Origin of the sequence: Micromonospora sp. WMMD708, from assembly GCF_049315245.1 — a bacterium.
GTDB classification, from domain to species: Bacteria; Actinomycetota; Actinomycetes; order Mycobacteriales; family Micromonosporaceae; genus Micromonospora; species Micromonospora wenchangensis.
The window spans coordinates 3,420,182-3,532,972 of sequence record NZ_CP186060.1; the positions used below are offsets into that span (position 1 = coordinate 3,420,182).

Here is a 112,791-nt window from a genome sequence, read left to right on the forward strand (position 1 = left end):
GCTGGAGGGGGCCCGAGCGCTCGGGTTCTCCTGGGGTGAGGCGATGCGCCTGGTCATCGTCCCGCAGGGGATACGCCGGGTGCTGCCGGCCTGGGTGAACCAGCTGATCGCGCTGATCAAGGACTCCAGCCTGGTCTACTTCCTGGGCCTGCTGGCCAGCCAGCGGGAACTGTTCCGGATCGGGCAGGACTACGCGGCCAACACCGGCAACCAGTCGGCGCTGCTGCTGGCCGGCCTGTGCTACCTGACGTTGACCGTGCCGCTGACACACGCGGTCAACGCCATCGACCGGCGGTTGCGCCAGGGCCGGGCGGTCGCCGTCGACCCCGACGACGACGGCGGGCTGGCCCTGGCCGGCGAGACCGCCCTACCGCAACCGCGTCCCACCCGGGAGGACCCCCGATGACCGCCGGCACCGTGACCACCACCCCGGTCAGCCTCGCCGTCCGTGACGTGCACCTGGCCTTCGGGGCGAACCGGGTGCTGCGCGGCGTCGACCTGGACGTCGCCCGGGGCGCGACGGCCTGCGTCATCGGCCCGTCCGGTTCCGGCAAGTCCACCCTGCTGCGCACCGTCAACCGGCTGATCGAACCGGACTCCGGGGACGTCCTGCTCGACGGGCGCAGCGTGCTACGCGACGACCCGGACGCCCTGCGGCAGCGCGTCGGGATGGTCTTCCAGCAGTTCAACCTGTTCCCGCACATGACCGTGCTGCGCAACATCACCCTGGCGTTGCGCCGCCTCAAGAAGCTGCCCGAGGAGGAGGCCGTCGCGCTGGCCCGTTCCCAGTTGGCGTTGGTCGGCCTCGCCGCCAAGGCCGACTCGCGACCCGCCCACCTCTCCGGCGGACAGCAGCAGCGGGTCGCCATCGCCCGCGCGCTGGCCCTGCAACCTGAGGTGATGCTCTTCGACGAGGCCACCTCGGCGCTCGACCCGGAACTGGTCAAGGGGGTGCTCGGCGTGATGGCCGACCTTGCCGCCGGGGGCATGACGATGGTGGTGGTCACCCACGAGATGGGCTTCGCCCGCTCGGTCGCCGACACCGTCGCGTTCATGGATCACGGCGTCGTGCTGGAGGCCGGCGCACCGGAGGTGGTCTTCGAGTCACCGCGGCACCCCCGGCTACGCCGCTTCCTGTCCCAGGTGCTCTGAGCACGCCCCGAACGGACGACGCCGCTCCCGGCAGGGCGGGAGCGGCGTCGGATGGTACGGATGGCCCGGCGGTCAGGTCATGTCGTCGTATCGGCGGTCGATCGGCTTGGGCGGGGCCACCGGCTCGGAGGCGTGCACCGGCTCGGACAACTCCAGCTCCGGCGTGGCCACCACCGGGTCGTCGTCCAACTCCAGCGGCGACACCTCGTCGTCACTCAACCCCGCGTACGATCCACCGCGCCGCTTCCTGCGCCGGTCGTTGATGAAGGCCACCCCGACCGCGACGAAGTACAGCAGCGACAGCGACAGCGCCAGCAGCGTCATGCCGAACGGGCCCGGGTCCGGGGTGGCGATCGCGGCGAACGCGAAGCAGATGAAGATGACCGCCCGCCACCAGCTCAGCAGGCGCTTCGCGCTCGCCACGCCGGTGAAGTTGAGCATCAACAGGATCAGCGGGAACTCGAACGCCACCCCGAACAGCAGGATCATGTTCGTGACGAACGAGATGTAGCGGGTCACCTCGAGCTGGGTGGACAGCCCGGTGACACCGGACTCCATCAGGAACGCAAGGCCCTTGTCCACCACCAGGTAGGCCAGGACCGCCCCGGCGGCGAACAGTGGCGCCGCGATCGACACGAAGACGTACGCCCACTTGCGCTCGTGCCGGTGCAGACCGGGCGCGATGAACGCCCACAGCTGGTAGAGCCAGACCGGCGCGCCGACGATCAGGCCGATCCACAGCGCCAGCTTCAGCTTGAGGATGAAGCCGTCCGCCGGGGACAACTGGAGGAACTGCTGACACTCCCCCGACGCGTCGAGGGCACCGGGCAGCCGGCAGTACGGCTCCTTGAGCAGGTCGAACGCGGGCTGCGCGAGCCAGAAACCCACGATCAGGCCCACCACGATCGCCAGCGAGGCGCGGAACAGCCGGTTCCGCAGCTCGCGGACATGCTCCATGAGCGTCATGGAGCCGTCGGCGGCCCGTTCGAAGGTGCTGGGGCCGCGCTTACGGAGCGCGAAGGCCACGGTGATCGGGCCCTTCGGTCAGTTGTCGCGGACGCGCTGCACCGGGTCGACCGGCGGGGCGAGCGGCTGCTGCTGGGGCTGCGGCGGGGCGTACTGCTGCTGGGGCTGGGCGTACTGCTGCTGGGGCTGCGGCGCGTACGGCTGCTGCTGCACGGGCTGCTGCTGGGGCGGCAGCGGCTGGTAGCCGGCCTGCGCGTCGGCCTTCTCGGCCAGGTCGCGGTCGTCGTCGGCCAGGCTCTTGGTCTCCGCCTTGATGATCCGCAACGAACGGCCGAGCGAGCGGGCCGCGTCGGGGAGCCGCTTCGCGCCGAACAGCAGGATCAGCACGACCACGAGTACGGCGATGTGCCACGGCTTGAGGGCACCCATGGGAAGCTCCAGTCGCTCTGTGTCGAAGGGTGTGTCGGAGCCCATCGTACGTGCGTGACGGGCCTCTGCCACCCGCCGGGCCACCGCTGATGCGGCCCGGCCGGTGAAGTCTTGACCACCTGCGAGTGTCCCGTCAACCACCTGGACGGGTGCAGAGCTGCGGGAAACGGACTCCGGGCGGGCCCCGGGCGGGCGGCCCACCGACCGCTGTCGATCAACTCCCGCGCTTGGCCTTGATCAGTTCGAGCCGCTGCTGGGTCGTCTCGGTCTGCCGCTGCAGCGCCTCGGCCCGTTCCTGCAACGCCTCGGCGCTGTGCCGCAACGTCTCGGCCTCGGCCTGGCGACGCTGCAACGCCATTGCCGCCCGGCGCAGCCGGGGCAGCCGCACCAGCACCGGACGGACCGCCAGGGCCAACACGACCAGCGCGAACAGCAGCACCGCCAGCACGATCCACTTCACCACGGCGGTCAGCCTACCGGCACGTCACCGCGCCCGCCGGGCCGGCCGAGGCCGCCGGGCGTCGCGTACGCCTCCAACGCGGCGGTGGCCTGGGCGCGTACCTGGGTGGCCAGCTCGACCGGGGCGAGGACGGTGACGTCCGGGCCGAGCCCGAGCACGAAGCGGCGGGCCCAGTCGAGATCGGTGACCCGCAGCGACACCAGCCAGTGGTCCCCGTCGACCTCGACCCGCTCACACGGGTAGTACTCGGTGATCCACCGCTCGCCCCGGCCGATCCGCAGGGTGATCAGCGGCAGGTCCGACGACGGCCGGAACACCCCCTGCCGCAGGTCGTGCGGGCGGGCCTGCGGCGGCACCACGGCCGGCTCGTCCAGCTCGACCACCGCGTCGATCCGGTCGGCCCGGAACAACCGGACCGCCTCGGCGCGGCGGCACCACGCCTCGACGTACGCCCGGCCGTCGACCATCAGCATCCGCAGCGGGTCGATGACGCGGTCGGTACTCTCGTCCCGGGCCGCGGTGTAGTAGGTGATCCGCAGCGCCCGCCGCCGCTCGACCGCGGTCCGCAGTTCCTGCACCCGCTGGCTCTCGCCGGGCAGCCGGACGGCCACCGGGGCGCCGACCAGGTCACCGGCCGCGTTCTCGATCTTGGCCAGGGCCCGCTCGACGGCCTCCCGGTTGGCCACCCCGGGCGTCTCGGCGAGCATCCGCAGCGCCACCACCAGGGCCAGCGCCTCGTCCGGGGTGAGCCGCAGCGGCCGGTCGATGCCGGCGTCGTAGGTGATGGTCACCCGGTCGCCGTCGAAGGCCATGTCGATCAGGTCACCCGGGCCGTAGCCGGGCAGGCCGCAGACCCAGAGCAGTTCCAGGTCCTCCCGCAGCTGCCGTTCGGTGACGCCCAGGTCGCCGGCCGCCTCGGCGATCTCGATGCCGGGCCGGGCCAGCAGGTAGGGCACCAGGTTCAGCAGCCGGGCCAGCCGGTCGGCGGAGGTGCGCGCGGCGGGGCGGGTCACCGGGCACCCCCGGCCACGGCCAGCTCGTCGTGCCGGGCGGCGATCTCCTTGAGCCGTTGGATCACCGCGTCGCGTACCTCGGGTGGGTCCAGGACCCGGACGTCCGGGCCGTAGCCGACGAGCTGACCGGCCAGCGACTCCGGATCGGCGTAGGGCAGCACCAGCCGGTCGCCGTCGGGGCCGGGCACGCTCTGCACCGCCCACCGGCGCAGCCCGGCGGCCCGCCCGGGGGTGGCCAGCACGGTGGCCCGGCCGGTCCGCTCGACCGGCCCGGACCAGGCGGCCACGTGCGAGATCAGGTCGACGCCGGCCGGGGGCTCGTAGCCGCCGGGGGCACCGGTGACGCGCACCGCGCCGGTCACCCGGGACAGCCGGAAGCAGCGGGTGGCCGCCCGGTCCCGGTCGTGGCCCACCACGTACCAGCGGCCCCGCCAGCAGACCACGCCCCACGGCTGCAACCGACGGCGGGTCGGCGCGTCCCGGTCGGGGACCCGGTAGTCGAAGGTGACCTCGCGGCGGTCGCGGGCGGCGGCGGTGAGCGGGGCGAACGCCGGGTCGACGGTGACCATCGGCTCCAACCCCAGGGTGGCCTGCGGGTCGACGTCCACCCCGGCGGCGCGCAGCTTGGCCAGCCCCGAGGAGGCGGCGGCGGCCAGCCCGGCGTGCTGCCACAACCGGGCGGCGATGCCCACCGCGGCGGCCTCGTCCGGTTCGAGCGGAATATCGGGCAGGGCGTACTCCCGGTGGGCGATCCGGTAGCCGGGCTCGGCGTCGAACACGCTGGCCGTCCCGGTCTCCAGCGGCACCCCCAGCTCGCGCAGTTCCGCCTTGTCCCGCTCGAACTTGCGCTGGAACGCCTCGTGTTCCCGGGCGTCGTCCGGATCGTGTTCGTAGCCGGGCACGGTCGCGGCGATCTGCGCGGCGGTCAGGAACCGCCTGGTGGACAGCAGACAGATCACCAGGTTGACCAGGCGTTCGGTACGACTCCGCGACACGGGGTGAACGCTAGCAGCCCGGGCGCGGTACCCGTGCACCCGCGCGGGGTGTGGCGTGACGGACAGCCCGCCGCCCAGCGCAGGCGGCCGGGCGGACTTACGGTGACCGCATGGCGGAGGCCGAAGGCAACAGCGAGAGCGTCGGCACGGTCGTGGTGGCCGGGGCGGCGAACCTCGCCATCGCGGTGGCGAAACTGGTCGCCGGGATCGTGTCCGGCTCGGCGGCGATGCTCTCCGAGGCGGCCCACTCGGTCGCCGACACCACCACCGAGGTGCTGCTCTACCTGGCGTTGCGCCGGGGGGCCCGGCCCGCCGACGTCCGGCACCCGTTCGGGTACGGCAAGGAGAGCTACGTCTGGGCGTTCCTGGCCGCGCTGTTCACCTTCGTGGCCGGTGCCGGCTTCGCGATCACCCACGGGGTGACCACCATCCTGGTCCACGAGCACAGCGGCGACTACCTGATCTCGTACGTGGTGCTGGCGGTCTCCTTCGCCATCGAGTCGGTGTCGCTGGCCCGCGCGGTACGCCAGGTACGCGGCGAGTCCCGCCGCTGGGGAACCACCCCGCGCCGGTTCCTGCGACTGACCGCCGACACCACCGTCAAGGCGGTGTTCCTGGAGGACAGCGCCGCCCTGATCGGCCTGCTCATCGCGGGGGTCGGGCTGGGCCTGTCGCAGTGGACCGGCGACGAACTGTTCGACGGCGTCGCCTCGATCCTGATCGGCCTGCTGCTGCTCGTCGTCGCCGCCATCCTGGCCAGGAGCAACATCTCCCTGCTGGTCGGCCGGGCGGTGCCCGAACGGCTGCACCACGAGATCGAACGCGAGCTGGCCGCCCTGCCGACGGTGGACCGGGTCGACACGCTGCTGACCATGCAGCTCGGCCCGGACGACATCCTGGTGGCCGCCAAGGTCGACTTCCGGGACGAGGCGACCGGGGCCGAGATCGAGGCCGCCGCCGACGAGGCCGAACGGCGGCTCACCGACCGCTACCCGGAGATCGGGTACGTCTTCCTCGACCCCACCCGGTCGCTGCGCGGCTCCGGCCGCCACGCCCGGCGTACCCAGGAGGAGCCCGGCCCGGTGGGCGACGCCCCGCTCGGCACGGCGTACCCCGGCCCGGCCGGCGACGCGCGCCCGACCGACGGGCCCTCCGGTCAGGAGGCGGACGGGCGGGACTGACCGGAGGCGGCCCCGCACGCGGCCGACCGGGCGGCCGGCGATAGCGTGCCGGGCATGGTGCGATGGCGGTCCGGGACGGTCACGGCGGTACGGCGACGGTGGGCCGGCGCGGTGGAGCTCGACGTCGCCCTGCCCGACGGGGCCAGCATGCGCGCGCTGGCCTACCCGGAGCTGGTCGGCGACCCCGTCCCCGGCGACCGGGTGCTGCTCAACGCCGGCGCGCTGCTGATGGGCCTCGGCACCGGCGGGTACGCCCTGGTGGTCGCCCTGCCCGACCGGCTGCCCGCCGACCCGCCGCAGGCCGGCGACACCCGCGACGCCGGGCACCTGGTCAAGGCCCGCTACACCCCGCTCCAGCCGATCATGCTCGGGGTCGACGAGGAGGCGTCACCGCACCACACGCTGCTCGCCGCCGTCGACAGCCTCGACGGGCTGCCGGTGGTCACCGCCGACCTGCACTCCGCCCTGCCGGCGATCCTCGCCGGCATCCACGCCGACGCCCCCCGGGCCCGGGTGGCCTACCTGCTCACCGACGGCGGCGCGTTGCCGGCCTGGTTCTCCCGAACCCTCGACGGGCTGCGCGACACGCTGGTCGGCACGGTCAGCGTCGGGCAGGCGTTCGGTGGTGACCTGGAGGCGGCCACCCTGCACACCGGCCTGCTGGCCGCCCGGCACGTGCTCCGCGCCGACGTGGCGGTCGTCGCGCAGGGGCCGGGCAACCTGGGCACCGGCACCCGGTGGGGGTTCTCCGGCGTCGCCGTCGGCGAGGCGGTCAACGCGGTGGCGGTGCTGGGTGGCCGGCCGGTCGGGTCGCTGCGGATCTCCGACGCCGACACCCGCCCCCGGCACCAGGGGGTGTCGCACCACAGCCTCACCGCGTACGGCCGGGTGGCGCTGGCCCCGGCGGAGCTGGTGGTGCCGGACGGCCTGCCACCGGAGCTGGCGGCCCGGGTGGACGCCGCACTGGCCCCGCTGACCGACCGGCACACCCTGGTCCGGGTCGACACCACCGGCCTGGACGCCGCGCTACACGCCCTGCCGGTGCGACTGTCCACGATGGGCCGGGGCCTGGACGCCGACCACGCCTACTTCCTCGCGGCGGCGGCCGCCGGCCGGCACGCCGCCGCGCTGCTCGGCTGACCGGTCCCGGCACCGCCCGCCGGGGCGGTCGACCCCGTGGTCAGGCCGTGTAGCCGTGCTCGACGATCCGCGCGGCCGTCGCCTCGTAGCCCTCACCCTCGGGGGCGTAGGTGCCCAGCCCGTCGACGTACCGGTTGAACATGCAGAACGCGGCGGCGATCAGCACCGTGTCGTGGATCTCCAGGTCGGTGGCGCCCTCGGCACGGGCCGCCTCGACCAGTTCGGTGGTGACCTGCCGACCGCCGGCCTGGACCGCCGCGCCGATGCGGAGCAGGGCCCGCAGCTTCGCGCTGATCGGCGCGGTGTCCGGGTCGGCCCGCACCTGGTCGACCAGGGTCATCCCGGTGGGCAGTTGGGCGGCGGCGAACGCCGAGTGGGAGGCGCAGCAGAACCGGCACTCGTTGAGCCCGGAGACGTAGGCGGCGATCAGTTCCCGCTCTCCCGGCGTCAGCGTCGGGTGCGGGGCACGCAACAGCACCTCGGCCAGCTCGTTCAGCGGCTTCGCGGTCTCCGGCCGGTAGCGCATCGGCCCGGTGATCCCCGGGAACGCCTTCTCGTCGAGACCCAGATCGATGTGCGCCACCGGCACCCCCTGACTCGTCGGCCGCCCCCGACGGGCCGCCGTCGCACCAGGGTGCCAGCACCGGTGGGTCGGTTCATCTTCCCGATTGCTCGATCCGCCGCGTCGACGGGCGTGCGGCGCGGGCCGCGACGGCCCCGGCTCAGCCGACCAGGAAGATCAACGCGAGCCAGCCGACCACGATGACGACCAGCGCCACGGTCAGCACCCAGGTCGGCACGGTGTACTCGCCCCGGCGGTTACGGGCGATCTCGTCGCGGATCTTCGCCCGGCGGCGGTCGATCCAGTTGAGCCGCTGGTTGTCGCCGCGCTCGCGGTCGGCGGATTCGGAATCGTTCATCGCCCCGCCAGCGTACCGGTGGGCCGGCGGCCGTCTCCGGCCGCCGGCCCCCTGGTCACATGCTCGCGATCAACCGCTCCACCCGCTCGTCGTACGCCCGGAACGGGTCCTTGCAGAGGACGGTGCGCTGCGCCTGGTCGTTGAGCTTCAGGTGCACCCAGTCGACGGTGAAGTCGCGCCGCTTCTCCTGGGCGTGCCTGATGAACTCGCCACGCAGCCGGGCCCGGGTGGTCTGCGGCGGGGTCTCCTTGGCCTCGAAGATCTCCGGGTCGGTGGCCACCCGGTCGACCTGGCCGCGCCGCTCCAGCAGCCCGTACAGGCCCCGGCCCCGGCGCAGGTCGTGGTAGGCGAGGTCCATCTGCGCCACCCGGGGATGCGACAGCGGCAGGTCGTGCTTGCGCTGGTAGCGCTCGATCAGCCGGAGCTTGCTCACCCAGTCGATCTCCCGGGCGACCGGGTCCAGGTTGCCGCTCTCCACCGCGCCCAGCACCCGGCCCCACAGCTCCACCACCCGCTTGGCGGTCTGGTCGCCGCCGCGACGCTCCACGAACTCGGTGGCCCGCGCCAGGTACTCCTGCTGGATCTCCAGCGCGCTGACCTCCTTGCCGGAGGCGAGGCGCACCTTGCGCCGGCCGGTGATGTCGTGCGACACCTCCCGGATGGCCCGGATCGGGTTCTCCAGCGACAGGTCGCGCATCACCACGCCCGCCTCGATCATCCGCAGCACGATGTCGGCCGAGCCGACCTTGAGCAGCGTGGTGACCTCGTTCATGTTGGAGTCCCCGACGATGACGTGCAGCCGGCGGTAACGCTCGGCGTCGGCGTGCGGCTCGTCGCGGGTGTTGATGATCGGCCGGCTGCGGGTGGTCGCCGAGGAGACGCCCTCCCAGATGTGCTCGGCCCGCTGGGACAGGCAGTAGACCGCCCCGCGCGGGGTCTGCAACACCTTGCCGGCGCCGCAGATCAGCTGCCGGGTGACCAGGAACGGGATGAGCACGTCGGCGAGCCGACCGAACTCACCGTGCCGGGACACCAGGTAGTTCTCGTGGCAGCCGTACGAGTTGCCGGCCGAGTCGGTGTTGTTCTTGAACAGGTAGATCTCACCCGCGATGCCCTCGTCGTGCAGCCGCTTCTCCGCATCGACGAGCAGGCCCTCCAGGATGCGCTCACCGGCCCGGTCGTGGGCGACCAGGTCGGTGACCGAGTCGCACTCCGGAGTGGCGTACTCCGGGTGCGACCCGACGTCCAGGTAGAGCCGGGCCCCGTTGCGCAGGAACACGTTGCTCGACCGGCCCCAGGACACCACCCGGCGGAACAGGTACCGGGCGACCTCGTCTGGGGACAGCCGCCGCTGCCCGCGATAGGTGCAGGTGACGCCGTACTCGGTCTCGAGGCCGAAGATTCGCCGCTCCATGATGTGACACTAGCCGCCCGGAGGGTCGGTTCGTCACTGTCACAGCACAGGTAGTGTGCTGCGGTCGCTCAGATCCCGTCGGTGCGCGGCGTCCCGTCCGGCCCGAGACCGGCCACGAACGCCTGGCAGGCGGCATAGTCGGGCAGGGTTCCCGCCGCCCGGGCCTGCGCGAACGTCGGTGCCGCCGCGTCCCGGGCGGACAGTTGCGGCACCTCGACCGGCCACTCGATGCCCAGCTCCGGGTCGAGTGGGTGCACCGCGTGTTCCCCGGTCGGGTTGTAGGTGGTCGAGCAGAGGTAGCTCAGGGTCGCGTCGTCGGTCAACGCGCAGAAGCCGTGCCCCAGCCCCTCGGCCAGGTAGACCGCCCGCCGGTCGGTGTCGTCCAGCCGGACGCCCTCCCAGCGGCCGAAGGTCGGCGAACCGGTCCGCAGGTCCACCACCACGTCGAGCACCGCGCCCCGGACGCAGGTGACGTACTTGGCCTGGCCGGGCGGGACGTCGGCGAAGTGGATGCCGCGCACCACGCCCCGGCCGGAGATCGACAGGTTGGCCTGGGCCAGCCGCAGCGGGTGGCCCACCGCCTCGGCGAGCTGGTCGAACCGGTACCACTCCATGAACAGCCCGCGCGGGTCGCCGTGCTGCTGCGGGGTGATCTCCCAGGCGCCCTCGATGCTCAGCGGACGAATCTTCACCGCACCCCCTCCGTTCCCACCTGCGCCGCGCGCAGCACCGCCTCGTCGTGCTTGTCGGCCAGCAGACCGAGCAGGTAGTCGCCGTACCCGCTCTTGGTCAGCGGCTCGGCCAGCGCGCGGAGCTGGTCGTCGTCGATCAGGCCGGCCCGCCAGCAGACCTCCTCGACGCACCCGATCTTCATACCCTGCCGTTCCTCGATCACCCGGACGAACTCGCCGGCCTGCATCATCGAGGTGAAGGTCCCGGTGTCCAGCCAGGCGGTGCCCCGGTCCAGCACGGTCACCGACAGCTCCCCGGCCTCCCGGTACGCCTCGTTGACCGCGGTGATCTCCAACTCGCCCCGGGCGCTCGGGGTGAGCTTGCCGGCGATCTCGACCACCCGGTTGTCGTAGAAGTACAGGCCCGGCACCGCGTAGCGGGACTTCGGCCGGGCCGGCTTCTCCTCGATCGACAGCACCCGGCCGTCGGCGTCGAAGTCGACCACCCCGTACGCCTGCGGGTTGGCCACCGGGTAGGCGAACACCCGCCCGCCGACCAGGTCGCCGTTGTCGGCCAACTGCCGGCCGAGGCCGACGCCGTGGAAGATGTTGTCACCCAGCACCAGGGCCACCGAGTCGTCGCCGATGAAGTCCGCGCCGAGCACGAACGCCTGGGCGATGCCCTCCGGGCGGGCCTGGGCGACGTACTCCAGGCGCAGCCCCCACTGGCTGCCGTCGCCGAGCAGCCGCTGGAACTGGTCCTGGTCCTCCGGGGTGGTGATCACCAGGATCTCCCGCACGCCGGACATCACCAGCGTCGACAGCGGGTAGTAGACCATCGGCTTGTCGAAGATCGGCATCAGCTGCTTGGACACCGCCCGGGTGATCGGCCACAGCCGGGACCCGGTGCCACCAGCGAGAAGGATTCCACGCACCGGGGGAGCCTACCGGGACCGGCGCGAACCGGACACCGGGGTCACGGTCCCCGGAGCGGCGGGCGGGTGCGCGTACACTTCCGTTCCCGTGAGGATTCTCGTCACCGGCGGAGCCGGATTCATCGGGTCGGAGTACGTACGGATGCTGCTGGGCGTGCCCGGCGGCGACGCGTCCGGCGTGCCCGCGATCGAGCCCACGACGGTGACCGTGCTGGACAAGCTGACCTACTCCGGCAACCTGGACAACCTCGCCCCGGTGCGCGACGACCCCCGGCTGCGGTTCGTCCGGGGCGACATCTGCGACCCGGCGACCGTCGACGAGGTCGTCGCCGGCCAGGACGTGGTCGTGCACTTCGCCGCCGAGTCGCACGTCGACCGCTCGATCGCCGGGGCCGCCCCGTTCGTCACCACCAACGTGCTGGGCACCCAGACCCTGCTGGACGCGGCGCTGCGGCACGGCACCGGCCGGTTCGTGCACGTGTCCACCGACGAGGTGTACGGCTCGATCGACGAGGGGTCCTGGACGGAGACCTGGCCGTTGGCCCCGAACTCGCCGTACTCGGCCTCGAAGGCCGGTTCCGACCTGCTGGCGCTGGCCTACCACCGGACCCACGGGATGGACGTGGTGGTGACCCGCTGCTCCAACAACTACGGGCCGTACCAGTTCCCGGAGAAGGTCGTACCGCTGTTCGTGACCAACCTGCTCGACGGTGGCACCGTGCCGCTCTACGGCGACGGCGGCAACGTGCGGGACTGGCTGCACGTGCACGACCACTGCCGGGGCATCGCGATGGTGGCGCACGCCGGGCGCTCCGGCGAGGTCTACCACATCGGCGGGGGCACCGAGCTGAGCAACAAGGAGCTGACCGGGCGGCTGCTGGAGGCGTGTGACGCCGGCTGGGACCGGGTCGTCCCGGTCGCCGACCGTAAGGGCCACGACCGCCGCTACTCACTGGACATCAGCAAGATCAACACCGAGCTGGGGTACGCCCCGAGCATCGGCCTCGACGAGGGCCTGGCCCGGACCGTCGCCTGGTACCGGGACAACCGGGCCTGGTGGGAGCCGCTGAAGACGGCACCGGCCGCATGACCCGGGTCCTCGTCACCGGCGCGGGTGGCATGCTCGGCCGGGACCTGCTCGCCGCGCTGGCCACCCGGGGCGACCTCAAGGTGACCGCCGCCACCCGCGCCGACCTCGACGTCACCGACGCCGGGGCGGTGCACGCCGCGGTCGCCGGGCACGACGTGGTGTTCAACGCCGCGGCGTGGACCGACGTCGACGGCGCCGAACGCGACGAGGCGGCGGCCACCGCGATCAACGGCGACGCGGTGGCCCACCTGGCCCGCGCCTGCGCCGGGCACGGCGCGCGGCTGGTGCACGTCTCCACCGACTACGTCTTCGCCGGTGACGCCGACACCCCCTACGCCGAGGACGCCCCCACCGACCCGGTCAACGCCTACGGCCGCAGCAAGCTCGCCGGGGAGCGGGCCGTGGTCCGATTCCTCCCCGAAACCGGCTACCTGGTGCGGACCGCCTGGCTCTACGGGGCGCACGGCCGCAACTTCGTCACCACCATGCTCGGGCTCGCCGCCACCCGGGAGCACCTCGACGTGGTCGACGACCAGCACGGCCAGCCCACCTGGTCGTACGCGCTGGCCCGGCACCTGGTGGCGCTCGCCGACGCGGCCCTGGCCGACCGGGCCCCCGCCGGGATCTACCACGGCACCTGCACCGGCCGGACCACCTGGTACGGGCTGGCCCGTGCCGCCTTCTCGCTGGCCGGGCTCGACCCGGACCGGATCCGACCCACCACCAGCGACCGGTTTCCGCGTCCGGCCGCACGACCCGCGTACAGTGTGCTAGGGCACGACCGGTGGGCCGAGGCCGGCCTGCCCCCGCTGCCGGACTGGCACGCCACGCTGTCCGACGCCTTCGCCTCCCCGACTGCACCCGCCCCGTGGAAGGTCGCATGAAGCTCACCCTCGTCACCGGTCTGACCGGCCTGATCCTGCTCGCCACGATCGTCGAGCTGCTGCGCCGCCGGCAGCTCCGCGAGAAGTACGGCATGCTCTGGCTCGGCGTGTTGGTCATCGTCATCCCGTTGTCGCTGTTCCCCCGCCTGCTGGACAACGTGGCCGGATTCTTCGGCGTGGTCTCCGGCGTCAGCCTCGTGCTCTTCCTCGGCATCGTCTTCCTGCTGCTGGTCTGCGTGCACCTGAGCTGGGAGGTCAGCGCGCTGGAGGAGGAGACCCGCACCCTGGCCGAGGACTTCGCGCTGCTCCGCGCGCAGATCGACGCGGAGCGCGCCGCCCGGCTCGCCGACGGCGCACAGGTCACCGCAGCCACCCGAGACGAACTGGTGTCCCACGATGGTTAACGGCAAGCGTGTCCTGATCATCATCCCGGCGCTCAACGAATCCGGGTCGATCGCCGACGTGGTCGGCGAGGTCCGGGGCGAACTGCCCGGCGTCGACGTGCTCGTGGTCGACGACGGCTCCACCGACCGGACCGCCGCGGTGGCCGCCGCCGCCGGCGCCCGGGTGGCGAAGCTGCCGTACAACCTCGGGGTGGGCGGCGCGATGCGGCTCGGCTACCGGTACGCCCGCGACAACGACTACGACGTGGCGATCCAGATCGACGCCGACGGCCAGCACGACCCCCGGTACGTGCCCAAGCTGGTCGACCTGCTCGACGACAACGACCTGGTCATCGGTGCCCGGTTCGCCGGTGAGGGCGACTACTCCGTACGCGGCCCCCGCCGCTGGGCGATGGTCATGCTGTCCGGGGTGCTCTCCCGGGTGGCGAAGACCCGGCTGACCGACACCACGTCCGGGTTCCGGGCCGCCAACCGGCGGGTCATCGAGATGTTCGCCGGCTGGTACCCGGCCGAGTACCTCGGCGACACGGTGGAGACCCTGGTGCACACCGCCCGGCGCGGCTACCGCATCCGTCAGGTGCCGGTGGCGATGCGCAAACGGATGGCCGGCACGCCCAGCCACTCCCCCGCCAAGGCGATGATCTACCTGGGCCGGGCCTTCGCGGTGCTCACGCTGGCGCTCATCCGCCGGTGATGCGGCGGCTGCTCCACCTCGTCCCGCCCGGCACCCTCGCCGTCGGAGGCGGGCTCGCCCTGCTCGGGCTCGCCTCCTACGTACACCTCGCGGTGGCCGGGCACGCCCTCGACCGCGCCGACTACTCCTCCCTGTCGGTGCTCTGGTCGATCGTGTTCACCCTCGGCATCGGCGTGTTCATCCCCGTCGAGCAGGAGGTGGCCCGGGTCGTCGCCGCCCGCCGCAGCCAGGGGCTCCCCCCGGGGCCGGTGCTGGCCCGGGGGGCGGTCGTCGCCGCCGTCGTGCTGGCGCTGCTGGTCGTGGTCACCCTGGCCGGCTACCGGACGCTCACCGACCGGCTGTTCGCCGGTGACGGCACCATGGTCGCCGTGCTGATCGGCGCGCTGGTCGCGATGGCCGTGGCCTACACCACCCGGGGCGTGCTGTCCGGCCTGCAACTCTTCCCCTGGTACGGCACCCAGCTCGGCGTCGACGGCGGGGTACGCATCGCGCTGGTCGCCGGGCTCGGCGTCAGCGGCGTCACCGACCCGGTCTGGTACGGCGCGGTGCTGGTCGTCGCCCCGCTGCTGTCGGTGCTGGTGACCCTCCCCCCGGTGCTGCGGGCCGTCGGCGGCGGCGTCCCCGTCGCCTGGGACATCCTGCTGCGCGGCCTCGGCCTGCTCACCGTCTCCAGCCTGCTCTCCCAGGTCGTGGTCAACATCGGCGTGATCAACGCCCGGCTGCTCGACCCGGCCGACGTGGCGACCGCCGGTGCGCTGCTCTCCGCCCTGGTGCTGGTACGCATCCCGCTGTTCGTCTTCGGCTCGATGCAGGCGTCGCTGCTGCCCGGCCTGGCCACCACCGCCACCACCGGCGACCAGGCCGGCTTCCACGGCCTGCTGCGGCGGGCGCTCGGCGTGGTCACCGCCCTCGGCGTCGCCGGGGCGATCGGCGCGGTGGCGCTCGGCCCGTGGCTGGTGCACCGGCTCTTCGACGCCCCCGGCGTGCTCGGCCACGGCGACTTCGCCTGGCTGGCCGTCGGCACCCTGGCCTATCTGTGGGCGATGGTGCTCGGTCAGGCCCTGCTCGCCCTCGACCGGCACCGCGCCCAGGCCGTCTCCTGGACGGTCGGGGTGGCCGCCCTGCTCGCCGTCACGGTCGTCCCGGCCCCGGTCGCGCTCCGCGTCGAGCTGGCCTACGCGGTCGGGTCCGTCGTGGTGGCCGCCACCATGGCCGTCCTGCTGCTGCGCCGGGGCACCCGCCCGGCCACCCCCACCCCCGGCCGGCCGCTCGACGACGTGGTGGCCACCGGCGTATCCGGAGGTCTGTAGATGTCCCGCCCCCAGGTGTCCGCGGTGATGCTCGCCTACGGCACCGAGCCCTACCTGGTCGACGCCGCCCGCGCCGTGCTGGCCAGCACCGACGTCGAGATCGAACTGATCGTGGTGGACAACGGCTGCACCGGTGACGGCATCGACGTGGTCAAGGGCTTCCCCGGGGTACGGGTGGTCCGGCCGGAGGAGAACACCGGCTACTCCGGCGGCTGCCGCGTCGGCGCCGCCGAGGCCACCGGCGAGTGGTTGGCCTTCGTCAACTCCGACGCCGTCGTCGCCCCCGACGCACTGGCCAAGACGGTGGCGGTGGCCGGCGAGCCCGGCGTGGGCGCGGTGATGGCCTCGATCCGGCTCGCCGAGAACCCCGACCTGATCAACACGTCCGGCAACCCGCTGCACTACATCGGGCTGTCCTGGGCCGGCGGCAACGGCCAGCCGGCCGGCGCGCACGCCCGGCGGACCACCGTCCCGTCGATCAGCGGCTGCTGCTTCGTGATCAACCGGGCGCTCTGGCGGGAGCTGGACGGCTTCGCCGCCGAGTACTTCGCCTACCACGAGGACACCGAGATCAGCCTGCGGCTGTGGCAACGCGGGCTGCGCCAGGAGTACGTGCCGGACGCGGTGGTGGTGCACCACTACGAGTTCTCCCGCAACAAGCTCAAGCACTACCTGCTGGAACGCAACCGCCTGATCTCGCTGCTCACCGCGTACGAGACACGGACGCTGGTGGTGCTGGCCCCGATGCTGCTGCTCACCGAGGCGGCGATGCTGGTGGCCGCGCTGCTCGGCGGCTGGGCACGGGAGAAGGCACGCGGCTGGGGTTGGCTGTGGACCAACCGGGCCTGGGTACGGGCCCGGCGCCGGCAGCTCCAGCAGGAGCGGACGGTCCCCGACGGGACCATCGCCGAGCTGATGACCGCCAAGGTCGACCCGTCGAACGTCGAGTCGCCGCCCGGCATGGGCGTATTCAACGTCATCGCCGCCGGCTACTGGGCGCTGGCGAAGCCGCTGCTGCGCACCCGCTGACCGTCGACGCCAGGGGGCCGGGGTTCGCACCCCGGCCCCCTGGCTACGCGTGCGCGTCAGGCCTCCGGCTTCTCCTGGGGCTGACCCTCCAGGTCGGCGGAGCCGGCCGAGGTGGTGGGCTTGTGCGCCTCCTCCGTCGGCACCGTCGGGGTCGCGGCCCGGCCGTCGGCCGGCGCGGCGTCACCGGCCGCGTCGCCCTCCAGCAGCGCGGTCAGCGCCGCGCCGGTGATCCGCCGGAAGGTACGCCCCACCCGGTTGCGGTCCAGGACCGCCACCTCCAGCTGGTTGGGGGCGATCGTACGGGCCGCACCACCCTCGCCACCGACGCTGCTCAGCGCCTTCATGGCCACCCTGACCGCCTCGCTGAGCGACATGTCGGGGCGGTGCTCGGACTTGAGCACACCGGTGATCGCCTCGGCCTGACCGCCCATCGCCATCCGGCCCGGCTCGTCGTTGACCGAGCCGTCGTAGGTGAGCCGGTACAGCTCGTCCTCGTCGGCCGTGGCGCCGACCTGCGCCACGCAGATCTCCACCTCGAACGGCTTGGACTGCTCGGTGAAGATCGCGCCGAGGGTCTGCGCGAACGCGTTGGCCAACGCCCGGCCGGTCACGTCGCGCCGGTCGTAGCTCAGGCCGTTGAGGTCGGCCATCCGCACCCCGGCGCGGCGCAGGTTCTCGAACTCGTTGTACCGGCCGACGGCGGCGAAGCCGATCCGGTCGTAGATCTCACTGACCTTGTGCAGGGCGCTGGAGAGGTTCTCCGCGACGAAGAGCACCCCGCCGGTGTAACTCAGGACCACCGCGCTGCGCCCCCGGGCGATGCCCTTGCGGGCCAGCTCGGAGCGGTCGCGCATGATCTGCTCGGGCGAGGCGTAGAACTGCATGGCCACGGCGGCGGTTCTCCTTCTGGCGCTGTGCTGAGACTGGGGCTGGTGGGGGTGGGGACGGCGTCAGCCGCCCGGGTTCTCCATCCGCCCGGCGACGACGGCCTCGGCGATGGTGGCCGTCTCGGCCTCGGTGAGCCGGTGGGTGCCCTCGGCGGTCGCCGTCATCACCACCGGGTAGATCCGCCGGGTCAGGTCCGGTCCACCGGTGGCCGTGTCGTCGTCGGCGGCGTCGTAGAGCGCCTCGACGGCGAGCCGGGTCGCGTCGTCGATGGACAGGCCGGCCCGGTAGCGCTTCTTCAACGCCGACTTGGCGAACAGCGAACCGGAGCCGATCGCGTCGTAGCCGGTCTCCTCGTAGGGGCCGCCGGTGACGTCGAAGCTGAAGATCCGCCCGGCCCGGGCCGGGTCCCGGGCGGCCAGGTCGAACCCGGCGAACAGCGGGACGACCGCGAGCCCCTGCATGGCGGCGCCGAGGTTGCCCCGGATCATCGCGGCGAGCCGGTTGGCCTTGCCGTCGAGGGAGAGCATCGCGCCCTCGATCTTCTCGTAGTGTTCCAGCTCCACCTGGAACAGGCGCATCAGCTCGATGCCGATGCCCGCCGTGCCGGCGATGCCGACCAGCGAGTACGCGTCGGCGGGGTGCACCTTCTCGATGTCGCGCTGCGCGATCAGGTTGCCCATGGTGGCCCGGCGGTCGCCGGCCAGCACCACGCCCCCGGTGGCCGAGATGGCCACGATGGTGGTGGCGTGGGGTGCCAGGTCGGCGGCCATGCCCGGCGGCAGCGGCCGTCGGCCGGGCAGCATCTCGGGGGCCACCCTGCTCAGGAACGAGGTGAAGGAGGACGTCCCCGCGTTGGTGAACACATCTGGTAGACGCCCGGATGGATCAAAGCCCGCTGCCACGTGGTTCCTCTCAGGTACGTGATCGCCCTGGCCAGCCTCGTGGGACTGTCACGGAACTGGCCAAGACCACCGTTGCAGTTGAAGCAGAGTATCCCGCGCACCCATCCGGTGCGGTGATCGTGGTCCACATGTTGAGGATCTTCCGCCCCGCAGACGGCGCAGACGCCGCCCTGCTCGGCGAGCAGCTCCTGGAACTCCTGCTCGCCGATCCCGTAGCGGCGGCGCAGGTGGTACTCGCGACTGCCGCCGTAGAGCCGCTGCACGGTCTCCTTGCCGCGTGAGTTGTGGCACGGCTTGCAGTAGCTGTGGCGTCCGCTCGCGTTGGTGGTGCGGGGAAAGTCGTCGACGGGCTTGATCTGCTCGCAGTCAGGGCACCACTTCAGACCGTCCGCGAGCGGCACGGCCGCCTTCTTCTGCGGAGCGATGCCGCGCCTACGGCGGCTCGCCTCGGAGCGGGCCGCCGCGCAGGTCTTACAGTAGAACGCCAGACCGTCCGCGCGACGCCGGTTACGGTGGAAGGCCGACGTCGGCAACGAGCGACCGCACTGGGGGCATACCTTGTCCAGCACCCCTGGCGAATCGGACATTTGCCTCATTCACCCCCTTTCTGCACATACCCCCTCACGAATTCCTCGGCGTTCTCCTCCAGGACCGAGTCGATCTCGTCGAGCAGGTCGTCGACGTCCTCGGTGATCTCGGCGTGCCGCTCGGCGACCTCGGGGTTGACCTCGGTGGTGACGTCGTCGATCTCCTCGGCCTGGTGCGACTTGCCCGACTGGGTCTGGCCGCCCTCTTGTGAAGCCATCTCGCTGCCTCCTCCACGATCGTCTGCGATGAACTTACCTCGCGGAGGCGACGAAAAGCCCGCCGCGCGCCGGCATCCGACGCACGACGGGCCACCGCCACCGGTCGGGTCAGCCGCCGGTCAACGTCTCCAGCAGGTCCTTGGCGGTGTCACACCTGTCGAACAGCGCGCCCACGTGCTTGCGGGTGCCCCGCTCCGGTTCCATCATCGGCACCCGGACCAGCGACTCCCGGCCCACGTCGAAGATCACCGAATCCCAGCTCGCCGCGACCACCTCGGAGGCGTACTGGGCCAGGCAGCGGCCCCGGAAGTAGGCGCGGGTGTCCTCCGGCGGCTCGGTCATCGCCCGGCGGGTCTGCTCGTCGTCCAGCATCGTCTTCATCGAGCCCCGGGTCACCAGCCGGTGGTAGAGGCCCTTCTCCGGCCGGACGTCGGAGTACTGGAGGTCGACGAGCTGGAGCTTGTGCGAGCCCCAGCCCAGCTTCTCCCGCTCCCGGTAGCCCTCCAGCAACCGCAGTTTCGCCACCCAGTCCAACTCGTCGGCGCAGAGGAACACGTCCCGGCCCAGCCGGTCCAGCACCCGCTCCCAGCGCTCCAGCACGTCCAGGGTCTGCGCGTCGGCGTCCGCGCCGTACCGCTCGTCCACGAAGGAACGGGCCCGCTCGTAGTAGGCCCACTGCAGGTCCAGGGCGGTCAGTCGCCGGCCGTCACGCAGCCGCATCCGGTGGGTCAGCGACGGGTCGTGGCTGACCGCCCGCAGCTCGGCCACCGGGTCGGCGATGCCCAGGTCGGCGCCGAGCGCCTTCTCCTCGATCATGGTGAGGATCAGCGCGGTGGTGCCCACCTTGAGATAGGTGGAGATCTCCGACAGGTTGGCGTCGCCGATGATGACGTGCAACCGGCGGTACTTGTCGGCGTCGGCGTGCGGCTCGTCGCGGGTGTTGATGATCGGCCGCTTGAGGGTGGTCTCCAGTCCCACCTCGACCTCGAAGAAGTCCGCCCGCTGGGAGATCTGGAAGCCGCTCTGCCCGCCGTCCTGCCCGATGCCGACCCGGCCCGCACCGCAGACGATCTGCCGGGTCACGAAGAACGGCGTCAGGTACGCCACGATGTCGGCGAACGGGGTCTGCCGCCGCATCAGGTAGTTCTCGTGGGCGCCGTAGCTGGCGCCCTTGTTGTCGGTGTTGTTCTTGTAGAGGTGGATCGGCTGGGTGCCGGGAATGGTGGCCGCCCGTCGGGCCGCCTCGGCCATCACCCGCTCCCCCGCCTTGTCCCACCGCACCACGTCGAGCGGGTTGGTCACCTCTGGTGTGGAATATTCCGGGTGGGCGTGGTCGACGTAGAGCCGGGCGCCGTTGGTGAGTATCACGTTGGCCAGGCCGAGATCCTCGTCGGCGAGCGCCTCCGCCGGGTCGTAGGCGGCCCCGGAGTAGGTGAAACCGCGGGCGTCGCGCAGCGGCGACTCCTCCTCGTAGTCCCAGCGGGCCCGGCCACCCCGGTTGAGTTCCGGGCGCGCGCCGTACGCGTTGACCACCTGCGACGAGGTGACCATCGGGTTTGCCCCGGCCTGGCCGGGCACGGAGATCCCGTACTCGACCTCGGTGCCCATGATCCTTCTGACGCTCATCGACCTACCCGCTCCGCTCGCCTCACCCGGTCCGCCGTCACGTCGAGCGTAGTCCGCCTCACCGGGGAAGGGGGCACGCCGCCGCGGCCGGGTCGGGTGGTGCCGTCTCCGGGGTCGGCGGGGGTGGCTCGTCGGAGGGTGCCACGTCGCACTCGGGGACGGTCAGCGGCACCCAGCTCAACCGGTGCCGCAGCGCGGGTTCGTCGCGCAGCATCCGGTGCACCCGGCGTTCCCCCTTGGGATCGGAGGTGATGAACCGGACCGGGCCGGCGACCCGGCGCACGATGATGTCGGTGCGGTCCGGTTCGAGGAACGGCAGGCTGTAGATGCCGGGGTCGGTGGCGGCGGTGGTGCCGTGCAGCGCCGACAGGCACAGCGAGATGAGATAGGAGCGCACCGGCCCCCGGTCGATGACCAGGGTGGTGGTCCCCGGGACCTCGGGGTAGCGCTGTTGGGCGTCGGCGCACACCCAGGCCACCCGGGACGGCAGGGTGAGGTCCTGGTGGACCCAGCGCTGCGCCCAGGTCTGCTCGTCGACCACCAGCAGGCTGCGGTGCCAACCGGTGACGCCGCACAGCGCCACCACGACCGTCATGGTGAGGGCGGCGGCGAGCACCCCGGCGGTGGTGCTGCCGGCACCGCGCCAGCTCAGGCCGGGCCGGGGCACCGGCAGCAACCGGACCACCGCGGCGGTGCCGACGATGAGCAGCGCGGTGGCCAGGTGGGTGCCCTTGACGAAGTAGTAGCCCGGTGCCACCCCGGCGTTGGTGTTGATCTGCGCGATGGTCAGCGGCAGGGCCACCCCGACGACGCCGACCAGCAGCCAGCGTCGCCAGGCCGGGTCGGTGCGGGCGATCTGCACGAGCAGGGCCACTCCGACGATCCCGCCGAGCCAGATCAGCGCCCGCCAACCCTCGACGGCCTGGGACGAGCCGATGACCAACGCCTCGGTCTGGCCGGCCCGGAGCACGCCGAGCAGCGGGGCGATCAGGGCGAGCGCGGCTCCGGCCAGGCCGACCGTCAGCACGGTGAACCAGCGGCGCAGCGCCTCCCGCCAGTGGGTGAGCACCCAGCACAGGACCAGGACGGCGGCCGCCGGCAGGAACAGGTAGTAGGTGAACCCGACGGCGGCGAGCAGGGCGCACAGCAGCACGACCTGTTCGCGGGTACCGGGGACGGGTCGGGCGACCAGAATGGCGATCAGGACGGTCAGGGTCAGCCCGAGCACCTCGGTGGGGTAGCCGGCGTTGAGCAGGCGGGGTAGCTGGGTGCCGAGCACGAGCGCGCCGACGACCACGGTGAGCACGGTGCGGTGCAGCAGGTGGATCGGGCCGGCCAGCCGTTGGGCCGCCCAGATCAGCACGAGGGTGAACAGTCCGAAGCCGGCGATGGTCCAGCCGAAGTAGTGGGCGACGAGGGCGTCGACGCGCGGCCCGGTGGGGGTCAGGAAGCCGTCGAGCAGGGCGGTGACCAGGTGCCAGCCCTGTGGGTAGTAGATGAGCTGGGCGGTGATCTGCTCCCGGGCGGCGGCCGGGTCGACGAAGGTGTAGCCGTCGAGGCGGCCCATGGCGTCGAACAGTGCCAGGTGCCGCCAGTTGTCCTCGCCCATGCCGAGGACGGTGAGCCGGTCGGCGAGGTCGGTGGCGCGTTGCCAGGGCTGCCGCAGGTAGACCACCATGGCGGCGGCGCCGGCCAGCGGGAACAGGTCGGCCCAGCCGGGTCGGGGCAGCCGGGGTCGGCGACGCAGCGCGGCGGCGGCGAGGGCCAGCGCGGTGAGGGCGGTCCCGGTCAGCGGCACCGGCTGCATCCCCCACGGCCAGACCGGGAAGACCAGGCCGGCGATCGCGGTCAGGCCGAGCAGCAGGCCGAGCGCGAGCATCAACCGGTCGAGCAGGGTGCGGCCACCGCGTAGCAGGCTGGCCGTGGCGACCAGGACTATCGGCGGGAGCAGCCACTCCCGGTGCAGGGCGTGTCCGGCGAGGGGCACGGCCCAGGCGGCGACGAGGGCGGCCAGCAGGAGGGGTATCCACCGCCAGCTACGGCCCCTCGGGGCCGTCGGGACGGTGGGGGGCGTGCGATCCAGTGCCGGGGACAGCGGCGGATCGGCGACGGAGAGCTCGGGCGGCACGCGGTTCCTCGGAGTCGACTACGCGGTGGGGGAAGTCTAACGACGAGTCCGGCATTCCACCCGCCCGACGCGGGGTGGCGCGGTTAACAGTGGGTGACGCAGACGGGCGGGCCCGCGACGCATCGCGGGCCCGCCCGGTCGGCCGGTCAGAGGTACTGGCCGGTGTTGCTCGCGGTTTCGATGGAACGGCCGGCCTCGGTGCCCTTACCGCCGGATACGAGCGTGCGGATGTAGACGATCCGCTCGCCCTTCTTGCCGGAGATCCGGGCCCAGTCGTCCGGGTTGGTGGTGTTGGGCAGGTCCTCGTTCTCCCGGAACTCGTCGACGCAGGCGTCGAGCAGGTGCTGCAGCCGCAGCCCCTTGCGCCCGGAGGTGAGGAACTCCTTGATCGCCATCTTCTTGCCCCGGTCGACGATGTTCTGGATCATCGCGCCGGAGTTGAAGTCCTTGAAGTACAGGACCTCCTTGTCGCCGTTGGCGTAGGTGACCTCGAGGAAACGGTTCTCCTCGGTTTCCGAGTACATCCGCAGGACGACCGCGTCGATCATGGCCGCGACGGTGGCCTGCGGGTCACCGCCGTGCTCGGCCAGGTCGTCGGCGTGCAGCGGCAGCCCGGCGAGGATGTACTTGGAGAAGATGTCCTTGGCCGCCTCGGCGTCCGGACGCTCGATCTTGATCTTCACGTCGAGCCGGCCGGGGCGCAGGATGGCCGGGTCGATCATGTCCTCCCGGTTGGAGGCACCGATCACGATCACGTTCTCCAGGCCCTCGACGCCGTCGATCTCGCTCAACAGCTGCGGCACGATGGTGTTCTCCACGTCTGAGGAGACACCGGAGCCACGGGTCCGGAAGATCGAGTCCATCTCGTCGAAGAACACGATGACCGGGGTGCCCTCCCCGGCCTTCTCCCGGGCCCGCTGGAAGATCAACCGGATGTGTCGCTCGGTCTCACCGACGTACTTGTTGAGCAGCTCCGGACCCTTGATGTTGAGGAAGAAGCTGGTGTGCCGGTCCTTACCCAGCCGCTCGGCGATCTTCTTGGCCAGCGAGTTGGCCACCGCCTTGGCGATGAGCGTCTTGCCACAGCCAGGCGGACCGTAGAGCAGGATGCCCTTCGGCGGCCGGAGCTGGTGCTCCCGGAACAGATCGGCGTGCAGGAAGGGCAGCTCCACCGCATCGCGGATCTGCTCGATCTGCGACTGGAGGCCGCCGATGTCGGTGTAGTCGACGTCGGGCACCTCCTCCAGCACCAACTCCTCGACCTCGCTCTTCGGGATCCGCTCGTAGGCGTACGCCGAGCGGGGCTCGATCATGAGCGAGTCGCCGGCCCTGATCGCGCTGCCGATCAGGGTGTCGGCCAGGTGGACGATGCGCTCCTCGTCGGAGTGCGAGACCACCAGCGCCCGGTCACCCGGAGCGCCCTCGGGACCCGCGAGGATCTCCTTGAGCATCACCACCTCACCGACCCGCTCGTAGCCGAACGCGTCGACGATGTTGAGCGCGTCGTTGAGCAGGACCTCCTGGCCGCGCCGCAACTCCTCGGCGTCCAGTGAGGGTGAGACGGCTACCCGGAGCTTGCGTCCGCCGGTGAAGATGTCCACCGTGCCGTCGTCGTGTCGCGCGAGGAAGACACCGTAGCCGGACGGCGGCTGTGCCAGCCGGTCGATCTCCTCCTTGAGCGTCACGATCTGCGCGCGAGCCTCCTTGAGGGTGCTCACGAGCCGGTCGTTGTTCTCGGTGAGCCGCGCCAACTGTGCCTGGGTGGCCGCCAGCCGCTCTTCGAGCTGCCGGACGTGTCGGGGGCTTTCGGTCAACTTGCGCCGCACCAGGGCGAGTTCCTCCTGAAGGAACGCGACCTGCGTGGAGAGATCGTGGGCCTCCTTCTCCCACCGTGCGGCGCGCGAGTCCGCGTCGTCACTGCGTGCCACGTCCCACCTCCCCGGGGGGCTTGAACGTTCTGCCCTAACACTAGCCGCTATGAGGCCGATTCGGTCCCACGCAACGCCCTCGTCACCGAACCTTGATCGCCAGGGACGCCTGAGGGGCAGGTCCGGCCGTTCGGGTACCGTCGGGGAGTGGGACGGGAGAACATGGGGGGTGCCGGGTGACCGACGTCGCTACCGACCAGTTGCAGGTCTGGGTTGACCAGGACCTCTGCACGGGTGACGGGCTCTGCGTGCAGTACGCGCCGGAGGTCTTCGAGTTCGACGTCGACGGCCTGGCGTACGTCAAGGGCGTCGACGGTGAGCTGCGGCTCGCCCCCGGCAGCCGGGTCGACGTGCCGGAGCACCTGCGGCTGGAAGTGATCGACTCCGCGAAGGAGTGCCCGGGTGAGTGCATCCACGTGGTGCGCGGCAGCGACGGCGTCGAGGTCGCCGGCCCCGAGGCCGACGACTGAGCCGAGGACGCCGGGGCGGCCCCGGCGTCACCCACGGCCCGGTCGCGGCGTCACAGCAGCGGGCGGCCGACCACCGAGGCGACCAGCCGGGCGAACTCCTCCAGCCGGGCGATCTGACCGGCCCCGCCGTCGTCGAGGGTCTTGCCGAAGCGCAGCGCGTCGTGCCGGGGCGCGCCGACCATCTCGTCGCCGGGCGGGGCCTCGTCCAGCGAGGTGAGCAGCAGGTAGACGTCGATGCTGTCCACCCGGACCTCGCCGTTCTCGGCCCGGGTGAGCCGCCGCCGGCAACCCACCTCGGTGACCGTGGAGACCGGCACCACCCGCAGCGACGACGTCATCGACCCCGGCGGGCCCTCCCCCGGTGGCACGTCCTCGCCGTGCCAGAGCACCAGCCGGCTGCCGTCGCACACGACGACCTCCTGCCACACCCCGTTGACCTCGTTGACGAAGCGTTCCAGGGTGAAGCCGAGCACCGACGCGCCCCGCAGCACCCCGCCGAGCGCCTCCAGGGCGATGTCCGGATCTCGCAGGTAGGCCCGCGCCGCCGACTCCAGGTCCTGGTACGGCGACCAGTCGGGGAACACGGCCGGCAGTTCACCGCCGCCGAAGCCCGGCCGACTCATGCCCACTCCCCGCGGTCACACCGTCGGCCCGCACCGGCCGTCGGGTTCTGCCCGTTCACGCCCAGCTGCTCCGATCCGCCGTCACGGCAGGTCCTGCCCGTCGGCTCCGGCGGCCGACGCGGCGGCGGTGGCCTGCGCCGCCGCCTCCCGGGCCGCCGCCGCCTCACGCAGCGCCTGCTTACGTTCGGCGTACGCCTCCGCGCCCTTGCTGGGCTTGCGGCGACGCGGCGGCGCGGTGACGCCCGGAGCGAGCTTACGCGCGGACACCAGGAACGCGGTGTGCGCGATCATCCGGTGGTCGGGCCGGACGGCGAGCCCCTCGGCGTGCCAGTCGCGCACCAGCGACTCCCAGGCCCGTGGCTCGGTCCAGCCGCCCCGCTCGCGCAACGCCTCGACCAGCTCGGACAGCTGCGGGGTGGTCGCCACGTAGCCGATGAACACGCCGCCGGGCAGCAGCGCCCGCTCGACCATGTCGAGGGTCTCCCACGGGGTGAGCATGTCCAGGATGATCCGGTCGAAACCGGTCTCCGGGCACCCGGCGACGTCGCCGACGTGCAGCCGCCAGGCCGGATGCGGTGCGCCGAAGAACGCCTCCACGTTGCGCCGGGCGATCTGGGCGAAGTCGTCGCGCACCTCGTAGGAGTGCAGCTCACCGCCGGTGCCGACGGCGCGCAGCAGGGAACAGCTCAGCGCACCGGAGCCGGCGCCGGCCTCCAGCACCTTGGCCCCGGGGAAGATGTCGCCCATGGCGACGATCTGCGCCGAGTCCTTCGGATAGATCACCTGGGCACCGCGCGGCATGGACAGCACGTAGTCCGACAGCAGCGGACGCAGCGCCAGGAACGCCGTCCCGCCGCCGGCGGTGCTGACCACGCTGCCGTCGGGCTGCCCGATCAGCGCGTCGTGCGCCAGGATGCCGCGGTGGGTGTGGAACTCCTTGCCGTGCTCCAGGGTGACGGTGTGCATCCTCCCCTTGGGATCGGTCAGCTGCACCCGGTCACCGGGACGGAAGGGACCCCGGTGCACCGGGGGTAGTTCCGCGACGGCCGTGGCCGTCGGTGTGCCGTCGGGGGCCGGGAGGGCGGGGGGATGTGCTGCGGTCACCTGTTCATCTTCCGTGTGGGTTCGAGGACCTGGGCGAGATCCGCGATGTGCAGAACGCCGACCACATCTTCGCCTGACGTCACCACGTACCGCGCGCCCGGGTGGGCCTGCACGGCCGCCATCAGCCGTTCGCCGTCCAGACCGAGCGGCACCGCCGGGAGCGCGGCCAGCGGCCGGGCCACCGCGTCCACCCCGAGCCAGGGCCGCCGGCCCACCGGTACGGCCTCCGCCGCCGCCGGGTCGACCAGGGCGACCGGCCGCCCCGCGCCGTCGACCACCAGCACGGCGGACCCGGGTGGTCCCTGCTCGGCGTGCCGGCGCTGCGCCTCGGCCAGTGGCGTGCCGGTGGGGACGGCGACGACCGGGCGGACCAAACGGCCCAGGTCGAGCAGCGGCACCCGGCGGCTGATCCGGGCGTACCGGATCGACTGGCCGGCGCCCCGCCAGAGGGTGACCGCGACCAGCAGCATCAGCGGCAACGCCAGCGGCACCAGCACCCGCTCGACGGTGAGCAGTACGACCAGCCCGGCGGTGCCCACCGCGACGGCCCGCCCGACCCAGCCGGCGACCTCGGTGGCCCGGTGCCGGTCGCGGGTGATCCGCCACAGCACGGCACGCAGCGCCCGGCCACCGTCCAGGGGCAGGCCGGGCAGCACGTTGAACACGGCGACGATGACGTTGCTCAACGCCAGTTGCAGGGCGAGCTGGTGGGCCAGGGTGTGGTCGGGGGTGGCCAGGGTGGCGGCCACGGCGAGCCCGCCGAGCAGCGCCGACACGGCCGGACCGGCCAGCGAGACCAGCAGTTCCACCCTGGGGGTGGGGGCGTCCCGGTCCATCTCGGTGTAGCCGCCGAGCAGTTCCAGGGTGATCCCGCGCACACCGATGCCGTACCGGCGGGCCGTCAGCGCGTGCCCCAGCTCGTGCAGCAGGACCGAGCCGAGCAGCGACACCACGAAGCCGAGGCCGATCAGGTAGCCGCCGAGCGGGGACAGGCCGAGCCGGTCCCGGGCGAACTCGGCGTAGGTGACGGTCACCAGCAGCGTGAGCAGCAGCATCGACACGTTGAGGTGCAGCGGCACCCCGAACACCCGGCCGACGGTCAGTCCGCTGCGGGGCCGACGCGGCGGGCGGGGACGGGATTCCACCGCCCCGATGCTACGCGCCGACCCGATCATGCCCGGTGCGGCGAGCACCGCCCTGTCAGACCGGTGTCCTAACCTTCGGGTCATGACGGCGGAACCGGTGATCGGCCAGCAGCATCCTCCGGCGGCGCTGCCCGCCACGGTCCGGGCCTCGCTGTCGCCGTCACGGGCGGCCGACTTCAAGACCTGCCCGCTGCTCTACCGGTTCCGCAGCATCGACCGGCTGCCCGAGCGGCCCAGCGTCGAGCAGGCCCGGGGCACCCTGGTGCACGCGGTGCTGGAACGGTTGTTCGACCTGCCGGCGGCCGGGCGCACCCCGCAGGCCGCCGGTGACCTCGTCGGCCCGCAGTGGGACCGGCTGGTCACCGAACAGCCCGAGCTGGCCGGGCTGTTCGACCCGGGCGACGAGCCGGGCACCGCCGATTTCCTCCGGTCGGCGGCGGCCCTGCTGGAGGGCTACTTCGCGGTGGAGGACCCGCGCCGGCTGGAGCCCGCCGAGCGGGAGAGCCTGATCTCCGCGGTGGTCGACGACGAGCTGCTCATCCGGGGTTACCTCGACCGGCTCGACGTGGCCCCCGACGGGGCGTTGCGGGTGGTCGACTACAAGACCGGCGGCGCGCCGAGGGAGGCGTTCGAGGCGCGGGCGCTGTTCCAGTTGAAGTTCTACGCGCTGGTGCTGTGGCGCACCCGGGGGGTGGTGCCCCGGGTGCTGCGTCTGCTCTACCTCAAGGACGCCGAGGTCTGCGACTACTCCCCCGACGCCGACGAACTGCTGCGGTTCGAGCGCACGGTGGTGGCGCTCTGGCAGGCCATCGAGCAGGCCACCGCGCGGCGGGATTTCCGCCCCCGGCCGAGCCGGCTCTGCGACTGGTGCAACCACCAGGCGCACTGCCCGGCCTTCGGCGGCACCCCGCCGCCGTTTCCCGAGCGGGCCGGGGCGGCCGACCCGTTGCGTGACGCCCGGTCCCGTCCGGCCACCCCGGGCACCGACGAGTAGCGCCAGCGTCCCCAGCGGGTGGAGGTCGGCTCATCCGTGAGGAGGAGACGAGGTTCACCGTCGGCGACGACGGGACGCCCCGGCAGGCGGCTAGCGTCGCGGTATGACCGAGGGACCCGAGCGGTGGTGGGTGCGCCGGCCGTTGGCCGGTGACGTCCTGTTCGCCGCCGCGCTGGTGCTGGTCGAGGTCGCCTTCGTCCTGCTCACCCCGCGCGAGTTCTGGCCCCGGCAGCTGCCGTCCATGCTGGCCTGGAGCGGGTTGTGCGCGGCGCCGGTGGCGCTGCGCCGGGCCGCGCCGTGGCCGGCGGTGGGGGCGGCGCTGGCCACCCTGGCCGTGCCGGCGGTGCTCGGGCACGCCCCGACCACGCAGAGCCTGACGTTCCTGGTGCTGACGTACACGATGGCGGTGCACCGGGCGGCGCTCGCGGCGGTGGCCGCCACGGTGCTGCTGTGGGTTCCGGTGGCCGCCCTCAACGTGCTCACCCCACTGGACACCGGGCTCGACGTCGGTCCGGCGTACCTGGTGCTCAACAACCTGCTCACCGCCCTGCTCGCCTACGCGGTCGGGCGGGCGGTGCGGGCCCGGCGCACCTCGCTGCGGGCCCTGCGGGAGCGGGCCCGGGCGGCCGAGGACAACCAGCGGGCGCTGGCCGAGCAGGCGGTGGCCGACGAGCGGCGACGGATCGCCCGGGAACTGCACGACGTGGTCGCCCACCACGTCAGCGTGATGGGAGTGCTGGCGACCGGGGCCCGGCGGGTGCTGCACCGGGACCTGGCCGCCGCCGACGAGGCGATCGCCACCATCGAGGACACCAGCCGGGTCACGCTGCGGGAGATGCGCCGGCTGCTGGACGTGCTGCGCACCGACGCGGAGCCCGCCGCCGACCTCACCCCGCAGCCCGGCCTGGCCGGCATCACCGCGCTGGTGGAGCAGGTCCGCGAGGCGGGGCTACCGGTCGTCCTGGAGGTCGCCGACCCGGTGCCGGCGCTCGACGAGGGTGTCTCGCTGACGGTGTACCGGATCACCCAGGAGGCGTTGACCAACGCGCTCAAACACGCCGGGTCGGCCACCGCGACCGTCCGGCTGGGCGTCGACGCCGGCGGCCTGACCGTGGAGATCACCGACACGGGGCGGGGGCCGGAGCCGGGACCCGACCGGATCGGGCACGGACTGGTCGGCATGCGCGAACGGGTGGCCCTCTACGGTGGAACCCTGCGGATCGGGCCACGGCCCGGTGGCGGCTTCCGGGTGTACGCGAGAATTCCGGTGGAACCGGCCGGGACGGTCCCGGCGTGACGGGGGAACGGGGACAGCAGATGGGCCAGACGTACGGCAGCCCCCCGTCGTCCGCGCCGGACGACCGGGCCGCCGGGCACCCGCCGGGACGGCCGGTGCGGATCCTGCTCGCCGACGACCAGCCGTTGCTGCGCACCGGGTTCCGGATGGTGCTGGGCACCGAGGACGACCTCGACATCGTCGCCGAGGCCGGGGACGGTCAGGAGGCGGTGGAGCTGTCCCGGCGGCTGCTGCCCGACGTGGTGCTGATGGACATCCGGATGCCCCGGATGGACGGGGTGGCCGCGACCCGGGCGATCGTCGAGGCCCGGTTGCCGGTGCGGGTGCTCATCCTCACCACCTTCGACCTCGACGAGTACGTGGTGGGGGCGTTGCGGGCCGGGGCGAGCGGTTTCCTGGCCAAGGACGTGCCGGCCGACGACCTGGTGACCGCCATCCGGACGGTGGCCGCCGGGGAGGCGGTGGTGGCGCCGCGCATCCTCAGGCGGCTGCTGGACCGGTTCGCCACCGTGCTGCCCGACCCGGCGGCGAGCCCACCGAAGGCGCTGGGCACGTTGACCGAGCGGGAACGGGAGGTGCTCGTCCAGGTGGCCCGGGGGTTGTCCAACGCGGAGATCGCCGCCGCGTTGTCGGTCAGCGAGACGACGATCAAGACGCACGTCGGGCACGTGCTGACCAAGCTGCGGCTGCGCGACCGGGTGCAGGCGGTGGTGCTGGCGTACGAGTCGGGGCTGGTCCGCCCCAAGGCGTAGCCGGGCGGCACCCGGTGCCCCTCGGGGCGTACCCGGGGTGAGGCCGGTGGGGGGACGGCAGCGTTGCCGCGCTCACCTACCGTGACGAAAGGCGGCGCGGTGCGGTTGACCGTGTCGTGGCGTCAGATCCTGACGTCGGTGCCGGGCCCCGCCGCAGGGTGGGGTGGTAGGACCGGTCGGCGGCTCAGGGACAACCCTGAGCCGTTCTCCGGGCCGACCCGCAGCGGGAAATCCGCGCCGGGTCAGTCCGTGGTCGGACGGATCCGCGCCGACCGGCACCGAGGATGGGATCGACCCCACCGACCAGCGGGGGCGGTGGGGGCAGACACAGCCAGACGGAAGAGGTAGATGACGTGACCGCGACGGTAGGCCGTCATGCGCAGGCCGCGGCCCGGGCGAACGACGTGTGGAAGGTGTACGGCACCGGCGAGGCGCAGGTCGCCGCGCTGCGGGGGGTCAGCGCCGAGTTCGAGCGGGGCAGGTTCACCGCGATCATGGGCCCGTCGGGCTCGGGCAAGTCGACGCTGATGCACTGCCTGGCCGGGTTGGACTCGGTCAGCAAGGGCACGGTGCAGATCGGCGACACCACGGTGACCGGGCTGGGTGACTCGGGTCTGACGAAGCTGCGCCGGGACAAGGTGGGCTTCATCTTCCAGCAGTTCAACCTGCTGCCCACCCTCACCGCCCAGGAGAACATCCTGCTGCCGATGTCGATCGCCGGCCGCAAGCCCGACCCGGCCTGGTACGACACGGTGATCGACACCGTCGGCCTGCGGGACCGGCTGGGACACCGGCCGTCGCAGCTCTCCGGTGGCCAGCAGCAGCGGGTCGCCTGCGCGCGGGCGCTGGTCGCCCGGCCCGAGGTGATCTTCGCCGACGAGCCGACCGGGAACCTGGACTCCCGCTCCGGCGCGGAGGTGCTCAACTTCCTGCGCAACTCGGTGCGCGAGCACGGGCAGACCATCGTGATGGTCACCCACGACCCGACCGCCGCCGCGTACGCCGACCGGGTGGTTTTCCTCGCCGACGGGCAGATCGTCTCGGAGCTGATCGAGCCGACCGCCGACACGGTGCTGGACACCATGAAGAAGCTGGACACCCCGGTCGAGGTGGCCGGCTGATGTTGCGGGCCACCCTCAAGAGTCTGCTGGCGCGCAAGGTGCGCCTGCTGCTGTCCGGCCTGGCCGTGGTGCTGGGTGTCATGTTCGTCTCGGGGGCGTTCGTGCTCACCGACACGCTGGGCCGCTCGTTCGACGCGGTCTTCGCCGACGCGTACGAGGGCATCGACGTCAACGTCGCCGGCAAGCCCAAGGTGGCGCTCAGCGAGATGCAGGGCGAGCAGGTGCCGACCACGGTGCCGGCGGCGACGGTGCAGCGGATCGCCTCGGTGCCCGGGGTGGCCGAGGCCACCGGCGTGGTCACCACCGACGGGGCCCAGCTGATCGGCGGCAACGGCAAGGTGGTCACCTCGTTCGGGCCGCCGCAGCTCGGGTCGAACTGGCAGGGCGAGAGCGACCTGGTGAAGCTGCGGGAGGGCCGCGAGCCCCGGGCCGACGACGAGATCGTCGTCAACGCGGCGCTCGCCCGGGCGGGCAAGGTGAAGGTCGGCGACCGGGTCGGGGTGCTGACCCCGCTGACGCCGAAGCAGACCTTCACCCTGGTCGGGATCTTCGGCTACAGCGGTGACCGGGACTCGATCGGCGGGGTCAACGAGATCGCCTTCACCACGCCGGTGGCGCAGCGGCTGCTGCTGGGCGAGCGGGACGCCTTCACCAACGTCACGGTCCGGGCGTCCGCCGGGGTCGGCGACGCCACGTTGCGCGACGACGTGGCCCGTACGCTCGGCGACGGCTTCGAGGTCAAGACCGGCGCGCAGTTGTCGGCGGACGCCTCGGCGAGCCTGAAGGAGGGGTTGTCCTTCTTCAACAAGATCCTGCTCGGCTTCGCGGCCGTCGCGCTGCTGGTAGGCACGTTCCTCATCCTCAACACCTTCTCGATCATCGTGGCGCAGCGGACCCGGGAGCTGGCGTTGATGCGGGCGATCGGGGCCAGCGGCCGGCAGATCATCGGTTCGGTGGTGCTGGAGGCGGTGGCGATCGGCCTGATCGCCTCGGTGCTGGGGCTGGGTGCCGGCATCGGCATCGGCGCGCTGCTGGCGTACGTCTTCGGCAACCTGGCCGGTGGGTTGACGCTGGCCGGCATCGGCGTCCCGGCGTCGGCGGTGATCGGCTCCTTCGCGGTCGGCCTGCTGATCACGGTGGTGGCGGCGCTGCTGCCGGCGCTGCGGGCCGCGCGCATCCCGCCGATCGCGGCGATGCAGGACGTGGCCAACCCGGACCGGCCACTGACCCGGGTCACCGTGACCGGTGGGGTGATCACCGGGATCGGCGCCGTGCTGCTGTTCCTCGGACTCAGCGGCAACGCCGGGGACAACACGTTGCCGGTCATCCTGGGTGGCGTGCTGTTCGCCTTCATCGGGGTGGCGCTGCTGACCCCGCTGATCAGCCGCCCCGTGGTGTCCCTGCTGGGGGCGATCTTCGCCTGGTCGGTGCCGGGCAAACTGGGTCGGCTGAACTCCGGCCGCAACCCGCGCCGCACGGCGATCACGGCGGCGGCGCTGATGGTCGGCATCGCCCTGGTGACCGGGGTGACGGTGATCCTGGACTCGGCGAAGGGCAGCATCGGCGCGCTGGCCCAGGACACCATCAAGGCCGAGCTGGTGATCTCGGGCTCGACGACCGGTCCACGGCCGGCGAGCTTCGACCCGGCGGTGCTGACGAAGGTGGCGGCGCTACCCGGCGTGCAGATGGCCGACGGCGAGTACGGCGACATGGGGATGGTCGACGGGAAGGTCACCTGGCTGGCCGCGTCCAGCGACGTGACCGCGTTGCAGCGGATCTTCGGGGCGAAGACGACCGCCGGTGACATCAGCCGGCTCGGCCCGGACCAGATGCTGTTCAGCTCCGACGCCGCCAGGTCCCGCAACATCTCGGTCGGCTCGACGGTGACCGTGCAGGCCTCCCGGGGCGAGCCGCGCACCTACACGGTCAGCGGCATCTACGAGAGTTCCGAGCTGACCAGCCCGGTGCAGTTGCCGCCGCAGGCGGTGAAGGACTTCGCCATCCCGAAGCCCAACCAGGGGTTCATCCAGCTGGCGCCGGGCACCCGGGTGGCCGACGTGCAGCCGCAGGTGGAGGCGCTGCTGGCCGACAGCCCGGAGGTGTCGGTGGCCGACCGGGACGCGTTCATCGAGCAGCAGACCGGCTCGCTGGACAGCCTGCTCACGATGATCCAGATCCTGTTGGCGCTGGCGATCGTGATCGCGGTGCTCGGCATCGTCAACACGCTGGCCCTGTCGGTGCTGGAGCGGACCCGCGAGCTGGGGCTGCTGCGGGCGATCGGGCTGCGCCGGGCGCAGACCATGCGGATGATCACCGTGGAGGCGGTGGTGATCTCGGTCTTCGGGGCGCTGCTCGGGATCGTGGTGGGCGTCGGCCTCGGTGCCGCGGTGGTGCGGGCGCTCAAGGACGACGGCATCACCGACCTGATCCTGCCGTGGGGTCAGATGGGGTTGTTCCTGCTGCTGGCGGCCGTCATCGGCGTGGTGGCGGCGGTGCTGCCGGCGGTGCGGGCGGCCCGGATCAACGTGCTGGGCGCGATCGCGCACGACTGATCCCGTCCACCGCGAAGGGGGTTCCGCCGGCCGGTGGAACCCCCTTCGTCGTGTCGGCGACTCAGCCGGGCGGCTCGCCGAGCAGCGCCGCCAGCAGCTCCAGGTCCGCCGAGGTCAGGCTCTCCACCTGGTGTACGCCGTCGGTCGGCGGCACCGGCACCTCCGCCGGCACGGCCAGCACCGCCGCACCGGCGGCGAGCGCGCTGGCCACCCCGGTCGGCGAGTCCTCGATCGCCACGCAGCGTCCGATCGGCACGTCGAGCAGCCGGGCGGCGGTCAGGTACGGCTCGGGGTGCGGCTTGGCCGAGTCGACCTCGTCGCCGCAGACCACGGCGTCGAAGCTGTCCCGGCCGAGGGTGTCCAGGGCCACCTCGACCAGCGGCCGACCGCTGGAGGTGACCAGCGCGGTGGGGATGCCGGCGGCGCGGACCGCCCTCAGCAGCGTCAACGCGCCCGGCCGCCAGCGCAGCCCGGTGCGGAACAGTTCCAGGATCCGCGCGTTGATCCAGTCCGCGCTGGCCTGCGGGTCCCGCTCGGGTTGGCCGAGGTCGTCGTGGAGGATGCGCATCGACGCGTCCATCGCGGTGCCGATCATCGCCCGCCGGGCCGGGCCGGTGAGCGTGCCCCCGTACTCGGCGGCCAGCTCGTGCAGGGCGACGTCCCACAGCTTCTCGCTGTCGACCAGGGTGCCGTCCATGTCGAAGAGCACGGCGGCGGGGTGTGGGCTGCTCAGCGGAATCCTCCTGGCGCTCGCGGATGGTCTCCGGGCGATCCTGCCAGCCCGGTCCGGGACGCGCGCCGCCGTACCGGCCGGACGTGACCTGCTCCTCAGCGCAGGTTGCAGGCGTCCAGGGACCGCTCGTAGCCGCGGAAGAACCAGTCGGTGCGCTGTTCGGCGGTGCCGTGCGAGCCCTCGGCGAACCACGGCTGGTCGGGGTCGTCGCCGACGGCGAGCAGCCCCTCACGGAACTCGTCGAGGTCACCGGCGTCGAGTCTCAGGGTGCCGTCGCGGACGGAGTCACCGAGGTACGCCCCGGCCATGCAGTCGGCCTGCAACTCCTGCTGGATGGTGAAGTCGGCGCGGATGCCGAGCCGGACCTGGATGCCGTGGGCGTACTCGTGGCCCAGCAGATAGAACACGAACGCGTCACCGACCTGCCGGAACGCCGACACCGACCAGTTGACGTCGTAGGCGATGAAGTCGCCCCGGGAGCAGTAGACGGCGTTGTTGCGGGGCAGTGCCTGCCCGGCGCAGGACACCTCACCCTCGCGCTGGTAGGGCACGATCCGGCTGATCGGGCGGAACTGTTGGCCGGAGTCCCGGAACTGGGCGGCCCAGTAGCGTTCGGCAATGGTGACGGCGTCGTCGATGTCGCTCTTGAACTCGGCCACGCTGGTGGTCCCGTCGGCGCGGGTGGTCTCCGCCTGCGGCGAGGCCGGGGCCGCCGGGCGCGTCGACTGCCGGGGGGCCGGCTCCCGGGGTTGCTGCGGCGCGTTCTCCCCCACCCCGCCGGCCGCGCAGCCGACCGCCACCACCAGCGCCGTCAGCGCGGCGAGCAGTGGTCCGTGCGAGCGGCGTCGCGAGCCTGCCGTCACCGTGTGCCTCCCAGGCGTGCCGGTCCTGCGATCGGTGGTACCCCGACCGTGGAACGATCATGCCCGGCCGGCGTCCCGTTGACCATGGGTGACCCGGACTGGCTCGGCCCGGGTGGTCACCACGGCTGGCCGCCGTAGATCGTCCCACCCTGGCTGCTGTGCCGCTGAACCTCGTACCGATGCTGTCTGGACTGGGCCTTCTGCCCGGCGGCACCGTTCTCCGCCCCGACGGTGCGGGCCCGGTCGCGCCAGGCGACCCAGCCGACCGTGCCGATCATCACCAGGGCCGCCGCCCCGAGCACGAGCCACATCGTCACGGGACCACGGTAGGTGACCGCCGCCACCCGTCCCGGGGGTTAGCCTCGCAGCCGGTGTCCGGATCGGTCCGGCGGCTCCGACGTCCCGGATGTCCGGCCGCACCCCGCGGCCGAGAGGAGAACCATGAAATACATGATCATGTTGTACGGCTCGCAGCGCGACTACGACGCCATGGCCGGCCGTCCCGGGGCACAGCCGCCGATGACACCGGAGCAGGTCGCCGCGATGCACGAGCACATGGCGACGGTGCACCAGGAGCTGGCCGAATCCGGCGAGCTGGTCGACGGGCAGGGGCTGACCGCGCCGGTGCACGCCCGCCGGGTGCGGCTGCGGCAGGGCACGCCGGTGGTCACCGACGGGCCGTACCCGGAGACGCAGGAGGTGCTGGCCGGGTTCACCGTCGTCGACTGCGTCAGCTTCGACCGGGCCACCGAGATCGCCGCCCGGTTCGTCGACCCGGACACCGAGGGCGGGTACGTCGACGTACGACCGGTCGCCGACGGCATCGACGACCTGGACGGCTGACCCGGTCGCCATGGGACCGTCCACCGTCGAGGACCTGTTGCGCGTGCTCGCGCCGCAGGTCCTCGGCGCGGTCGTGCGCCGGTACGGCCACTTCGACACCGCCGAGGACGCCGTCCAGGAGGCGCTGCTGGCCGCCGCGACCCGCTGGCCGGTCGACGGGCTGCCGGAGCATCCCCGGGGCTGGCTGGTCACGGTGGCCGCCCGGCGGCTGACCGACCTGCTCCGCGCCGAGCAGGCCCGGCGACGACGGGAGGACGACGCAGGCCGGGGACACCGGTGGGTCGGGCCGGCGGCCGACCACCGGGAGCCGGGCGACGACAGCCTGGTGCTGCTGTTCCTGTGCTGCCATCCGGCGCTGCCGCCGGCCGCCCAGGTCGCGTTGACCCTGCGGGCCGTCGGCGGGCTGGGCACCGCCGAGGTGGCGCGGGCGTTCCTGGTGCCCGAGGCGACCATGACCCGCCGGATCACCCGCGCCAAGCAGCGCATCCGCGACAGCGGGCTGCCGTTCGCGCTGCCCGGACCCGACGAGCGCGCAGCCCGGCTCGACGCCGTCCGCCAGGTGCTCTACCTGATCTTCAACGAGGGGTACGCCAGCACCACCGGCCCGCGCCTGCGCCGGGTGGACCTGTCCACCGAGGCGATCCGGCTGACCCGGCTGCTGCACCGGCTGTTCCCGGACGACTCGGAGGTGAGCGGGCTGCTGGCGTTGATGCTGCTCACCGACGCCCGGGGGCCGGCCCGGGTGGGCCCGGACGGCGAGCTGGTGCCGATGGCGCAGCAGGACCGCAGCCGCTGGCGGGCCGACCAGATCGCCGAGGGGGTGGCCCTGGTCAGCGCGGTGCTGCCGCGCGGCGACGTCGGGCCCTACCAGCTCCAGGCGGCGATCGCGGCGGTGCACGACGAGGCGGCGAGCGCCGGGGCGACCGACTGGGCGCAGATCGAGGCCCTCTACGGGGTGCTGCTGGGGATGTCGGACAACCCGGTGGTGGCGCTCAACCACGCGGTGGCGGTGGCGATGGCCCGAGGTCCCGCCGCCGGGCTGCGCCTGCTCGACGCGTTGGCCGACGACCCCCGCGTCGGCGACGACCCCCGTCGGCACGCCGCCCGCGCGCACCTGCTGGAACGCTGCGGCAGGCTCACCGAGGCGCGGGCCGCGTACGCCGACGCGGCCCGCCGTTCGACCAGCCTCCCCCGCCAGCGTTACCTGTACGGCCGGCTGGCCCGGCTGACCGACGCCGGGGACGGTGAGCACGGCAACGGATGACCGTCGCCGGGCGGCGCTGCGATGGTGGACGGGTCGCCTGGCCAGGCCCGTCACCGTCTTCGAAGCTGGAGGGCTCGATGGACCATCCGCGCGATCTGCTCGACGCCGCGACGAAACTGCGCGCCGAGATGGTGGACCGGCTGGGTGTCCTGGTCGCCGCCGAGTCGGCCCCGGGCGATCTGCCCCACCTGGAGTCCTGCGCCGACCTGCTCGCCGGCTGGGGCGAGGAGGTGCTCGGCCGGCCCGCCGAACGTGTCGTCGTGGACGGGCTGCCGCACCTGCTGTGGCCGGCGGCCCGGCAGCGGGTGCTGCTGCTCGGCCACTTCGACACGGTCTTCCCCACCGGCACCGTCCGGTCCCGGCCCTTCACCGTACGCGGGGACGTCGCCACCGGCCCCGGGGTGTGCGACATGAAGGCCGGCATCGTGCAGATGTTCACCGCACTGGGCCTGCTGGCCGACACCTCCCGGGTGGGGGTGCTGCTCACCTGCGACGAGGAGAGCGGCTCCGGCACCTCCCGGCCGCTGATCGAGCGCGAGGCGCGCCGCTCGGACGCGGTGCTGGTCTGCGAGGCGGCCACCCCGGACGGGCAGGTGAAGGTGGCCCGCAAGGGCGGCTCGGTGTACCGGGTCATCGTGCAGGGCCGGGCCGCCCACGCCGGGGTGGAACCCCAGCGGGGGGTGAACGCCACCGTCGAGGTCGCCCACCAGATCCTCACGCTGCGCGCCCTCGGCACCGGGCACAGCGCCGGCACCTCGGTCACCCCGACCCTGCTGGCGGCGGGCACCACCACCAACACGGTGCCGGAGCTGGCCAGCCTGGCCGTCGACGTCCGGGCCTGGACCAGTGCCGAACTCGAACGCGTCGACCGGGCCATCCACGGGCTGGTGCCGTTCCTGCCCGAGGCGACGGTGGCGGTGGAGGGTCGTATCGGCCGGCATCCGATGCCCCCGGAGCTGTCCCGGCCGCTGCTGGAGGTGGCCCAGTCGGTCGCCGCCCGGCTCGGCCTGCCGGCGCTGGGCGGGGCGCACGCGGCGGGCGCGTCCGACGGCAACTTCACCGCCGCGCTGGGGGTACCGACCCTGGACGGGTTGGGCGCGGTCGGTGGTGGGGCGCACGCCCGCGACGAGTACGTCCACCTCGACCGGATGCCGGAGCGTACCGCCCTGCTGGCCGGCCTGGTCGACCAACTGTCCATGAAGGAGTGCACTTGAGCGCGGTCCGGCCGGCGGGGCCGTAGGCTACCCCCGTCGGCGAGCGACCGACGGGCAGGGGTCGGACGCGCGCATGAGTACGGCACACCGGTCGGGATCGTCCGTTCCCCTGCTCGGTGTCGAGGAGGAGTTCCTCGTCGTCGACGCCGAGCGGGGCGAGGTGACGCCGCAGGCCGCCACGGTGGTCGACCGGGCCCGCCCGGCGCTCGGCGACCGGGTGGGTGGCGAGATCACCGAACTGCAGATCGAGACCCGCACCGACCCCTGCCACGCGGTGGCGGATCTGCACGCGCAACTCGTCGGGGCGCGCAGGGCGTTGCAGGCGGCGGCGGGTCGGGACGGGCTGCGGGTGGTCGCCACCGCCTCCCCGGTGCTGGGTCCGGCGGTGCCGCCGCCGATCACGCAGGGGCCCCGGCAGGACCGGGGCAACGCCACCTACCGTGGGCTGCACGACGACCTGGCGATCTGCGCGGTGCACGTGCACGTGGAGCAGCCGGACCGGGACCGGGCGGTGCTGGTCGGCAACCACCTGCGTCCGCACCTGCCGGTGCTGCTGGCGCTCACCGCCAACTCGCCCTTCTGGCGCGAACGCGACACCGGCTACGCGAGCTGGCGCAGCCTGACCTGGCAGCGCTGGCCGGTGGCCGGGCCGCCGCCGTTCCTGACCTCGGCCCGGCAGTACGACGCGCACATCGACCTGCTGCTCGACGCGGGCGCGATGGTCGACTCGGGGACGATCTTCTGGGACCTGCGGCTGTCGGCCCGCCATCCCACCCTCGAGGTGCGGGTGGCCGACATGCCGATCACCGCCGCCGAGTCCGCCGGGTTCGCAGCGCTGGTCCGGGCCCTGGCGATGGTCGCCGCGACGGCCGTCGAGCGGGGCGACGAGGGGCCCCGCACCGACCCGGAGCTGATGCGGCTGGCGTACTGGCGGGCCGCCCGCGACGGGATGGGCGGTCACGGCGTCGAGGTCGGCACCGGCCGGCTGCTGCCCGCCGGGGTGCTCGCGGCGCGGCTGGTCGAGTTGGCCCGGCCGGCGTTGGAGGAGACCGGCGACGGTCCCCGGGTGCAGCGGTGGCTGGCCGGGCTGGCGTCCGGCGGCGACGGGGCGGCCCGGCAGCGGGCGGCGGCGGCCACCCGGGGCCGGCTCACCGACGTCGTCGCGGCGCTGGTCACCGCGACCGCTCCGGACGTGCCCGACGGGCAAGACAGCACACTGGCGTAACGACGAACCGGACCGCCTCGGAAATGCTGGGAGCAGCCGCCCCGCGTGACCCTCGCGTCCTTTGTGGAGCAGAGGTCGGCGGTGGCCGGTGGCGGTTCTCCCAGGGAGGCGAGAGATGGCCGACGCGGTCCTGCTACCCACCGTCCCGATCCGACTCGAACGCCGTCCGGAGGCGGAGATGGTCCGCACGGCGGAGGCGTTCGCCGAGCAGATGGCCCGCCGCCGTTCGGTGCGCGACTTCGCCCCCGATCCGATACCCGAGGGGGTGATCGAGGCGGCGATCAGGGCCGCCTCGACCGCCCCCAGCGGGGCCAACGTGCAGCCGTGGCGGTTCGTCGTGCTGACCGACCCGGCCCGCAAGCGCCGGCTGCGCGCGGCGGCCGAGGCCGAGGAACGCGACTTCTACCAGCGGCGCGCGCCGCAGGAGTGGCTGGGTGCGATCGCCGCGCTCGGCACCGACTGGGAGAAGCCGTTCCTGGAGACCGCACCCGCCGTCATCGTCGTGTTCGAGGTGCACCAGGGGCCGCACAGCCCCAAGCCGTACTACGTCAAGGAGTCCGTCGGCATCGCCGTCGGCCTGCTGATCACCGCGCTGCACCAGGTCGGGCTGGCCACCCTGACGCACACGCCCAGCCCGATGCGGTTCCTCAACGAGGTGTGCGAACGCCCGCCGGAGGAACGACCGAACCTGGTGCTGCCGGTCGGGTACCCCGCGCCGGACGCGCGGGTGCCCGACCTGTCCCGTAAACCGCTCGACGAGGTCATGATCCGTCAGTGAGGTCCCGGCTGAGGAAGCGCACCAGTGGCTCCACGTGCCGGTCCGGCCGCCGCCACTCGGCCAGCAGATCCTCCAGCAGGTGCTGCTCGGCCACCAGTTCGCCGTGGCGGTACCGCCGGATCACCGGGTGGATGAAGGCGCTCTCCCTGGCCCGGTCGGGGGTCGGGTGCCGCTCGATGGCGAACACGTCGCCGTAGTCGTCGCGGCCCCAGCGCAGCGCCAGGGTGTAGCAGTGGGCGGAGTCGGCGAACCGCTGCACCGCGTAGTCCTCCGGCAGGTCCTCGTAGTGCCGGAAGTCGCCGGTGGCGTCGTCGCGGACGAAGACGTCGCAGAGGTACTCGAACTGGGTCCACAGCGCCGAACTCCAGTTGACCCGGTCCAGCATCACCTTGGTCAGCGAGGCCGGCTCGCCCGACACGTCGGCGACGGGCAGCGGCACGTCGTCGTAACGCTCCCGCAGCAGCCGGGTGAAGGTACGCAGGTTGTACCGGAACCCGTCGATGAACGGCGACGAGGCGTGCTTGACGTCCCGCGCCTGGGCGATGGTGCCGGCGAAGTACAGGTCGTCGACATTGCTGGACTGCCAGTCGGGGCGCAGGCCGGGCATCCGGCCGTCCCGCACCATCTCCGGGGCGCAGGAGGCGTCGAACAGGGAGGTGTCCATCCGGAAGCCGGTGCAGCGCAGCACCTCGTGGTAGTCGAGTTCGGCGGTCTCCCCCTGGGCGTGGGTGTAGGTGATCGACACCTGGAACCGGCCGTCGACCGGCCGGATCTCGTCGATGGTGCAGTCGAGCACCGAGTGCAGCGTCTTGAACTGGTAGCTGTCGAGGATCGCGCCGTACTGGCCCCGTACGTCGCCGGGGTGCTTGGTGTTCCAGGCCAGCCGCAGCGGCTGCCGGCTGGCCAGGTGCACCATCGACGCCTTGCCGAGGATCGACGAGGCGGTCTCGAACGCGGAGTTGCCCTTGCCGATGATCAGGACCCGCTTGCCGGCGTACCGGTCGGGGTCGACGTCCATCTCCTCGTAGCCGGTGGCGTGCTCGATGCCCCTGATGTCCGGCACGAACGGCCGCCCCCAGCCGGTCGCCACGATCAGGCACCGCGCCCGCACGGTCCCCCGGTCGGTACGGACGGTGAACCCGTCGTCGTCGCGGGAGACGTGCCCGACGGTGGTGCCGTAGCGGACCCGGAGCTGGTGGACGCGCTGGAACTCGGCGAGGTACCGCACCAGGTCGTCGGCGGCCGGCAGGTACTCCTGGCTGAAATTCGGGAACAGCAGCTCCGGGTCGTCGTTGAGCAGCGAGTTCCAGTCCCACCGCAGACGGATCTCGGGGTCGCTGCTGTCGGTGTGCACCTTGTTGAGTGAGATCAGGCGACGGTGGCGCGGGAACCGCCGGAAGAAGCCCCCCGGCTCGGCACCACGTTCGAGCGTCAGGTAGTCGGCGCCCTGCTGCTGGAGGTAGTAACTCAGCTGCAGGCCGGCGGGCCCGGCTCCGACGATGACGTACGTGTGCGCGGTGTCGACCATCAGGCAAACCCTTCGATGCGGAGGCGGTTCCTCCGACGATGAGGTGGACCACGAGATGTGTCAATGGTCGACGGCGGTCGGGTCAGTCGTCGCGTTGGCGGCCCGACCGGCGGGTGGTGCGGGCGACCACGACGGCGGCGGCGAGGCTGAGCGCGGCGGCACCCAGTTGCAACAGGCCGTCGAGCAGATCGACGAGGTCGACGAGAGAGGTGGAATCCACTGTGGCCTCCGGGGGTTGGTCCCCCGCCGTCCGCGTGTTGCGGAGGCGGCCCCCCGGGCCCGGCGGTGACAACCGCGGGCGCCACCGGAATTATGGCACGGCGGTCCGAACGGCGTCACCCGGCGACCACTTCTCGGCGACCACTGCCCGGCACCGGGACGACGCCGGCCGGTCAGAGCTGGCCGGGGTAGAAGCCGTACCTGGCCAGGGGTTCGACGATGTTCCGTTCCTCGTAGGACAGGTGCGACAGGAGGGTGTCGGTGAGCACGTCCACCGCCTGCTGGAGCCCGGTGAGCCGCGCCGGGTCCCCGATCAGCGCGACCAGGGCCCGGTCGACGCCCTCGACGACCTCGTGGATGACGACGTGTTCCTGCTCCAACCGGTCGATCACCGGGACCAGCCCCGGATCGGCCCGCCGCAGGTGCGGGAAGATCGCGTCGTCCTCCAACCCGTGGTGCTGGGTGACCAGCATGCAGTAGGCGGCGCAGTACGCCCCCAGCGTCCAGTTGTTCTGCCGCAGGGTCATCCGGTTCAACACGCCCCGGGCGTCCCCGGCGGACACCACCCCCCGGCGGACCTGGTCGAGCAGGTCGCGGATCTCGCCCAGTTCCCGACGCAGGTGGTCGTGCACGTCGACCAGGTGCCCGCCGACGGCCTGGGCCTGCGGGGAGTAGACGTGCCCGGCCGGGGCGGGCGGGGCGACCGGCCGGGTCGACTCGTCCCAGAGCCGGTGGTCGCTGTGCCGTACCTCGGGTGCGGGAGTGGGGGTGACCGCGAGTCCCGCGACACCCCCGGCCCGGACGGTCTCCCGCCGCCCCGACGCCGGTCCCGCCGTACCGGTCGGCTCCGTCGGGTCGCCCGCCGGCCCGGTCGGCTCCGGCGGCAGCGAGACTGCGGGGGTGGTCGAGCCGGCCCGCTCGGCGGCGACCAGTTCGCGGACGCCGGGGGCGACCTCCTGGGCGAAGAGCTGGATGCTCGCAGGGTCGTCGGTGCCGAGGACGAACCCGGAGGTGCCGTGCTCCAGCACCAGGTCGGTCAGCTCCCGCACCCACTGCCGGGGCGGCCCGTCGAGGAAGCCCACGCCGGTGCCGGTGAACCGGCCGGAGACGTTCAGCAGCCGCCGCACCTCGGCGGGGTCCCGCCCGGCCGCCGCCGCGCCCTCGTCGACGAGCGCGTTGAGCCCGGCCAGGTCCGCCGGCCCGTTCGGCAGGTACGAAAGCGACGGCAGCCAGCCGTCCGCCGTCCAGCCCACCAGCCGCAGCAGCCTCGGCTTGTACGCCCCGACCCAGATCCCCACCGGGTGCGCCGGGGCGGGGCCGCGCTTCGCGCCGACCACCCGGTAGTGCTCGCCGTCGACCCGAACCCCACCGCGCCGGTCGGCTGCCCACACCTCCCGGATGATCCGGATCGCCTCGTCGAGGGCGTCCACCGACTGCCCGGGGGTGAGCCGTCGACCTCCGTTGGCCTCGATGGCGTCCCAGAACGCGCCCGTGCCGAGGCCGAGTTCGACCCGGCCGCCGCTGAGCAGGTCGAGGCTGGCGACGCTGCGGGCCAGCACCACCGGCTGCCGCAGCGGCAGGTTGAGCACGTTGCCGGCCAGCCTGATCCGGCTGGTCGCCGCCGCGAGGTAGGACATCAGCGTCCAGGTGTCGAGGAACCCCGGCTGGTAGGGGTGGTCCTGGAAGGTGACGAGGTCCAGGCCGGCCTGCTCGCAGAGCCGGGCGCGGGCGACCACCTGCTCCGGTTGCCGGGCGTCGGGGGTGAGGAAGCCGCCGAACAGCAGCTCGTGTCCGTAGTCGGTCATGACGCTGCCGTCACCTGGTCCCCTCGTCGCGTTTGCGGCGTCGCCCGGCGGCCCGGCGGGGTGGGCGACCGGCCCACCCTAGCGCTGACCTGCGCCGAACCGCCCGGGCGGTCGTGGGTCCAGGTCGCCCGGGGTGGGTGCCGGTGACCTCAGACGTCGACGGTGAGGTGCACGGCCACCCGGTCGCCCACCGCGATCCGCTCGGCCGCACGCACCCGGGTCTTCACCGGCACCAGGTAGCGCCCGTCGCGGGGAAACAGCGAGGTCCGCCAGCGGGTGTCCCCGATCCGGGCGGTGACCGGGACCATGCCCCAGCCGTAGCTGACCGCGGCGGACGCCGCCGACAGCGCCGCGCACTCGTCGTCGGGGACGGTGACGAAGTGCCAGGGCGCGGGGCCCTTCCACCACCACAGTTCGCCGCTGAACGCCAGTTCCACCCGGTCAGGATAGGAACAGACCCCCCGGGCACGGCGACCGGGACGACCACGAGTGGCACATCTTGCGACCGCTTGCGAGGCTAGGAGCCGTGTATGACTACGACCTGTTGGTGCTGGGCTCCGGGCCCAGCGGTCAGAAGGCGGCGATCGCCGCCGCGAAGCTCGGTAGGCGGGTCGGCATCGTGGACCGCCGCGACATGATCGGTGGGGTGTGCATCAACACCGGCACCGTCCCCTCCAAGACGCTGCGGGAGGCCGTGCTCTACCTCACCGGCCTGAGCCAGCGGGACCTGTACGGCAGCAGCTACCGGGTCAAGGAGGAGATCACCGTCGGTGATCTGGCCGCCCGGACGCAGCACGTGATCAGCCGACAGACCGACGTCATCCGCAACCAGCTCGCCCGCAACCGGGTCGCGTTGATCACCGGCACCGGCCGGTTCGCCGACCCGCACTCGATCTGGGTGGACGGTGGGTCCGGGCACGAGTCGAAACTCACCTTCGACAAGATCGTCATCGCCGCGGGCACCCGCCCGGCCCGGCCGGACAGCGTCGACTTCGACGACCGGACGATCGTCGACTCGGACGGGGTGATCAACCTCCAGGCCGTGCCGCGCAGCATGGTGGTCGTCGGCGCGGGCGTGATCGGCATGGAGTACGCCTCCATGTTCGCCGCGCTCGGCACGAAGGTGACGGTGGTGGAACGCCGCGACGGGATGCTCGACTTCTGCGACGAGGAGATCGTCGAGTCGCTCAAGTACCACCTGCGCGACCTGTCGGTGACGTTCCGCTTCGGCGAGGAGGTCGCCGCGGTCGAGAAGCACGGGACGGCCGCGCTGTGCGTCCTCAAGAGCGGCAAGAAGATCGTCGCGGACACGGTCATGTACTCGGCCGGCCGGCAGGGGCAGACCGACGACCTCGCCCTCGACGCGGCCGGGCTGGAGGCCGACAAGCGCGGCCGGATCGCCGTGGACGAGCACTACCGCACCAGCGTCGAGCACATCTACGCGGTCGGTGACGTGATCGGCTTCCCGGCGCTGGCGTCCACCTCGATGGAGCAGGGCCGGATGGCGGCGCTGCACGCCTGCGGGGAGCCGGTGCGCGAGCTCCAGGAATTGCAGCCGATCGGCATCTACACGATCCCGGAGATCAGTTTCGTCGGGAAGACCGAGGAGGAGCTGACCAACAGCGCCACCCCGTTCGAGGTCGGCGTCGCCCGTTACCGCGAGTTGGCCCGGGGGCAGATCGTCGGCGACTCGTACGGCATGTTGAAGCTGCTGGTCTCGCCGCAGGACGGCCGGCTGCTCGGGGTGCACGTGTTCGGCACCGGCGCGACCGAGATCGTCCACATCGGGCAGACGGTGATGGGCTGCGGTGGCACGGTCGACTACCTGATCGACACGGTCTTCAACTACCCGACCCTGTCCGAGGCGTACAAGGTCGCCGCGCTGGACGCGTCCAACAAGATCCGCAACATCACCCGCATCGAGGGGTGACCCGCCGGTTGTCGCGGGCCCGGCGGCGGGCCCGCGACAACCGGTGGGCACGGTCACCGTCCGGGTACGCGAGGTGGCTGGCGGCCGGCGACGCCACTACCCTCGACGGGTAGCCAACCGCCGATCGACAGGGTCCGCCTCGTGATGCCGAGAAGTCCCACCGTGGACGGGCAGTCGCCGGGTGACAGCCGTCGCCGGAGCCTCGGGGCGCTGCTGCGGCGGGTGCATCTCGGTGGTCCGGTGTCGCGGGCCGGGCTGGCCGAGTGGCTGGGCGTCAACCGCAGCACGGTGCTGGCGCTCACCACGGAACTGGTCGCGGCCGGCCTGGTGCGGGAGGGCTTCCCCGAGCTGACCGGCCGGGCCGGTCGGCCGTCCCTGGTGGTCCGGCCGGCCGCCGACCGGGTGTACGTGCTCGCTTTCGACATCGCGGTGGACCGGCTGGTCGCGGCCCGGGTGGGGCTGGGCGGGGCCATCCAGGACCGCCGCGAGGCGCACCGGGCCCGCGCGGGCGCCGACCTGGACACCGTCGTGGGCGTGCTGGCCGACCTCGGGCGGCAGTTGCACGGCACGGCGGCGTCGGGGGCGACCTGCGTCGGGATCGGCGCGTCGTACTGCGGGATGATCCGGCCGGGCGACGGGATGGTGCGCTTCGGGCCGGACATGGGCTGGGTGGACCAGGCGTTCGGCGCGGAACTGGCCCGCCGGCTCGATCTCGGCCTGCCGGTCCTGGTCGGCAACGAGGCCCACCTGGGCGCGGTGGCCGAGCACCAACGCGGGGTGGGCGTCGGGGTGAACAACCTCGTCTACCTGCACGGTGACGTCGGGGTCGGCGGCGGGATCATCGTCGGTGGCGAGTTGCTCGGCGGCGACGGCGGGTACGGCTCCGAGGTCGGTCACATGCTGGTCAACCCGTACGACGGCAGACCGTGCGGGTGTGGTTCGCGCGGCTGCCTGGAGGCGGAGGTCGGGGAGCGGGCGCTGCTCGACGCGGCGGGTCGGCCCGCCGACCGGATCGGTCGGGGCGCGGTCCGGGAGGTGGTCGACGCGGCGGACCGTGGCGACCCGGCGGCCCGGGAGGCGCTGCGGACCGTCGGCGACTGGCTCGGCATCGGGGTGGCGAACGTGATCAACCTGTTCAACCCCGGCATGGTGATCTTCGGCGGGGTGCTGCGGGAGGTGTACCGGGGCTCGGCGGTGCACGTGCGGGACCGGATCGCCGTCAACGTCCTGCCGGTCTCGCGTACCCGGGCGCAGCTTCGGGTGTCCGCCCTCGGTGACGACGCCACCCTGGTCGGGGCGGCGGAACTCGGCTTCACCCGGCTGCTCGCCGATCCGTTGGGGATACCGGTCGGCTGAGCGGCCGACCGAAAACCGGTTGGCGGAAGCGGGCCGGTGGGCCAGGCTGACGGGCATGACGTACTGACGGACACCTCCGCATCCCGCACGCCCGTGCCGCGCCACCGCGCGCCGTGGCGCCGCCGCACGCCATCGTGCCGCCGGCCGCCATCGTGCCGCCGCGTGCCGTCCGTCGTTCCCGTCACCCGAAACGAGCGTCCGTGTCCCCACCGCGTTCCCTGCCGTCCCCGACCACGGCCACGGCCACGGCTGCGGCCACCGTCACCGTCTTCGCCTCCCCCGAGAGCTGGATCGAGTCCGACGCCGTGCGGCAGTGCCACCAGGTGGCCGCCCTCGACGGCATGCGGCACGTCGCCGCCATGCCCGACCTGCACCCCGGCAAGGGCGCCCCGATCGGCGCGGCGATGGCCTCGACCGTGCTCTACCCGCACCTGGTGGGCTCCGACATCGGGTGCGGCATCGCCGTGTTCCCGATCGGCCTGAAGCGGGCCGTACCCGAGCGCGTCGCCGCCCGGTTCCCGGACCTGGACCGGGCGCCGGACCCCGACGACCCGGCCTGGGCCGTCGCGCCCGGCGAGCCGCCCGCCGGTCACGTCGAGGGGCTCGGTACGGTCGGTCGGGGCAACCACTTCGTCGAACTCGCCCGGATCGACACCGTCCTCGCGGCGGACCACGCGGGCCGGCTCGGGCTCACCGCCGGTGACCTCGTGCTCATCGTGCACAGCGGGTCGCGGGGCCTGGGCGAGCGGATCCTGCGGGCCCACACCCGGGCGCACGGCGCGGGGCCGGCCCCCGACCCGGCCGGCTACCTGGCCCGGCACGACGCGGCGGTCCGTTGGGGCGCGCTCAACCGGCGGGTGCTGGCCGCCCGGGTCGCGCACGCCCTGGGGGCCGAACCCACCGAGCCGGTCGTCGACCAGTGCCACAACCTGGTCGAGGTCCGCGACGGCGAATACCTGCACCGTAAGGGGGCGGCCCCGGGCGACGGCCGGGACGTGCTGGTCGCCGGCACCCGGGGCACCCCGTCGTACCTGGTGGCCGGGCACGCCGGCCCGGCGGCCAACCACTCCGTCGCGCACGGCGCGGGCCGGAAGATGTCCCGCGCCGACGCGCTGCGCCGGGGTCGGGCCAAGCACACCGTCGCGCAGTTGCGGCGTACGCCGGTGGGTTCGCTGGTCGTGTGCGGCGACCGGCAACTGCTGTTCGAGGAGGCACCGACGGCCTACAAGCGCATCGAGCAGGTGGTCGCCGACCTCGTCGCGCACGACCTGGCCACCCCGGTGGCGAGCACCGTCCCGCTGGTCACCTACAAGACGCCCGACCCCGGGCCGGCCCGCCGGGACGGACGTCGGCGGGGTAGGGAATGAGCGTCCACCTGCTCCTGTCGGCCGGGCGCGGCCCACGGGAGTGCGCCTGGGCGGTGGCCCGGCTACTGGGCCGGTTGCAGGCCGACGCCGCCCGGCACCGGGTGGACAGCCACCTGGTCGAGTCCGTCGCCGGCGACCGACCGGGCACCTACCGGTCGGTCGTGGTCCGGCTCGACGGGCCCGACGAGGCGACGTTCGCCGCCGGGTGGACGGGCACCCTGTGCTGGCAGGCGCCCAGCCCGTACCGGCCGGGGACCGGCCGGAAGAACTGGTACGTCACCGCCCGACCGTGCCGGGTGGACATCCCGAGCACGGCGTTCGTCGAGGCCGACGTGCACGTGGTCGCCTGCCGCACCGGTGGACCGGGCGGTCAGCACCGGAACAAGGTCGCCACGGCGGCGCAGGCGACCCACCGTCCCTCCGGCACCCTCGTGGTGGTCGACACCGAACGGCAGTTCGGCCTCAACCGCGCCGCCGCCCTGCGGTTGCTACGGCGGCGTCTCGCCGAGGGCGACGCGCGTGCCGGCCGCGCCGTCACCGCCGCCCGCCGACGCCTGCACGACGAACTCGTCCGGGGCGACGCGGTGCGGGTCGAACGTCCCCGGCCGCCCGGCGCGACCGGGGCCCGGCTCAGGAGCCGTTCCGCAGGTCGGTCAGCCGGTCGCGGGTGAAGCGGATGTCGTCGAAGACGACCCGGCAGCCGTCGCCGGTGGGCGACTGCGCCTCCAGGCCGATCGTGGCGGCGGTGGTCGCGCCGTCGATGCCGAAGTACCTGACCATCCGCCAGGTCCGTCCGTCGACCGAGGCGTGGTACGCGAACGCGTGGTCGATCCGGGACACCCGTAGCCAGACCGTGCGGGCGTCGACGACGAAGGCGTTGGCGTCGTCGGCGACACCCCGGGCGACCACCGAGACGATCATCGGTTCGCCGTCGGGAGAGAGCTCGAAGCAGAGCTTGCCCCAGTGCCGCTCGTCGACCCAGAGCAGCAGCACCCCGGCGTCGTAGGTGGCCGCGAAGTCGACGGTGACCCGGGCGCTGAACTGGAAGTCGCCGTCCGGGGGCGGGCCGAGCAGGGTCGGCGCGTCGAGTGTCGACCCGGCGGCCGGATCGCCCGCCGCCGGGTCGATGAAGATGTCGGTGCGCGGGGCCGCTGACCCGGTCACCACGCCGTCGGCCTCGGCGATCGTCCACGCCGCCTCGGGCGACGGTGACAGGGCGAACGGCAGACCCGGGACGTTCCAGGTGGTGGTGGTCATGGCGTCGATTATCTGCCGGGGCCCCTGCGCCCGTTGCCCCGGTGGTGTGTTCCGGGCGACGGGTGCGCGACCGGGACCGGCGGACGCCGACGCCCGGCTCCCCCACCGGGCCGGTACCCGCCGGCGTCGGTCGGGCCGCCTAGGGTGAGGGCATGGCTGAGCGAGGTCTGACCCTGATGGCGGTGCACGCGCACCCCGACGACGAGGCGACGAGCACCGGTGGCGTGTTGGCCCGGTATGCGGCGGAGGGCATCACGACGGTATTGGTGACCTGCACCGACGGTGGTTGCGGCGACGGCCCCGGCGGGGTCAAGCCGGGCGATGCGGGGCACGACCCCGCCGCCGTGGTGGCGATGCGGCAGGCGGAGCTGGAGGCCAGTTGCGCGGCGCTGAAGGTCAGCCACCTGGAGACGCTCGGCTACGCCGACTCCGGCATGATGGGCTGGTCGACCAACGAGCTGCCCGGCGCGTTCTGGAACACGCCGGTGGCGGAGGCCGCGCAGCGGCTGGTGGAGCTGATCCGCCGGTACCGGCCGGACGTGGTGGTCACCTACGACGAGAACGGCTTCTACGGCCACCCGGACCACATCCAGGCCCACCGGATCACCATGGCCGCCGTCGAGATGACCGACATCCCGGCGAAGGTCTACTGGACCACGGTGCCGCACACGGCGTTCGCGGAGTTCGGCCGGGTGATGAAGGAGCTGGGCGTCGAGTGGGCCGAGCCGGACGCGGACGCACCGGGGCCGCAGCTCGGCCTGCCCGACGACGAGATCACCACCTGGGTGGACACCAGCAGCTACGGCACGCAGAAGTTCGACGCACTGGCCGCCCACGCCAGCCAGACCGAGAACATCTTCTTCCTGCGGATGGGCCGGGACCGGTTCGTCGAGCTGATGGGCCGGGAGACCTTCGTCCGGGTCCGTGACACCACCGGGGCGGCACTGCCGGAGGACGACCTGTTCGCCGGTCTGCGCTGACCGGTCCGGCGAGTGTTGCCGGGGTGTTCCAGCCGTAACCGGGGCGGAACACCCCGGCGGTCATCACCTCGGCAAGATGGCCGATTCGGTATGGTTATCCATCGACATCCGTCTTCCCAGACCCTCCACAGCCGACGATGATCGCGTCATCGAAAGATGCGAAAGCATCTCGGATCGGGGAGGTCAGTTTGAGATCAGCCCTAGCGCTGGCCGGCGTCACCATGCTGGTCGGCAGTGGTCTCGTGGTCACCACCACGAGCGCGTCCGCCGCTCCGCCCGCGACCCCGGGACCATCGCTGGTCGCCGCCGCCGACACAGCGCTCAAGGAGCACTCCCGCGACGTCAGGTCCTCGGCGAAGGACCGCTACGCCGTGCACAGCAGCAGGCGCGACGCCCAGGGCCGGGGCGCGGTCCGCTACACCCGCACCTACGACGGGCTCCGCGTCTACGGCGGGGACGTCGTCATCCGCACCGGGGCCGACGGTGACTACGCCGGCAGCTCGGTCGGCCTGGCCGCGCCGCTGAGCCTCGCCACCACCCCGAAGGTCAGCGCCGCGAAGGCCCGCAAGGCGGCGACCACCGCGTTCTCCGGCCGGATCACCGCCACCGGCGCGGCGGAGCTGTTCGTCGACGCCAGCAGCGGGACCGGCCGGCTGGCCTGGGAGACGGTGGTCACCGGCTGGGCGCCCGACGGGCAGACCCCCTCGAGGCTGCACGTGATCAGCGACGCGATCACCGGTGCCCGGATCGGCTCCTACGACGAGATCGAGTCCGTCGTCGGCACCGGTAACAGCATCTACGCCGGCCCGGTCGCGATCGACACCACCCAGTCCGGGGCCACGTACAGCATGATCGACCCGACCCGGGGCAACGGCCGTACCTGCGACATGAACAACGGCACGTCGACCTGCACCACCTTCACCGACGCCGACAACGTGTGGGGCACCGGCGCGGCCTCGAACCGGCAGTCCGCCGCCGTCGACGCGCACTTCGGCGCGGCGACGACCTTCGACTACTTCACCGAGGTGCACGGGCGCAACGGCATCTTCGGCAACGGCACCGGGGTGCCGAGCCGGGTGCACTACGGCAACGCGTACGTCAACGCCTTCTGGGACGGCGCGCAGATGACCTACGGCGACGGCGCCGGTAACGCCAAGCCGCTGGTCGCCCTCGACGTCGCCGGCCACGAGATGTCCCACGGCGTCACCGAGAACGTGGTCCCCGGCGGCCTGACCTACTCCGGCGAGTCCGGCGGCCTGAACGAGGCCACCAGCGACATCTTCGGCAACATGGTGGAGTTCTACGCGAACACCCCGGTCGACCCCGGCGACTACGAGGTCGGCGAGAAGATCGACATCCGGGGCACCGGCGCGCCGCTGCGCTACATGTACAACCCGACGCTGGACGGCTCGTCGCACGGCTGCTGGTCGACCAGCACCAACAGCCTCGACGTGCACTACTCCTCGGGCGTGGCCAACCACTTCTTCTTCAACCTGGCCGAGGGCTCCGGCGTCACCCCGTACGGCACCTCGCCGCTGTGCGGGTCGGCTCCGCCGGTGACCGGGATCGGCCGGGAGAAGGCGGAAAAGATCTGGTTCCGGGCGCTGGACGCGTACTTCGTCTCGAACACCCGCTACGTGAACACCGCCCAGCCGACCAACACCGCGCGGATCCACACCCTGTCGGCCGCCACCGACCTGTACGGCCTGTGCAGCACCGAGTACAAGGCCGTGATGGCCGCCTGGACCGCGGTGAACGTCAACGGCACCGAGTCGTGCGCCGCCAACGACTTCAGCGTCGCGGTCACCCCGGCGACGGTGACCGTCGACCCGGGCACCTCGGCCACCGCCACCGTCACCACCACGGTCATCCGGGGCACCGCCGAGACGGTCACCTTCTCGACCGGCCCGCTGCCCGCCGGGGTGAGCGTGTCCTTCTCCCCCGCCTCGGTCACCGCCGGCGGGTCGACCACCGTCACGGTCACCGCCGCCGCCACCGCCGGCAGCGGCACGGTGCCGGTCACGGTGGTGGGCACCGCCCCCTCGGTGGCCCGTACGACCACGCTGAACGTGACGGTGAACGGGCTGCCGGGCTGCTCCGGCAGCAACGGCACCGACGTGCCGATCGCCGACAACTCGACGGTGGAGAGCACCATCGTGATCAGCGGTTGCGCGGCGACCCCGTCGACCACCAGCAAGGTGGAGGTGCACATCGTGCACACCTACATCGGTGACCTGGTGGTCGGCCTGATCGCCCCGGACGGCAGCGTGTACACGCTGCAGAGCCGTTCCGGGGGCAGCGCCGACAACATCGACCAGACGTACACCGTGAACCTCTCCCCGGAGGTGGCGAACGGCGCCTGGCGGCTGCGGGTGCAGGACGCGGCGAGCCTGGACACCGGTTACCTCAACAGTTGGAGCCTGAACCTCTGACGCGTCGCTGACGCAGGCGGGCCATCCGGGTCTCCCGGGTGGCCCGCTCGCGCGTCGGCAACCCCACCCCACCCCGGTATAGTCATGCCCGTCTATTGGTGTCGCCGTCCCGACGCCCCCACCACCCCACCACCGAGGAGGTCCGGATGACTCCGTACCGATCCCGCCTGCGGGCCTGGGCCGTCGCGTTCCTCGCGGCGGTCGCCCTGCCGGCTGCCCTGCTCGGCCCGCCGACGTCGGCGTCGGCCGCGAACACGCTGACCATGCTCGGCGCGGACGTCTCCTCCGTGCAGCGCAGCCTGGACCTCGGCGCGCGGTACTACGACGCCACCGGCACCGCCCGCGACCCGCTCGACATCCTCAAGGGCGTCGGCGTCAACTACGTCCGGCTGCGGATCTGGAACAACCCGGCCAGCGGCTGGAACAACAAGGCCAAGGTGCTGGCGTACGCGAGGACGGTCAAGGCCAAGGGCCTCAAGCTGATGATCGACTTCCACTACTCCGACACCTGGGCCGACCCGGGCAAGCAGTACAAGCCGGCCGCCTGGGCCAACCACGGCATCGGCCAACTCCAGACCGACGTCTACAACTACACCTACGACGTGTGCACCAGCCTGCGCAACCAGGGCACCACGCCGGACAGCGTGCAGATCGGCAACGAGATCAACGTCGGCATGCTGTGGAACGACGGCAAGGTCGTCAACAACGACTTCACCAACCTCAGCCTGCTGCTCAAGGCCGGATACCAGGCCACCAAACAGTGCAACGGCGGCACCCAGGTGATCATCCACACCGCCAACGCGGACAGCATGGACCACGCCCGCTGGTTCTACGACGGCATCCGGGCCAAGGGCGTGCAGTGGGACCTGACCGCCCTGTCGTACTACTGCATGTGGCACGGCACGCTGGCCAACCTCTACAACGTCATCACCGACGTCCGCACCCGGTACGGCAAGCCGGTGGTGCTCACCGAGACGGCGTACCCGTTCACCGCCGCGAACGCCGACAACGAGCCGAACGCGATCAACGGCACCGAACCCTGCGCGGGCCACCAGGCGAGTTGGAGCGGCCAGGCCACCGAGTTCTCCTGGGTGCAGGACACCGCCCGCAACGCCGGCGCGGTCGGCGTCTTCTACTGGGAGCCGACCTGGTACGCGGTGCCCGGCAACGGGTGGGACCCGGCGAACATCAACGGCACCGGCAACCAGTGGGACAACATGGCCATCTTCAACTGGACCGGTCAGGTGAACCCGAACATCCGCTGGCGGCCGTAGAGCGGGCGCGAGGCTCCCGTCCCGGTCGGCGGGCCACCGGCAGTGGCCCGCCGACCGGGCACTACCCTGGCCCGGTGCGATACGACGAGTGCGAAGCGGCCATCCGTGAGCTGGTCGACACGGCCGACGAGGACGCCCTGCACGCCTTCGGGCTGGCGACGGTCACCCGCCTGCTGGAGGCCGACCTGATCGACGAGGCCGGCGAGGACGACCTGGACGAGGACGCCCGGGCGGCGCTGGCCGCCGCGCGGGAACGGATCGCCACGGCCGGCGCGAGTGAGCTGCGCGCCCACCTCGACCGGATCGACGAGGGTATCCTCGCCGACGGCGACATGGACCCCGGCCTACTGATCGCCCTGTCGGCCCTCGAACACTGGACCAGCTACCTGGAGGAGCACCGGCGCGGCGAGCTGCACGAACTCGCCCTGCGCTCCGTCGAGGAGGTCGACTACCGGGTCTCGGCCGTGCTCGACGACTTCCTGGCCACGCCGGAGATGTCCGCCGAGTACGCGCGGATCAGGCAGTCGCTGACCGTCTGACGACCCGCCGCGTGGCGGGCCGGACCGACCGCGTGCCGCCAACCCCGGTGGGTGGCGGCACGCGGTCGGGAACCTCGGTTCCGTGCGGTGTGTCCGCGCGCCGGCACGGCCGTCGCCTGCCGGCCGACGGTCACCGGCCGCAGTTCAGCGTCAGCGCGGCCGGCGAGTTGGTCCAGACGAGCATGCCGAACGTCGTGCTGCCACCCGGGGCCAGCGTGCCGTTCCAGGAGGCGTTGCGCACCGTGACGTCGGTGCCGGAGGTGCTGAGCACGCCGTTCCAGAGCGCCGAGATGCGCTCGTCGCCGTACCACCGCCAGCTGACCTGCCAGCCGTTGAGCGTCTGCTCGGCGGTGTTGCGCACGGTGACCGTGGCGGCGAACCCGCCGGTCCAGCGGTTGTCGACGGTGATCGTCGCCCGGCACGACGCCGACCCGGCCGGCAGCGTCCGGACCGGCCCGCTGATGACGTACGGGTCGTGCTTCTCCCCGGCGCTGAACCGGTACCAGTAGTCGCTGTCCGGGGTCAGCCCGGTGACCGTGATCTCACCCTGCCGTTCCGGGCCGGACACCGCCGAGGCGACCGGGTTCAGCCAGGCCGTCGCGTCCTCCCGGCTGGCGAAGACGACCAGGGTCATCGGCGGGTCGTAGCCGCACGGCGGGGTCATGATCATCGAGTACCGGACGGTGATGCTCGTGGGGCTGGCCGACAGGAACTGTCCGGAGACCGGCAGCGCCGGGGGGCACGCGTAGGTGGGGGTGGGTAGCGGGGTGGCCGAGAGCGCCGGCTGGGCCTGGGCCCCGGTGAGGGTGCCGGCCCAACCGGCCAGGGTCAGGGTCGTGGTCGCCAGCACCACGCCGAGCGTGCGGAGCATCCGTACCTCCGAGAGGGTTGCGGGGGCACCGGCGGCCGGGACAGGCCTGGGGTGCCGGGTCCGGGACTGTCGCCCACCGTGCGGTGGGCGGGTGAGGTGCTGCGCGATCATCGGCTGTCCTGGCCGGGTGGACGCCGGACGGCGCGACCGACGGGACGAGGACGACCGACCGGTGGGCACCGTCGCGGACTGCCCGGCGCGGGGTGGCGCGGCCACCTCGCGTGTCCGACGGATCGGCGCACGAGTGGTCACGCCGGCTCCCGGGCGTGACGACGCCAGAACAGTTTGGCATTCGATGACTGTCGATGCAATGCTGTCCGATCGGGCCCTCCGGGGCCGGCCGACCGGCCGCCACGGACCGCCTCCCGGCGTCGATCGGCCGACCACCGACCCGGTTTGCGGTCCGGGTCAGCGGCTACGCGGCGCGGCGGCGCTGTCCCGGACGACCAGATCGGTGGCGAGCTCGATACGCGGACTCTCGATCGTCTCGCCCCGGGCCAGCCGCAGCACGGTCCGGGCGGCCAACATGCCCATCTCGGCCAACGGTTGCCGGATCGTGGTCAGCGGCGGCGAGCACCAGCGGACCTCCGGCAGGTCGTCGAAGCCGACCACGCTGACGTCGTCGGGCACCCGCAGGCCACGCTTGCGGACCGCCTCGTAGACGCCGAGCGCCATCTGGTCACTGGAGGCGAAGATCGCGGTGGGCGGTTCGGGCAGGCCCAGCAGGTGCATGCCGGCGGTGTAGCCGGACTCGTGGTAGAAGTTGCCGGGCCGCACCAGCCGGTCGTCGACGGCGAGGCCGGCGGCGTCGAGCGCGGCCCGGTAGCCGTCCATCCGGGCCCGGCTGCACATCAGCTGCGGCGGGCCGGCGATGAAGCCGATCCGCCGGTGACCCAGGCCGAGCAGGTACTGGTTGGCGCGCAGGCTCCCCGCCCAGTTGGTGGCGCCGATGGTGGGGGCCTCCTGGGGGGCCACCCCGGCCGGGTCGACGATGACCACCGGCAGCCGCAGCCGGCGCAGCTCGGCCTGCAACGGCGGCTCCACCATCGAGGTCACGAAGATGACCCCCTCGGTGGATCGGGTCCGCATGTTGTCCAGCCACTGCTTGGCCGACGAGGTGCGCCGGTGGATGGCCGACACGACCGTGCCGGCCCCGCTGGCCTGCGCGACGTCCTCCACCCCACGGATGATCTCCACGGCCCACGGGCTGTCCAGGTCGTTGAAGACCAGGTCGATCAGGGCGGACTGGGTACGTCGCGCCGCCGAGCGGGGACGGTAGCCGTGCCGGGTGAGCAGCTCCTCCACCCGTTCCCGGGTCTGCGGGGCGACGTCGGACCGGCCGTTGATCACCCGGGAGACCGTGGGCACGGAGACGCCCGCCAACCGCGCGATCATCGCGATGGTGACGTTCCTGCCGTTCTCGGAGCCCACGGTCGCCCTTTCGGTCGGGGGAACTACGGTCGCAGAAGGCTATCGCAGCAGGTCGGGGTCACCCCTTGACGCTGCCGGAGAGCCCACCGATGAGCTGACGTTCGGCGATGGCGTAGAAGCCCAGCGCCGGGATCATCGACAGCACGACGTAGGCGAGCACCTTCGCGGTGTCGTCGGAGTACTGCCCCTGGAACGCCTGGACCCCCAGCGGCAGGGTCCACCAGCTCTGGTCGGTGAACACCACCAGCGGCAGCATGAAGTTGTTCCAGCTGCTCACCAGAGCCAGCACCGACACGGTGGCCAGCGCGGGACGGGCCATCGGCAGCAGCACCCGCCAGAAGAACCCGAAGGGACCGCAGCCGTCGAGGGTCGCCGCCTCCTCGACCTCGCCGGGAATGGCCCGGAAGAACTGCCGCAGGATGATGATGGTGATCGGCAGGCCGAAGGCGGCCTGCGGCAGGATCACCCCGAGCGGGTTGTCCAGCAGCCCCATCCCGCGCAGCAGGATGAACAGCGGCAGGATCGCCACCGCGAAGGGGAACATCAGCCCGATCGCGAAGAGGGTGACCAGGAACTCCCGCCCCCGGAAGGCGAACCGCGCGAAGACGTACGCGGCCATCGCCGCCGCCGCGACCACGACGAACGTGCTGGCCACGGCGATCAGAACGCTGTTGCCGACGTTGCGCCAGAACACCCCGGCGGTGAAGATCTCGACGTAGTTGGCCGGCACCCACGGGTCGGGCAGGCCGAGCGGGTTGGTGGAGAGCTGCCCGTTGTCCTTGAACCCGCCGATCACCCCGAACCAGACCGGCACCACGATGAGCGTGCCGACGGCGATGGAGATGAGGTGCAGCAGGAGGCGGCGGGCCCGCTGGGCCGGGTTCGCCGGGCTGGTCATCGCTGGTCTCCTTGCACGGTGAGGGCGCCCTCGGTGTCGCGACGCAGGACGATGCGCTGGTAGATGAGGGCGAAGACGAGGCTCAGCAGGAACATGATGATGCTGATCGCGCTGGCGTAGCCGACCTCGAAGCGGCGGAAGCCGAACTGGAACATCGTCACGGCCATGGTCTCCGAGGCGTGGATCGGCCCACCGCCGGTGAGTACCCAGACCATGTCGAACAGCTGGATGGTGCCGATGACCGACAGGAACACGCTGATCCGGATGGTCGGCCCGAGCAGCGGCAGGGTCACGAGCCGGAACGCCTGCCACGCGTTGGCCCCGTCGGTGACCGCCGCCTCGTTGAGCTCCTTGGGGATGTTCTGCCGGGCGGCCAGGAAGAGGATCATGTAGAGGCCGAAGTACTTCCAGGAGACCACCAGGAAGACGGCGTACAGGACGGTGTCCGGGTCGGCGAAGACCGCTCCCGCGTCGGCACCCAGAAACCGGGAGATCGCGTCACCGAACCCCCGGTTGGGCGAGAACACCAGGTTGAACAGGACCGCGGTGGTGACCTCGGAGAGCACGTACGGGGCGAAGAAGATCACCCGGTAGATGGCGCGACCCCGCAGCGGCTGGTTGAGCAGCATCGCCAGGCCCATCGCGACCGGCAGCTGGACGACCAGGGAGAGCACGATCAGCACGAGTCCGTGCCACAGGTCGCCCCGGAACACCGGATCGCCGAAGGCGCGGGTGTAGTTGTCCAGCCCGATGAAGTTCTCGGGCAGCCCGAAGCCGTTCCACTTGTAGAGGCTGGCGTAGCCGGCCACCACGATGGGGGTCAGCACCAGCAGCAGGAACAGCAACAGGGACGGGGTGAGGAAGACGGCCAGGGCACGGCGGCGGCCCGGCCGGGGCCGGCGGCCGGTACGGCGTACGCCGCCCGGCCCCGGCCCCGACGGTTCGGTCACTCGGCCGCCGGGTCCCGCGTTCGACAGGATCGATGGCGTGGTCATGCCTGCTCCACTCAGTTCTCGCCGGCGGCTGGTGATCGGTGGGGGTGGGACGTCACTACTGGGTCTTCGCCACCTGGGTGATGTCCTTGAGGATCTGCGCGGGTGACTTGCTGCCGGCGACCAAGGCGGCGACGCTGTCGTTGACCTGCTGGCCGACGGCCGGCGGGTACGCCTGGTCCAGGTAGAGCTGGAAGCCGGTGGCGGCGGCCAGCGTCTGCGCGACGACCTTGGCGTTCGGGTCGGCGATGGCGTCGGTGGCCTCCTTGACCGTGGGCAGCACCGCGCCGGTCTTGGTGCTGCGACGCTGCACGTCGACGCTGAGCAGGGTCTTGAGGAAGTCCATGGTGGCCGGCGGGGCGTCCTTGCCGACAGCGAAGCCGTTGCCACCGCCGAAGACCTCGGTGGCCGAACCCTTGCCGCCGTCGACGGCCGGGAACGGGAAGAAGCCAAGCTTGTCGCCGAGCCCCTTCTTGCTGGTCGAGCTGGACGCCTGCACCGACGGCGCCCACTGCCCCATCAGCTCCAGCGCCGCACCGCCGTTGCCCATGGTGGCGGCCTGGCCGTCCGGGGAGCCGTACTCGGCGCCGAGGAAGCCCTTCTGGAACGGCTGAAGGTCGATCAGCTCCTTGAACCGCTCGCCGGCGGCCACGAAGTCCGGGGTCTCGAAGTTCTTGTCCTTGGCGGCCTGCTGGAGTGCGCCCAGACCGCCGATGCGCATGGACAGGTAGGCCCAGTAGAAGTGGGCCGGCCACTTGTCCTTGCCGGCCAGCGCCACGGGGGTGATCCCGGCGGCCTTGAGCTTGCGGACCACGTCGAGCAGCTCGGCCCAGGTGGCCGGCGGCGCGGCGATCTGCGCCTTGGCGAAGAGGTCCTTGTTGTACCAGAAGCCGACCATGCCGATGTCGAACGGCACCCCGTAGATCTTGCCGTCCACGGTGTACGGCTCCAGCGACAGCGGCAGCAGGCCGTCCTTCCACGGGGCGATGGTCTCGGTGAGGTCCTTGACCAGGCCCGCGTCGACCTGTTGCTTGAGCACCCCGCCGCCCCAGGACTGGAACAGGTCAGGCGGGGAGCCGGCCTGGGTGGCGGTGGTCAGCTTGGCCTTGAACGCCTCGTTCTCCAGCGGCTGGATCTCGATCTTCACGTTGCTGTGCGCGCTCTGGTACTCCTGGGCCACCGCCGCCCAGACCGGCAGCATCGGCTCGGTGTTCTGGATGTGCCACCAGTTGATCGTCTGGGGCGCGTCCGGGTCGTCGGACGCGTCGTCGCTGCAGCCGCTGAGCAGGTAGGCGCCGGCGCCGGCGCCGACGAGGCCGAGCAGCGATCTGCGGGAGAGGTGCGCTGTCATGATCCATCCCTTCAGGGACTCACGAGGTGCTCGGGCGCCGGCCGGGCCGGCGGGTTTCGAAACGTGTATCTCCGGAACTTTCAGAGCGTCGCCGGTATTACCGATCGATGGCGGGCACGCTACGAGTTGTTTCCACGCGGGTCAAGCCCTCTGTCCTATCGCGGCGAAAACGGCTAGCGTGTGCAGGGCTTCACCGACTACGGCCCTGATTCCGAAAGTTTCGAGAGCTGCCCGAGGAGTGCACGTGTCGACCGACACCGCTGAAGTGGCGACCGCTGCCCGGTCGATCCGCAATCCCGTCCTCGCCGGGTTCCACCCGGATCCGTCGATCCTGCGGGTCGGCGACGACTACTACCTGGCCACCTCGACGTTCGAGTGGTATCCCGGGGTCCGCCTGCACCACTCGCGCGACCTGGTGCACTGGCGACCGCTCGGCGGGATCATCACCGAACGCCGCCTGCTCGACCTGCGCGGCTGCGGCGACTCCAACGGCGTGTGGGCCCCCGACCTGACCTACCACGACGGGCAGTTCCACCTCGTCTACAGCGACGTGGCCAGCTTCGCCAGCGGCTACTGGGACCCGCAGAACTTCCTGATCACCGCACCCGACATCACCGGTCCCTGGTCGGACCCGGTGAAGCTGCACGGGCGCGGCTTCGACGCCGCGCTGTTCCACGACGACGACGGCACCACCTGGCTGCTGGCCATGAGCGCCGACTGGCGGCCCGGCCGGGACCGCTTCGGCGGCATCGAGATCCAGCAGTACGACCGGGCGGCGCGCCGGCTGGTCGGCCGGCCGCGCATCTTGTTCACCGGCACCCCGGTCGGGGTCACCGAGGGCCCGCACCTCTACCGCCACGACGGCTGGTACTGGCTGATCACCGCGGAGGGCGGCACGAGTTGGGAGCACCAGGTCACCGTGGCCCGCTCCCGCGAGCTGTTCGGACCGTACGAGGTGGACCCGGGCGGCCCGCTGCTGACCTCGGTCGGCCGACCCGACCTGCGGTTGCAGAAGGCCGGCCACGGCAGCCTGGTCCGCACCCCCGACGGCGGGTGGTACCTCGCCCACCTGGTCGGTCGCCCCTACTCCCCGCTGGGTAGCTGCGTGCTGGGCCGGGAGACCGCGATCCAGCGGGTCGAGTGGCCCGCGGGCGGCTGGCCCCGGATCCCCGGCGGGGTACCCGCCGACGAGGTCGACGCCCCCGACCTGCCGGCGCACCCGTGGCCGGCGGAACCCGACACCGACGACTTCGACGCCGACGAGCTGGGCACGGCGTGGTCGACGTTGCGCCGGCCGGCCACCCCGGACTGGATCGACCTGCGGTCCCGCCCGTCACACCTGCGGGTCCACGGTGGACAGTCGCCGGTGGGGCGGCAGGCCCCCAGCCTGGTCGCCCGCCGGGTCGGCGCGACCCGGTGCGCCCTGGAGACCGTCGTCGAGTTCGACCCGGTCGACCACCGTCAGCTCGCCGGGATCACCGCCTACTACAACACCCTGAACTGGCACCACCTCTACCTGACCCGCGCGGACGACGGCCGTACCGTGCTGGAGCTGCTCAGCTCCGACAACGGCCGGCGCACCGCCCACCCGGAGCTGACCGTGGACACCGGCGGCGTCACCCGGGTCGGCCTGCGCGCCGAGTTCGACGGGCCGGTGGTGCGCTTCGGCTACGACCTGGGCACCGGCTGGCAGCAGCTCCCGGTCGAGCTGGACGCGACCATCCTCTCCGACGAGCACGCCGCGCTGATCATCGACGGCGAGCCGGCCGCCTGGGGGTTCACCGGGGCGTTCCTCGGGCTCTGGGTGCAGGATCTCGGCGGCGACGGCGGGTACGCCGACTTCGACCGGGCCACCTACCGGGAGCACTGACCGGCGCAGCACGCCCGACCGCACCACGACCGGCTCCGGTGGAGCCGGTCGTGGTCGTGCCCGGGTCCCGGTCGGCGTCGAAACGTTGCGAGGAACGACCGGCAGCGTGACCAGGAGTTCCGGAAGTATCGATGGTTGACCGGCCGGGTCTGCACTCGTAACGTTCCAGTCGACTTCCGGAAATCGACAGCCGACTATCGGTAGGTTCCGGCACGGCCCTCCCCCGCGCGCACCGGTGGCCGTACCGTCCCCGCCCACCTCGCCGCCGTCGACCCGTCGACGCGCCTCGGGAAAGGAACGCAGATGATGCTCAGACGGTGGATGGCCGCCGGGTTGGTCGCCGTCGCGACCGCCGGCGTGTTGAACGCCGTACCGGCCGCCGCCGAACGGCCGTACGACCCGACCGCGCAGAGCCTGCGCGCCCTGGGCCAGCGCCACGGCCTGTACGTCGGCACCGCGGTCGACATGGCCGCCCTCGCCGACCCCGCCGAACCCCGCTACCGCGAGATCGTGCGCGACGAGTTCTCCACGGTCACCGCCGAGAACGTGATGAAGTGGGAGTCCCTGGAACCGACCCGGGGCAGCTACGACTGGTCGGCGGCCGACGAACTCGTCGCCACCGCCCGGCGCAACGGCCAGAAGGTCCGGGGTCACGTGCTGGTGTGGCACAGCCAGCTGCCCAAGTGGCTCACCGACGGGGTGGCCGACGGCTCCATCGACAACACCGAGCTGCGGTCGATCCTGCGCAGGCACATCACCACCGTCGCCAGCCGCTACCGGGGCAAGATCTGGCAGTGGGACGTCGTCAACGAGGCCGTCAGTGACCCCTGGGACACCCCGTCCACCCTGCACTACAAGGGGTTCTGGGCCGAACACCTCGGCCCCGGCTACGTGGCGGACGCGTTCCGCTGGGCGCGCGCCGCCGACCCGACCGCCCTGCTGTTCTACAACGACTACAACATCGAGGCGTTCGGCTCCGGTGACCCGGCCAACGACAAGACCCAGTTCGTCTACGACATGGTCAAGGGCCTGCTGGCCCGGGGCGTGCCGGTCGACGGGGTCGGCAGCCAGGGTCACCTGGGCACCCAGTACGGCAACTACGACACCCTCCAGGTCGCCGACGCGCTGCACCGGTTCGCCGGGCTGGGACTGTCCACCGCGTTCACCGAGGTCGACGTGCGCAGCCGGCTGACCGACGGGGTGCAGGCCGGCGACTCGGAGGAGATCAACCCCCGGCTCCAGGCGTCCGCGGCGAACTTCCACGTGCTGTTGCAGGCCTGCCTGGCCGAGCCGCGCTGCCTGTCGTTCACCGTCTGGGGCTTCACCGACCGGCACTCCTGGGTACCCGGCACCTTCGACGACCCGCCGCAGGGCCTGGCCACCATCTACGACGAGAACTACCAGCCCAAGCGGGCGTACCAGGTGATGAAGGCCGACCTGATCTACGCCGGACCGCCGTACGTGCGGATGCGCGCGACGCCGAAGCCGCGCCGGTAGGCCGGCCGGTGGGTGCCGACATCCTCGACACGGCCCGGGGCGGCGGGCGGACGGTCAGCCTCACCTTCGACGACGGCCCGAACCCCGCCGACACCCCGCGCCTGCTCACCGTCCTGCGGCGGCACCGGATCGCGGCCGTGTTCCTCCTCTGCGGCGGGCAGGTCGAGGCCCATCCCGAGGTGGTACGCAGGATCGTGGCCGACGGCCACCACCTGGGCAACCACAGCATGCACCACGACGACATGACCACCTGGTCGGCCGAGCGGATCGAGGCGGATCTGCGGGAGACCAACGAGGCCATCCGGCGGGCCGTGCCGACGGCCCGGGTCCGGTACTTCCGGGCCCCCTACGGGGCCTGGGGTGCGACCCCGGCGGTGGCCGCCGCGCTGGGCATGCGACCGCTCGGCTGGCGGTTGGCCGTCGGGGACTGGGAGCCGCCGGGCACCGACGAACTCGTCCGTCGGCTGCTCGACGGGGTCACCCCCGGCGCGGTGGTGCTGCTGCACGACGGTGGCGGGGACCGCAGCCAGAGCGTCGCGGCGGTCGACCGGGTCGCGCCCGTGCTGCGCGCACGACGCTGGCGGTTCACCCTGCCGGCCGGATGAACCGCTGCCGGCCCGCCCCGGCGGAGCGGGCCGGCAGACCGGCCACGGCCGGTGCGGGTGGTGGGTGGAGGGTCGGGGTGTGCCCGTCCACCCACCACGCCGTCGGGGTGCCGCCGGTCCACGTCCCTGGACGCGGCGGCACCCCGACCTGGCCGCTCCCGGCAGGCGTGACCTACCGGACGACACCCCCGCCACCACCGCTGCTGCCACCGCCGCTGCGCCGGTGGTGGTCGCGGGTACGGTCGGACCCGTTGCGCCGGTTCACCGGCTCGTGCGACGAGCCGCTGTCGCGGCCGCTGGTGCGGGAGGTGTGGGTCCGCGACGTGTGGTTACGGGAGGTGGCACCGCCCCTGCGGTGCGAACTGGCGGTGTCGGCGACGTCTCCCCGGGACTCCGTGTCCTGCCGGGAACGCCTCGGCTGTTCCCGGGGGCCCCGGGTGACCATGAACGCGGAGCCCGCACCGTGCACGATGGCTCCCGAGTTGCCGGCCGTGGTGTCCTGTCCCGGCGCGTAGCCGACCCCCCAGGTGATCGCGCCGGCAGCGGCCACCGCGCCGTAGGCGGCCCGGACCAGGTCACCCTGCTGGCCGTTGCGCAACGAGTTGACCACCTCCTTGCCCACCACGTACATGCCGGGGCCGGCGGCCAGGGCCAGGCCCACGCTGTTGGCCACCGCGTTGCCCCGCAGCCCGGCGGCGCCCTGCACCCCGGGCGACGCGACCAGCGACACGAAGTTGACGATCTTCTCGTCGTTCTCGTAGATCCACCTGCCGGCCTGCTGCGCCCAGGTCATCACCCGGTTCTGGCTGTCCAGCGAGTGCTCGCTGGTCTCCCCCTCGTTCCACTCGACGCTGATCGAGTCGCCGGGGCCGGGGCTGCTGCGCCCCGAGGAGGTCGATGTGCTGTACGGCTGGACCACCTCGGCCTGGTAGTCGGCCGCGCTGTACTGGCCGTAGCCCGACGGCATGGACGAGGTGCTCGGGGCGTCCTGGCTGTAGTTGCTGGGGGTGTAGCTGACCTGCGGGTTACTGGCCTGGCTGTAGACGCTCGGTGAGTAACTGATCTGCCCGTACCCGCTCTCGGTGGGCGGGTAGTGGACGCTGTAACTCTCGCTGCCGGTGGGACTTCCGGTCCCGCCCGGTGGCGGCTGATGGGGTGAGGACACCTGGGCTCCCTGATGCTCGACAAGCGGTTGACACGCTCTTTACGACCGGCCCGGCGGGCCGGTTCAGCCGACGGCGGGGGTTTCTCGCCGGTCTTCCCGCCACGGGGTCGCGGTGGCCTTGCCGGCGGCCCGTTCGGTGATCGCCGCGACCTCCTGCCGGGCCTGCGCCGAGATCCGCGCCGCGTCCGGCTCCTTGTACCAGGGCCGCAGCGTGATCACCGCCGGCCGGATGCCGGTGGCGAGCAGCAGCGCGGTCCCCTTCGGCAGGGCCCGGATCCGGTCCGGCGGCAGCACGTGCTCCTGCCGGTACGAGGTGGACCGGGACGAGCCGTCCCGGCTGCGCGAGACGCTGACCGTGCTCACGTCGTGCTGCCCGACCAGCTTGGAGACCTTCTCCACGAAGTCGGCGTCGTCGAGGCCCGCACCGAGCAGCTTGATGGTGGCTGCGCCCCACAGCGCGTCCATCCCGGCCTCGCCCCACACCCGGGACCCCTGTCGGTAGCTCTGCAACAGGGTGACCACGTTGATCCCCCGCGACCCCAGGTGCGAGTAGAGGTCGGGTAGGTCGGAGATCCGGCACACGTTCGCCGCCTCGTCCAGCACCGCCGTCATCGGGGGGTCGAGCCGGCCGCCCATCCGTTCGGCGGCCACCACCCCCGCCCGCAGGGTCGCGTCGGCGAGGCCGGCGATCACCCCGGCGGCCGAGCCGCCCCCGTCCTTGGAGAGCAGGAAGAGGGTGTCCCGGCCGAGCACGTGCCGCTCCGGGCGGAACTGCGGCAGGTACGGGTCCGGCGACACCCAGGCCAGGATCTCCGGGTCGAGCAGGCACGCCACGCACTGCCGGGCCGTCTCGTAGATGCCGTCGCGGGTCTCCACCGCCCCGCGTACGGTGCCCTGGAGCTGCTCGGCCATCGCCGGCAGCCCGGCGTCGCGCAGCAGGTCGATCGGGGTGCGGTCGGCCGGGTCGGCCAGCCAGCCGAGCAGCTCGGCGACGGGTGCCCGCCCCCGGGCGGCGGCCAGGAAGAGCGCGGTCAGGGTGTTCTGCGCCGCCGAGATCCAGAAGTCCTTCTTGGCGGTGTCGTCGTTGACCGACGCCACGAAGTGCCCGGCCAACCGGCGGGCCCCCTCGATGCTCGTACAGTCGGCGAGGATGTCCCACCACATCTGCCGGGGCACGTGGGCGATGCCCTGCGGGTCGAACGTCCACACCGTACCGACGCGTTCCCGTTCGGCGCGCGTCACCGCGTACACGTCGGACTTGTTGGAGGTGAGCAGCACCGCGCCCCGGGCCCGCAGCACCCGGGGCACCGCGATGCCGGTGGACTTGCCGGCCCGGGGGGCCATCAGGTCCAGCTCCACGTCCTCGAAGGAGGAGCGCAGCTCCGGGCCGTTGGGTGACAGGTCACCGAGCAGGTTGCCGGTGTCGTCCGGGCTGAGCTGCCGTACCCCGGCCAGCGAGGGACGCAGCTCCCGGGCGCGGGCCGCGATCCCGGCGGGGGTCAGCGGGGCCAGGTCACGCACCCGGGCCAGCCCGACACCGCGCCCGCGCAGGTCCAGCAGCCGGCGTCCGGCGAGCACCCCCGGCACCACCAGCAGCAGCGCCACCACCAGCATCCCGGCGTAGACCGGATACGGCGACGCGCCGGGCCAGAGGGCCCCGGTGTCCCCGGAGACCAGCGCCAGGTACGCGCCGAGCGTGAACGGCGGCGGATGCCAGCCGTGCCCGGTCACCGCGGCGCCCAGGGTGCCGCCCAGCCAGGCGACCGTGAACAGCGCCGCGTTGGCGAGGACCACCAGGCAGAAGGCCCAGAAGAACAGGTCCGCCCCCCGGGGCGCGCCCGACGACATCCGGTTCACGCCCGCCACCCCCGCTCGCCGGCGGCGACCCCGTCGGCGGCCAGTTCCGGCCGGGTGGTCAGGTTGCCCAGTTCCGCCTCGGCCTCGAAGACCGCCTGCCGGGCCGCCGCCCGCTCGGCGGCCTGCTGGGCGGCGTAGCCGTTCTGCACCCAGCGCTGGTTGGTGTCGTGCAGCCGCCGTTCGGTGTCGGTGATGGACACCCGGATCGGGATGCCGGGCCTGCCACCCACCTTGATCAGGAACCGGCCCCGTCCGGGTGGCTCCTCGTTGCTGCCGGTGCTCGCCCAGCCCGGCGGCGACGACCAGGAGGAGACCAGCTCGATCTCCCGTTTGGACAGGCCGATCACCCGGCCCAGGTCGGTCATCTCCGCCGCCGGCAGTCCGGCGCAGGCGACGATCCCGGCCCGTTCCACGAAACCACGCGCCTTGGCCCGGTCGGCGTCGGAGCCCAACGCCTCGGCGTCCTTGAGGGTGTGGGTGATCTTGGCATCGCCGAGGCCGAGCGACCGGTTGAGCCGGGTCAACGCGTCGATCCGGTCGACGATGCCGGAGGCCGCCCGCAGCGGCCGCCACAACTCGTCCAGGATGGTGAAGAACCAGCGGCGTGGGGCCAGGCCGGCGTCGGCCAGGGCGTGCGAGGCGGCGACCGTGCCCAGCCCCTCGGACCAGGCGGCCAGCATCGCCGCCGCGGTGAGCTGGGTGTCGGACTCGCCGATGCGGGAGATGTCGATGCACACCGCCGGTGCGTCGGGGTCGATCCGGGTGGAGGTGGTCGAGCCGAAGGTGTCGCCCAACGCCCCGTCGAGGATGCCCAGCAGCGAGCGGTGCAGCGGGTCCACCGCGTCGCGGTAGCGGCTCTCCTGGCCCCGGTCCAGGGTCACCGCACGGACCCGGTCCGGCCCCTCCTCCAGCACCCGCAGCAGGTCCGGCAGCAGCGGGGCCCGGCCCTGCGGGGTGTGTTCGCGCAGGTGCCGCAGGCAGGCCGAGAGCACCGACTGTTCGTGGTCGTCCAGGGCCCGACCGCGCACGATGGTCAGCAGCGCCGCCACCATGTTCAGCACCCGGCCGTGCGTCTCGGCGGCCAGCGCCCGGCCGGCCCGGCCGCCGATCCGCTCGGCGGCCAGCCCCATCGCCCCCGGGTCCAGCACGTTGATCCCGCCCACGCCGCGCCCGATCGGGATCACCTGCCCGCCGAGGGCACGGACCGTGTCCGCGTAGTCCGGCTTGAGGTCGCCGAGGACCAGCGGCACCACCCCGGTCGCGGCCAGGCCCACCGCCATCCGGTTGATCAGGGTCGACTTGCCCAGGCCGGGCATGCCCAGCATGAACAGCGACGGGTTGGAGATGTAGCGGGCCCGGGTGAACCAGGAGATCGGATCGCCGCAGACCGTGGCGCCGGTGTAGAGGTGCTGGCCCAGCGGCACCCCGGACATCGGCGCCCCCGAGCCTGCCGAGAACGGCCACAGCCCGCACGCCTGCACGGTGGTGGCCCGCCACATGGTGGGCGCGTCGAGGTAGCCGACCCGCCCGCCACCGGGCCCCTCCCACCCCCGCGCCGAGGGGGGCAGCTCCCGGCGGGGCCGGGGCGGCCGGGTGTTCTTCGGCGGTACGGGGGCCCCGTCGTCCGGGTCGCCGACCAGCCCGGTCAGCGCGGTCCGCGCCCCCGAGGTCCCGGCCGGCCAGCCTGCCCCGAGCCCGTCCGGTGCGCCGCTCACATCGCCTCCTGGAGTTCGTGTGGCAGCACGGTCTGCTCCCACGGAAGGATTCCGGCCGGCAGGGTGCAGGTGAACGCCGCCGCCTGCATCCGGTGGGCCGGCCGCATCGCGATCCGGGTCGCCCCGGTCATGTTGCGGACCAGCACCGACGCGTCGTCGAGCTGGGACCGGTCGTCGACGGTGACGGTGAGCATCAGCGAGAACTCCACCAGCCCCGCGCCGGTGGCCTCCTCGGCGGCGGCCTGCTCGGCGGCGCGGACCTCGGCGGCGGCCCGCGCCTGCACCATGCCCCGCCCGGAGGTGGCCATGAACTGCGCCGTACGCCGGTCGGCCTCGACGATGCGGGCCGAGGTCGCCGGGTCGATCGGCCGGTAGAGCAGCGCCACCCGCTTGCGGCGGGTGCCGGCGGACGCGTCGAGCATGGTGCGCAGCACGCTGGAGCGCACCGTGCCCCGGGGGGCCAGGGTGAGCAGCCAGGTCCGGGACACCCCCGAGTCGTGCTGGTAGGCGTCCACCGACTCGACCGCGGCGACCGGCCCGCAGTCGGCCCACTCCAGCCCGGTCTGCCCGTGCTCGGCCCGGACGCTGAGCACCTCGGCGGCGCAGGCCGGGTCGTACGCCACCCGGACCACCTCGGCGATCTGCTCGGCGGACAGCGGCTCGGCGACACCCCCACCGGCCCCGATCAGCCCGGTCAGCAGGCTCGGCACCCGGATGGCCAGGTCGGTGACCACGTCCTCCGGATCGCGTCGCGGCCCACCCACCGGGGCGTAGGTGAGGGTGATGTAGGAGTTCATCTCCGACGACGCCGACGGGTAGTCCTCGACCACCTCCTCCAGCACCGCGCGGGCGGCGGCGGGAGCGGCGGCGTCCAACCGGGGCAGCACCTCCGCCGCGAGCCGGGTGCCCGGGTCCGGGGCGGTCTCCACCACCACCGACGCCCCCCGTAGCCCCGGCTCGTGGGCGAGCCGGGACAGCCACTCCCCCCACAGCGACACCCACGTGTCGACCTGCTCCGGGTCGACCAGCGACCCGCCGTCGGGCTCACACCGCAGCACGATCGTGTAGAGGTTGCGGCTCTTGTGGTGCAGCACCCCGAACGGTCTGTCGTAGGCGTCCCGACCCTCCCGGGCGAGCACCCCGCTGAGCAGGCCGGGCGGCGGGAACCGGCCACCCGGTCGCGCCGAGAGCGGCCCGGAGACGTACAGGTGCTCGCGCCGGGACACCCGACGCGACCAGCCGATCCGCAACGTCAGGAGCTGGTACATGTTGCGGCCGTCCTGGGTGCGTACGGCCATCGGCAGCAGCGCCACCACCAGCGGCACGCCGACCACGAACGCCGCCTGCAGCGACGCCAGCGAGGCCAGCAGCACCAGCACCAGCCCGCCGAACACTCCGACCGTGCCGACCAGGCCGAGCGGACCCAGCCCGGCCCGGCGTGGCCGACGCCAGTTGCCGTACGTCGGTTCGATGGCGGCTTCGGTCGTCATTGCCTCCCCCTCGTCTCACCCGGGCGACGGCCGGCCGGCCGTCGCAGCGCACTGTCAGTTGTGGCCGGCGTCGCCGTCCGCGCCCGACACGGTGCCGGCCGCCATGCTCCGGCCGGCGCGGGCCGCCCGGTGCGCCCCGTCGATCGCCGCCCCGACCGGCCCGGCCAGCCGGGCGGCGGAACTTGCCGCCGCCGCGGAGCCGGCGGAGCCGCCCGCGTTCCGGCCGGTGCGGCCCTCGCCGCCGGACGGTCCCTGCCGGCCGCTGTCGCCCCGGCTGCCCTGCGGCCCGCGGGCCCCGGACGGCGCGCCACCGCCCCCTGCACCGCCGGAGGACAGGGCGGACCCGGCGACCCGTTTCGCGCCGGAGGCGACCATGCCGCCCGCGGCCGAGACGGCGGTGCCGGTCGGGTCGCCGGTGCCCAGCGCCGCCGTGGCCGGTACCACGATCTTGAGCAGTGCCGGCAGGGCGATCGCCGACAGCAGCAGCACACCGATGCCGGCGATGCGGATGTGCGAGGAGTTCTGGGTGCGGCTGCCGACGGCGAGCATCTCCGCGCCGGAGAACATGATCAGACCGACGGCGGGCTTGTAGAGCAGCCAGGCCACCGTCCAACCGATGTGCTTGCGCCACCAGCCGGCGCCCCAGTTCGTCATCGACGCGGCGGCGGCCAGCGGCAGCGTACCGAGCATGATGGTCATCACGCCCAGCCGCAGGTAGAGCATCAGCACGTGCACGATGGCGGCGATCAGCAGCAGGAAGGCCAGCACCAGCAGCAGGAACGACTCGATGGAGGAGCCGTTGTCCACACACGGCACACCCATGATCACCTGCATGGCCGCCGACTTGAGCAGATGGTCGGAGAAGCCGTCGGAGAGGCTGGCCGCCCGGCCCACCACCCACGAACCGGCCCCGGCGACCAGGATGACCCGCAGGAAACCCTGCAGAGCGGTCCGCCCGGCGGTGCCCTTGCGTTCCATCGCCATCCGGGCGGCGGCGAACAGCACCGACCCGATCGCCAGGTAGGTCACGACCCACTCGATCTGGTCGCTGATCAGACTCGGTACGTCGTCCGGACCGCCCTCGGTCGTGGTGCCCAGCGTCGGCACCGAGGCGCTCAGCTCGGCGAAGATCGAGATCGCGGCGGCCAGCATCAGGTTGGCGATCATCCGGACCAGGGTGCCGATCGGGTCACCGAGGAACGAGAAGAAGCCGGTGATGATGTCCAGCGGACTGGGAGGTGAACACCCGCCCATCTACTTCCTCCAGAGGGTGTAGCCGGCGCTGCCGGTGACCGTGCCGAGCGAGGCGTGCACCACGCCGGCCCGCGACGGCGTCACCTTCCAGTCGCCGGCGTCCCAGCGCAGCTCGACCAGGGTCGCCACGTAGCCCCCGGCACCGGTCTTGACCAGCAACTGCACCCGGGCGGCGTCGGCCGCGTACCGGGACAGGGCGAAACCCGCGTAGCTGCCGCCGCCCCGGCTGGTGACCACCCCGGCGGCGGCCTCCAGCCGGGCCACCAGCACGTCGCGGCCCGGCCCCGGCAGCACCTGCCGGTCGGCCACCGTCCGCCAGGCGGGCCCGGCCAGCTGGGTGGGCACGGCATGCGCCGCCAGCACCGCACCGATCGGGGTGTGCGCGAAGCAGCCCAGCACCCCGTCGGCGGTGCGCGACGGCCCCTGCGTCGCGGAGACCGGCACCCGGTCGCCGCCGTCGAGGGTCCGCCACGCCACGTCGTCGGGGGGCACCGCCGGCCCGGACGCCACCACCGGCCGGGGTGGACACTGCGCCACCTGCGCCTCGGCGGCGGCGCGGGCCACCGGGTCGACAGACGTCTGCCGGGTCACCCCGGACACCCAGACCCCCGCCGCCAGCAGCGCCATGCCGGCGAGGAACGCGACGGACAGCAGCCAGCCCCGTTCGGTCCAGAACGGCGGGTCCGCCGGGGAGCGGCCTCGCCCGCCGGTCACTGCGGCTGGCCCTCGGTGGTGCCGCCACCACCGAGGAAGAAGTTGGCCAACGGACCCGCGACGGCGACCAGGATGCAGCCGCCCAGCACCAGGCCGAGGCGGGACATGTGCTCGGAACTCTCGCCCCGCTTCACCGAGATCGCCATCATCGTGCCGGTGATCAGTACCCCGGCCACCCCGGCGGCCGTGCCCGCCCAGGCGATCAGGCCCAACAGCTTGTTCACCAGGGTGGTCAACTGGCCCGGGGCGCCGGGCTTGGGGTTGATTCCGCTGCCGGGTCCCGGATCGGGGGCCATCGGGAGGCGGGCGAACAGATAGGCCGCCGCGTACTGGGACAGGCTCGTGAACGTCATCGGAACAGCTCCTTCAGGGCAGGTGGCATCACCGGAGGCGTCGACGACGCTCCGGCGGTGACGGAGGTGGAACAGGGCCGGCAGTGCGGGTGCGCTGCGGCCGGCGGCGGTCGGCTCAGAGTCCGAGGTCGCCGAAGAACATGACGAGCGGTCCGGCGGTCGCACCGAGCACGCAGCCCATCGCGACGAACACCGCCCCGCGGAAGTGGTCACTCATTTCCCCGGGCACACCCCGGTTGAGTTGGATGGCCATCGAGATGCCGAGGATGAGCAGCCCGGCGACGCCCGCCGCGCTGACCCCCCAGGCGAGCAGGTTCAGCAGGTCGTCGGCCGCGCCACCGGCCGGGTTGTACGGCGGCGGGGGGTTGAAGGCCGGCAGCGGGGAGGGTGCCGCCGCCGGACCGCGCGCCAGGACCGCGGCGACGGTCCCGTACCCGGAGGTCACGGGGTCCTCCCCTCGCCGGCCGGTCCGGTCGCCGCCCGCAACCGGTCCAGGGCCCTGGGCATCCGGGCGGGCTGCTGTCCCAGCCGCCACGCCGGAATCCACGGCACCCGGTGCACCGGCGCGACCGACCGCAGCACCCGGATGCGGCGGGCCAGCGCCGGCGGCAGCCGGCCCGGGGCGTCGGCCAGCAACACCAGGCCGACCAGCCGCATGCCGGGCGGATGACGTCCCTCCCGCAGCGCGTTGAGCGCCCGGGACATCGCCCGCATACCCTCGGCGTTGGTCCGGGCGACCAGCATCACCGTGGCCGGCTCCGCCCGCGCGGCGTCCGGCCACCGGCAGCCGAGGTCGACGCCGCCGAAGAGCCGGGACAGCGTCGTCGTGCCGGCGCCCCCGTGCGCCGCGATCCAGCCGAGCCCCGTCTCGGCCAGGGAACGCCGGGACGGGGCCGCCCCGGGACCGGTCCGGGCGGACGGCGGCCCCGGTGGCATCCGCGCTGCCGGGTCGGTCATCGTCGCGGACCCCATGCACCCACCTCCTTTCGGATGTCGCTCCACGTCGTCGACTTCCCGGTTGAACCACCCCGGGTCCGGACCCGTCAGTACGGCGGGCGGGCGGTCGACGGACGCCACTACGACAGGCCCCGCCACCCGGTTCACGCCGGGGACGAACTTTTTTCCACCACGGTGGTGAGCAGCCTGGGAGGCGACATGGCAGCGTCCGACAACGACGGCGCGGAGCCGACGCAAGGGTCGAACCGGAGCAGCGCGGCGCTGATCGGCGCGGCCGTCGCGGCCGGGCTGAGCTGCCTGGCGACCCCGGTGGCCGGGGTGGTCGGGGCCGCCGCCGTCTTCGTGATCGGCGCGCTGGGCGTGCTGCTGGCCCCGCTCGTCGCGCTGATCCTGCTCTTCGGCGGCGGCGGTGGGTCGGCCGACCCGGTCAGCGCCGCCGACGACTCGCTGGCCGCCGCGCAGGGCGACGGCAAGGGCACCCTCGACCCCGACCAGGTGCCCGAGGGGCTGGCGGACAGCATCGAGGACGCCGGGAAGACCTGCACCCAGATCGGACCCGTGGTGATCGCCGCGCAGATCGAGGTGGCCTCCGGGTGGGACCCGGCGAAGGTCGGCCCGAACGGGGAGAAGGGCATCTCCCAACTGCCGCCCGAGGTGTTCACCCGGTACGGCGAGGACGCCGACGACGACGGCGACACCGACGCGGTCGACGAGGAGGACTCGATCGCCGCCCAGGCCAAGCACGTCTGCGCGCTGGCCGGGCAGGCCCAGGCCCTGCTGGACGACGGCGAGGCGATCGGTGACGTGCTCGATCTGACGCTCGCCGCGTACGCCGTCGGCATCGACGAGGTACGCCGGGCCGGTGGCGTGCCCTCCACCAACGCCGCGCAGCTCTACCTCGCGCAGGTCAGGTCCCTGTTCGCCAAGTACCAGGGGATCGGCGGTCCGCCGCCGTCGTTCCCGCCCACCGCCTCGCCCAGCCCCACCGCCTCGGGCGACTGACCGCACCGACCGGCGGAACCGATCCGACCGGCAGACCGATGAGGAGTGTCCATGACGGTGACCACCCCGCAGGAGCAGACCCGTGCCGACGACGCGCCGCCGGGCGACCGGCCGCCCACCTCGCCGTTCATCCTCTACCTGCGTGACGACGAGTACGTCGAGGAGTTGGAGCTGCTCAGCAACTGGGTCCGGCTGCTGCTCGTGCCGATCTACGCCCGGGAGGCGTCCTCGACCGCGCCGTGGTGCGGGCAGTGGTGGCGGCACCCCGAGGCGGTGGCGCAGTTGCACGGCCTGTGGTTGGCCTGGCAGGAACTCACCGGCCCGGAGGCGGGCCTGTGCGGCCCGGCCAACTGGCACCGCGACTACCTGGAACCGGTGCTGACCAGCCTGCGCAACCCGGCCGGGCCGTTCGCCGGCTGCAAGGCGGGCGCGCACCGGGCCAAGGAGGTCCCGCACACCGACCCGTACTGACCCCGGTGGCCTGCCCGGCTCCGGACCGGCGGGTGGGGTCCGGGGCGCGGGCCGGGTCGCCCGGACCCCGGCCGGGCGGGTCGGGACGGTTCAGCGGGAGATCGGGGCGGTGACGATCGCGGTGCCGTCCACCAGCCCCACGGTGACGAAGGCCAGGTCCGCGACCGGCAGCGACAGTTCGCCGGTCACCTCCTGCGGGCCGGTCGAGGCGGTCCAGTCCCGCACCACGTGGGTGACGCCGTCGCGGGTCACCGCGAACAGCCGGTACCGCAGGCCCTGACGCAGGCCGGTGGCGGTGATCCGGATGGTGGAGCCCCGCCCCTCGTCGGTGGTGATCGCGACGGAGAGGCTCACCCCCTCGGCCGGCGCCTCCCCGGTCGCGGTGAGCACCACGCCGCTGCGGTCGCCGAAGCCGTCGACCACGGCGGTCCCGCCGGCCAGGACGACTGCCACCAGCGCGGCGGCCACCCCGCCCCAGAGGACCATCCGGCGACGCCGGGCCGGGTCGGCGGGGCGGGTGCCCCCCGTGCCGGGGGCCGTCGCGGGCCGGTCCCCGCCGGGGCGGCTGCCTGCCCCACGGCCGGTGGTACGCGGGCCGGCCCCCCGGCGGTCACCCCGTCGGGGGGCCACGACCGGCGTGCCGGACCGCGGGGCCGGCGGTACGTCGGCGAGCGGCCCGGCGTCGGCGGGGGTCGGGGTCGATCCGGCGACGGTCGCCGGCACACCGTCGGCGGTGGGTGTCACCGGCTCGCCGTCGGCGGGGGGTGCCGGCGGCGGCGAGCCGGCGGGCGGACGCGCGAGCGGCACCGGTGCCGCCGGACGACCGGAACCGGTGGGGGATGGCGGGCCCACCGGCGGCGGGTCGGCCGACAGCGGGCCCGGTGGCGGACCTGGCGACGGCGGGTCGGCCGGTGGCAGGTCGGCAGGCAGCGCAGCGGCCGTTGGCGGGTCGGCAGGCGGCACGGCGGGGGCGCGGTCCGGCGGTGGGCCGTACCCGGGCGGTAGCGGGAACTCGGGCGTCAGCCCGGCGAGGTCGTCCCAGTCGGCGGCGTCGAGCCCGCCGAGGGCGCTGGTCACGCCGCCCATCTCACCCGCTGCGGACAGGCACTCGTCACAGCCGGCCAGGTGGGCCTCGAACGCCACCCGGTCGGCGTCGTCGAGTGCGCCGAGCAGGTAGAGAGCCAGGGCGGCGTGCTCAGCGGTGGGAGGTTCGCCCCCGGTGCGCATCACGCCCCCCTTCTCGACCCGGAGACACCGGTGACGGTGTGACGACCCCCGGGACGGCGGCCGTCCGGGAGATCGAGCGGGAAACCGACACGTCGCGCCATCACGACGACTCGGTCGGGCCGATCGCTGCGTGCAGCGCGCGCACCGCATAGTACGTTCTGGACTTTACCGTACCCTCCGGGATTCCCAGTCGCTGCGCGGCCTCGGCGACCGAGGAGCCCTTGTAGTACATCTCGACGAGCACCTCACGGTGTTCCGGTTTGATCTGCTGCAACGCCAGCCGGACGGTGTGGGTGCTGACCACCCGGTCCATCTCGTCGTCGGCCGAGGCGAGCCGGTTGAGGTCGGGGATGGCCACCTCGGGCGGGCGGGACTGCCGGGCGCGCATCGCGTCGATGGCCACGTGCCGGGCGACCGTGTAGAGCCACGGGGCGATCCGGCGCGGGTCCTCCGCCAGCGTCTCCAGGTTCCGCCAGGTGCGCAGGAACGTCTCCTGGACCAGGTCCTCGGCGAGTTCCTGCCGGCCGAGGACCAGTCGGGTGAGGAAGCGCAGCAGCGGTCCCCGGTACTGCTCGTGGATCCAGCGCATCAGGGCCTCGGGGGAGGCCCGCTCGGTCGCCGCGTGGCCGGTCACCCCGGGCGCTTCGTTGGGCACCGCCGACACAGAACGCCTCCCCCTGACGTACGGGTCACCCCCGTACGGCCGCGCCGTCGTCTCGACGTCGAGCCCGTCTAGGAAGAGAGCATAACCGTACTGATCGGACGGTCGACCGGGCCGTCGGCCCGCCGACCGGTGAGGCCGGGGTACGGCGGTGGACGGCACGGTGGCGGCCCACCGGTCGGTGTCGTGCGCGGGGGCGACGAGGGTGGCCGCGCTCATCGGGTGAAACGCAGCCAGCGGACGTTGACGAACTCCTCGGGTTGGCCGCTGGCGAACGTGAGGTAGACGTCGTGCACCCCGGTCACCGGGGCGAGGTTCCCCGGCACGGTGACCCAGTTCTGCCAGCCTCCGGTGCCGGCCACCGCGACGCTGCCCACCGGCGGCAGGCCGGGGGCGTCGAGGCGTACCTCGATCAGGCCGGAGACGCCCTGCGGCGCGCCGGAGGCCACCCGCACCTGGAACTGGGTCGCCGGCTCGCGGCCGAAGTCGACCCCCCGGTACCCGGCCCAGTCGCCGTGGGCGAGGAAGCCCAGGTGCTCGCCGCCCTCGCTGGAGGGCTCCTTCCGTACGCCCTGCTGCCGGTCGAAGCTGACCGCCGCGATCTCCTGGCCCACGCCCCGGGCGGCGGCGACCTCAACCGGACGCTCGACCTCCACCGGACGCTCGACGACCACCGGGCGCTCGGCCTCGGGTGCCGGCTGTCCGGCCGCGCCCCCGCCGAACGGGGTGAGCGTGATGGTCATCTCCCGGGGTGCGGTGTCCTGGATGTAGGAGGCGTCGTCGGCGACGTCGTCGAAGGGGAAGCCGTACGCGCGGCCGTCGGCGCTGTGCCGGTGCAGCACCCGGGAGTAGTGGTTGGTCACCGGATGCTGGTAGTAGGCGTCCCGGCTGGTGGTCGGCTGGTCCGGCTGGTCGAGCACCGACCGGTTGAACCCGGCCCCGAGGACCGCCGCCACCGGCCCGGAGCGCCCGTCGTTGGGGGCGGCGAGCGCCCCGTCGCAGTGGAACACGTTGAGCGTCGACGGCCGGTCGAAGGCGCGTACCCCGCCGTCGAAGGTGAACCGCCCGTCGACCACCCGGCCCCGGAAGGTGCCCGTCGGCCCGTGGACCCGCAGCTCGGTACGGCTGTACCGGTCCCAGGTCTCGGCGATGTAACCGTCGTAGTACGCCGGGTCGAAGCGGCCCGTCTCGATGCCCTTGCCCGGCGCGATGACGCGCAGCCCGTCGCCGAGCACCAGCCGCTCGAAGCCGGGCTGGCGGGACAGCTCGGCGAAGATCGCGTCCCGGCCGCCGTCGACCAGCTTGCCGGTGGCCTGCTCCACGTCACCGAGCAGCCGGATCGACAGCGGGATGCTGAACATGTCAACGGTGGTGGTGTTGCAGAACATGCCGGAGGCGTTGTAGGTGAACTCACAGCAGTCGTGCAGCACGCCGAAGCTCGGGTCGTCGGTCACCCAGCCGACCGGGTACTGCAACGCCGGCCGGCCGTTGCCGTCGGTGACCACGGTGAACCGCAGCTCACCGTCGATGGCGAAGTAGATCCGGCCCGACATCATCGGCAGCACGAACCGGGTCACCCCGGAATCGGCCAGCCGGACGCCGATGTCGGCGGCCCCGTCCGGGCCGTTGTGCGCCGGGTCGGCCGGGGTGAACCGTCCGCTCTCCCGGACGTAGCCCATCGCCCCGGTCTCCGGGTCGGTGCCGACGACGTACATCCGGATCGCCGCGTTGGCGAACCGGCCCGTGCTGTTCACCACGTTCAGCGGCAGACCGCCCGAGGCCCGCGCCCGCGAGATCAACGGGGCCGCCACCAGCGGCACACCGACCACGGCGGCACCGGCGAATCCCATCCCGAGTACCCTGCGGCGAGAAAGCATCCCAAGCTCCGATCAACGACACGGCCATCGCCGCCGACGCCCGGTGTGACTCCGGCCCGGCCCGGCGGTAGCCACGTTGACGGCCCGCTACCCCCCTCGGTTCAATGTCGACCGGACCAAAATCATCAGATCCGATTCGAGCCCGGTGAACCAGGGACATCGCGCATCCGTCACGACAGCGATGTCGCCACGCCGGAAGGGACACCTCCCGTGAAATCCGATCACCCCTCCGTACTCGCCCGACTGGGGTCGATCCCCCGTCGTACCGCAGCCTTCGTCGTCGCCGGACTCGCCGTGCTGTCCATGGTGGTGGCCGCTGTCGGCTGGGGCGCGGCCGAGGCCCGCGACGACGACCTGACCGGTCGGCCCGTCTCGAAGGAACACCTGACGACCATCCAGGCCGCCGCCCGCTCGTGCCCGACGCTCACCCCGGCCCGGCTGGCCGGTCAGCTGATGGCCGAGTCGGGGTTGGACGGCCGGGCCGACCGGACCGCCTCCGGCGGGCAGGGCATCGCCGGCCTCGACGCCGCCGCGTGGAAGGCGTGGGCACCGTGGCCCGGCGCGGAGCGCTCCGACCCGGCCGCGAACATCCTCGCCCTGGCCCACCTGATGTGCGACCTCAGCGGCCAGGTCCGGCTGGCGGACGTCCCGGGTGACACCTGGCGGCTCTCGCTGGCCGCGTTCCACACCGGCCTCGACGAGGTACGCGACGCCGAGGGGGTACCCACCGACGCGGTGAAGTACGTCGACCAGGCCAGCGGGTACGCCGCCTACTACGGCAAGCTGACCGCGTTCGGCGGATCCGGCCAGCCCCGTCCCAGCACCGGCGTCCAGCAGCCCAAGGCGGTGCCCGGCAACTACACGGCACTCGTCGTGCGGGCCGGTTCGGTCTGCCCCGAGGTGACGCCGCCGCTGGTCGCCGCGCAGCTGATGGCACTGTCCGGGTTCGACGCCAACCTGCTCGGCCCCGAGGGGCAGCGGGGCGTCGCGCAGTTCCGACCCGAGGTGTGGCAGGCGTACGGCCCGTCCGACGCCTCGGCGTGGGACCCGCAGGCGGCGGTCCCGGCGGTCGGCACGGCCCTGTGCGCCCTGCACAAGGAGCTGTCCGGGCTGGAGGGTGACCCGTCGCTACTGGCGCTGGCCGCGTACCGCAACGGCCCGGCCGCCGTCCGTCAGGCCGGCGGTGACCTGGACGCCGGGACGCAGGCGTTCCTGCGGACCGTGCGGGAGCACACCGACTACTACGCCCTCGACAACCGGCTGCGGCCGGCACCGCCGTCGGCGTCGCCGTCGCCCAGCCCGACCGTGACGCCCCCGGCGTCGCCGTCGCCCAGCCCGAAGGGCAGCTCGGACGCCCCGCCGCCGCCCGCGAGCCCGTCGGCCAAGCCGGCGGCGGCACCGACCCGACCGGCCGGCACCAAGCAGCTCGTGGGCAAGGAGACCGGGCTGTGCGTCACCGCCGGGACCAGCGACGGGGTACGCGCGGTGCTGAACAAGTGCCGGGAGGAGCGGTCGCAGTGGTGGGACTTCCGCTCCGACGGCAGCGTCCGGGCCAACGGGCTCTGCCTCGACGTGGCCTGGGGTGAGAAGAAGGACGGCACCCCCGTGCAGGTCGCGGTGTGCAGCGGCAATCCCGCCCAGAAGTGGGAGTGGATCGAGCACAACGGCCGCACCTCCCTGTTCAACCGGGAGACCGACCGCTGCCTGGACGTCGACGGGCACGGCGTCGGCGCGCCGATGATGTCCTGGATCTGCGTGTTCAACCCGAAGCAGACCTTCACCCGGCGGTAGCCGTACCGACAGGCGGGCTCCGGTGGGCACGCCCACCGGAGCCCGTCGCGTCGGGACCACCGGGGCCCGGCGGTTACCGGGGCCCGGCGGTTACCGGGGCCCGGCGGTTACCGGGGCCCGGTACCGGTGTCGACGGCCGGGCCGGGCACGACCGGTGACCGGCTCAGCCGGCGAACCGGCGGCGACGCAGCCGCAGGCCGAAGACCACGGCGACGCCGCAGAGCAGCGCGATGCCGAGGATCACGGCGAGCGCCGCGCCGTTGTTGCCCTGCTGCTGGCTGGCCACCTGGTTGCGGTCGTCGACCGCCACCGACACCGAGGCGGCCGGGTTGATCATGCCGGAGCCGTACCTGGCGTCGGGGGCCGTGCCGATCGCGTCGGCGGTGCTGCGGATGCGCTCCTTGACCTGGGCGGCGGTCAGGTCGGGCTGGGCCGCCCGGATCAAGGCCGCCTGCCCGGCGACGAACGCGACGGCGAACTCGGTGCCGGTGTTGCTGACCGCCTTACCCCCGCCCACGCCGAGGCTCGCCACGTCCACCCCGGGCGCGACCACCTCCACCGCGCCCTCCACGTACTGCTCGGCGAGCTGGTCGCCGGCACCGACGCCACCGGTGAACAGCAGCGCCCCGCCCCCGGACCGGCCGGCCGGGGACGGCGGCGTCACCGCCTTCGTCGGCGCACCGGCCACCAGCAGGACATCGTGGTCGAGGGCGGTGGCCACGGAGGACGCCACCGCCGGGTCACCGAGGTCGACGTGCGAGCCGACCGCGACCACCGACGCACCGGCGCTGACCGCCACCTCGATGGCGTTCGCCGCGTCGGCCGCCCGCGCGGCACCCGAACCGCGGACCACCCGCACGGGCAGGATGGTCGCGTCCGGGGCGATGCCCACCGGGCTGCCGTCGACGCTGCTGTCACCGGCGATGATGCCCGCCATCGCGGTGCCGCTGCCCAGGCAGTCGGTGTCGCCGCGCCCGTTGCCGACGGTCACGTCCGCGCCGACCGCCACCCGGCCGCTGAGCTGCTGCACACTCGCGTCGACGCCGGTGTCGACCACCGCCACCTTGACCCCGTTGCCACGGGTCAGGGTCCAGGCGCTGTCGGCGGCCATCCGCAGCTGCGCCCAGTCCGACCTGCTGCTCGACCCGGTGGTGGCGGTGCACTTCGGGCCGTTCGCGCCCGGTCGGGGGCTGCCGCCCGGCCGGGTCGGACTCGGACTCGGACTCGGGCTCGGGCTCGGGCTGACGGCCCTGGGCGTGGGGTCGGCCGCGCCGGAGGGCCGGGCACCCGGGGTGGGTCGCTTGCCGGTCGGGAGCTGGCCGTACTTCACCCCCTCACCGGCCGCGTCCCAGGGCAGCACCAGCTGCCAGCCGGCCTTCAGGCTGCCCGGGTCGGTCAGCCGGGACCCGTCGGGCTGTACCCGGCCGGTGTTGAGGTGGTAGATCTCCGCGGACCGCTCGCCGCTACCGAGGAACCGCCGCGCGATCGCCGTCAGGCTCTCCGGCTGACCCTGGTACTGCGCAGCGACCACGTAGTACTTCACGTAAGGCTGCGGATCGTTGGTGGCCTTCGCCACAACCGGCCCGGTCGGCGCCATCAGCACGCAGCCGGCCATCGCCACCGCGAGCAGGCGGGCAAGGATCGAGCGCTTCGCCAGCACTGGGTGTCCCCCTTCAGTCACCATGGCCGAGCGTCACCGGCCTTCACCGTCTATTGCGGATCAGCGGCCGGTCCGTTCAAATCAATCTGAACCAGATTTCCATGATCCTCGTCATGAGGTCAGCCGAGGGTACCGGCCGCCGATGACGGGAACGTCTCCTCGGGCCGTCCCCCCGGTGGGGACAGGTGACCGGCAGGCGGGCGACCCTCCACCGGAGACGGTGGGGACGAACGACCGGCCGGGCGGTCAGGTGCCGGTGGAGACGAAGGTGGGGCGGCGGTGAACGGGCTCGGGCGTACGATGGAGCCGGTGGGCGGCAACGGCTTGGACCGGGTGCCGGCCACCCGCCGTTTCGACCCGCGCCGGCACCGCCGCATCGCCGGCCTGTACGACCTCTGGCTGGCCCCGGGGCCCGGCGGACGGCTGGTGCTGCCCACCGCACCCGGCCGGCCGCTCGACGCGCGGGCCGTCGCCACCCTGGTCCGGCACGGCGCGGACGCGGCGCAGGACGTCCGGATCCTCGCCGACGACGGGGCCCGCCACCTCGACCTGTTCACCGAGGTGGCCGGGCTGCTCGGGCACGACGTGCTGGTCAGCCCGGACGGCTCCGACATCAGGCACGCCATCGACCGGTCGACCGCCGGGTCCACCCGTCCCACCGCCGACAGCGGGCCACTGGACGCGGTGCCGCTGGACCGGGTGACCCGCCAGCCGATGGACTGGCTCGTGCTCCAGCCACCGGACCTCGCCACCTCCCTGCCCGGCTGGTTCGCGGTGGACGACGGGCTGGTCCGTCCCCGTACCGGGGTGGTGGGGTTGCCGCTGGCCGACGGCCTCGCCCTGGCCACCCGGGCCGATTTCGTGACCCGGCGGGCCACCGCGCACCGGCTCGGCGCGTCGACCGGGATGGTCACCGTCGCCGTCACCGCCCGCTCCGGCGGTTTCCTCGTCGGCACCTACAGCGGTACCCAGGACGTGCACAGCGGCGGGCAGCTCGCCGCGCTCCTCGGCGACCTGCCGCTCTACGGCGCCGACCTGCGGCTCTGGCTGACCTGGCCGTCCGACGCCGACGAGCAGGCCCGGCTCGTCGCGGAGGTGGTCGAGTTGGCCGAGACGACCGGGGCCACCGTCTGGACCCCGCCCGCGGGCGGCCGGGCCGAGCTGATCGACGACCGGCGCGACCTGCGGGCGTTCGACCCGACGGGCGCGGTCGCCGCCTGGCAGGCCCACCGGCCGAGGTACGCCGACGGCCCGTCGACCCTGGACGCGACCCCCGAGGGGCTGCTGGTGTCCCGACGGGACCGGGAACGGATCGTGGTCGTCTCCTCCGCCGCCGCAGTCGCCGACGCCGGGCCGGCCGACGGCCACCCGGGGCCGCCCCGCGCCGACGACACGACCCCCGGACCGGACGGCACCGCCGCGCCCGCCTCGGTGGACCCGGCCGACGCGGCACCCCCGACGCCCGTCGGCGACGACGTCGCGGTGGCGGAACAGCCGGCCGTGCCCCTCCCCCGGCCGACCCTGGTCACCGACAGCCGCCGCGCGGCCGACTACGGCCCGCCCTGGTTGCGGCGCGGCCAGCAGGTCAACGCCGAGACGTTCGAGGCGTACGTCCTCGTCGAGGGTGACCCGGCGCGGGCGGTCGGCGACGGGCTGCCCGGCGTCGAGTTGTTCGTACCCGCGTTCCTCGACCCCCGGTCGGCCCCGGCCGGCAGCGACCTGCTGCGGGTGCGGATCGCCCCGGGCGGCGCGATCCCGATGGCGGTGCTGCGGGCGCACGTGCCGGCACGGTTCAAGTACGTCCTGGGCAGCCCCGACACCTACCTGCTGCCGGCCGCCCGGCTGGACCGGGTCCGCCTGGTGGGCGGTTTCCGCTGCGACGGGTTCAGCCGCCTGCTGCCCACCGTGGACGCCGACGGTGAACCCCTGCGGATCCGTACCGCACCCACCAACCGGTCGGTCGCCGGGCTGCCGAACGACGTCCGCCGCTGGCCCGGCTTCGGCACCCGGCAGGCGTACGCGCTGCTGCCGGCCCGGTCCCGGGGACTGCCCCGGGGCTGGCTGCCGCTCTACCAGCAGCGCCCGGTGGCCCGGCCGGGCCGGTTGCTGGTGGAGGTACGGGTGCCGGCGGGACGCACCGTCGACGTCGGGGCCACCCACACCATGCTGGCCGGGTTGACCCTGGTCCGGACCAGGGTGGACCGGCTGCACCGGGCCGGGGTGGACCTGGTCCTGGGCAGCCGCTCGTACGACCGGATCGTGGTGCAGCGCGCCTTCCGGGCACAGGGGGGCGGGTGGCAGCGGATCGGGGAGGTCACCCCGGGGCCGCTGCCGTCCGCCGTCGCCGGCCTTCAGGCCGCCGTACCGGCCCGGGTGGTGGACCCGCCGTCGACCGGGGACACCTGAACCGACCACCGGCCGGCCGGCACCGGCCCGATCACCACCGGCACGCACCGCCCCCCGGTGTCCGTGGCGAGCCGCCGCGCCCCGGCCAGTTCCGCACCGGCCAGGCCGGGGGTGAACACCACGTACGGCGCGGGCGGGTCGACGTCGGGTGCGCCCGCCGCCGGCAACCCCGGCAGCGACCGGCATCCCTGCGGGGCCTGTCCACCGAGCACGTCGCCGACCGTGGCCACGCCGACGCCGCCGGCCCGCAGCCGCCCGGCGAACAGGGCGGCCGTCCGCCGGCAGTCGTCGGTGTCGCCGACCAGGGTGAGCACGTCGGGTGCCCGGCCCAGGTCGACGTGCAACCGCCACGGTCCCCGGTGACCCAGCACCAGGGGCAGGGTCGCCGGGGGCGCGGCCTCGTCCGGGCCGAGCCAGGCGTACGCGGGCGCGCCCCGGCCCGCCGCGACCCCGACCAGCCGGACCCGGATCGGCCCCAGTTCGGTCTCCAGCTCGGTGCTCAGGTACGGGACCTCGTTGCCGGTCGGCACCGCCGGACGCGGCAGATCCACCCCGGCCGACTCCGGGACGGCTGGCGGCTGCCGGACGGTCGGCGGCTCCGGGACGGAGGGCGGCTGCGGTGGGTCGACCGGGGTCGGTCGGGGTGGTGCCGCCTGCGGAGCCCGGGGCGGCCAGACCGGCTTGGCGGGCAGCCCGCCCGTGGCCGCCGGGGGTGACGGTCGGGTGCCGGGGACCACCGCCTCCGATACCGCCACCTGGTCCCCCGCTCCCGGCACGGGCTCCGACGCCGGCACGGAGGTCAGCCCTGGCACGGAGGTCGACGTAGGCACGGAGGTCGGCCCTGGCAGAGAATCCGGTTCCGACGGGGAGGCCGGTTCCGGCGGGGAGGCCGGTTCCGGCCGGACCGACGCCGGCGGGGTGGCGGCGGCCGGCAGCGGTGCCGGTTCCGCTGCCCGGGGCGGGGCGGTTGGCCGGGCGGCGGTACGCGGTGCCGGCAGGACCACCGACGGCGGCGGGGGCAGGATCGGCGGGGTGACCGTCGGCGGGGCCGGCCGCCGTGCCGGTGCCGTGACCGGCCGGGTGATCGGGGGCGGGGGCGGGGGCGGGGGCGTCGAGGCTGCGGGCGGCCGGCGGGTGACCGGGGACGGTGGGGTGTCCACCGCGTCGGGCACCGGCCCGGCGGCCAGTTCGGCGGGGGTCGGGGTGTGGTGCCGCTGCGGCGGCCACGGCCCGTCGTCCTCGAGCACCAGCCGGCGGGGCCCGCTACGACGCAGCAGCAGCACGGCCACGGCGGCGAAGAAGACCGCCAGCAGCCCCGCACCGACCCGTATCAGCAGCGGGTCCAGCCCGCCGCCCGCCTGCGGAGGGTCCGGCGGCCGGGCGACGGCCCGGGTGGTCGCGGCGGCCGTCCGGGCCGGACGGGAGGCCGCCGCGGAGGACGGGGCCACCGTGCGCGGGGTCGGGCTGGGGCTTGACGGGGTCGTGGCGCGCGGGCTCGGGCCGGCCGGAGCCGGTGACCGTGGTCCCAGTTGCGGCAGCCGGCCGATCCGTACCCCCTGGCCCTGGGCGTCCCGGGGCAGCACGAGCCGCCATCCGGGGCGCAGGACCACCCCGTCGGTGAACGTCTCACCGTCGGGCTGGACCCGGCCGACGTTGAGTTCGACGATCTCCCGGAACCGGTTGCCGTTACCGAGGGTACGCAGCGCGATGGCGTAGAGGTACTCCCGTTGCCCGTCGACGGGTGGCCCGACCACGTAGTACCTGCCGGTCTCGGCCGGCACCACGCTGACCGGCCGCGCCACGCCCGCCGGCCGCGCCGCCTGTGCCGGCTGTGCCGCCACGAGCAGCGCGATCCCGACCAGCAGCACCGTGACAAAGGCCCGCCGCATAGCCACCATCGCCTTCCACACCCTCGGTCCCACCGACATCCTCCCGTCCCGGCCCCCTTATACGAACCGGGGTGCCTACGGTTCAACCCGAGCCGGATCGTCCTTCGGCTGGCGGGTGCCGTCCCGGCCGGCAGGTGACAGGCCGCCCGCGCGCACCGCGTCCGACGGTCGTGCCAGGATGTGGCGATGTCGTACCCCCCTCAGCCGTCGTACCCGTCCGCGCCCGGCCCCGTCACGCCGCTGATCGCCTACCCGCAGCCGGTTCCCCCACCGCCGGGGCACGCGGTGCTGGCCGTCTCGGTCAACCGCGGTCCGTACCTGGTGCCCGTCCCGGCCACCAGCCGTTTCAAGGTCGACGGCCGGTTGGTGTCGATCCCCGGCGAGGGCACCTGGTACGTGGCCGTGCCGGCCGGGGCGCACGACATCCGCTACACGGACTTCATGGGCATCCCGATCGTCACCACCGCGCTCACCGTCCAGCCCGGACTGGTGTACCCGCTGGCGTTCCGCTTCGGCGGTTGGCGCAACCGGGTCCACGACGGGCAGGGCACCGACGTGACGAAGTTCGGTATGTGGTCGAACTACAGCATCCTGCTCGTCACCCTGCCGGTGGTGCTGCTGCTCTGCTGCGGTGGCCTCGGCCTGATCGGCGCGCTCTCGACCTCCCCCTGACCGTCGGCACCGGCCGCGCCGGCACCCGGTAGCGTCGCCCCCGATGCCTCCTGCGCCCGGACCGACCGGCCTGACCACGACGGAGCGTGCGGTCGACGCCCGCTTCCGCGCCGTCCTGGCCCGGCTGCCCCGACGCGGGCCGGCCGGCTGGCTGGTCGAGTTCCTGGTCTTCGGGCTCAAGCAGGCCTGGGCGTGCGTGTTCGGCGGGGCGATGCTGGCGGTCATCCTGGCCGCCCGGCTCTGGTACCCGCAGGATGCCGGCCTCGCCCGCAACGACCTGCTGACCGTCGCCGCGGTCGCCATCCAGGCGGCCATGTTGGCCGGACGGCTGGAAACCCTGCGCGAACTGCGGGTGGTGGTGCTGTTCCACCTGGTCGGGACCGCGATGGAGTTGTTCAAGACACACGTCGGCTCGTGGTCCTACGCCCCGGACGGGGTGCTGCGGCTCGGTGCGGTGCCACTGTTCAGTGGCTTCATGTACGCCGCGGTCGGCTCCTACCTGGTCCGGGTCAACAGGTTGTTCGACCTGCGTTTCACGCGCTACCCCCGACGCCGGGTGACGGCGCTGGTGGCGGTCGCGATCTATGCCAACTTCTTCACCAACCACTACCTGCCGGACGTCAGGTGGCTGCTCATCACCGTCGTCGCGGTGGTGTTCGGCCGTTGCGTGATGCAGTTCCGGGTCTTCCGGTTCCGGTTGCGGATGCCGCTGCTGCTGGCCTTCCTCCTGGTCGCCTTCTTCATCTGGTTGGCGGAGAACATCGCCACCTGGTCGCAGGCGTGGCTCTACCCCGGCCAGGTGGCCGGGTGGGACCCGGTGTCGCCGACGAAGCTCGCCTCGTGGTTTCTCCTCATGATCATCTCGGTGGTCCTGGTCACCTGGATCTCGCCGCCCCGCCCACCGGAGAAGCCACGACCACCGGAGAAGCCACCCCGACCACCGCAGCCGGAACACGCCACCGACGGGGGCCGGTCGGCGGCGCAGCCCGTGCCCGCTTCAGCGCAGCCGGCGGGCGGTGAACCGGGCCGGCGGGTCGGCGATGGCGTCCTGGGCGGCGACCAGTTGGATCTCCCGGGTGCCCGCCGCCAGGGTCCGCTCCAGCACGGTGAAGACCGAGGAGATGGTGCGTTCCAGCGCGGTCGCCGGTGAGCCCGTCGTCCGCAGGTGGGCCAGGTAGAGCGCGGCGGTGACGTCGCCACCGCCGTTGGGGTTGATCGGCAGCAGCGGCGTGGTCACCGCCCAGGCGCCCTCGTCCGAGACGGCCACCACCTCCAGCGAGCCGGCCGGCACGTCGTCGTGCAGCACGCTGGTCACCAGCACGTCCCGGGGGCCGGTGGCGCGGACCACGTCGACGGCGTCCAGCACGGCGGTCAGCGAGGTGGTCGTCCGGCCGGCCAGGAAGTCCAACTCGAAGTGGTTCGGGGTGATGATGTCGGCGCGCGGGACCACCACGTCACGCAGGTACTCCGGGATGCCGGGCCGGACGAACATCCCCCGCCCGGTGTCGCCCATCACCGGGTCGCAGCAGTACACCGCCTCCGGGTTGGCGGCCCGCACCCGGTCGGCGGCGGCGAGGATGACCGCACCCATCGCCGGGTCGCCCTGGTAGCCCGACAGCACCGCGTCGGCGGTGCCGAGCACCCCCCGGTCGGCGATGCCCTCGATCACCTCCGCCACGTCGGCCGGGGCCAGCAGCGGCCCGCGCCACGCGCCGTACCCGGTGTGGTTGGAGAAGTGCACGGTCAGCACCGGCCAGACCTCGTGCCCGAGGCGCTGGAGCGGGAACACTGCCGCCGAGTTGCCGACATGGCCGTAGGCGACCGAGGACTGGATGGACAGGATCTTCACCGGCCCATCATGGCCGTTCCCCCCGACACCCCGGGTACGGGCCCACCGATTCGCCCCGCGTCGTCGACCTCCCGGGCGGGACCGGGCGGGCGGTGGCGGTTCCGGCCGGCCCCGGCGGTGCACGCGGGGTCGGCCGGAACCGGGCTCAGGGCAGATCGAGGGTGTACTGCGCGGTGTGCACCGTCCCGTCGACCTGGAAGTCGAAGAACGCCCGGTAGCGGCCCGCGCTCGGGGCGGTCAGCCAGAACCGCACCGTCCCGTCCACCAGTTCCTGGTCCGGGTGGACGTGCACGTAGCCCAGGTCACCCTCGCGCACCACCACCAGATGCCCGTACGCCCCCAGGTAGCGCTGCAGGCGGGCCGGGTCGACGCCGTCGAGCCGGAAGGACAGCGGCACGGTCACCCCCACGGTGGGGGTGCCACCCATCGTGACCGTGAACGGCCCGGCCGTCGACTGCGACGCGGCCGGCGGCAGCGGGACGGGAGTGTGCGCACCGGGCACCTGGTGGTCGACCCCCAGCACCAGCGGGACCGTGGTGCCGTCGGCGCCGGTCACCGAGAAGTCGGCGTAGATGCGGTAGCCGCCGGGCCGGGTCAGGGTCAGCGGGACGCTCCAGGTGCCGTCCGCCGCCATGGTCGGGTGCAGGTGCTGGTAACCGCTCAGGTCCCGCCCCACCACGACCAGGTGCAGCGGCTTGTCGTGGACGACCGCGAACCGGGTCGCCGCCTTCCCGTCCGCGCCGACGATGCGGAACCGGTAGTCGGCCCGTACGCCCGCCGGTTGGGTCCGGGCCGCCGGTTCGACGGTGTAACCCCCGGCGTTGACCGACAGCCCGGTCACCTGCGCCTGGGCCCCACCAGCGTCGCCGGGATGGGTGTGCGCCCCGGTGCCGGGCCCGTGCTGGTGCCCGTCCCCGGCCGCCAGCGCCGCACCGGTGGCCGGCGGGGCAGCGGTGGTGGTGCCGTCGGCGGGTCGGGTGCCGGAGCCGATCCGGCCGAGCCCGAAGCCCGCCAGCAGGGCCACCACCAGCCCGCCGACCAGCAACGCGAGACCCGTGTTGCCCAGTCGGGACCCGGGATTCGGCGCAGGAGCGGCGGATGCCACTTCCCCGGTGCCGGCGTCCGTCGCGGCGGATACCGTCTCGCTGACGGCGGACGTCGCGGCGGATACCCCGGCCGGGACCGCCCCGGCCGAGGCCGCGCCGGCCCTGGCGGAGGTCGTCACCGCAGCGGTGACCACCGTACGGCGGGCGGCGGCCGGACGGGCCACCTTCCTGCCGCCGCTCGTCGCCTTCGACCGGTGGACCCGGGTGCCGCCCCCGGACCGGGCGACCGTCCCCCCGGGGCGGGGCCGGCCGGCGGGCCGGGTGGCGGGCACCGGGCGACGCCGCCACGCAGTGAAGCCGACGGCCGCCGCGACCAGCACCGCACCGCCGGCCCAGGCCAGCCAGCCGGGGCCGCCCTCGTCGTCGTCGGAGGCGGCGGCGGCCGGTGGGGCGGCCGGCGCGGCGGCGGTCACCGGGGCGGTCGGCACCGCGGAGGCCGCCGGGCCGGCGTGGCCGGAGGTGGCGTGCTGTTCGGCGGCGGCCACCAGCGCCGGGTCCGGCTGGTCGACGGGGGGCCGCCAGCCGGCCGGCGCGGCGGTCGGGCGTCCGGTGTAGCGGAAGGTCATGGTGCCCCGGACCGGCTCGCCGTCGGAGGCCACCGACAGGTAGCTCACCGCGTACTGGCCGGCCGCCGGCAGGTGGGCCAGCGTGACCACCGCCGGGAAGCCGGTGCTGTACTCCTTCGGCTCGAACTTGCCGTCGACCAGCAGGTACTCCCGGACCGGCTTGTCCAGGGGCCGGGGGGAGCCGTGCCGCCAGCCGTTGTCGACCCGGGCACCGCCGGGCCCGGTGACGGTGAAGTACGCGTTGGCCGCGACCTGCTCGGTGAAGTACAGCTCCACCGTCGTCAGCGGCTCGGCCACGGTGGCGTTGGCCGCCGGGGTGGACATCGCCAGGGTGCCGTGCGCCTGCGCCGCCGTGGTGGGCAGCAGGACCGCCGCCGCGACGAACACGAGGGCGAGCAGGCCGGCGAGGGTACGCCCGGCGGGTCCGGTGGCTGGAGGGGGACAGCGCATCGGATCATCCTCACGAAGAGCGGACTTCAATCAATAGTTCACTAACTTTTTACGCAGATGGCAAAAGTTTTGGCTACGGCGTCCCAATCTGGGGTCGAGATGATCAAAACTCGTCCCGGCCGCGTACCCCGTGCCCGGCCGGTCACGGCGGGCCTCCGGTCCCGACCCCGGTACGGATGATCCGCCGACGCCTCCCGTCCGTACCAGTGGGCGGGGGTGACGCCGGGTATGCCGTACGCTCACCCGGGACCTACTACACCCCGTCGTTACCGTTGACGGACGACGACGGAGCACGGCAGGCGGCAGAACCGGACACGGAGGTGGCAGGTGGGCGACGACGACGCGGAGATCACCGCGTGGGCGCTGGCCGCCGGTCGGGGTGACCGGGAGGCCGCGGCCCGCTTCATCCGGGCCACCCAGCAGCACGTACGACGGTTCGTCGCGCACCTGATCAGCCCGGCCGAGGCCGACGACCTCACCCAGGAGACGTACCTGCGGGCGATGCGCTCGCTACCGTCGTTCGCCGCCCGTTCCTCGGCCCGCACGTGGCTGCTCGGCATCGCCCGCCGGACCGCCGTCGACCACGTCCGGGCCGCCACCTCGCGTCCGCGCACGGTGCCGCTGTCCGAGTGGCACGACACGCCGGACACCCGGGGCAGCGGCTTCGACGGCGAGGTGGTGCTCAACGACCTCCTGCTGGCCCTGCCCGCCGACCGCCGGGAGGCGTTCGTCGCCACCCAGGTCCTCGGCCTGTCCTACGCCGAGGCGGCCGAGGTGTGCGGCTGCCCGGTCGGCACCATCCGGTCCCGGGTCGCCCGGGCCCGCGAGGATCTCGTCGCGGCGGTCGAGGGGAACCCCCGGGCGATCCGCCGCCGGCCGGGAAGCGCCGCCGGCTGACCGTCGGCCCCGGGCCGCGACCGCGCCCGGCAGAGCCCACGGGAACCACCACGCCCTGCCGGCCGACTACCCGTACATGGGGTGTGAGCAGTGGCGGGAGATCCTGTCGGCACAGTTGGACGGCGAGGAGACCCCCGCCGAGCGGATCGCGGTGGACGCGCACCTGGACGGGTGCGTGGGCTGCCGGGTCTGGTGTGACCGGGCCGCGACGGTGACCCGGCGGTCCCGCCTGACGCTCTCCACCACCGAACGCCGCGACCCGACTGTCGACCAGCCCGGCCGGCTGCGGTCGACGACCGCCGTCACGGCAGGGCCGGAGCCGGCGGCCGGCTCCGATCTCGCCGACGTCGTGCTGGCCGCGCTCCCCGCCCGCCGCCGGCTGCGGGACCGGCTCGTGCCGACCCTGCGCACCGGGCTGGCCCTCATCGGCGCCCTGCAACTGGTGCTGGGGCTGGCCCAGGTCGGCCGGGGCCCGGCCACCGGGCACGCCCACGGCGCGCTCGACACGTTGGCGTCCGGGCACCTGTGGCACGAGTCGGCCGCGTGGAACATCGCCGTCGGCGCGGGTTTCCTCTTCGTGGCCGCCCGGCGCACCCCGACCGGAGGGCTGCTGCCGATGTTGAGCGCCTTCGTCGCCGCGCTCGTGCTGCTCTCGGCCAACGACCTGGTCACCGGCCGGGTGGAGCCGACCCGGCTGGTCAGTCACGGGTTCCTGGTCACCGGCTACCTGATCGTGGTCGCGCTGTCCCGACTCCGGCTGCGTCCGGACGGCCCGGCGGGGCGGGGCCGGGGTGACCGGCCCGCCTGGCGGCTGCGCGCGGACGACGTACCCGCCACAGCCCCGACGGTGCGCCTGCTGCCGCCGTACGCGGGTTCGGCGCGGACCCGCGACCGGTCGGCCGCCTGACCGGACGCCGTCCGGCCGGTGCGGCCGCCCAGGGGGTGGCGGAGCGGCCCGGCCGGCGCAACGGCCCGTTCCCCCGCGACGACACAATCCCGACCGGCCGGAACTTTCTCGGACCGGTGACCGACCAACGGGACAGCACATCAGCACAACGGAGGAAGAACCCATGCGTCCCACCGGTCCACTCGGCACGAACCGACGCGCGTCAGTCGTCTTCGCCGCCGCCACCGCCGCCGCCCTGCTGGCGGTCGGCACCGCCGGCTGCGGCCCGGCCGACCCGGCGTCGGGCACGCCCTCGGGTGCCTCGTCAGGTGCCTCGGCACCGGCGAGCGCGTCCGCCGGGGTGCTCACCATCCGGGACCCGTGGGTGAAGGCGGCCGACAAGGGCATGACGGCGGCCTTCGGAACCCTGGTCAACGACAGCGACGCCGACGTCACGCTCACCGGCGCCACCACCGAGGTGTCCGTACTGGAACTGCACGAGATGACCATGAAGGACGGCGCGATGGTCATGCGGCAGAAGCAGGGCGGCGTCGTGATCAGGGCGAAGGGTACCCACGTGTTGGAGCCCGGCGGCGACCACCTGATGCTGATGGACCTGCGCCGACCGGTGCGGGCCGGCGACGAGGTCACCGTGACCCTCACCTTCGCCGACGGCCGGACCCAGCAGTTCACCGCCGTGGCCAAGCCGTTCACCGGGGCGCAGGAGAGCTACGCCCCCGGCCACGGCGCGCCCGAGCCGACCATGAGCGGTCAGCCGGCCCCGAGCGGACAGCCGACGACCGGCCCGACGCCGTGACCGGAAACCCGGACGTGCGTGTGGTGAGCCGGCGCGGTCTGCTCGCCGGCGGGGCACTGGCCGCAGGGAGCGCGCTGACCGGCGGCGCGGTGGTCGGCGTCGGGCGGGACGGGCCGACCGGCGGGCCGGGCGCGCCGCAGCCGAGTCCGGTGGCCGCCGTCGGGGGCCTGGTCGAGCCGTTCCACGGGCCCAGGCAGGCGGGGGTGGCCACCGAACCGCAGGCCCACGCCGCGTTCGTCGCGTTCACCCTGCGACCGGGCACCGACCGGGCGGCACTGGGCCGGCTGCTGCGGCTGCTCAGCGACGACGCCGCCCGGCTCACCCAGGGTCGGCCGGCGTTGGCCGACACCGAGGCCGAGCTCGGGCTGCTGCCGGCGCGGCTGACCGTGACCTTCGGGTTCGGTCCCGGCCTGTACCGGGCCGCGGGCGTCGACGACCGGCGGCCGCCGTCGGTGGCCGACCTGCCGGCGTTGCGGATCGACCGGCTCCAACCGGCCTGGTCCGGTGGGGACCTGCTGGTGCAGATCTGCGCCGACGACGCGGTCACCGTCGCGCACGCCCAGCGGGTGCTGGTCAAGGACAGCCGGCCCTTCGCCACCGTCGCATGGGTGCAGCAGGGCTTCCGGCGCAGCCCCGGCGTCGAGCCCGCCGGGCACACCCAACGCAACCTGTTCGGCCAGCTCGACGGCACCGCCAACCCCCGCCCCGGCGTCGCGTTGGACACCGCCGTCTGGGTGCCCGACGGTCCGGACTGGCTGCGTGACAGCACCACCCTGGTGGTCCGCCGGATCAGCATGAACCTGGAGACCTGGGACCTGCTCGGCCGTACCGACCGGGAACTCGCCGTCGGCCGGCGGCTCGACACCGGCGCCCCGCTCACCGGCACCGGCGAACACGACGAACCCGACTTCGCCGCCGTCGGCGACGACGGGCTCACCGTCATCCCCGACTTCTCCCACCTCACCCGGGCCCGCGTCACCGACGACCGGTTGAAGATCCTGCGCCGCCCGTACAACTACGACGGTGTGCCCTCCCCGCAGGGGCACGCCGACAGTGGCCTGATCTTCGCCTCGTACCAGGCCGACGTCACCGCGCAGTTCCTGCCCATCCAACGTCGACTCGCCGACCGGGACCTGCTCAACGAGTGGACCACGCCGATCGGCTCCGCGGTCTTCGCCGTCCCGCCCGGCTGCCCGCCCGACGGGTGGATCGGCCAGCAGGTCCTCGGCTGAGCCGGCTGATGACGACCATGTCACCGTCCCACCGGGCCGCCGGCCGGTTCGTCGCCGTGCTGCTGGCCGGCGTCCTGACTTTGTTCGTCGCGGCCACGCCGGCCCGGGCGCACAACGGCCTGCGCTCCGCCTCGCCGGCCCGGGACGCGACGCTGACCCGTGCACCCACCGCGATCACGCTGGAGTTCCTGGCGCGGCTCGACCCGGCACTCACCACCATCGTGCTCACCGACGGGACGAAACGACGCGTCGCCACCGGCGATCCGGTGGTCTCCGGCGCGACGGGGAGCGTCCAGGTGACCGGTCCGCTGCCCAACGGGACGTACACCGTCGCGTACCGGGTGGTCTCCGCCGACGGGCATCCGGTGCAGGGGTCGTACCCGTTCACCGTGGCGGACCCGGCCGGTGCGGCCGCGCCGGAACCCGAGCCACCCGGACCGTCGGCCGGAGCGGTCGCGCCGGCGCGCGGCGGCGGCCGGGCCACCATCGTCGGGGCCACCGTCGTCGCCGTCACCGGCAGCGCGGTGGTCGTCCTGCTGGCGGCAGCCGTGCTGCGTCGGCGACGCCGGTCGCCGCGCCTCTGAGGCCACCCGCCGCCGGTACGCCGCAGGCGCTCGCGGCCCGCAGAACCGTGCCGGCACGCCGCCGGGACGGCCGCTCCCCTGTGGACCGGTGACGTCGCCGTCCCGTCCTGACATGTGCCGGGAACCGCAGGGACGTCCGCTGCGACTACCTCACCGGGCGACGCCGACCGCAGGGACACCGGCTGACCCGCAGACACGGGGCGACCATCGGGTACCTCCCAACACATTCGATCGGATGGATATGTCTGTCACTGAGTTGTCCGAACCGCCGAGGCCGGAACCCGCGCCGTCCGCCGCCCCGCCCGCCCGGCCTACCCGGGGCGGATCCCCGTTCGGCGCGCTGCTGCTGCGGCTGCACTTCTACGCCGGTGTCCTGGTCGCGCCGTTCCTGGTGGTCGCCGCGTTGACCGGGCTCGCCTACACGGTGGCCCCGCAGGTGGACGCCGCGCTCTACGGCGAGGTGTTGACCGTGACACGGGTAGGTGAGCGCCCGGTGCCGGTGGCCGACCAGGTCGGGGCGGCCCGCAACGCCCACCCGGAGGGCAGCGTCAGCGCGGTGCAGCCCGGCACGGGTGACCGGACCACGAGGGTGGTGTTCACGGTGCCGGAGCTGGCGGAGCGGCAGCACACCGTGTACGTCGACCCGTACACCGGCCGGGTGCAGGGGCAGCTCACCACCTGGTTCGGGTCCACACCGGCCACCACGTGGCTGGACGACCTGCACCGCAACCTGCACCTGGGCACGGTCGGCCGGCACTACTCGGAGCTGGCCGCGAGCTGGCTGTGGGTGCTCGCGCTCGGTGGGGTGGTGCTGTGGTGGCGTCGCCGCCGTGCCACCCGGGCAACCGCGCGACACCTGCTCGTACCGGACCTCGGCGCCGCCCGCGGGGTACGCCGGACCCGGAGCTGGCACGCCACCACCGGGATCTGGCTCACCGTCGGCCTGCTGTTCCTCTCGGCCACCGGGTTGACCTGGTCCCGGTACGCCGGGGCGAACTTCGGCGCCGGTCTCGACGCACTCGACGCCCGTGCCCCGCAGTTGTCCACCGCCCTCGCCGCCGGGGAGGTCCCCGCCGACACCGGCGGTGGCCACCACGGTGCCACCGGGGCCGGCGGGGTGGTCGAGTCGGCAGCCTTCGACCGGGTGCTGGCCGCCGCCCGGACGGCCGGGCTGGCCGGCCCGGTCGAGATCGCCCCCGGCGCGCCGGGCTCGGCCTGGACGGTCACCCAGGTCGACAACACCTGGCCGGTGGCCAAGGACCGGGTCGCCGTCGACCCGGCTGCGGGCCTGGTCACCGCCCGCAGCGACTTCGCCGACTGGCCGGTGCCGGCCCAGCTCAGTGGACTCGGCATCCAGGCCCACATGGGGGTGCTCCTCGGTCCGGTCAACCAGATCCTGCTCGCCGCGCTGGCCCTCGGACTGCTCTGCGTCATCGTCTGGGGCTACCGGATGTGGTGGCAGCGTCGGCCCACCCGGGCGGACCGGCGGGCCCGCACCGGTGCCGCGCCGCCCCGGGGTGGCGTACGGGGCCTGCCGTGGCGGGCGGCGCTCGTCGGCGTACCGGTGGTGGCGGCGGTCGGCTGGGCGCTGCCCCTGCTCGGGCTGAGTCTCCTCGCCTTCCTCGCCGTCGACGTCGTCCTGGGGGTGGCGGCCCGACGGCGCCGCCGGGGCACCGCCCCCGACTCACCCGTGCCGGCCGGCGGGTGACGCGCCGAAGCCCGGCCGGCACGTCACTTTCCCGAGGCGACGATTGACCGGCCAGGGGTCGCGCCGTTACGGTCGAACCACTATCTGCGGCGTCGCGAGGTAAGCCGGTGGGAATCCGGCGCGGTCGCGCCACTGTGAGCGGTTCCGTCGTCGACGGGTCCGCGAGCCAGGACGCTCGGTCGTCCGCAGCCTTGCGATGGGGACGCGTCATCCCCGGGAAGGTTCGAATCCCATGTCGAGTCCCACTCCTGCCCAGCCGCTGGTGCACCCCGTCGGGTCCGCCCGTCTGTGGGGGGCGGCCCTGGCCGTCGTCGGCGTACTCCTGCTGCTCACCTACCTGGTCGCGTTCGACCAGGGTGCGGTCTCGCGCAGCGGCATGTTCCTGCACGAGCTGATGCACGACGGCCGGCACCTGCTCGGTGTCCCGTGCCACTGACCCCTGCCCACAACACACCCACCTTCGTCACCGTCCTGATCCGCGGCCTGCTCGCCGGCCTCGTCGCCGGCCTGCTCGCGGGCGGTTTCGGCTACCTCGTCGGCGAGCCGCGCATCGACGCGGCCATCGCGATCGAGGAGGCCGCCACCCACACCGGGCCGGTGGCCGACGACCACCACGCCGACGACCTGGTCGGCCGGGACGGGCAGCGGTTCGGTCTGTTCCTTGCCACCGGGCTGTTCGGGACGGCGATGGGTGGCCTGCTGGCGACCGCGTACGTGCTGCTGCGCCGACGCTTCCCGGCCGCCGACGACGGCCGGTCGGCGTTGCTGCTGGCGGGCGGCGCCCTGCTCGGCGTGGTGCTCGTGCCGTTCGGGAAGTACCCGGCCAATCCCCCGGCGGTCGGCAACCCCGACACCATCGACCAGCGCACCGCCGCCTACCTGGCGTTGGTGGTGCTCGGCCTGGTGGCCGTCTGGGCGGGCACCCTGGGCTACCGCTCGGTCCGCGCCGACGCGCCGCCCTGGCAGCGGTACGCCGCGGCCCTCGGCGGGTTCGCCCTGGTCGCCGGCGTCGGGTACGTCGTCCTGCCGTCCTTCCAGGAGGTCCCGGACGACTTCCCGGCAACGCTGCTGTGGAACTTCCGGCTGGCGTCGCTCGGCACCCAGGTGGTGCTCTGGGTCGCCGTCGGTCTGCTGTTCAGCGCCCTGATGAGCCGACGTCCCGGCGGGCCACGCCCCGACGACCGGGCTCGCGAGCCGCTGACCGGTCAGGGCAGCCCGGCCCACCCGTGACCTCGACCAGCCTGCGGCTGGTCGCCCACGCCCACACCGGCGCGCTGCGGCGGGCGGTGTTCGGCGCGGGCGACGACGACCTGGACGAGGGCGGTCGACAGGCCGCCCTCGCCCTGGCCGGTCACGGGCGGACCGGGCCACTGGGCACGGTGGACACCTGCCTGAGCAGCCCGGCGACCGCGGCGGTGCAGACCGCGTACGCCCTCGGGTTGCGGCCCACCGTCGAGGCCGCGCTGGCCGACTGCGACTACGCCGGCTGGGCCGGACGCAGCCTGACCGACGTCGGGGCGCGGGAGCCCGGGGCGCTGCGCCGGTGGTGGGAGACGCCCGGGGCGACGCCGCACGGCGGGGAATCCCTCGCCGCACTGCGCGACCGGGTCGCCGGCTGGCTCGACGGCCGGCTCGGGCCGGGCCGGCGGATCGTCGCGGTGACCCATCCGATGGTGGTCCGGGTGGCGATCGTGCACGCGCTCGACCTGCCGATGGCAGCCCTGCCCCGGCTGGACGTCGCCCCGCTGGCGGTGGTGCGCCTCAGCCGGTACGGCCCCCGGTGGCAGCTCCGGTTCACCGCGCCGACCGGGCCGCGGGACCCGCACCCGCGATGACCGGCAGGTCCGCCTGCGGCGAATCGGGTGGCGGTAAGGGCCCGCCGCTGGCGAGACTCGGTCCTGTGCCAGAACCGGACCGTTTCCGCGTCGCCGTGCTCGCCCGCCGGCTGGCCGGTGACGAACTGACCACGGTGGTGCTCGTCGAGGGGGTCAGCGACCGTGGCGCGGTCGGGGCGCTGGCCGTACGGCGTGGCCGCGACCTGCCCGGCGAGGGTGTCTGCGTGCTGCCGATCGGCGGTGCGGCGAGCGCCGGCCGGTTCCTGCGGCTGCTCGGCCCGTCGGGTCACGCCGGAGTCGAGGAGTCGGCTCTGGGCTACTCCCCGGCGGCCAACTGCTCCTTGGCCTCGTCGTAGCCGGCCGCCGCCGGTGCGTCGGTCGGCGCGTAGATCACCCGGATCACCCCGGTCGGGTACACCTCGGTCGTGGTCACCCGCAGGTGGTACGGGGCGTCCCCGTCGTCGAACAGCCTGCGGCCCTTGCGCGCCGCCACCGGATGCACCAGCAGCCGCAGTTCGTCGACGAGCCCGGCGGCGAGCAGCTGCTGCACCACGGAGATCGAGCCAGGGATCAGGACACCGCCGACCCCGGGGTCGTCGCGCAGCGCGGTGACGACGTCGACGAGGTCACCGTCGAGTACCTCCGAGTTCCGCCAGGGCAACTCCCTCGCCTGCCGCGTGGCGACCACCTTGCGCAGGTCGCCGAGCTGCTTGGCGAAGGCCGCGTCCTCGCCGCCGGCGGCCTCCCGGTCGGGCCACGCCCCGGCGAAGCTGTCGTAGGTCTCCCGGCCGAACAGCAGCACGTCGGCGGCGTCGTAGTCCGCGCTGACGGCCCGCCCCATGTTGTCGTCGAAGTACGGGAAGTGCCAGTCGGGGTCGATCTCGGCCACGCCGTCGGCCGAGATGAACAGCGTGGAGATGACCTTTGCCATCGGAAGGGTCCCTTCGGGTCGGTTGCCGGACCGGCCCAGCATGCCAAACTTCCCGGTCGGAGACGGCCCATCCCCCGGTGGGCGGTCCGGCCCGTCGTGGCGGACCCTACCCGCGCAGCATGATCCGGTAGCGTCGGGTGGGGCCGGACCGGGTGTTCCCGATGCCTTCGAAGAGGCCGCCGCACCGCTCGATCGTCCGTGCGGAGGCGACGTTGTCGGTCGCGCAGACAACCAGCAGCCGTTCCCGACCGAGTAGCCGCGCCTCGGCGAGCATCCGTCGCACCGCCCAGGTGGCCAGCCCCCGGCGGCGGGCGGAGGGACGGATGCCGTACCCGAGATGGCCGGCCCAGTGCGCCTGTTCGTCGTGTTCGGGGCGCAGCGCGATCCCGCCGAGCACCTGCCCCCGCTCGATGATCCAGCGGTAGGTGCAGGTGTGGTCGGTCGCCCCGGACCGGTCCGGCGGTGGCGTCAGTCGTGCCAGCCAGGCGGCGAACCCGGCCGGCGTGGCCACCTCGTCGGACGGGCGCAGTCCGAAGCCGTCCTCGTGCTGCCCCGGCCCCCATTCCGCGTGCGCTTCCTGCCATGCGTCGCGCAGGTGGGCGGTGGGGGCGATCAGGTCGGGCATCCGCCGAAGGTACCCCCGCCGGACGAGGGGGTGGGCGCACCGACACCGCGGTCCGGTCGCCGGCGGAAAAGATCGTGGCGTGCGGTGAAACCGGGGGGCCGTTCCGGACGTCCTGAGGGGTGAGTCGGGTACCGGCGGCGACCACCGGGCCGGTGCATCGACGGAGATCCCCCACCAGAAGGAGCGGACGATGTCGATGAAACGATGGCTCGCGGGCGTCGGGTTGCTGGCCCTGACCGGCGCGCTGGCGGCCTGCGCCCAGACCCGGCCCGGGGCCGACGCGCCCGGGGCCGAGCCGCAGCGCGAGCCGGCGGCCGTGGCGGTGGGGCTGTCCGCCACCCCGCCGCGCGGGAGTTCCGCCCCGCGCGGGTTCACCGGCACCCGGCAGTACACGATCGTCCGGGTCGGTTCGTTCGAGGGCGGCCTGTCGCTGACCGACTCGGGGCGGTTGGCCGAGGTCGACGACGACCAGGGGCGGCAGCTGTTCGTGCCGACCCCGCTGGGCGGTGGGAAGTACCTGATCAAGGCGTACGCCCGGACCAGTGCCGGCCCGCTGTGCTGGCGGGTGCATAATCCGGGCAACAGCCAGCCGCTGGTGGTGCAGGCCGCCACCTGCCGCACCGACGACGCGCGCCAGCAGTTCGAGATCGTCGCGGCGGCCGGCAGCACGCCGTCGTACCTGATCAGCAGCGCCGGGGCGTTCCTGCGGACCTCCGCGCGCTCCGGTCTCATCCTCGAGGAGTTGGGTGACGCCCCGCCGACGAGCAGTTTCCGGTTCACCGACAACGGGCCGGCACCGGCCGGGCGGTGACGGTGGGCCGGTCGGGTCGGCCGGGGCACGGCCCCGACCGACCCGGCCGGAACGGCCGTGCGACAGGGCGGGGCGGACCCCGGGCCGGGTGGGACGGGAGCAGAGGCGAGCGGGTGGGTGGGTGGAGAGCGTGATCGATGCGTGACGCCGGGGAGTTCGACGCGTTCTACGCCTCGTCGGCCCAGCGGATGCTGGGGCAGGTGTACGCGATGGTCGGCAGCCGTACCGAGGCCGAGGACGCGGTGGCCGAGGCGTACGCCCGCGCCTGGAGCCGCTGGTCGACGGTGCGGGAGTGCGACAGCCCCGAGGCGTGGGTGCGCAAGGTGGCGTACCGGATCGCGGTGAGCGCCTGGCGCAAGACGGTGAACCGGGTGCGGGCCCACCGCCGGGAGGCGGTCGCCCAGCAGGTCGATCCGGTCTCGGTCGATCATGTCGTGCTGGTCGAGGCGTTGCGGCGCATCCCCGGCGAGCAGCGCCGGGCGATCGTGCTGCACCATCTGGTCGGCCTCAGCGTGGCCGAGATCGCCGTGGAGACCCGGGCGAATCCGAACACTGTCAAGACCCGGCTGGCCCGGGGCCGCAGGGGCCTGGCCGAATACCTGAGCGGCGACGAACACCAGACGGCGGCGGGGAGGGGCCATGGGGTCTGACGACATGCTCGACGACGCCCTGCGGGGGCTGGCCCGGCACGCCGGGCAGACCGGTCGGCTCGCCACGGTCGCCGAGGTCCGTCGGCGGGGCGACCGCAGGCGTCGGCAGCGGCACGTGGCGACGGCCGCGGTGGGGGTCGTCGTGCTGGGGGCGCTGGGGGCCGGTTTCGCCGTGGCCCGCCTGGCGGGACCGCCGCAGGCCACCGTGCCCGTCGGCCCGCCCGCCACGACGTCGGCGCCGCCCACGGCGACCCCGTCCACCGGGCCGACGCCGCGTACCCCGGCCACCGGCGGGCCGACGCCCGGGTCGACGGGCACCGCACCGGGCACGCCGCAGGGTTCGGCGACCACCGATCCGTTGCGGCTCGGGCAGCGCCGGTTCGCCCTGGTCCGGTCCGCGGCGGCGGAGGGCGCGGTGTCCCTGCTCGACGACGGCCGGCTCGGTGAGGTCGACGGCGACGAGGGCCGGTCGCTGTTCGTCTTCGTGCCCCAGGGTTCCGGCACCTACCTGGTCCGCACCGCCGAACCGGACGCCGACGGCGACCTGGCCTGCTGGCAGGTCCGGTCGTCGGGTTCCCAGCCGCTCACCGTGGCCGGGGCCCCGTGCGCGCCGACGGAGCCGCGGCAGCTGTTCTCGATCGTGGTCGACGGCACGGCCGGCGGTCAGCGGACCTACGCCATCAGCAACAACTCGGCGTACCTGCAGTACTTCAGCCGTCGCGGGCTGATCCTCGAGGAACTGGGCGACGCACCGCTGACGACGGTGTTCCGGTTCGTCGACAACGGCCCCGCGCCGCAGCGCTGACCCCGGCGGGGCGCGGGTGGGCCGCGCTCACCGCCGGGGCAGGGCGGCCACCCAGCGGTCCAGTTCCGCCGGGGAGTCGAAGCGCAGCACGGGCGGTCCGGTGGGGTCGGCCTGCCAGGCGCGCATGCGGCGGCGGGCCCGGCCGAACGCGCCGACGTGCCAGACCAGGATCGAGTCCCGGGACAGCACGCTGCGCAGCGTCTCCCGGTTGCCGTTGCAGATCACCTCGCCGGTGACCAGCCGGCTGACGGTACGGCGCAGCAACCGCCCGAAGGACCGCCAGCGCGGGTAGTCCAGGGCGACGACCAGGTCGGCGCGGGCCAGTGGCACGTCCCGCCACCCGTGGTAGGCCCCGTCGATGATCCACCGTTCGCCCCGGCAGATCCGGGTGATCCGGTCGCGTTGCTCGGCGACCGGCACCTCGACCCAGCCGGGCAGCCACAGCAGGTCGTCGACGGGGTGCCAGGGCAGGCCCAGCCGGTCGGCCAACTGCGCGGCGAGTGTGGACTTTCCCGCGCCGTACACCCCGTAGACCAGGATGCGGGACGGTGCGCTCATCCGGGCAGCCTACGCAGCCGGTACGGGGTCCGCACGGTGCGCCCGGGGCGGCCCGGCGCGACGGTCGCCGGGCTCGGGCGGCCGGTCGTCGGTCGGCACGGCGGGCGTCGATGCCTCTTGTCGGAATCTCCCGCCGTCCATTAGTTTGTTTAACATCCAGACCAACTAGCTCCACTTCCACCTGCGAATCCACCACCAGCCCTTTCCAAGGGGGGACCGATGACACCCCAGCAACCCGGCTCGAAGGCCTCGCGCCGCCACTTCCTCGGCCTGGTCGGCCTCGGCACGGCCGCCATCGCCGGCGGCCCCCTGCTCGCCGGGTGCTCCGAGAAGCCGGCCGGCTCCGGTGCCGCGCAGAACCTGGACGCGTACGCCAACCTGCTGCCGACGCAGAAGGACCTCGCCCAGAGCATCAAGCCCGACATCATCGGCACCCGGCCGGTGCCCGACGGCTACACGAAGTACCCGACCTCGCTGGTCGACGCGATCACCGAGCGGCCCGGCACCAGCGGCAAGGAGATCACCGCGATGACCCCGGCCTGGGGCCCGGCCCCACCCGGGGTCGCCCAGAACGCCTACCTCCAGGCGGTCAACGCCGAGCTGGGCACGCCGGTGAACTTCACCATCCAGGACGGCAACACCTACGCCGACAAGCTCAACGCGATGCTCGGCGCGCGGGACGTCCCGGAGCTGCTCTGCGTGCCGGGTTGGGAGGTGCAGAAGATCCCGCGCTTCTCCGAGGCGATCAAGGTGCTCTTCGAGGACCTCACCGACTACCTCAAGGGCGACGCGGCCAACGCGTACCCGATGCTGGCCTCGTTCCCCACCGGCGCCTGGCGCAACTCGCTGTGGAACGAGCGGCTGATGGCCGTGCCCAACCCGACCGACGGGCCCTTCCCCTGGGCGTTGTTCACCCGCAAGGACCTGCTCGACGCGCGCGGCCTGGCGGTGCCGGCGTCACTCGACGACCTGCTCACCGTGGCCAAGCAGGTCACCGACCCGGCCAAGAAGGTGTGGGCGTTCGACAACGTCTTCGAGATGATCCAGATGTACCACAAGGTGCCGGCCTCCAAGCAGGGCTGGCGGCTGAAGGCCGACGGGACCCCGGAGTTCAAGTACGAGACCCCGGAGTACCGGCAGGCCCTGGAGGTGATGGCCAAGATCTACAAGGACGGTCTGGTCCACCCCGAGATCGTCGCCAGCAAGGGCGCGGACAACGTCCAACTGTTCGCCAAGAACGGCGCGATCGTCTTCTCCCGCAACGGGGTGGGCTTCTGGCAGGGCGCCCAGGCCGAGCACCAGAAGGTCAACCCCAAGCTGAACATCCAGCCGGTGCCGGTCTTCTCGGCCACCGGCGGTGACCCGCTGGTCTGGGGTGACGACGAGCCAATCTCCTTCACCTTCGTCAAGAAGGGACTCGGCAAGGAGCGGGTCGAGGAGCTGCTGCGGATCATGAACTGGTGCTCCGCGCCGCTGGGCTCGCAGGAGGCGCAGCTGCGCGACTACGGGGTGGCGGGCAAGCACCACACCAGCACCCCGAACGGGCCGGTCAAGACCGACCTGGCGTTCAAGGAGATCGCCAACCAGTACTTCTTCATCAGCGGGCGCAACCCCACCATCGGCCCGTACCCGGAGACCCCGAACTACGTGCCGGACCTCCTGAACTACTCCAACGCCATGGTGAAGTTCCTGGAGAAGGACCCCTGGGACGGGGTGAAGCTGGAGATGCCGGCCGCGTACAAGGCCAACCAGGTGCCCACCGAGGACAAGTTCACCGACCTCCTGCGCGGCCGCCGGCCGCTGTCCGACGTCGACGCCATCGTGCAGGAGTGGAAGGCCAACGGGGGCGAGGAAGCGCGGGAACTGCTCGCCAAGTCCCTGCCCAAGGCCGGGCGATGACCACTCGCGACACCACCGTCGCGGCCGGGTCCGACCGGACCCGGCCCGACGGGCCCACCGGGACGCCACGTGGGCGCCGTCCCGCCCGCCGTCGCCGGGTGCCGCTGCGCACCCGGCTCGCCCGGGACTGGCAGCTGCTGGTCATGGTGACGCCCGGCTTCCTCGTCCTGCTGGTCTTCAGCTACCTGCCGATCCTGGGCAACGTCATCGCCTTCCAGGACTACAACCCCTACCTGGGCGACAACCCGTTGCAGGCGTTCGTCCGCAGCAACTGGATCGGCTTCGGGCAGTTCCAGCTGCTGTTCGAGGACTCGGCCTTCTGGGAGGCGTTGCGCAACACCCTGGCGATCACCGCGTTCCAACTGGTGTTCTTCTTCCCGCTGCCGATCTTCCTGGCGATCATGCTGCACAACCTGCTGTCCCGCCGGTGGCGTGGTTTCGTGCAGACCGTCGTCTACCTGCCGCACTTCTTCAGCTGGGTGCTCGTGGTCAGCTTCTTCGTCGCCATGCTCGGCGGCGCCGGCCTGCTCGCGCAGACCATGCGCGACGCCGGCATGCAGCCGTGGAACGTGATGACCAACCCGGACACCTTCATCATCCTGGTCACCGCCGAGGCGGTCTGGAAGGACGTCGGCTGGGGCACCATCGTCTTCCTCGCCGCGCTGTCCACCATCGACCCCAGCCTCTACGAGGCGGCGGCGGCCGACGGCGCCGGCCGGTGGCGGCGGCTGTGGCACATCACCCTGCCCGGCCTGCGCCCGGTGATCGTGCTACTGCTCATCCTGCGGCTGGGCGACGCCCTCTCGGTCGGCTTCGAACAGTTCCTGCTGCAACGCGACGCGGTGGGCCGGCAGGCCGCCGAGGTGCTCGACACGTTCGTCTACCACTTCTCCATCGCCACCGGGAACTACGGCTACGGCGCGGCGGCCGGCCTGTTCAAGGCGGCGATCGGGCTCGGCCTGATCCTGGCCGCCAACCGGGTCGCCCACCTGCTCGGCGAACGGGGGATCTACTCGAAATGACCACCACCGTCGCACGGAGGGCCCGGGTGGGGCGCGACCGCCGGCCGGTGTGGGAGGAGCCACCGACCCGGATCGGCCAGGGGCTCAAGGCCACCTTCCTGGCCCTGCTCGTGCTCAGCGTGCTCTTCCCGCTCTGGGTGATCCTGGTGACCAGCCTGTCCTCCCGGGAGACCCTCGCCGAGGCCGGCGGCCTCGTGGTCGTCCCCCGGGGCATCGACACCGCGGCCTACGAGACGATCTTCGCCGGTGGGGCGGTCACCCGGGCCCTGTGGATCAGCACGCTGGTCACCGTCATCGGCAGCGCGCTGGCGTTGACCGTGACCGTGCTGGCCGCGTACGGGCTGTCCCAGCCGCGTTCGTTCGGCTACCGCTGGCTGCTGGTCTACTTCCTGATCCCGTTCCTGGTCTACCCGCCGCTGGTGCCGAAGTACCTGGTGGTGACCGGGCTGGGCCTCAAGGACACCATCTGGGCGCTGATCCTGCCGCCGGCGATCAGCGTGTTCAACCTGGTCGTGGTGCGGGGCTTCTTCCAGGGCATCCCGCAGGAGCTGCTGGACAGCGCGCGGGTCGACGGGGCCAGCCACTTCCGTACCCTGCTGCGGATCGTGCTGCCGTTGTCCCGGGCGGTCATCGCCGTGGTGGGACTGTTCTACGCGGTGAGCTACTGGAACGTCTGGTTCGACGCGCTGCTGTTCATCGACCGCAACGACATGTACCCGATCCAGCGGGTGTTGCAGAGCTACCTGCTGGCCGGGCAGGCCCCGCACACCTCCGGCGGCACCACCGGGGTGTCGATGCCGCCGACCGAGGCGATCAAGATGGCGGTGGTGGTGCTCACCGTCGCCCCGATCGTCGCGGTCTACCCGTTCATCCAGCGGCACTTCATCAAGGGCGTGCTGATCGGCGCCGTGAAGGGCTGACCGCTGCGGCGGGGTCGGGTCGGCGGGGGTGCCGGCCCGCGTGCGACAGTGGGCGCTTGTGAGCACCCTTGCCGTACGCGGGCTGACCCGCCGGTTCGGCGCGCTGGTCGTCCTCGACGACGTGCGCTTCCAACTCGACGCGGGTCAGATAGCCGTCGTCGTCGGGCCCAACGGCTCCGGCAAGACCACCCTGCTGCGCTGCGTCGTCGGGGCGGACCGCGCGGACGAGGGCGAGGTCCGGCTCGACGGCTGGCGCTGCGACGAGACCGACCCCCGGGTCCGGGCGGCGGTCGCCGCCGCCCTCGACGACATCGACTTCTTCCCCGACCTGTCCGTCGTCGAGCACCTCGAACTGCTCGCCTACGCCCATGGCGGCACCGCCGAACCCGTCGCGGAGGTGCTCGCCGAGCTGGGTCTCGAACCGGCCCGCGACCAGCTTCCGGCGACGCTGTCCAGCGGGCAGCGCCGCCGCCTCGCCCTCGCCTCCTGCTTCGTGCGTCCGCGCCGGCTGCTCGTCCTCGACGAGCCGGAGCAGCGCCTCGACGTGCGGGGCCGGGCCTGGCTGGCGCAGCGGCTGCTGCGGGAGAAGGCGGCCGGCACGGCGGTGCTGATGGCGTCGCACGACACCGAACTCATCGACGCGGTCGCCGACCGGCGGATCGAGATCGGCGGTTGAGGTGACGTCGACCAGGACCTTCCCGCCCCCGGTGGTCGCGCCCACGCCCCGGCAGTTGCGGGCCCGGCTGCGCCAGGCCCGCCGCCGGCACCATCCCGTTTCGCTGGGCGAGGTGCTCACCGACGCCTACGTCGTGGTCCTGTTCGTCGCCCTGTACGGCTGGTTCGCGGTCGCCGCGATCCGCGACCACCTGGCCGCCCCGCAGGTCGCCCGGACCGACCCCGGCGACAGGTACTGGATCGCCGTGGCCGCCGTGACGGCGGCGGCCGGGCTCGTCTGGTGGGGCCTGCGGCTGACCGGGCCGCTGCTGGTCACCCCGGCGACCCAGGCCTGGCTGGTCAGCTCCCCGGTGGACCGCCGGGCGTGGCTGCTCCCCCGGTTCGGCGGCCTGGTCGGCGGCGGCACCGTCGGTGTCGGACTGCTGGCGGTGGCCGCCGCGTACGCCGGTGGCCGCGACCGCCCCGCCGACCTGGCCTGGGCGGCACTGGCCGGCCTCACCTGCGGGGCCGCCGCGACCGCATGGGCCGTCATCGCCCAGGGCACGGCCCCCACACCCCGCTGGGCGGGACGGCTCGGTGTCGGCCTGTCCGCCGCCGGGGCGACGATCGCGGTGCTGGTGGTGCTCGGGCACGCCGCCGGATGGTCCCTCCCGCTGCCACCGGTGCCGCTCACCCCCGTCGTCGGCCAGATGCTGCTGCCGGTCGCGCTGGGGGCGACCGTCAACGCGTACCGGCGGCTGCCCCGGGTCGACCGGGCGGCGCTGACCACCGGGGCGCAGTTCGCCAACGCCGCCACCACCGCCGCCGTGCTGCTGGACCCGTCGCTGCTCGCCGCGCTGGTGGAGAGCCGCCGGTGGCGCGCGGTCGGCCTGGTGCGCGGCCGGCCCCTGCGGGCCGGCGGCCGGTTCGCGGTGCTGCTGCAGGCGGAGGTACGCCGGCTGTCGCGCCGTCGGGGCGCCCTCGTCGGCTGGGCCGGGGCACTGCTGGCCATGTACGCCGTCGCGGTGGCGTTGCCGTCGATCGCGGGTCCCGCGCACCTGGTCCTGGCGTACCTGTCGACCGGTCGGCTCACCGGCGGGCTGCGCGCGGTGAGCCGGTCGGCGGGCCTGCGGCGGTCCCTCGGCGGCAACGACACGCTGCTGCGGCTGACGCACCTCGTCGTGCCGGGCGTCGGCGCCACCGTGTGGTACCTGGCCACCCTGCCGGCGCTGCGGCCGGTGCCCGTCCCGCTCGACGCGGTGCTGCTGCTCGGGGTGGTGACGGCCGCCTTCTGGGCCGGCACCCGCCCAGCCATGCGGTACGGCGGGGCGATGGTCAACACCCCGTTCGCGATGGTGCCCGTCGACCTGGTCCGCCAGGTGCTGCGCGGCCCGGACCTGGTCGCCGTGCTGGTCGTCGTCCAACTGCTCGCGGGGTGACGGCGGCCTGGCGCTCAGCGGGCCGGCAGGCAGACCTTCCCGGTGAACGCCGGGTCGGGTTGCCGGTTGCCCGCCCAGGCAGGGTTCGCCGCGATCAGCAACGGCGGCGCCTGCCAGGCGGCGGCGAAGCTCTGCATCAGCGGGTACTCGGCCCGGGTGTGGGCGATCGGCTCGCCGAGCAGGAAGTCGATCAACCGGTCCTGGAGCAGCCTGCGGTCCAGCAGGCCACCGTGCACGCCGGGGATCTGGTAGACCGGAATCCGGCTGTACTCCCCCGGTGGCGCCTCGGTGGCCGTCGCGGTGGGCAGGAAGGCGACCATCCGCACCCCGGGTACGGGACACATCAGCTGGTTGCGGTAGAACGGCGCGTCGTCGAGCAACGACCGGATGAACGGCTCGTCGGGGCCGCCGCCGACGTCGGCGAGCCCGAAGATGGCCCGCAGTTGCCAGCCGGTGACCACCCCCCACCCCTCGTCGTGGTGCGGGGGAGGGTAGTAGGCCCGGCCGGCGTAGATCAACGGGCTGAACATGACGAGGATGTCGACCGTCGGGTCGTGCCGACGGGCCAGATAGGTGCGGGCCACCATCGCCCCCTCGCTCTCCCCGATCAGGGCCACCCGCCGTCCGGTGCGCCGGTGCAGCAGCTCCACCTGCCGGGTGAGCAGCGCCACGCTGTCCGCCATCGACCGGGTGGTGTCCACCGACCGGTACGCGAGCGGCTTCCCGTCGGGGTCGAGCCCCCGGTAGGAGAACCGCTGCACCCGGGGATCGGACGGCTGCTCACCGCCGTAGTCCGAGCCGTAGCCGGTGAGCACGATCACCGCGTGGGTGACCGCGGCGGGCAGCGGTCGTTCCAGCACCGCCGCCCTGATCCACTGCTCGTTGCCCGGGACCAGCTCGGTCACCGGCGGGATGACCAGCGGCACGGCGACGGCCAGCAGCGCCGCCAGCGGGGTCACCGGCACCCGTGCCCAGCGCAGCCGCGAGGGCAGCAGCGCCGCCCGCACGGTCCGGTTCCACAGCACCCCGTTGAGCGCCCCCGCCACCCCGGCCACGGGCACCGTCCACCAGCCGGGTGCCGCCCAGCACAGCGCGCCGGCCACGGTGAGCACCACGAAGTTCAGCAGCGACCAGCCGACCAGCGAGATCGACGGCAGCCCCCGCCACCAGTGCTCCACCACGGCCACCCGTTGCAGGAACGGCGCGAGCAGGAACATCGGCAGCAGCGACGCCAGCAGCAC

108 protein-coding genes, 1 pseudogene and 1 riboswitch (2 of these 110 only partly in view) are annotated in these 112,791 nt (G+C 73.3%); of the genes and pseudogenes, 56 read left to right on the forward strand and 53 right to left on the reverse strand.

What is annotated here, in order from left to right; all coding sequences use genetic code 11:
- Positions 1-406 carry the 3' portion of an amino acid ABC transporter permease gene (locus ACN260_RS15035; protein WP_422756558.1) on the forward strand. 392 nt of this gene lie to the left of the window's left edge, so the window shows 406 of its 798 coding nt (coding positions 393-798); its start codon lies beyond the left edge, outside the window; the stop codon is at positions 404-406.
- A complete protein-coding gene (locus ACN260_RS15040) occupies positions 403-1,152 on the forward strand; it encodes an amino acid ABC transporter ATP-binding protein (protein ID WP_422756559.1) in 750 nt (249 codons plus the stop codon). Before ACN260_RS15035 ends, ACN260_RS15040 begins: the two co-directional genes overlap by 4 nt.
- 72 nt (positions 1,153-1,224) lie before the next feature.
- Here ACN260_RS15040 and tatC read toward each other — a convergent pair whose 3' ends face one another.
- The 5 genes from tatC to ACN260_RS15065 form a co-directional block, all read right to left on the reverse strand.
- Complete coding sequence (tatC, locus tag ACN260_RS15045; RefSeq protein WP_422756560.1) at positions 1,225-2,178, reverse strand: twin-arginine translocase subunit TatC; 954 nt, start codon at positions 2,176-2,178, stop codon at positions 1,225-1,227.
- Between the two features lie 18 nt (positions 2,179-2,196).
- A complete protein-coding gene (gene tatA / locus ACN260_RS15050; RefSeq protein WP_422756561.1) occupies positions 2,197-2,547 on the reverse strand; it encodes a Sec-independent protein translocase subunit TatA in 351 nt (116 codons plus the stop codon).
- A gap of 214 nt (positions 2,548-2,761) precedes the next feature.
- Positions 2,762-3,010, reverse strand: coding sequence for a hypothetical protein (locus ACN260_RS15055; RefSeq protein WP_363655224.1), 249 nt, complete (start codon positions 3,008-3,010; stop codon positions 2,762-2,764).
- Positions 3,011-3,015: 5 nt separating this feature from the next.
- Positions 3,016-4,020, reverse strand: coding sequence for a helix-turn-helix transcriptional regulator (locus tag ACN260_RS15060; RefSeq protein WP_422756562.1), 1,005 nt, complete (start codon positions 4,018-4,020; stop codon positions 3,016-3,018).
- Positions 4,017-5,015 (reverse strand): helix-turn-helix transcriptional regulator, encoded by a 999-nt coding sequence (locus ACN260_RS15065; protein ID WP_422756563.1) that lies wholly within the window; start codon positions 5,013-5,015, stop codon positions 4,017-4,019. The genes ACN260_RS15060 and ACN260_RS15065 overlap by 4 nt, the downstream gene beginning before the upstream one ends.
- A 110-nt stretch (positions 5,016-5,125) precedes the next feature.
- Here ACN260_RS15065 and ACN260_RS15070 point away from each other — a divergent pair, with 110 nt between their 5' ends.
- Both ACN260_RS15070 and ACN260_RS15075 read left to right on the forward strand, forming a co-directional pair.
- Positions 5,126-6,196 carry a cation diffusion facilitator family transporter gene (locus ACN260_RS15070; protein WP_422756564.1) on the forward strand — a complete coding sequence of 357 codons (1,071 nt, stop codon included), beginning with the start codon at positions 5,126-5,128 and terminating at the stop codon, positions 6,194-6,196.
- 54 nt (positions 6,197-6,250) lie between these two features.
- Positions 6,251-7,336: a DUF3866 family protein gene (locus ACN260_RS15075; protein ID WP_422756565.1), complete on the forward strand. Its 1,086-nt coding sequence runs from the start codon at positions 6,251-6,253 to the stop codon at positions 7,334-7,336.
- 40 nt (positions 7,337-7,376) lie between these two features.
- Here ACN260_RS15075 and ACN260_RS15080 read toward each other — a convergent pair whose 3' ends face one another.
- The 5 genes from ACN260_RS15080 to rfbA all read right to left on the reverse strand — a co-directional run bounded on the left by ACN260_RS15080 (position 7,377) and on the right by rfbA (position 11,276).
- Positions 7,377-7,919, reverse strand: coding sequence for a carboxymuconolactone decarboxylase family protein (locus ACN260_RS15080; RefSeq protein WP_422756566.1), 543 nt, complete (start codon positions 7,917-7,919; stop codon positions 7,377-7,379).
- 139 nt (positions 7,920-8,058) lie between these two features.
- The gene (locus tag ACN260_RS15085; protein WP_422756567.1) at positions 8,059-8,256 is read right to left on the reverse strand and encodes a hypothetical protein; all 198 of its coding nucleotides are present in this window, start codon (positions 8,254-8,256) and stop codon (positions 8,059-8,061) included.
- 55 nt (positions 8,257-8,311) lie between these two features.
- Positions 8,312-9,670, reverse strand: coding sequence for a Pup--protein ligase (pafA, locus tag ACN260_RS15090; protein ID WP_422756568.1), 1,359 nt, complete (start codon positions 9,668-9,670; stop codon positions 8,312-8,314).
- 68 nt (positions 9,671-9,738) lie between these two features.
- Entirely contained in the window at positions 9,739-10,362 is a 624-nt protein-coding gene (gene rfbC, locus ACN260_RS15095; protein ID WP_422756569.1) for a dTDP-4-dehydrorhamnose 3,5-epimerase, read from the reverse strand.
- Positions 10,359-11,276, reverse strand: coding sequence for a glucose-1-phosphate thymidylyltransferase RfbA (rfbA, locus tag ACN260_RS15100; protein ID WP_422756570.1), 918 nt, complete (start codon positions 11,274-11,276; stop codon positions 10,359-10,361). The genes rfbC and rfbA overlap by 4 nt, the downstream gene beginning before the upstream one ends.
- Before the next feature lie 88 nt (positions 11,277-11,364).
- Here rfbA and rfbB point away from each other — a divergent pair, with 88 nt between their 5' ends.
- From rfbB to ACN260_RS15130, 6 genes are read left to right on the forward strand one after another with little or no spacing between them, the layout of a single operon-like run.
- Positions 11,365-12,366, forward strand: coding sequence for a dTDP-glucose 4,6-dehydratase (gene rfbB / locus ACN260_RS15105; RefSeq protein WP_422756571.1), 1,002 nt, complete (start codon positions 11,365-11,367; stop codon positions 12,364-12,366).
- The gene (rfbD, locus tag ACN260_RS15110) at positions 12,363-13,250 is read left to right on the forward strand and encodes a dTDP-4-dehydrorhamnose reductase (RefSeq protein WP_422756572.1); all 888 of its coding nucleotides are present in this window, start codon (positions 12,363-12,365) and stop codon (positions 13,248-13,250) included. Before rfbB ends, rfbD begins: the two co-directional genes overlap by 4 nt.
- Positions 13,247-13,654: a DUF2304 domain-containing protein gene (locus tag ACN260_RS15115; RefSeq protein ID WP_145920204.1), complete on the forward strand. Its 408-nt coding sequence runs from the start codon at positions 13,247-13,249 to the stop codon at positions 13,652-13,654. Before rfbD ends, ACN260_RS15115 begins: the two co-directional genes overlap by 4 nt.
- On the forward strand, positions 13,647-14,348 hold the full coding sequence (locus ACN260_RS15120; RefSeq protein ID WP_145920205.1) for a glycosyltransferase family 2 protein: 702 nt from the start codon (positions 13,647-13,649) through the stop codon (positions 14,346-14,348). Before ACN260_RS15115 ends, ACN260_RS15120 begins: the two co-directional genes overlap by 8 nt.
- Complete coding sequence (locus ACN260_RS15125) at positions 14,348-15,658, forward strand: polysaccharide biosynthesis protein (RefSeq protein WP_422756573.1); 1,311 nt, start codon at positions 14,348-14,350, stop codon at positions 15,656-15,658. The genes ACN260_RS15120 and ACN260_RS15125 overlap by 1 nt, the downstream gene beginning before the upstream one ends.
- Positions 15,659-16,687 (forward strand): glycosyltransferase family 2 protein, encoded by a 1,029-nt coding sequence (locus ACN260_RS15130; protein ID WP_422751726.1) that lies wholly within the window; start codon positions 15,659-15,661, stop codon positions 16,685-16,687.
- Between the two features lie 56 nt (positions 16,688-16,743).
- On the opposite strand, the gene prcA is transcribed toward ACN260_RS15130, so the two are convergent.
- From prcA to arc, 7 genes are all read right to left on the reverse strand, one after another.
- A complete protein-coding gene (gene prcA / locus ACN260_RS15135) occupies positions 16,744-17,577 on the reverse strand; it encodes a proteasome subunit alpha (protein WP_204924402.1) in 834 nt (277 codons plus the stop codon).
- Positions 17,578-17,637: 60 nt separating this feature from the next.
- Complete coding sequence (gene prcB / locus ACN260_RS15140; RefSeq protein ID WP_204960155.1) at positions 17,638-18,477, reverse strand: proteasome subunit beta; 840 nt, start codon at positions 18,475-18,477, stop codon at positions 17,638-17,640.
- Positions 18,396-18,878, reverse strand: a complete 483-nt coding sequence (locus ACN260_RS15145; protein ID WP_422751727.1) for an endonuclease VII domain-containing protein — start codon at positions 18,876-18,878, stop codon at positions 18,396-18,398. The genes prcB and ACN260_RS15145 overlap by 82 nt, the downstream gene beginning before the upstream one ends.
- Positions 18,879-19,069: 191 nt before the next feature.
- The gene (locus tag ACN260_RS15150) at positions 19,070-19,282 is read right to left on the reverse strand and encodes a ubiquitin-like protein Pup (RefSeq protein ID WP_204924405.1); all 213 of its coding nucleotides are present in this window, start codon (positions 19,280-19,282) and stop codon (positions 19,070-19,072) included.
- Positions 19,283-19,391: 109 nt separating this feature from the next.
- Positions 19,392-20,909: a depupylase/deamidase Dop gene (gene dop / locus ACN260_RS15155; protein WP_363655246.1), complete on the reverse strand. Its 1,518-nt coding sequence runs from the start codon at positions 20,907-20,909 to the stop codon at positions 19,392-19,394.
- Between the two features lie 58 nt (positions 20,910-20,967).
- Complete coding sequence (locus ACN260_RS15160; protein ID WP_422751728.1) at positions 20,968-23,037, reverse strand: hypothetical protein; 2,070 nt, start codon at positions 23,035-23,037, stop codon at positions 20,968-20,970.
- 146 nt (positions 23,038-23,183) lie between these two features.
- Positions 23,184-24,965, reverse strand: a complete 1,782-nt coding sequence (gene arc, locus ACN260_RS15165; RefSeq protein ID WP_422751729.1) for a proteasome ATPase — start codon at positions 24,963-24,965, stop codon at positions 23,184-23,186.
- A gap of 176 nt (positions 24,966-25,141) precedes the next feature.
- Between arc and ACN260_RS15170 the strand changes: the two genes are divergently transcribed.
- Positions 25,142-25,435, forward strand: coding sequence for a ferredoxin (locus ACN260_RS15170; RefSeq protein ID WP_422751730.1), 294 nt, complete (start codon positions 25,142-25,144; stop codon positions 25,433-25,435).
- A 50-nt stretch (positions 25,436-25,485) separates the two neighbouring features.
- Here the strand turns inward: ACN260_RS15170 and ACN260_RS15175 are convergent, their stop codons facing one another.
- From ACN260_RS15175 to ACN260_RS15185, 3 genes are all read right to left on the reverse strand, one after another.
- Positions 25,486-26,058 carry a hypothetical protein gene (locus ACN260_RS15175; protein ID WP_088646669.1) on the reverse strand — a complete coding sequence of 191 codons (573 nt, stop codon included), beginning with the start codon at positions 26,056-26,058 and terminating at the stop codon, positions 25,486-25,488.
- Between the two features lie 81 nt (positions 26,059-26,139).
- Positions 26,140-27,084 (reverse strand): tRNA (adenine-N1)-methyltransferase, encoded by a 945-nt coding sequence (locus tag ACN260_RS15180; protein ID WP_422756720.1) that lies wholly within the window; start codon positions 27,082-27,084, stop codon positions 26,140-26,142.
- A gap of 74 nt (positions 27,085-27,158) precedes the next feature.
- The gene (locus ACN260_RS15185; protein WP_422756721.1) at positions 27,159-28,250 is read right to left on the reverse strand and encodes a site-2 protease family protein; all 1,092 of its coding nucleotides are present in this window, start codon (positions 28,248-28,250) and stop codon (positions 27,159-27,161) included.
- A 139-nt stretch (positions 28,251-28,389) separates the two neighbouring features.
- Between ACN260_RS15185 and ACN260_RS15190 the strand changes: the two genes are divergently transcribed.
- The 5 genes from ACN260_RS15190 (at position 28,390) to ACN260_RS15210 (ending at position 35,023) form a co-directional block, all read left to right on the forward strand.
- Positions 28,390-29,301, forward strand: coding sequence for a RecB family exonuclease (locus ACN260_RS15190; RefSeq protein ID WP_422751731.1), 912 nt, complete (start codon positions 28,390-28,392; stop codon positions 29,299-29,301).
- A gap of 103 nt (positions 29,302-29,404) precedes the next feature.
- Positions 29,405-30,598, forward strand: a complete 1,194-nt coding sequence (locus ACN260_RS15195; RefSeq protein WP_422751732.1) for a sensor histidine kinase — start codon at positions 29,405-29,407, stop codon at positions 30,596-30,598.
- A 20-nt stretch (positions 30,599-30,618) separates the two neighbouring features.
- Positions 30,619-31,350 carry a response regulator gene (locus ACN260_RS15200; RefSeq protein WP_422756722.1) on the forward strand — a complete coding sequence of 244 codons (732 nt, stop codon included), beginning with the start codon at positions 30,619-30,621 and terminating at the stop codon, positions 31,348-31,350.
- Positions 31,351-31,703: 353 nt separating this feature from the next.
- Positions 31,704-32,471: an ABC transporter ATP-binding protein gene (locus tag ACN260_RS15205; protein WP_219461466.1), complete on the forward strand. Its 768-nt coding sequence runs from the start codon at positions 31,704-31,706 to the stop codon at positions 32,469-32,471.
- Positions 32,471-35,023, forward strand: a complete 2,553-nt coding sequence (locus ACN260_RS15210) for an ABC transporter permease (protein WP_422751734.1) — start codon at positions 32,471-32,473, stop codon at positions 35,021-35,023. Before ACN260_RS15205 ends, ACN260_RS15210 begins: the two co-directional genes overlap by 1 nt.
- 61 nt (positions 35,024-35,084) lie before the next feature.
- Here the strand turns inward: ACN260_RS15210 and ACN260_RS15215 are convergent, their stop codons facing one another.
- The 3 genes from ACN260_RS15215 to ACN260_RS15225 form a co-directional block, all read right to left on the reverse strand.
- Positions 35,085-35,732 carry an HAD family hydrolase gene (locus tag ACN260_RS15215; protein ID WP_422751735.1) on the reverse strand — a complete coding sequence of 216 codons (648 nt, stop codon included), beginning with the start codon at positions 35,730-35,732 and terminating at the stop codon, positions 35,085-35,087.
- A 119-nt stretch (positions 35,733-35,851) separates the two neighbouring features.
- The gene (locus ACN260_RS15220) at positions 35,852-36,619 is read right to left on the reverse strand and encodes a neutral zinc metallopeptidase (RefSeq protein WP_422751736.1); all 768 of its coding nucleotides are present in this window, start codon (positions 36,617-36,619) and stop codon (positions 35,852-35,854) included.
- Positions 36,620-36,735: 116 nt separating this feature from the next.
- Positions 36,736-36,936, reverse strand: a complete 201-nt coding sequence (locus tag ACN260_RS15225) for a hypothetical protein (protein WP_422751737.1) — start codon at positions 36,934-36,936, stop codon at positions 36,736-36,738.
- Positions 36,937-37,060: 124 nt separating this feature from the next.
- Between ACN260_RS15225 and ACN260_RS15230 the strand changes: the two genes are divergently transcribed.
- The 5 genes from ACN260_RS15230 (at position 37,061) to ACN260_RS15250 (ending at position 41,943) form a co-directional block, all read left to right on the forward strand.
- On the forward strand, positions 37,061-37,462 hold the full coding sequence (locus tag ACN260_RS15230) for a YciI family protein (RefSeq protein ID WP_422751738.1): 402 nt from the start codon (positions 37,061-37,063) through the stop codon (positions 37,460-37,462).
- Positions 37,463-37,472: 10 nt separating this feature from the next.
- Positions 37,473-38,726, forward strand: coding sequence for an RNA polymerase sigma factor (locus tag ACN260_RS15235; protein ID WP_422751739.1), 1,254 nt, complete (start codon positions 37,473-37,475; stop codon positions 38,724-38,726).
- Between the two features lie 77 nt (positions 38,727-38,803).
- Entirely contained in the window at positions 38,804-39,940 is a 1,137-nt protein-coding gene (locus tag ACN260_RS15240) for a M20 family metallopeptidase (RefSeq protein ID WP_422751740.1), read from the forward strand.
- Positions 39,941-40,013: 73 nt separating this feature from the next.
- Positions 40,014-41,165, forward strand: coding sequence for a carboxylate-amine ligase (locus ACN260_RS15245; protein ID WP_422751741.1), 1,152 nt, complete (start codon positions 40,014-40,016; stop codon positions 41,163-41,165).
- A 178-nt stretch (positions 41,166-41,343) separates the two neighbouring features.
- Positions 41,344-41,943, forward strand: coding sequence for a nitroreductase family protein (locus ACN260_RS15250; protein ID WP_422756723.1), 600 nt, complete (start codon positions 41,344-41,346; stop codon positions 41,941-41,943).
- Here ACN260_RS15250 and ACN260_RS15255 read toward each other — a convergent pair.
- From ACN260_RS15255 to ACN260_RS15270, 4 genes are all read right to left on the reverse strand, one after another.
- The gene (locus tag ACN260_RS15255) at positions 41,927-43,471 is read right to left on the reverse strand and encodes an NAD(P)-binding domain-containing protein (protein WP_422751742.1); all 1,545 of its coding nucleotides are present in this window, start codon (positions 43,469-43,471) and stop codon (positions 41,927-41,929) included. The genes ACN260_RS15250 and ACN260_RS15255 overlap by 17 nt on opposite strands.
- 82 nt (positions 43,472-43,553) lie before the next feature.
- Positions 43,554-43,691, reverse strand: a complete 138-nt coding sequence (locus ACN260_RS15260) for a hypothetical protein (protein WP_422751743.1) — start codon at positions 43,689-43,691, stop codon at positions 43,554-43,556.
- A gap of 172 nt (positions 43,692-43,863) precedes the next feature.
- Positions 43,864-45,495, reverse strand: coding sequence for an LLM class flavin-dependent oxidoreductase (locus tag ACN260_RS15265; protein ID WP_422751744.1), 1,632 nt, complete (start codon positions 45,493-45,495; stop codon positions 43,864-43,866).
- Positions 45,496-45,644: 149 nt separating this feature from the next.
- The gene (locus ACN260_RS15270) at positions 45,645-45,932 is read right to left on the reverse strand and encodes a DUF1905 domain-containing protein (protein ID WP_422751745.1); all 288 of its coding nucleotides are present in this window, start codon (positions 45,930-45,932) and stop codon (positions 45,645-45,647) included.
- An 89-nt stretch (positions 45,933-46,021) separates the two neighbouring features.
- Between ACN260_RS15270 and sthA the strand changes: the two genes are divergently transcribed.
- The 4 genes from sthA to prfH all read left to right on the forward strand — a co-directional run bounded on the left by sthA (position 46,022) and on the right by prfH (position 50,819).
- Positions 46,022-47,425 (forward strand): Si-specific NAD(P)(+) transhydrogenase, encoded by a 1,404-nt coding sequence (gene sthA, locus ACN260_RS15275; protein ID WP_422751747.1) that lies wholly within the window; start codon positions 46,022-46,024, stop codon positions 47,423-47,425.
- Between the two features lie 144 nt (positions 47,426-47,569).
- Positions 47,570-48,781 carry an ROK family protein gene (locus ACN260_RS15280; RefSeq protein WP_422751749.1) on the forward strand — a complete coding sequence of 404 codons (1,212 nt, stop codon included), beginning with the start codon at positions 47,570-47,572 and terminating at the stop codon, positions 48,779-48,781.
- 200 nt (positions 48,782-48,981) lie between these two features.
- Positions 48,982-50,148 (forward strand): RNA ligase RtcB family protein, encoded by a 1,167-nt coding sequence (locus ACN260_RS15285; RefSeq protein ID WP_422751750.1) that lies wholly within the window; start codon positions 48,982-48,984, stop codon positions 50,146-50,148.
- Positions 50,145-50,819 (forward strand): peptide chain release factor H, encoded by a 675-nt coding sequence (prfH, locus tag ACN260_RS15290; RefSeq protein ID WP_422751751.1) that lies wholly within the window; start codon positions 50,145-50,147, stop codon positions 50,817-50,819. The genes ACN260_RS15285 and prfH overlap by 4 nt, the downstream gene beginning before the upstream one ends.
- Here prfH and ACN260_RS15295 read toward each other — a convergent pair.
- Positions 50,779-51,405, reverse strand: coding sequence for a DUF1349 domain-containing protein (locus tag ACN260_RS15295; protein ID WP_422751752.1), 627 nt, complete (start codon positions 51,403-51,405; stop codon positions 50,779-50,781). The two genes, prfH and ACN260_RS15295, sit on opposite strands and share 41 nt — an antisense overlap.
- Before the next feature lie 152 nt (positions 51,406-51,557).
- Between ACN260_RS15295 and ACN260_RS15300 the strand changes: the two genes are divergently transcribed.
- From ACN260_RS15300 to ACN260_RS15315, 4 genes are all read left to right on the forward strand, one after another.
- Entirely contained in the window at positions 51,558-52,385 is an 828-nt protein-coding gene (locus ACN260_RS15300; protein ID WP_422751753.1) for a PIG-L family deacetylase, read from the forward strand.
- Positions 52,386-52,573: 188 nt separating this feature from the next.
- Entirely contained in the window at positions 52,574-54,817 is a 2,244-nt protein-coding gene (locus ACN260_RS15305) for a M4 family metallopeptidase (protein WP_422751754.1), read from the forward strand.
- A gap of 146 nt (positions 54,818-54,963) precedes the next feature.
- Positions 54,964-56,091 (forward strand): glycoside hydrolase family 53 protein, encoded by a 1,128-nt coding sequence (locus ACN260_RS15310; RefSeq protein ID WP_422751755.1) that lies wholly within the window; start codon positions 54,964-54,966, stop codon positions 56,089-56,091.
- A gap of 74 nt (positions 56,092-56,165) precedes the next feature.
- The gene (locus ACN260_RS15315; protein ID WP_422751756.1) at positions 56,166-56,630 is read left to right on the forward strand and encodes a hypothetical protein; all 465 of its coding nucleotides are present in this window, start codon (positions 56,166-56,168) and stop codon (positions 56,628-56,630) included.
- Between the two features lie 130 nt (positions 56,631-56,760).
- Here ACN260_RS15315 and ACN260_RS15320 read toward each other — a convergent pair whose 3' ends face one another.
- From ACN260_RS15320 to ACN260_RS15340, 5 genes are all read right to left on the reverse strand, one after another.
- Positions 56,761-57,501, reverse strand: coding sequence for a cellulose binding domain-containing protein (locus tag ACN260_RS15320; RefSeq protein ID WP_422751757.1), 741 nt, complete (start codon positions 57,499-57,501; stop codon positions 56,761-56,763).
- Between the two features lie 408 nt (positions 57,502-57,909).
- A complete protein-coding gene (locus ACN260_RS15325) occupies positions 57,910-58,896 on the reverse strand; it encodes a LacI family DNA-binding transcriptional regulator (protein WP_422756724.1) in 987 nt (328 codons plus the stop codon).
- A 94-nt stretch (positions 58,897-58,990) separates the two neighbouring features.
- Entirely contained in the window at positions 58,991-59,830 is an 840-nt protein-coding gene (locus ACN260_RS15330; protein WP_422751759.1) for a carbohydrate ABC transporter permease, read from the reverse strand.
- On the reverse strand, positions 59,827-60,825 hold the full coding sequence (locus tag ACN260_RS15335) for a carbohydrate ABC transporter permease (protein ID WP_422751760.1): 999 nt from the start codon (positions 60,823-60,825) through the stop codon (positions 59,827-59,829). Before ACN260_RS15335 ends, ACN260_RS15330 begins: the two co-directional genes overlap by 4 nt.
- Positions 60,826-60,880: 55 nt before the next feature.
- Positions 60,881-62,173: an extracellular solute-binding protein gene (locus tag ACN260_RS15340; RefSeq protein WP_422751761.1), complete on the reverse strand. Its 1,293-nt coding sequence runs from the start codon at positions 62,171-62,173 to the stop codon at positions 60,881-60,883.
- A gap of 244 nt (positions 62,174-62,417) precedes the next feature.
- Between ACN260_RS15340 and ACN260_RS15345 the strand changes: the two genes are divergently transcribed.
- The 3 genes from ACN260_RS15345 (at position 62,418) to ACN260_RS15355 (ending at position 66,145) form a co-directional block, all read left to right on the forward strand.
- Positions 62,418-64,043 (forward strand): glycoside hydrolase family 43 protein, encoded by a 1,626-nt coding sequence (locus tag ACN260_RS15345; protein ID WP_422751763.1) that lies wholly within the window; start codon positions 62,418-62,420, stop codon positions 64,041-64,043.
- A 303-nt stretch (positions 64,044-64,346) separates the two neighbouring features.
- Positions 64,347-65,540, forward strand: coding sequence for an endo-1,4-beta-xylanase (locus tag ACN260_RS15350; protein ID WP_422751764.1), 1,194 nt, complete (start codon positions 64,347-64,349; stop codon positions 65,538-65,540).
- Positions 65,541-65,548: 8 nt separating this feature from the next.
- The gene (locus tag ACN260_RS15355) at positions 65,549-66,145 is read left to right on the forward strand and encodes a polysaccharide deacetylase family protein (RefSeq protein ID WP_422751765.1); all 597 of its coding nucleotides are present in this window, start codon (positions 65,549-65,551) and stop codon (positions 66,143-66,145) included.
- A 172-nt stretch (positions 66,146-66,317) separates the two neighbouring features.
- On the opposite strand, the gene ACN260_RS15360 is transcribed toward ACN260_RS15355, so the two are convergent.
- From ACN260_RS15360 to ACN260_RS15400, 9 genes are all read right to left on the reverse strand, one after another.
- Positions 66,318-67,310 carry a hypothetical protein gene (locus ACN260_RS15360; protein ID WP_422751766.1) on the reverse strand — a complete coding sequence of 331 codons (993 nt, stop codon included), beginning with the start codon at positions 67,308-67,310 and terminating at the stop codon, positions 66,318-66,320.
- A 63-nt stretch (positions 67,311-67,373) separates the two neighbouring features.
- Positions 67,374-69,158 (reverse strand): type IV secretory system conjugative DNA transfer family protein, encoded by a 1,785-nt coding sequence (locus ACN260_RS15365; protein WP_422756725.1) that lies wholly within the window; start codon positions 69,156-69,158, stop codon positions 67,374-67,376.
- 5 nt (positions 69,159-69,163) lie between these two features.
- Positions 69,164-70,882 carry an ATP/GTP-binding protein gene (locus ACN260_RS15370; RefSeq protein WP_422751767.1) on the reverse strand — a complete coding sequence of 573 codons (1,719 nt, stop codon included), beginning with the start codon at positions 70,880-70,882 and terminating at the stop codon, positions 69,164-69,166.
- Positions 70,879-72,372, reverse strand: coding sequence for an SCO6880 family protein (locus ACN260_RS15375; RefSeq protein ID WP_422751768.1), 1,494 nt, complete (start codon positions 72,370-72,372; stop codon positions 70,879-70,881). The genes ACN260_RS15370 and ACN260_RS15375 overlap by 4 nt, the downstream gene beginning before the upstream one ends.
- A gap of 54 nt (positions 72,373-72,426) precedes the next feature.
- Positions 72,427-73,626, reverse strand: coding sequence for a hypothetical protein (locus ACN260_RS15380; RefSeq protein WP_422751769.1), 1,200 nt, complete (start codon positions 73,624-73,626; stop codon positions 72,427-72,429).
- A complete protein-coding gene (locus ACN260_RS15385; RefSeq protein WP_422751770.1) occupies positions 73,627-74,340 on the reverse strand; it encodes a hypothetical protein in 714 nt (237 codons plus the stop codon). It lies immediately after the preceding gene.
- Positions 74,337-74,693: a hypothetical protein gene (locus ACN260_RS15390; protein ID WP_422751771.1), complete on the reverse strand. Its 357-nt coding sequence runs from the start codon at positions 74,691-74,693 to the stop codon at positions 74,337-74,339. The genes ACN260_RS15385 and ACN260_RS15390 overlap by 4 nt, the downstream gene beginning before the upstream one ends.
- Before the next feature lie 115 nt (positions 74,694-74,808).
- A complete protein-coding gene (locus tag ACN260_RS15395; protein WP_422751772.1) occupies positions 74,809-75,138 on the reverse strand; it encodes a hypothetical protein in 330 nt (109 codons plus the stop codon).
- Positions 75,135-75,665 (reverse strand): hypothetical protein, encoded by a 531-nt coding sequence (locus tag ACN260_RS15400; protein WP_422751773.1) that lies wholly within the window; start codon positions 75,663-75,665, stop codon positions 75,135-75,137. Before ACN260_RS15400 ends, ACN260_RS15395 begins: the two co-directional genes overlap by 4 nt.
- 183 nt (positions 75,666-75,848) lie before the next feature.
- Here ACN260_RS15400 and ACN260_RS15405 point away from each other — a divergent pair, with 183 nt between their 5' ends.
- Positions 75,849-76,652: a transglycosylase SLT domain-containing protein gene (locus tag ACN260_RS15405; RefSeq protein ID WP_422751774.1), complete on the forward strand. Its 804-nt coding sequence runs from the start codon at positions 75,849-75,851 to the stop codon at positions 76,650-76,652.
- A gap of 51 nt (positions 76,653-76,703) precedes the next feature.
- Entirely contained in the window at positions 76,704-77,123 is a 420-nt protein-coding gene (locus tag ACN260_RS15410; RefSeq protein ID WP_422751775.1) for a DUF4913 domain-containing protein, read from the forward strand.
- A 90-nt stretch (positions 77,124-77,213) separates the two neighbouring features.
- On the opposite strand, the gene ACN260_RS15415 is transcribed toward ACN260_RS15410, so the two are convergent.
- From ACN260_RS15415 to ACN260_RS15425, 3 genes are all read right to left on the reverse strand, one after another.
- Positions 77,214-78,350, reverse strand: coding sequence for a zf-HC2 domain-containing protein (locus ACN260_RS15415; RefSeq protein WP_422756726.1), 1,137 nt, complete (start codon positions 78,348-78,350; stop codon positions 77,214-77,216).
- 100 nt (positions 78,351-78,450) lie between these two features.
- Positions 78,451-79,005, reverse strand: coding sequence for a sigma-70 family RNA polymerase sigma factor (locus tag ACN260_RS15420; protein ID WP_422751776.1), 555 nt, complete (start codon positions 79,003-79,005; stop codon positions 78,451-78,453).
- A 221-nt stretch (positions 79,006-79,226) separates the two neighbouring features.
- A complete protein-coding gene (locus ACN260_RS15425) occupies positions 79,227-80,861 on the reverse strand; it encodes a beta-1,3-glucanase family protein (protein ID WP_422751777.1) in 1,635 nt (544 codons plus the stop codon).
- Positions 80,862-81,098: 237 nt separating this feature from the next.
- Between ACN260_RS15425 and ACN260_RS15430 the strand changes: the two genes are divergently transcribed.
- A complete protein-coding gene (locus ACN260_RS15430) occupies positions 81,099-82,679 on the forward strand; it encodes a ricin-type beta-trefoil lectin domain protein (protein ID WP_422751778.1) in 1,581 nt (526 codons plus the stop codon).
- Between the two features lie 163 nt (positions 82,680-82,842).
- Here the strand turns inward: ACN260_RS15430 and ACN260_RS15435 are convergent, their stop codons facing one another.
- Positions 82,843-84,339, reverse strand: coding sequence for a S8 family serine peptidase (locus ACN260_RS15435; RefSeq protein ID WP_422751780.1), 1,497 nt, complete (start codon positions 84,337-84,339; stop codon positions 82,843-82,845).
- 300 nt (positions 84,340-84,639) lie between these two features.
- Here ACN260_RS15435 and ACN260_RS15440 point away from each other — a divergent pair, with 300 nt between their 5' ends.
- Positions 84,640-86,745 carry a hypothetical protein gene (locus tag ACN260_RS15440; RefSeq protein WP_422756727.1) on the forward strand — a complete coding sequence of 702 codons (2,106 nt, stop codon included), beginning with the start codon at positions 84,640-84,642 and terminating at the stop codon, positions 86,743-86,745.
- On the opposite strand, the gene ACN260_RS15445 is transcribed toward ACN260_RS15440, so the two are convergent.
- Entirely contained in the window at positions 86,691-88,667 is a 1,977-nt protein-coding gene (locus ACN260_RS15445) for a hypothetical protein (protein WP_422751781.1), read from the reverse strand. The two genes, ACN260_RS15440 and ACN260_RS15445, sit on opposite strands and share 55 nt — an antisense overlap.
- Positions 88,668-88,820: 153 nt before the next feature.
- Here ACN260_RS15445 and ACN260_RS15450 point away from each other — a divergent pair, with 153 nt between their 5' ends.
- Both ACN260_RS15450 and ACN260_RS15455 read left to right on the forward strand, forming a co-directional pair.
- On the forward strand, positions 88,821-89,306 hold the full coding sequence (locus ACN260_RS15450; RefSeq protein ID WP_422751782.1) for a hypothetical protein: 486 nt from the start codon (positions 88,821-88,823) through the stop codon (positions 89,304-89,306).
- 43 nt (positions 89,307-89,349) lie between these two features.
- Positions 89,350-90,207, forward strand: a pseudogene (locus ACN260_RS15455) (DUF817 domain-containing protein); the annotation flags it as partial.
- Between the two features lie 96 nt (positions 90,208-90,303).
- Here ACN260_RS15455 and pdxY read toward each other — a convergent pair.
- Positions 90,304-91,155, reverse strand: a complete 852-nt coding sequence (gene pdxY, locus ACN260_RS15460; RefSeq protein WP_422751783.1) for a pyridoxal kinase PdxY — start codon at positions 91,153-91,155, stop codon at positions 90,304-90,306.
- A gap of 145 nt (positions 91,156-91,300) precedes the next feature.
- Positions 91,301-93,277 carry a copper resistance protein CopC gene (locus ACN260_RS15465; RefSeq protein ID WP_422751784.1) on the reverse strand — a complete coding sequence of 659 codons (1,977 nt, stop codon included), beginning with the start codon at positions 93,275-93,277 and terminating at the stop codon, positions 91,301-91,303.
- 327 nt (positions 93,278-93,604) lie between these two features.
- On the opposite strand from ACN260_RS15465, the gene ACN260_RS15470 reads away from it, so the two are divergent.
- From ACN260_RS15470 to ACN260_RS15515, 10 genes are all read left to right on the forward strand, one after another.
- Positions 93,605-94,174 (forward strand): sigma-70 family RNA polymerase sigma factor, encoded by a 570-nt coding sequence (locus tag ACN260_RS15470; RefSeq protein ID WP_422751785.1) that lies wholly within the window; start codon positions 93,605-93,607, stop codon positions 94,172-94,174.
- A gap of 76 nt (positions 94,175-94,250) precedes the next feature.
- Complete coding sequence (locus tag ACN260_RS15475; RefSeq protein WP_422751786.1) at positions 94,251-95,081, forward strand: zf-HC2 domain-containing protein; 831 nt, start codon at positions 94,251-94,253, stop codon at positions 95,079-95,081.
- A 163-nt stretch (positions 95,082-95,244) separates the two neighbouring features.
- Positions 95,245-95,877, forward strand: coding sequence for a copper chaperone PCu(A)C (locus ACN260_RS15480; RefSeq protein ID WP_422751787.1), 633 nt, complete (start codon positions 95,245-95,247; stop codon positions 95,875-95,877).
- A 23-nt stretch (positions 95,878-95,900) separates the two neighbouring features.
- Entirely contained in the window at positions 95,901-97,109 is a 1,209-nt protein-coding gene (locus tag ACN260_RS15485) for a Dyp-type peroxidase (RefSeq protein WP_422751788.1), read from the forward strand.
- A gap of 8 nt (positions 97,110-97,117) precedes the next feature.
- Positions 97,118-97,693 (forward strand): copper resistance CopC family protein, encoded by a 576-nt coding sequence (locus tag ACN260_RS15490; protein ID WP_422751789.1) that lies wholly within the window; start codon positions 97,118-97,120, stop codon positions 97,691-97,693.
- A 241-nt stretch (positions 97,694-97,934) separates the two neighbouring features.
- The gene (locus tag ACN260_RS15495) at positions 97,935-99,401 is read left to right on the forward strand and encodes a PepSY-associated TM helix domain-containing protein (protein ID WP_422756728.1); all 1,467 of its coding nucleotides are present in this window, start codon (positions 97,935-97,937) and stop codon (positions 99,399-99,401) included.
- A 103-nt stretch (positions 99,402-99,504) separates the two neighbouring features.
- Positions 99,505-99,573: riboswitch (cobalamin riboswitch) on the forward strand.
- Between the two features lie 60 nt (positions 99,574-99,633).
- The gene (locus ACN260_RS15500) at positions 99,634-99,837 is read left to right on the forward strand and encodes a CbtB domain-containing protein (RefSeq protein ID WP_422751790.1); all 204 of its coding nucleotides are present in this window, start codon (positions 99,634-99,636) and stop codon (positions 99,835-99,837) included.
- Positions 99,828-100,631 (forward strand): CbtA family protein, encoded by an 804-nt coding sequence (locus ACN260_RS15505; protein ID WP_422751791.1) that lies wholly within the window; start codon positions 99,828-99,830, stop codon positions 100,629-100,631. The genes ACN260_RS15500 and ACN260_RS15505 overlap by 10 nt, the downstream gene beginning before the upstream one ends.
- Positions 100,628-101,236: a histidine phosphatase family protein gene (locus ACN260_RS15510; RefSeq protein ID WP_422751792.1), complete on the forward strand. Its 609-nt coding sequence runs from the start codon at positions 100,628-100,630 to the stop codon at positions 101,234-101,236. The genes ACN260_RS15505 and ACN260_RS15510 overlap by 4 nt, the downstream gene beginning before the upstream one ends.
- A gap of 65 nt (positions 101,237-101,301) precedes the next feature.
- Positions 101,302-101,592: a TOPRIM nucleotidyl transferase/hydrolase domain-containing protein gene (locus ACN260_RS15515; RefSeq protein WP_422751793.1), complete on the forward strand. Its 291-nt coding sequence runs from the start codon at positions 101,302-101,304 to the stop codon at positions 101,590-101,592.
- On the opposite strand, the gene ACN260_RS15520 is transcribed toward ACN260_RS15515, so the two are convergent.
- Entirely contained in the window at positions 101,553-102,167 is a 615-nt protein-coding gene (locus ACN260_RS15520; protein ID WP_422751794.1) for a dihydrofolate reductase family protein, read from the reverse strand. The genes ACN260_RS15515 and ACN260_RS15520 overlap by 40 nt on opposite strands.
- Before the next feature lie 106 nt (positions 102,168-102,273).
- Positions 102,274-102,792 carry a GNAT family N-acetyltransferase gene (locus ACN260_RS15525; RefSeq protein WP_422751795.1) on the reverse strand — a complete coding sequence of 173 codons (519 nt, stop codon included), beginning with the start codon at positions 102,790-102,792 and terminating at the stop codon, positions 102,274-102,276.
- 190 nt (positions 102,793-102,982) lie between these two features.
- On the opposite strand from ACN260_RS15525, the gene ACN260_RS15530 reads away from it, so the two are divergent.
- The 3 genes from ACN260_RS15530 to ACN260_RS15540 all read left to right on the forward strand — a co-directional run bounded on the left by ACN260_RS15530 (position 102,983) and on the right by ACN260_RS15540 (position 105,058).
- On the forward strand, positions 102,983-103,603 hold the full coding sequence (locus ACN260_RS15530; protein WP_422751796.1) for a hypothetical protein: 621 nt from the start codon (positions 102,983-102,985) through the stop codon (positions 103,601-103,603).
- 137 nt (positions 103,604-103,740) lie between these two features.
- A complete protein-coding gene (locus ACN260_RS15535) occupies positions 103,741-104,253 on the forward strand; it encodes a SigE family RNA polymerase sigma factor (protein WP_422751797.1) in 513 nt (170 codons plus the stop codon).
- The gene (locus ACN260_RS15540) at positions 104,243-105,058 is read left to right on the forward strand and encodes a hypothetical protein (protein WP_422751798.1); all 816 of its coding nucleotides are present in this window, start codon (positions 104,243-104,245) and stop codon (positions 105,056-105,058) included. The genes ACN260_RS15535 and ACN260_RS15540 overlap by 11 nt, the downstream gene beginning before the upstream one ends.
- Positions 105,059-105,085: 27 nt before the next feature.
- Here ACN260_RS15540 and ACN260_RS15545 read toward each other — a convergent pair whose 3' ends face one another.
- Entirely contained in the window at positions 105,086-105,616 is a 531-nt protein-coding gene (locus tag ACN260_RS15545) for an adenylate kinase (protein WP_422751799.1), read from the reverse strand.
- A gap of 219 nt (positions 105,617-105,835) precedes the next feature.
- Here ACN260_RS15545 and ACN260_RS15550 point away from each other — a divergent pair, with 219 nt between their 5' ends.
- Genes ACN260_RS15550 through ACN260_RS15570 form a run of 5 tightly spaced genes read left to right on the forward strand, consistent with a single transcriptional unit; the run spans position 105,836 to position 111,550 of the window.
- Positions 105,836-107,515 (forward strand): extracellular solute-binding protein, encoded by a 1,680-nt coding sequence (locus tag ACN260_RS15550; RefSeq protein ID WP_422751801.1) that lies wholly within the window; start codon positions 105,836-105,838, stop codon positions 107,513-107,515.
- On the forward strand, positions 107,512-108,537 hold the full coding sequence (locus ACN260_RS15555) for an ABC transporter permease (protein WP_422751802.1): 1,026 nt from the start codon (positions 107,512-107,514) through the stop codon (positions 108,535-108,537). The genes ACN260_RS15550 and ACN260_RS15555 overlap by 4 nt, the downstream gene beginning before the upstream one ends.
- A 26-nt stretch (positions 108,538-108,563) precedes the next feature.
- Positions 108,564-109,457, forward strand: coding sequence for a carbohydrate ABC transporter permease (locus ACN260_RS15560; RefSeq protein WP_422751803.1), 894 nt, complete (start codon positions 108,564-108,566; stop codon positions 109,455-109,457).
- A 58-nt stretch (positions 109,458-109,515) separates the two neighbouring features.
- The gene (locus tag ACN260_RS15565) at positions 109,516-110,133 is read left to right on the forward strand and encodes an ABC transporter ATP-binding protein (protein ID WP_422751804.1); all 618 of its coding nucleotides are present in this window, start codon (positions 109,516-109,518) and stop codon (positions 110,131-110,133) included.
- A 1-nt stretch (position 110,134) separates the two neighbouring features.
- On the forward strand, positions 110,135-111,550 hold the full coding sequence (locus ACN260_RS15570) for a DUF6297 family protein (protein WP_422751805.1): 1,416 nt from the start codon (positions 110,135-110,137) through the stop codon (positions 111,548-111,550).
- A gap of 14 nt (positions 111,551-111,564) precedes the next feature.
- Here the strand turns inward: ACN260_RS15570 and ACN260_RS15575 are convergent, their stop codons facing one another.
- Positions 111,565-112,791, reverse strand: partial view of a hypothetical protein gene (locus tag ACN260_RS15575; RefSeq protein ID WP_422751806.1) — the 3' portion only. The gene runs 477 nt beyond the window's last position; only the last 1,227 of its 1,704 coding nucleotides appear in the window; its start codon lies beyond the right edge, outside the window — the gene reads right to left on this strand; the stop codon is at positions 111,565-111,567.

Bases quoted from the DNA above. Each gene is read 5' to 3' on its own strand.
- ACN260_RS15125 (WP_422756573.1), top strand. From the start codon at position 14,348: ATGCGGCGGCTGCTCCACCTCGTCCCGCCCGGCACCCTCGCCGTCGGA.
- ACN260_RS15400 (WP_422751773.1), bottom strand. From the start codon at position 75,665: ATGGGGTCCGCGACGATGACCGACCCGGCAGCGCGGATGCCACCGGGG.
- ACN260_RS15195 (WP_422751732.1), top strand. From the start codon at position 29,405: ATGACCGAGGGACCCGAGCGGTGGTGGGTGCGCCGGCCGTTGGCCGGT.
- ACN260_RS15525 (WP_422751795.1), bottom strand. From the start codon at position 102,792: ATGCCCGACCTGATCGCCCCCACCGCCCACCTGCGCGACGCATGGCAG.
- ACN260_RS15300 (WP_422751753.1), top strand. From the start codon at position 51,558: ATGGCTGAGCGAGGTCTGACCCTGATGGCGGTGCACGCGCACCCCGAC.
- ACN260_RS15520 (WP_422751794.1), bottom strand. From the start codon at position 102,167: ATGGCAAAGGTCATCTCCACGCTGTTCATCTCGGCCGACGGCGTGGCC.
- ACN260_RS15490 (WP_422751789.1), top strand. From the start codon at position 97,118: ATGACGACCATGTCACCGTCCCACCGGGCCGCCGGCCGGTTCGTCGCC.
- ACN260_RS15410 (WP_422751775.1), top strand. From the start codon at position 76,704: ATGACGGTGACCACCCCGCAGGAGCAGACCCGTGCCGACGACGCGCCG.
- ACN260_RS15375 (WP_422751768.1), bottom strand. From the start codon at position 72,372: ATGACGACCGAAGCCGCCATCGAACCGACGTACGGCAACTGGCGTCGG.
- prfH (WP_422751751.1), top strand. From the start codon at position 50,145: ATGAGCGTCCACCTGCTCCTGTCGGCCGGGCGCGGCCCACGGGAGTGC.
- ACN260_RS15240 (WP_422751740.1), top strand. From the start codon at position 38,804: ATGGACCATCCGCGCGATCTGCTCGACGCCGCGACGAAACTGCGCGCC.
- pafA (WP_422756568.1), bottom strand. From the start codon at position 9,670: ATGGAGCGGCGAATCTTCGGCCTCGAGACCGAGTACGGCGTCACCTGC.
- ACN260_RS15040 (WP_422756559.1), top strand. From the start codon at position 403: ATGACCGCCGGCACCGTGACCACCACCCCGGTCAGCCTCGCCGTCCGT.
- ACN260_RS15130 (WP_422751726.1), top strand. From the start codon at position 15,659: ATGTCCCGCCCCCAGGTGTCCGCGGTGATGCTCGCCTACGGCACCGAG.
- ACN260_RS15450 (WP_422751782.1), top strand. From the start codon at position 88,821: ATGTCGTACCCCCCTCAGCCGTCGTACCCGTCCGCGCCCGGCCCCGTC.
- ACN260_RS15475 (WP_422751786.1), top strand. From the start codon at position 94,251: ATGGGGTGTGAGCAGTGGCGGGAGATCCTGTCGGCACAGTTGGACGGC.
- ACN260_RS15500 (WP_422751790.1), top strand. From the start codon at position 99,634: ATGTCGAGTCCCACTCCTGCCCAGCCGCTGGTGCACCCCGTCGGGTCC.
- ACN260_RS15265 (WP_422751744.1), bottom strand. From the start codon at position 45,495: ATGACCGACTACGGACACGAGCTGCTGTTCGGCGGCTTCCTCACCCCC.
- ACN260_RS15340 (WP_422751761.1), bottom strand. From the start codon at position 62,173: ATGACAGCGCACCTCTCCCGCAGATCGCTGCTCGGCCTCGTCGGCGCC.
- ACN260_RS15210 (WP_422751734.1), top strand. From the start codon at position 32,471: ATGTTGCGGGCCACCCTCAAGAGTCTGCTGGCGCGCAAGGTGCGCCTG.
- ACN260_RS15075 (WP_422756565.1), top strand. From the start codon at position 6,251: ATGGTGCGATGGCGGTCCGGGACGGTCACGGCGGTACGGCGACGGTGG.
- ACN260_RS15465 (WP_422751784.1), bottom strand. From the start codon at position 93,277: ATGCGCTGTCCCCCTCCAGCCACCGGACCCGCCGGGCGTACCCTCGCC.
- ACN260_RS15245 (WP_422751741.1), top strand. From the start codon at position 40,014: ATGAGTACGGCACACCGGTCGGGATCGTCCGTTCCCCTGCTCGGTGTC.
- ACN260_RS15175 (WP_088646669.1), bottom strand. From the start codon at position 26,058: ATGAGTCGGCCGGGCTTCGGCGGCGGTGAACTGCCGGCCGTGTTCCCC.
- ACN260_RS15530 (WP_422751796.1), top strand. From the start codon at position 102,983: ATGTCGATGAAACGATGGCTCGCGGGCGTCGGGTTGCTGGCCCTGACC.
- tatA (WP_422756561.1), bottom strand. From the start codon at position 2,547: ATGGGTGCCCTCAAGCCGTGGCACATCGCCGTACTCGTGGTCGTGCTG.
- ACN260_RS15280 (WP_422751749.1), top strand. From the start codon at position 47,570: ATGCCGAGAAGTCCCACCGTGGACGGGCAGTCGCCGGGTGACAGCCGT.
- ACN260_RS15440 (WP_422756727.1), top strand. From the start codon at position 84,640: ATGGAGCCGGTGGGCGGCAACGGCTTGGACCGGGTGCCGGCCACCCGC.
- ACN260_RS15235 (WP_422751739.1), top strand. From the start codon at position 37,473: ATGGGACCGTCCACCGTCGAGGACCTGTTGCGCGTGCTCGCGCCGCAG.
- ACN260_RS15390 (WP_422751771.1), bottom strand. From the start codon at position 74,693: ATGACGTTCACGAGCCTGTCCCAGTACGCGGCGGCCTATCTGTTCGCC.
- ACN260_RS15250 (WP_422756723.1), top strand. From the start codon at position 41,344: ATGGTCCGCACGGCGGAGGCGTTCGCCGAGCAGATGGCCCGCCGCCGT.
- ACN260_RS15330 (WP_422751759.1), bottom strand. From the start codon at position 59,830: ATGACCAGCCCGGCGAACCCGGCCCAGCGGGCCCGCCGCCTCCTGCTG.
- ACN260_RS15150 (WP_204924405.1), bottom strand. From the start codon at position 19,282: ATGGCTTCACAAGAGGGCGGCCAGACCCAGTCGGGCAAGTCGCACCAG.
- ACN260_RS15350 (WP_422751764.1), top strand. From the start codon at position 64,347: ATGATGCTCAGACGGTGGATGGCCGCCGGGTTGGTCGCCGTCGCGACC.
- ACN260_RS15190 (WP_422751731.1), top strand. From the start codon at position 28,390: ATGACGGCGGAACCGGTGATCGGCCAGCAGCATCCTCCGGCGGCGCTG.
- ACN260_RS15320 (WP_422751757.1), bottom strand. From the start codon at position 57,501: ATGCTCCGCACGCTCGGCGTGGTGCTGGCGACCACGACCCTGACCCTG.
- ACN260_RS15540 (WP_422751798.1), top strand. From the start codon at position 104,243: ATGGGGTCTGACGACATGCTCGACGACGCCCTGCGGGGGCTGGCCCGG.
- ACN260_RS15415 (WP_422756726.1), bottom strand. From the start codon at position 78,350: ATGCGCACCGGGGGCGAACCTCCCACCGCTGAGCACGCCGCCCTGGCT.
- ACN260_RS15495 (WP_422756728.1), top strand. From the start codon at position 97,935: ATGTCTGTCACTGAGTTGTCCGAACCGCCGAGGCCGGAACCCGCGCCG.
- ACN260_RS15425 (WP_422751777.1), bottom strand. From the start codon at position 80,861: ATGGGATTCGCCGGTGCCGCCGTGGTCGGTGTGCCGCTGGTGGCGGCC.
- ACN260_RS15230 (WP_422751738.1), top strand. From the start codon at position 37,061: ATGAAATACATGATCATGTTGTACGGCTCGCAGCGCGACTACGACGCC.
- ACN260_RS15380 (WP_422751769.1), bottom strand. From the start codon at position 73,626: ATGGGCGGGTGTTCACCTCCCAGTCCGCTGGACATCATCACCGGCTTC.
- ACN260_RS15295 (WP_422751752.1), bottom strand. From the start codon at position 51,405: ATGACCACCACCACCTGGAACGTCCCGGGTCTGCCGTTCGCCCTGTCA.
- ACN260_RS15255 (WP_422751742.1), bottom strand. From the start codon at position 43,471: ATGGTCGACACCGCGCACACGTACGTCATCGTCGGAGCCGGGCCCGCC.
- ACN260_RS15405 (WP_422751774.1), top strand. From the start codon at position 75,849: ATGGCAGCGTCCGACAACGACGGCGCGGAGCCGACGCAAGGGTCGAAC.
- ACN260_RS15365 (WP_422756725.1), bottom strand. From the start codon at position 69,158: ATGTCGTCGGGCGCGCCCCGGGGGGCGGACCTGTTCTTCTGGGCCTTC.
- ACN260_RS15115 (WP_145920204.1), top strand. From the start codon at position 13,247: ATGAAGCTCACCCTCGTCACCGGTCTGACCGGCCTGATCCTGCTCGCC.
- ACN260_RS15535 (WP_422751797.1), top strand. From the start codon at position 103,741: ATGCGTGACGCCGGGGAGTTCGACGCGTTCTACGCCTCGTCGGCCCAG.
- ACN260_RS15120 (WP_145920205.1), top strand. From the start codon at position 13,647: ATGGTTAACGGCAAGCGTGTCCTGATCATCATCCCGGCGCTCAACGAA.
- ACN260_RS15085 (WP_422756567.1), bottom strand. From the start codon at position 8,256: ATGAACGATTCCGAATCCGCCGACCGCGAGCGCGGCGACAACCAGCGG.
- ACN260_RS15480 (WP_422751787.1), top strand. From the start codon at position 95,245: ATGCGTCCCACCGGTCCACTCGGCACGAACCGACGCGCGTCAGTCGTC.
- ACN260_RS15335 (WP_422751760.1), bottom strand. From the start codon at position 60,825: ATGACCACGCCATCGATCCTGTCGAACGCGGGACCCGGCGGCCGAGTG.
- ACN260_RS15325 (WP_422756724.1), bottom strand. From the start codon at position 58,896: ATGATCGCGCGGTTGGCGGGCGTCTCCGTGCCCACGGTCTCCCGGGTG.
- rfbD (WP_422756572.1), top strand. From the start codon at position 12,363: ATGACCCGGGTCCTCGTCACCGGCGCGGGTGGCATGCTCGGCCGGGAC.
- ACN260_RS15310 (WP_422751755.1), top strand. From the start codon at position 54,964: ATGACTCCGTACCGATCCCGCCTGCGGGCCTGGGCCGTCGCGTTCCTC.
- ACN260_RS15550 (WP_422751801.1), top strand. From the start codon at position 105,836: ATGACACCCCAGCAACCCGGCTCGAAGGCCTCGCGCCGCCACTTCCTC.
- ACN260_RS15200 (WP_422756722.1), top strand. From the start codon at position 30,619: ATGGGCCAGACGTACGGCAGCCCCCCGTCGTCCGCGCCGGACGACCGG.
- dop (WP_363655246.1), bottom strand. From the start codon at position 20,909: ATGAGCGTCAGAAGGATCATGGGCACCGAGGTCGAGTACGGGATCTCC.
- ACN260_RS15555 (WP_422751802.1), top strand. From the start codon at position 107,512: ATGACCACTCGCGACACCACCGTCGCGGCCGGGTCCGACCGGACCCGG.
- ACN260_RS15070 (WP_422756564.1), top strand. From the start codon at position 5,126: ATGGCGGAGGCCGAAGGCAACAGCGAGAGCGTCGGCACGGTCGTGGTG.
- ACN260_RS15545 (WP_422751799.1), bottom strand. From the start codon at position 105,616: ATGAGCGCACCGTCCCGCATCCTGGTCTACGGGGTGTACGGCGCGGGA.